112 protein-coding genes and 6 riboswitches (2 of these 118 running past the window's edge) are annotated in these 115,343 nt (G+C 37.7%); of the genes, 76 read left to right on the top strand and 36 right to left on the bottom strand.

Annotated features, from left to right (window positions below):
• On the bottom strand, positions 1-323 hold the beginning of the coding sequence (locus tag V2145_RS13400; protein WP_311858784.1) for a spore germination protein. Its footprint begins 1,189 nt before the window's first position; 323 of the gene's 1,512 nt are visible here — the first part of the coding sequence; its start codon is at positions 321-323; the stop codon falls past the left edge of the window.
• 236 nt (positions 324-559) lie between these two features.
• On the opposite strand from V2145_RS13400, the gene V2145_RS13395 reads away from it, so the two are divergent.
• From V2145_RS13395 to V2145_RS13380, 4 genes are all read left to right on the top strand, one after another.
• On the top strand, positions 560-2,215 hold the full coding sequence (locus V2145_RS13395) for an alkaline phosphatase (RefSeq protein WP_094911654.1): 1,656 nt from the start codon (positions 560-562) through the stop codon (positions 2,213-2,215).
• 334 nt (positions 2,216-2,549) lie between these two features.
• Positions 2,550-3,302, top strand: coding sequence for a LytR/AlgR family response regulator transcription factor (locus tag V2145_RS13390; RefSeq protein ID WP_094911653.1), 753 nt, complete (start codon positions 2,550-2,552; stop codon positions 3,300-3,302).
• Positions 3,303-3,392: 90 nt separating this feature from the next.
• Positions 3,393-6,413: a PAS domain S-box protein gene (locus V2145_RS13385; protein ID WP_330987832.1), complete on the top strand. Its 3,021-nt coding sequence runs from the start codon at positions 3,393-3,395 to the stop codon at positions 6,411-6,413.
• Between the two features lie 70 nt (positions 6,414-6,483).
• Positions 6,484-6,586, top strand: a riboswitch (yybP-ykoY riboswitch).
• Between the two features lie 99 nt (positions 6,587-6,685).
• Entirely contained in the window at positions 6,686-7,498 is an 813-nt protein-coding gene (locus V2145_RS13380) for a TerC family protein (protein ID WP_094911651.1), read from the top strand.
• A 381-nt stretch (positions 7,499-7,879) separates the two neighbouring features.
• On the opposite strand, the gene V2145_RS13375 is transcribed toward V2145_RS13380, so the two are convergent.
• From V2145_RS13375 to phaQ, 3 genes are all read right to left on the bottom strand, one after another.
• Positions 7,880-8,074, bottom strand: a complete 195-nt coding sequence (locus V2145_RS13375; RefSeq protein ID WP_094911650.1) for an alpha/beta-type small acid-soluble spore protein — start codon at positions 8,072-8,074, stop codon at positions 7,880-7,882.
• Between the two features lie 143 nt (positions 8,075-8,217).
• Positions 8,218-8,730 (bottom strand): polyhydroxyalkanoic acid inclusion protein PhaP, encoded by a 513-nt coding sequence (phaP, locus tag V2145_RS13370; protein WP_094911649.1) that lies wholly within the window; start codon positions 8,728-8,730, stop codon positions 8,218-8,220.
• Between the two features lie 172 nt (positions 8,731-8,902).
• Positions 8,903-9,331, bottom strand: a complete 429-nt coding sequence (phaQ, locus tag V2145_RS13365) for a poly-beta-hydroxybutyrate-responsive repressor (protein ID WP_094911648.1) — start codon at positions 9,329-9,331, stop codon at positions 8,903-8,905.
• Positions 9,332-9,713: 382 nt separating this feature from the next.
• Between phaQ and phaR the strand changes: the two genes are divergently transcribed.
• The 6 genes from phaR to V2145_RS13335 all read left to right on the top strand — a co-directional run bounded on the left by phaR (position 9,714) and on the right by V2145_RS13335 (position 14,290).
• Complete coding sequence (gene phaR, locus V2145_RS13360; RefSeq protein WP_094911647.1) at positions 9,714-10,247, top strand: polyhydroxyalkanoic acid synthase subunit PhaR; 534 nt, start codon at positions 9,714-9,716, stop codon at positions 10,245-10,247.
• Positions 10,248-10,325: 78 nt separating this feature from the next.
• Complete coding sequence (locus V2145_RS13355) at positions 10,326-11,069, top strand: 3-oxoacyl-ACP reductase (RefSeq protein ID WP_094911646.1); 744 nt, start codon at positions 10,326-10,328, stop codon at positions 11,067-11,069.
• 85 nt (positions 11,070-11,154) lie between these two features.
• The gene (locus V2145_RS13350; protein ID WP_094911645.1) at positions 11,155-12,243 is read left to right on the top strand and encodes a class III poly(R)-hydroxyalkanoic acid synthase subunit PhaC; all 1,089 of its coding nucleotides are present in this window, start codon (positions 11,155-11,157) and stop codon (positions 12,241-12,243) included.
• A gap of 204 nt (positions 12,244-12,447) precedes the next feature.
• Positions 12,448-13,857, top strand: a complete 1,410-nt coding sequence (locus V2145_RS13345; RefSeq protein ID WP_256993358.1) for a TrkH family potassium uptake protein — start codon at positions 12,448-12,450, stop codon at positions 13,855-13,857.
• A gap of 101 nt (positions 13,858-13,958) precedes the next feature.
• The gene (locus tag V2145_RS13340) at positions 13,959-14,120 is read left to right on the top strand and encodes a hypothetical protein (protein ID WP_094911643.1); all 162 of its coding nucleotides are present in this window, start codon (positions 13,959-13,961) and stop codon (positions 14,118-14,120) included.
• Positions 14,117-14,290: a hypothetical protein gene (locus tag V2145_RS13335; protein WP_179289237.1), complete on the top strand. Its 174-nt coding sequence runs from the start codon at positions 14,117-14,119 to the stop codon at positions 14,288-14,290. Before V2145_RS13340 ends, V2145_RS13335 begins: the two co-directional genes overlap by 4 nt.
• 40 nt (positions 14,291-14,330) lie before the next feature.
• Here V2145_RS13335 and V2145_RS13330 read toward each other — a convergent pair whose 3' ends face one another.
• Positions 14,331-16,100 carry a B12-binding domain-containing radical SAM protein gene (locus tag V2145_RS13330; RefSeq protein WP_094911642.1) on the bottom strand — a complete coding sequence of 590 codons (1,770 nt, stop codon included), beginning with the start codon at positions 16,098-16,100 and terminating at the stop codon, positions 14,331-14,333.
• 218 nt (positions 16,101-16,318) lie between these two features.
• Between V2145_RS13330 and V2145_RS13325 the strand changes: the two genes are divergently transcribed.
• The 4 genes from V2145_RS13325 to V2145_RS13310 all read left to right on the top strand — a co-directional run bounded on the left by V2145_RS13325 (position 16,319) and on the right by V2145_RS13310 (position 21,627).
• Positions 16,319-17,836, top strand: a complete 1,518-nt coding sequence (locus V2145_RS13325) for a nicotinate phosphoribosyltransferase (protein ID WP_311859345.1) — start codon at positions 16,319-16,321, stop codon at positions 17,834-17,836.
• Between the two features lie 33 nt (positions 17,837-17,869).
• On the top strand, positions 17,870-18,697 hold the full coding sequence (nadE, locus tag V2145_RS13320) for an ammonia-dependent NAD(+) synthetase (protein ID WP_311858775.1): 828 nt from the start codon (positions 17,870-17,872) through the stop codon (positions 18,695-18,697).
• Between the two features lie 244 nt (positions 18,698-18,941).
• Positions 18,942-21,101 (top strand): PAS domain-containing sensor histidine kinase, encoded by a 2,160-nt coding sequence (locus V2145_RS13315; RefSeq protein ID WP_131887000.1) that lies wholly within the window; start codon positions 18,942-18,944, stop codon positions 21,099-21,101.
• 13 nt (positions 21,102-21,114) lie between these two features.
• On the top strand, positions 21,115-21,627 hold the full coding sequence (locus V2145_RS13310; protein WP_094911638.1) for a methylated-DNA--[protein]-cysteine S-methyltransferase: 513 nt from the start codon (positions 21,115-21,117) through the stop codon (positions 21,625-21,627).
• A 6-nt stretch (positions 21,628-21,633) separates the two neighbouring features.
• Here V2145_RS13310 and V2145_RS13305 read toward each other — a convergent pair whose 3' ends face one another.
• From V2145_RS13305 to V2145_RS13290, 4 genes are all read right to left on the bottom strand, one after another.
• Entirely contained in the window at positions 21,634-21,825 is a 192-nt protein-coding gene (locus V2145_RS13305; RefSeq protein WP_094911637.1) for a hypothetical protein, read from the bottom strand.
• Positions 21,826-21,957: 132 nt separating this feature from the next.
• Positions 21,958-23,004: an S-methyl-5-thioribose-1-phosphate isomerase gene (gene mtnA / locus V2145_RS13300; protein ID WP_094911636.1), complete on the bottom strand. Its 1,047-nt coding sequence runs from the start codon at positions 23,002-23,004 to the stop codon at positions 21,958-21,960.
• A 12-nt stretch (positions 23,005-23,016) separates the two neighbouring features.
• Entirely contained in the window at positions 23,017-24,189 is a 1,173-nt protein-coding gene (mtnK, locus tag V2145_RS13295) for an S-methyl-5-thioribose kinase (RefSeq protein ID WP_094911635.1), read from the bottom strand.
• Between the two features lie 100 nt (positions 24,190-24,289).
• Positions 24,290-24,458, bottom strand: a riboswitch (SAM riboswitch).
• Positions 24,459-24,550: 92 nt separating this feature from the next.
• Positions 24,551-25,333: a carbon-nitrogen family hydrolase gene (locus V2145_RS13290; RefSeq protein ID WP_311858769.1), complete on the bottom strand. Its 783-nt coding sequence runs from the start codon at positions 25,331-25,333 to the stop codon at positions 24,551-24,553.
• 107 nt (positions 25,334-25,440) lie between these two features.
• Here V2145_RS13290 and V2145_RS13285 point away from each other — a divergent pair, with 107 nt between their 5' ends.
• The 10 genes from V2145_RS13285 (at position 25,441) to V2145_RS13240 (ending at position 35,728) form a co-directional block, all read left to right on the top strand.
• A complete protein-coding gene (locus V2145_RS13285; protein WP_311858768.1) occupies positions 25,441-26,637 on the top strand; it encodes a pyridoxal phosphate-dependent aminotransferase in 1,197 nt (398 codons plus the stop codon).
• Between the two features lie 96 nt (positions 26,638-26,733).
• Positions 26,734-26,841, top strand: a riboswitch (SAM riboswitch).
• An 88-nt stretch (positions 26,842-26,929) separates the two neighbouring features.
• Entirely contained in the window at positions 26,930-28,168 is a 1,239-nt protein-coding gene (mtnW, locus tag V2145_RS13280; protein WP_094911741.1) for a 2,3-diketo-5-methylthiopentyl-1-phosphate enolase, read from the top strand.
• Positions 28,169-28,173: 5 nt separating this feature from the next.
• The gene (locus V2145_RS13275) at positions 28,174-28,827 is read left to right on the top strand and encodes a 2-hydroxy-3-keto-5-methylthiopentenyl-1-phosphate phosphatase (protein WP_311858766.1); all 654 of its coding nucleotides are present in this window, start codon (positions 28,174-28,176) and stop codon (positions 28,825-28,827) included.
• Positions 28,824-29,462 (top strand): methylthioribulose 1-phosphate dehydratase, encoded by a 639-nt coding sequence (locus V2145_RS13270; protein WP_094911631.1) that lies wholly within the window; start codon positions 28,824-28,826, stop codon positions 29,460-29,462. Before V2145_RS13275 ends, V2145_RS13270 begins: the two co-directional genes overlap by 4 nt.
• A gap of 13 nt (positions 29,463-29,475) precedes the next feature.
• Positions 29,476-29,991 (top strand): 1,2-dihydroxy-3-keto-5-methylthiopentene dioxygenase, encoded by a 516-nt coding sequence (locus tag V2145_RS13265; RefSeq protein ID WP_094911630.1) that lies wholly within the window; start codon positions 29,476-29,478, stop codon positions 29,989-29,991.
• Positions 29,992-30,177: 186 nt separating this feature from the next.
• Entirely contained in the window at positions 30,178-31,248 is a 1,071-nt protein-coding gene (locus V2145_RS13260; RefSeq protein ID WP_131886995.1) for a sugar ABC transporter substrate-binding protein, read from the top strand.
• Positions 31,249-31,260: 12 nt separating this feature from the next.
• Positions 31,261-32,766 (top strand): sugar ABC transporter ATP-binding protein, encoded by a 1,506-nt coding sequence (locus V2145_RS13255; protein WP_311858762.1) that lies wholly within the window; start codon positions 31,261-31,263, stop codon positions 32,764-32,766.
• Positions 32,763-33,782 (top strand): ABC transporter permease, encoded by a 1,020-nt coding sequence (locus V2145_RS13250; protein ID WP_094911627.1) that lies wholly within the window; start codon positions 32,763-32,765, stop codon positions 33,780-33,782. The genes V2145_RS13255 and V2145_RS13250 overlap by 4 nt, the downstream gene beginning before the upstream one ends.
• Positions 33,783-33,884: 102 nt before the next feature.
• A complete protein-coding gene (locus V2145_RS13245) occupies positions 33,885-35,216 on the top strand; it encodes a CoA-disulfide reductase (protein ID WP_131886993.1) in 1,332 nt (443 codons plus the stop codon).
• A 272-nt stretch (positions 35,217-35,488) separates the two neighbouring features.
• Positions 35,489-35,728 (top strand): aspartyl-phosphate phosphatase Spo0E family protein, encoded by a 240-nt coding sequence (locus V2145_RS13240; RefSeq protein ID WP_094911626.1) that lies wholly within the window; start codon positions 35,489-35,491, stop codon positions 35,726-35,728.
• A gap of 49 nt (positions 35,729-35,777) precedes the next feature.
• Here the strand turns inward: V2145_RS13240 and V2145_RS13235 are convergent, their stop codons facing one another.
• Positions 35,778-36,509, bottom strand: a complete 732-nt coding sequence (locus V2145_RS13235) for a ZIP family metal transporter (RefSeq protein ID WP_131886992.1) — start codon at positions 36,507-36,509, stop codon at positions 35,778-35,780.
• 144 nt (positions 36,510-36,653) lie between these two features.
• Positions 36,654-37,424 (bottom strand): DUF4931 domain-containing protein, encoded by a 771-nt coding sequence (locus tag V2145_RS13230; RefSeq protein WP_094911624.1) that lies wholly within the window; start codon positions 37,422-37,424, stop codon positions 36,654-36,656.
• Between the two features lie 143 nt (positions 37,425-37,567).
• Between V2145_RS13230 and V2145_RS13225 the strand changes: the two genes are divergently transcribed.
• The 3 genes from V2145_RS13225 (at position 37,568) to V2145_RS13215 (ending at position 40,326) form a co-directional block, all read left to right on the top strand.
• The gene (locus V2145_RS13225) at positions 37,568-38,032 is read left to right on the top strand and encodes a MarR family winged helix-turn-helix transcriptional regulator (RefSeq protein WP_094911623.1); all 465 of its coding nucleotides are present in this window, start codon (positions 37,568-37,570) and stop codon (positions 38,030-38,032) included.
• A gap of 127 nt (positions 38,033-38,159) precedes the next feature.
• The gene (locus tag V2145_RS13220) at positions 38,160-39,854 is read left to right on the top strand and encodes a M3 family oligoendopeptidase (protein ID WP_330987831.1); all 1,695 of its coding nucleotides are present in this window, start codon (positions 38,160-38,162) and stop codon (positions 39,852-39,854) included.
• Between the two features lie 202 nt (positions 39,855-40,056).
• Positions 40,057-40,326: a hypothetical protein gene (locus V2145_RS13215; protein ID WP_094911621.1), complete on the top strand. Its 270-nt coding sequence runs from the start codon at positions 40,057-40,059 to the stop codon at positions 40,324-40,326.
• Between the two features lie 40 nt (positions 40,327-40,366).
• On the opposite strand, the gene V2145_RS13210 is transcribed toward V2145_RS13215, so the two are convergent.
• A complete protein-coding gene (locus V2145_RS13210) occupies positions 40,367-42,505 on the bottom strand; it encodes an ATP-dependent Clp protease ATP-binding subunit (RefSeq protein ID WP_330987830.1) in 2,139 nt (712 codons plus the stop codon).
• 600 nt (positions 42,506-43,105) lie between these two features.
• On the opposite strand from V2145_RS13210, the gene nhaC reads away from it, so the two are divergent.
• From nhaC to V2145_RS13195, 3 genes are all read left to right on the top strand, one after another.
• A complete protein-coding gene (gene nhaC, locus V2145_RS13205; RefSeq protein WP_094911619.1) occupies positions 43,106-44,479 on the top strand; it encodes a Na+/H+ antiporter NhaC in 1,374 nt (457 codons plus the stop codon).
• 293 nt (positions 44,480-44,772) lie between these two features.
• Positions 44,773-45,651, top strand: coding sequence for an alpha/beta hydrolase family protein (locus tag V2145_RS13200; protein WP_131886988.1), 879 nt, complete (start codon positions 44,773-44,775; stop codon positions 45,649-45,651).
• A 71-nt stretch (positions 45,652-45,722) separates the two neighbouring features.
• Positions 45,723-45,854, top strand: coding sequence for a DUF6254 family protein (locus V2145_RS13195; protein ID WP_247600318.1), 132 nt, complete (start codon positions 45,723-45,725; stop codon positions 45,852-45,854).
• A 42-nt stretch (positions 45,855-45,896) separates the two neighbouring features.
• Here V2145_RS13195 and V2145_RS13190 read toward each other — a convergent pair whose 3' ends face one another.
• On the bottom strand, positions 45,897-46,616 hold the full coding sequence (locus V2145_RS13190) for a 3-ketoacyl-ACP reductase (protein WP_094911617.1): 720 nt from the start codon (positions 46,614-46,616) through the stop codon (positions 45,897-45,899).
• 246 nt (positions 46,617-46,862) lie between these two features.
• On the opposite strand from V2145_RS13190, the gene V2145_RS13185 reads away from it, so the two are divergent.
• The 9 genes from V2145_RS13185 (at position 46,863) to V2145_RS13145 (ending at position 55,626) form a co-directional block, all read left to right on the top strand.
• Positions 46,863-48,446, top strand: coding sequence for a spore germination protein (locus V2145_RS13185; RefSeq protein WP_131886987.1), 1,584 nt, complete (start codon positions 46,863-46,865; stop codon positions 48,444-48,446).
• Between the two features lie 22 nt (positions 48,447-48,468).
• Positions 48,469-49,671: a Ger(x)C family spore germination protein gene (locus V2145_RS13180; protein ID WP_311858751.1), complete on the top strand. Its 1,203-nt coding sequence runs from the start codon at positions 48,469-48,471 to the stop codon at positions 49,669-49,671.
• Positions 49,672-49,923: 252 nt separating this feature from the next.
• Complete coding sequence (locus V2145_RS13175) at positions 49,924-51,024, top strand: GerAB/ArcD/ProY family transporter (RefSeq protein ID WP_330987829.1); 1,101 nt, start codon at positions 49,924-49,926, stop codon at positions 51,022-51,024.
• Between the two features lie 18 nt (positions 51,025-51,042).
• Positions 51,043-52,149 carry a GerAB/ArcD/ProY family transporter gene (locus V2145_RS13170; protein WP_311858746.1) on the top strand — a complete coding sequence of 369 codons (1,107 nt, stop codon included), beginning with the start codon at positions 51,043-51,045 and terminating at the stop codon, positions 52,147-52,149.
• A 66-nt stretch (positions 52,150-52,215) separates the two neighbouring features.
• Positions 52,216-52,259: riboswitch (PreQ1 riboswitch) on the top strand.
• A gap of 172 nt (positions 52,260-52,431) precedes the next feature.
• Positions 52,432-53,094, top strand: a complete 663-nt coding sequence (queC, locus tag V2145_RS13165) for a 7-cyano-7-deazaguanine synthase QueC (RefSeq protein ID WP_094911613.1) — start codon at positions 52,432-52,434, stop codon at positions 53,092-53,094.
• Positions 53,094-53,537, top strand: coding sequence for a 6-carboxytetrahydropterin synthase QueD (gene queD / locus V2145_RS13160; RefSeq protein WP_330987828.1), 444 nt, complete (start codon positions 53,094-53,096; stop codon positions 53,535-53,537). Before queC ends, queD begins: the two co-directional genes overlap by 1 nt.
• Positions 53,530-54,261, top strand: coding sequence for a 7-carboxy-7-deazaguanine synthase QueE (gene queE, locus V2145_RS13155; RefSeq protein WP_311858744.1), 732 nt, complete (start codon positions 53,530-53,532; stop codon positions 54,259-54,261). Before queD ends, queE begins: the two co-directional genes overlap by 8 nt.
• Before the next feature lie 99 nt (positions 54,262-54,360).
• Positions 54,361-54,858 carry a preQ(1) synthase gene (gene queF, locus V2145_RS13150; protein WP_094911611.1) on the top strand — a complete coding sequence of 166 codons (498 nt, stop codon included), beginning with the start codon at positions 54,361-54,363 and terminating at the stop codon, positions 54,856-54,858.
• A gap of 66 nt (positions 54,859-54,924) precedes the next feature.
• Entirely contained in the window at positions 54,925-55,626 is a 702-nt protein-coding gene (locus V2145_RS13145; RefSeq protein ID WP_094911610.1) for an NAD-dependent epimerase/dehydratase family protein, read from the top strand.
• A gap of 242 nt (positions 55,627-55,868) precedes the next feature.
• Here V2145_RS13145 and V2145_RS13140 read toward each other — a convergent pair whose 3' ends face one another.
• Positions 55,869-56,054, bottom strand: coding sequence for a YkvS family protein (locus V2145_RS13140; RefSeq protein WP_094911609.1), 186 nt, complete (start codon positions 56,052-56,054; stop codon positions 55,869-55,871).
• A 242-nt stretch (positions 56,055-56,296) separates the two neighbouring features.
• Here V2145_RS13140 and V2145_RS13135 point away from each other — a divergent pair, with 242 nt between their 5' ends.
• The 4 genes from V2145_RS13135 to V2145_RS13120 all read left to right on the top strand — a co-directional run bounded on the left by V2145_RS13135 (position 56,297) and on the right by V2145_RS13120 (position 59,027).
• Positions 56,297-57,151: a patatin-like phospholipase family protein gene (locus tag V2145_RS13135; protein WP_311859342.1), complete on the top strand. Its 855-nt coding sequence runs from the start codon at positions 56,297-56,299 to the stop codon at positions 57,149-57,151.
• A gap of 16 nt (positions 57,152-57,167) precedes the next feature.
• Positions 57,168-57,362, top strand: a complete 195-nt coding sequence (locus tag V2145_RS13130) for a hypothetical protein (RefSeq protein ID WP_094911607.1) — start codon at positions 57,168-57,170, stop codon at positions 57,360-57,362.
• Between the two features lie 70 nt (positions 57,363-57,432).
• On the top strand, positions 57,433-57,759 hold the full coding sequence (locus V2145_RS13125) for a hypothetical protein (protein ID WP_094911606.1): 327 nt from the start codon (positions 57,433-57,435) through the stop codon (positions 57,757-57,759).
• A gap of 521 nt (positions 57,760-58,280) precedes the next feature.
• Positions 58,281-59,027 (top strand): cell wall hydrolase, encoded by a 747-nt coding sequence (locus V2145_RS13120; protein ID WP_311858742.1) that lies wholly within the window; start codon positions 58,281-58,283, stop codon positions 59,025-59,027.
• Positions 59,028-59,051: 24 nt separating this feature from the next.
• On the opposite strand, the gene V2145_RS13115 is transcribed toward V2145_RS13120, so the two are convergent.
• Positions 59,052-59,417, bottom strand: coding sequence for a YueI family protein (locus V2145_RS13115; protein ID WP_094911604.1), 366 nt, complete (start codon positions 59,415-59,417; stop codon positions 59,052-59,054).
• 789 nt (positions 59,418-60,206) lie between these two features.
• On the opposite strand from V2145_RS13115, the gene V2145_RS13110 reads away from it, so the two are divergent.
• From V2145_RS13110 to V2145_RS13090, 5 genes are all read left to right on the top strand, one after another.
• Positions 60,207-61,523, top strand: a complete 1,317-nt coding sequence (locus V2145_RS13110) for a short-chain fatty acid transporter (protein WP_094911603.1) — start codon at positions 60,207-60,209, stop codon at positions 61,521-61,523.
• Positions 61,524-61,709: 186 nt separating this feature from the next.
• Complete coding sequence (locus V2145_RS13105) at positions 61,710-63,005, top strand: NCS2 family permease (protein WP_094911602.1); 1,296 nt, start codon at positions 61,710-61,712, stop codon at positions 63,003-63,005.
• A gap of 106 nt (positions 63,006-63,111) precedes the next feature.
• On the top strand, positions 63,112-63,483 hold the full coding sequence (locus tag V2145_RS13100; RefSeq protein ID WP_094911601.1) for a cytochrome-c oxidase: 372 nt from the start codon (positions 63,112-63,114) through the stop codon (positions 63,481-63,483).
• Positions 63,484-63,692: 209 nt separating this feature from the next.
• On the top strand, positions 63,693-64,025 hold the full coding sequence (locus tag V2145_RS13095) for a hypothetical protein (RefSeq protein WP_076513049.1): 333 nt from the start codon (positions 63,693-63,695) through the stop codon (positions 64,023-64,025).
• 49 nt (positions 64,026-64,074) lie between these two features.
• The gene (locus tag V2145_RS13090; RefSeq protein ID WP_224840129.1) at positions 64,075-64,281 is read left to right on the top strand and encodes a hypothetical protein; all 207 of its coding nucleotides are present in this window, start codon (positions 64,075-64,077) and stop codon (positions 64,279-64,281) included.
• Positions 64,282-64,313: 32 nt separating this feature from the next.
• On the opposite strand, the gene V2145_RS13085 is transcribed toward V2145_RS13090, so the two are convergent.
• The 5 genes from V2145_RS13085 to V2145_RS13065 all read right to left on the bottom strand — a co-directional run bounded on the left by V2145_RS13085 (position 64,314) and on the right by V2145_RS13065 (position 73,499).
• On the bottom strand, positions 64,314-65,117 hold the full coding sequence (locus tag V2145_RS13085; protein ID WP_094911600.1) for an HAD family hydrolase: 804 nt from the start codon (positions 65,115-65,117) through the stop codon (positions 64,314-64,316).
• 129 nt (positions 65,118-65,246) lie between these two features.
• Positions 65,247-66,683 carry a carbon starvation CstA family protein gene (locus V2145_RS13080; RefSeq protein WP_094911599.1) on the bottom strand — a complete coding sequence of 479 codons (1,437 nt, stop codon included), beginning with the start codon at positions 66,681-66,683 and terminating at the stop codon, positions 65,247-65,249.
• Between the two features lie 178 nt (positions 66,684-66,861).
• Positions 66,862-70,305, bottom strand: a complete 3,444-nt coding sequence (gene metH / locus V2145_RS13075) for a methionine synthase (RefSeq protein WP_094911598.1) — start codon at positions 70,303-70,305, stop codon at positions 66,862-66,864.
• A complete protein-coding gene (locus V2145_RS13070; RefSeq protein WP_094911597.1) occupies positions 70,306-72,144 on the bottom strand; it encodes a bifunctional homocysteine S-methyltransferase/methylenetetrahydrofolate reductase in 1,839 nt (612 codons plus the stop codon).
• A gap of 106 nt (positions 72,145-72,250) precedes the next feature.
• Positions 72,251-72,353, bottom strand: a riboswitch (SAM riboswitch).
• 243 nt (positions 72,354-72,596) lie between these two features.
• Positions 72,597-73,499 carry an aldo/keto reductase gene (locus V2145_RS13065; RefSeq protein WP_131886976.1) on the bottom strand — a complete coding sequence of 301 codons (903 nt, stop codon included), beginning with the start codon at positions 73,497-73,499 and terminating at the stop codon, positions 72,597-72,599.
• A 198-nt stretch (positions 73,500-73,697) separates the two neighbouring features.
• Between V2145_RS13065 and V2145_RS13060 the strand changes: the two genes are divergently transcribed.
• The 9 genes from V2145_RS13060 (at position 73,698) to ptsP (ending at position 83,948) form a co-directional block, all read left to right on the top strand.
• A complete protein-coding gene (locus V2145_RS13060) occupies positions 73,698-74,726 on the top strand; it encodes a YkvI family membrane protein (protein ID WP_094911595.1) in 1,029 nt (342 codons plus the stop codon).
• 92 nt (positions 74,727-74,818) lie between these two features.
• Positions 74,819-74,966: riboswitch (FMN riboswitch) on the top strand.
• 214 nt (positions 74,967-75,180) lie between these two features.
• Complete coding sequence (gene ribE, locus V2145_RS13055) at positions 75,181-75,837, top strand: riboflavin synthase (protein WP_131886975.1); 657 nt, start codon at positions 75,181-75,183, stop codon at positions 75,835-75,837.
• A gap of 16 nt (positions 75,838-75,853) precedes the next feature.
• A complete protein-coding gene (locus V2145_RS13050; protein ID WP_094911594.1) occupies positions 75,854-77,047 on the top strand; it encodes a bifunctional 3,4-dihydroxy-2-butanone-4-phosphate synthase/GTP cyclohydrolase II in 1,194 nt (397 codons plus the stop codon).
• 43 nt (positions 77,048-77,090) lie between these two features.
• Positions 77,091-77,561: a 6,7-dimethyl-8-ribityllumazine synthase gene (gene ribH, locus V2145_RS13045; protein WP_094911593.1), complete on the top strand. Its 471-nt coding sequence runs from the start codon at positions 77,091-77,093 to the stop codon at positions 77,559-77,561.
• Positions 77,562-77,681: 120 nt separating this feature from the next.
• Positions 77,682-78,557 (top strand): hypothetical protein, encoded by an 876-nt coding sequence (locus tag V2145_RS13040; RefSeq protein ID WP_094911592.1) that lies wholly within the window; start codon positions 77,682-77,684, stop codon positions 78,555-78,557.
• A 221-nt stretch (positions 78,558-78,778) separates the two neighbouring features.
• Positions 78,779-79,627, top strand: coding sequence for a glucose PTS transporter transcription antiterminator GlcT (gene glcT, locus V2145_RS13035; RefSeq protein WP_094911591.1), 849 nt, complete (start codon positions 78,779-78,781; stop codon positions 79,625-79,627).
• Between the two features lie 263 nt (positions 79,628-79,890).
• Entirely contained in the window at positions 79,891-81,945 is a 2,055-nt protein-coding gene (ptsG, locus tag V2145_RS13030) for a glucose-specific PTS transporter subunit IIBC (protein ID WP_094911590.1), read from the top strand.
• An 18-nt stretch (positions 81,946-81,963) separates the two neighbouring features.
• Positions 81,964-82,230: a phosphocarrier protein HPr gene (locus tag V2145_RS13025; RefSeq protein WP_094911589.1), complete on the top strand. Its 267-nt coding sequence runs from the start codon at positions 81,964-81,966 to the stop codon at positions 82,228-82,230.
• A complete protein-coding gene (gene ptsP / locus V2145_RS13020) occupies positions 82,230-83,948 on the top strand; it encodes a phosphoenolpyruvate--protein phosphotransferase (protein WP_094911588.1) in 1,719 nt (572 codons plus the stop codon). The genes V2145_RS13025 and ptsP overlap by 1 nt, the downstream gene beginning before the upstream one ends.
• Before the next feature lie 283 nt (positions 83,949-84,231).
• On the opposite strand, the gene V2145_RS13015 is transcribed toward ptsP, so the two are convergent.
• The 3 genes from V2145_RS13015 to V2145_RS13005 form a co-directional block, all read right to left on the bottom strand.
• Positions 84,232-84,915, bottom strand: coding sequence for an LrgB family protein (locus tag V2145_RS13015; protein ID WP_094911587.1), 684 nt, complete (start codon positions 84,913-84,915; stop codon positions 84,232-84,234).
• Positions 84,912-85,280 carry a CidA/LrgA family protein gene (locus V2145_RS13010; RefSeq protein ID WP_094911586.1) on the bottom strand — a complete coding sequence of 123 codons (369 nt, stop codon included), beginning with the start codon at positions 85,278-85,280 and terminating at the stop codon, positions 84,912-84,914. The genes V2145_RS13015 and V2145_RS13010 overlap by 4 nt, the downstream gene beginning before the upstream one ends.
• 371 nt (positions 85,281-85,651) lie before the next feature.
• Entirely contained in the window at positions 85,652-86,932 is a 1,281-nt protein-coding gene (locus V2145_RS13005; protein WP_131886974.1) for a uracil/xanthine transporter, read from the bottom strand.
• A gap of 346 nt (positions 86,933-87,278) precedes the next feature.
• Here V2145_RS13005 and V2145_RS13000 point away from each other — a divergent pair, with 346 nt between their 5' ends.
• The 4 genes from V2145_RS13000 to V2145_RS12985 all read left to right on the top strand — a co-directional run bounded on the left by V2145_RS13000 (position 87,279) and on the right by V2145_RS12985 (position 90,561).
• Positions 87,279-88,691, top strand: coding sequence for an amidohydrolase family protein (locus tag V2145_RS13000; RefSeq protein ID WP_094911584.1), 1,413 nt, complete (start codon positions 87,279-87,281; stop codon positions 88,689-88,691).
• A gap of 29 nt (positions 88,692-88,720) precedes the next feature.
• Complete coding sequence (locus tag V2145_RS12995; protein ID WP_094911583.1) at positions 88,721-88,903, top strand: twin-arginine translocase TatA/TatE family subunit; 183 nt, start codon at positions 88,721-88,723, stop codon at positions 88,901-88,903.
• A gap of 66 nt (positions 88,904-88,969) precedes the next feature.
• The gene (tatC, locus tag V2145_RS12990) at positions 88,970-89,716 is read left to right on the top strand and encodes a twin-arginine translocase subunit TatC (RefSeq protein ID WP_094911582.1); all 747 of its coding nucleotides are present in this window, start codon (positions 88,970-88,972) and stop codon (positions 89,714-89,716) included.
• A gap of 77 nt (positions 89,717-89,793) precedes the next feature.
• Complete coding sequence (locus tag V2145_RS12985; RefSeq protein ID WP_094911581.1) at positions 89,794-90,561, top strand: DeoR/GlpR family DNA-binding transcription regulator; 768 nt, start codon at positions 89,794-89,796, stop codon at positions 90,559-90,561.
• Between the two features lie 97 nt (positions 90,562-90,658).
• Here the strand turns inward: V2145_RS12985 and hxlB are convergent, their stop codons facing one another.
• The 4 genes from hxlB to V2145_RS12965 all read right to left on the bottom strand — a co-directional run bounded on the left by hxlB (position 90,659) and on the right by V2145_RS12965 (position 93,430).
• Positions 90,659-91,216, bottom strand: a complete 558-nt coding sequence (gene hxlB / locus V2145_RS12980; RefSeq protein WP_094911580.1) for a 6-phospho-3-hexuloisomerase — start codon at positions 91,214-91,216, stop codon at positions 90,659-90,661.
• A gap of 10 nt (positions 91,217-91,226) precedes the next feature.
• Positions 91,227-91,856: a 3-hexulose-6-phosphate synthase gene (gene hxlA / locus V2145_RS12975; protein ID WP_094911579.1), complete on the bottom strand. Its 630-nt coding sequence runs from the start codon at positions 91,854-91,856 to the stop codon at positions 91,227-91,229.
• Between the two features lie 241 nt (positions 91,857-92,097).
• Positions 92,098-92,460, bottom strand: a complete 363-nt coding sequence (locus tag V2145_RS12970; protein ID WP_094911578.1) for a winged helix-turn-helix transcriptional regulator — start codon at positions 92,458-92,460, stop codon at positions 92,098-92,100.
• A 94-nt stretch (positions 92,461-92,554) separates the two neighbouring features.
• Positions 92,555-93,430, bottom strand: coding sequence for a LysR family transcriptional regulator (locus tag V2145_RS12965; protein WP_094911577.1), 876 nt, complete (start codon positions 93,428-93,430; stop codon positions 92,555-92,557).
• A 206-nt stretch (positions 93,431-93,636) separates the two neighbouring features.
• Between V2145_RS12965 and V2145_RS12960 the strand changes: the two genes are divergently transcribed.
• Both V2145_RS12960 and V2145_RS12955 read left to right on the top strand, forming a co-directional pair.
• A complete protein-coding gene (locus V2145_RS12960; protein ID WP_094911576.1) occupies positions 93,637-94,413 on the top strand; it encodes a peptide ABC transporter permease in 777 nt (258 codons plus the stop codon).
• Between the two features lie 111 nt (positions 94,414-94,524).
• Positions 94,525-95,310: an SDR family oxidoreductase gene (locus V2145_RS12955; RefSeq protein WP_330987825.1), complete on the top strand. Its 786-nt coding sequence runs from the start codon at positions 94,525-94,527 to the stop codon at positions 95,308-95,310.
• Between the two features lie 44 nt (positions 95,311-95,354).
• Here the strand turns inward: V2145_RS12955 and V2145_RS12950 are convergent, their stop codons facing one another.
• Entirely contained in the window at positions 95,355-95,966 is a 612-nt protein-coding gene (locus tag V2145_RS12950) for a nitroreductase family protein (RefSeq protein WP_094911574.1), read from the bottom strand.
• 150 nt (positions 95,967-96,116) lie between these two features.
• On the opposite strand from V2145_RS12950, the gene V2145_RS12945 reads away from it, so the two are divergent.
• Complete coding sequence (locus V2145_RS12945; RefSeq protein WP_094911573.1) at positions 96,117-96,977, top strand: NAD(P)-dependent oxidoreductase; 861 nt, start codon at positions 96,117-96,119, stop codon at positions 96,975-96,977.
• A 258-nt stretch (positions 96,978-97,235) separates the two neighbouring features.
• Here V2145_RS12945 and V2145_RS12940 read toward each other — a convergent pair whose 3' ends face one another.
• From V2145_RS12940 to V2145_RS12930, 3 genes are all read right to left on the bottom strand, one after another.
• Entirely contained in the window at positions 97,236-98,393 is a 1,158-nt protein-coding gene (locus tag V2145_RS12940) for an aminotransferase A (protein WP_131886973.1), read from the bottom strand.
• A 114-nt stretch (positions 98,394-98,507) separates the two neighbouring features.
• Entirely contained in the window at positions 98,508-98,720 is a 213-nt protein-coding gene (locus tag V2145_RS12935; protein WP_094911572.1) for an IDEAL domain-containing protein, read from the bottom strand.
• 346 nt (positions 98,721-99,066) lie between these two features.
• Entirely contained in the window at positions 99,067-99,261 is a 195-nt protein-coding gene (locus V2145_RS12930) for a hypothetical protein (RefSeq protein ID WP_094911571.1), read from the bottom strand.
• Positions 99,262-99,570: 309 nt separating this feature from the next.
• Between V2145_RS12930 and V2145_RS12925 the strand changes: the two genes are divergently transcribed.
• Positions 99,571-100,476, top strand: a complete 906-nt coding sequence (locus tag V2145_RS12925; protein WP_094911570.1) for a chemotaxis protein — start codon at positions 99,571-99,573, stop codon at positions 100,474-100,476.
• A 72-nt stretch (positions 100,477-100,548) separates the two neighbouring features.
• On the opposite strand, the gene V2145_RS12920 is transcribed toward V2145_RS12925, so the two are convergent.
• Positions 100,549-101,019, bottom strand: a complete 471-nt coding sequence (locus tag V2145_RS12920; protein WP_094911569.1) for a YkyB family protein — start codon at positions 101,017-101,019, stop codon at positions 100,549-100,551.
• 216 nt (positions 101,020-101,235) lie between these two features.
• On the opposite strand from V2145_RS12920, the gene V2145_RS12915 reads away from it, so the two are divergent.
• Together V2145_RS12915 and V2145_RS12910 are read left to right on the top strand one after the other, a co-directional pair.
• Positions 101,236-102,093 carry a GRP family sugar transporter gene (locus tag V2145_RS12915; RefSeq protein WP_061784982.1) on the top strand — a complete coding sequence of 286 codons (858 nt, stop codon included), beginning with the start codon at positions 101,236-101,238 and terminating at the stop codon, positions 102,091-102,093.
• Positions 102,094-102,141: 48 nt separating this feature from the next.
• Positions 102,142-102,927, top strand: a complete 786-nt coding sequence (locus V2145_RS12910) for a glucose-1-dehydrogenase (RefSeq protein WP_094911568.1) — start codon at positions 102,142-102,144, stop codon at positions 102,925-102,927.
• Here the strand turns inward: V2145_RS12910 and V2145_RS12905 are convergent.
• On the bottom strand, positions 102,924-103,433 hold the full coding sequence (locus tag V2145_RS12905) for a L,D-transpeptidase family protein (RefSeq protein ID WP_131886972.1): 510 nt from the start codon (positions 103,431-103,433) through the stop codon (positions 102,924-102,926). The two genes, V2145_RS12910 and V2145_RS12905, sit on opposite strands and share 4 nt — an antisense overlap.
• A 160-nt stretch (positions 103,434-103,593) precedes the next feature.
• On the opposite strand from V2145_RS12905, the gene V2145_RS12900 reads away from it, so the two are divergent.
• Together V2145_RS12900 and V2145_RS12895 are read left to right on the top strand one after the other, a co-directional pair.
• The gene (locus V2145_RS12900) at positions 103,594-105,126 is read left to right on the top strand and encodes a Ppx/GppA family phosphatase (RefSeq protein ID WP_094911567.1); all 1,533 of its coding nucleotides are present in this window, start codon (positions 103,594-103,596) and stop codon (positions 105,124-105,126) included.
• A 118-nt stretch (positions 105,127-105,244) separates the two neighbouring features.
• Positions 105,245-107,377 carry an RNA degradosome polyphosphate kinase gene (locus V2145_RS12895; RefSeq protein WP_131886970.1) on the top strand — a complete coding sequence of 711 codons (2,133 nt, stop codon included), beginning with the start codon at positions 105,245-105,247 and terminating at the stop codon, positions 107,375-107,377.
• Between the two features lie 35 nt (positions 107,378-107,412).
• On the opposite strand, the gene V2145_RS12890 is transcribed toward V2145_RS12895, so the two are convergent.
• Both V2145_RS12890 and V2145_RS12885 read right to left on the bottom strand, forming a co-directional pair.
• Complete coding sequence (locus V2145_RS12890) at positions 107,413-107,679, bottom strand: hypothetical protein (RefSeq protein ID WP_094911566.1); 267 nt, start codon at positions 107,677-107,679, stop codon at positions 107,413-107,415.
• Positions 107,680-107,692: 13 nt separating this feature from the next.
• The gene (locus tag V2145_RS12885) at positions 107,693-108,652 is read right to left on the bottom strand and encodes a metallophosphoesterase (RefSeq protein WP_330987824.1); all 960 of its coding nucleotides are present in this window, start codon (positions 108,650-108,652) and stop codon (positions 107,693-107,695) included.
• 228 nt (positions 108,653-108,880) lie between these two features.
• Between V2145_RS12885 and fadH the strand changes: the two genes are divergently transcribed.
• The 3 genes from fadH to V2145_RS12870 all read left to right on the top strand — a co-directional run bounded on the left by fadH (position 108,881) and on the right by V2145_RS12870 (position 111,707).
• A complete protein-coding gene (gene fadH / locus V2145_RS12880) occupies positions 108,881-109,645 on the top strand; it encodes a 2,4-dienoyl-CoA reductase (protein ID WP_094911564.1) in 765 nt (254 codons plus the stop codon).
• A 246-nt stretch (positions 109,646-109,891) separates the two neighbouring features.
• A complete protein-coding gene (locus V2145_RS12875) occupies positions 109,892-111,103 on the top strand; it encodes an EAL domain-containing protein (RefSeq protein WP_094911563.1) in 1,212 nt (403 codons plus the stop codon).
• Positions 111,104-111,218: 115 nt separating this feature from the next.
• Positions 111,219-111,707: a DUF3993 domain-containing protein gene (locus V2145_RS12870; protein ID WP_094911562.1), complete on the top strand. Its 489-nt coding sequence runs from the start codon at positions 111,219-111,221 to the stop codon at positions 111,705-111,707.
• Positions 111,708-111,730: 23 nt separating this feature from the next.
• On the opposite strand, the gene V2145_RS12865 is transcribed toward V2145_RS12870, so the two are convergent.
• On the bottom strand, positions 111,731-111,967 hold the full coding sequence (locus tag V2145_RS12865) for a glutaredoxin domain-containing protein (RefSeq protein ID WP_094911561.1): 237 nt from the start codon (positions 111,965-111,967) through the stop codon (positions 111,731-111,733).
• A 230-nt stretch (positions 111,968-112,197) separates the two neighbouring features.
• Here V2145_RS12865 and V2145_RS12860 point away from each other — a divergent pair, with 230 nt between their 5' ends.
• The 4 genes from V2145_RS12860 to V2145_RS12845 all read left to right on the top strand — a co-directional run.
• Entirely contained in the window at positions 112,198-112,434 is a 237-nt protein-coding gene (locus V2145_RS12860; RefSeq protein WP_025909146.1) for a YkuJ family protein, read from the top strand.
• A gap of 246 nt (positions 112,435-112,680) precedes the next feature.
• Positions 112,681-113,571, top strand: a complete 891-nt coding sequence (locus tag V2145_RS12855) for a LysR family transcriptional regulator (protein WP_025909145.1) — start codon at positions 112,681-112,683, stop codon at positions 113,569-113,571.
• A gap of 119 nt (positions 113,572-113,690) precedes the next feature.
• Positions 113,691-114,407: a 2,3,4,5-tetrahydropyridine-2,6-dicarboxylate N-acetyltransferase gene (dapD, locus tag V2145_RS12850; protein ID WP_094911560.1), complete on the top strand. Its 717-nt coding sequence runs from the start codon at positions 113,691-113,693 to the stop codon at positions 114,405-114,407.
• 65 nt (positions 114,408-114,472) lie between these two features.
• Positions 114,473-115,343, top strand: the 5' portion of a protein-coding gene (locus V2145_RS12845; RefSeq protein WP_094911559.1) for an N-acetyldiaminopimelate deacetylase. Its footprint extends 257 nt past the window's final position; only the first 871 of its 1,128 coding nucleotides appear in the window; its start codon is at positions 114,473-114,475; its stop codon lies off the right edge, out of view.

The following is a 115,343-nucleotide window of genomic DNA, read 5'->3' as shown; positions in this document are numbered from 1 at the left end:
AACATAACGTATCCGCGAAGCATTTTTTCTAAAATTTCTTGAGTATCTTTAGTGATAGAGATATCTTCAATCGGTAATACGTTTTCGACTTCGTTGACGTTTGTTAACGTAAAGTCAATGAGCTGAATAGGCTTTATAATTTTATCTTCAACGCTTTGCATCTGGACGAGCTGTTTAAAGTACGTAATGACGTATTTCTTATGCTGAGCTCCAATAGCGAGCGTTGTAAAATCACTGGATTTACTAAATTGCTCAATAATTTCATCCAGAGTTTTCTGTGGTTGTTGATCAGCATTTCTCTTTTTAAATAAACTCTTGAACATAAGTATGCTCCTTATCATCAGTCCTCATCTGTTATTGGTAGTTTGTTCATGTATTTCCTTTTTATGCGATGAAACTTTTCTTCTGAAGGATTAGTGCATTTGTAGGGTTTATGGGCTTGTAAACAGGTATTTACGCGATTTTAACGAATCTTTACATTGCCATAAAAGTGCATTTACAAAAAATTGTTAGATTTAAGCATGTAGAAAAAAGAGCGATACGAAGGGAGCACGATGAAATGAAAAAGAAATTATTAGGGGCAACGCTTGCTGGTGCTGTAGCACTCGGTTCTTTTGGATTAGGAAATGCATTAATGGAAACTGAAGCGAAGGGGCCAAAACAGCAGGAGAAAAAACCAAAAAACGTTATTATGATGGTAACGGACGGAACAAGCTCAAGCACAACAACATTAGCAAGATGGTATAAAGGTGCACCTCTACATATGGATCAGTTAATGGCTGGAGGGGTTCGCGCTTATTCAGCTGAATCAGCAATTACGGATTCAGCACCAGCAGGAACAGCATTGGCTACTGGTAATAAATCTAACTCTGGATATGTAGGAGTGCTTCCTTCACTTGTCACAACACCTGGTGTTGAACAAATAAAAGAAGAAGACAAGTACCGCCCAGTAGCAAATGTTCTAGAAGGAGCAAAGCTATCTGGAAAAGCAACAGGAATTGTAGCAACTTCTGAAATTCAACACGCAACGCCAGCTGGTTTTTCAGCCCATCATCACGATCGTAATAACTTTGATGTACTAGGTGAGCAGCAAGTATACCAAGGCATAGACGTTGTACTCGGTGGTGGTAAGCAATCACTTGTCACAGGAGAAGGTAGTAAAAATCGTAAAGACGGTGAAAACTTAGTTGAAGTAATTGACGAAAAGGGCTATGATTTTGTAGAAAATCGCGATGAGTTATTAAAATCAAAATCAGATAAAATTTGGGGTTCATTCTCAGATTCAGCGCTTGCTTACGAAATGGACCGTAAACAAACAAAGCCTCAAGAGCCGACAATTTCAGAAATGACGGATAAAGCACTTACTACGCTTTCAAAGGACAAGGATGGATTTTTCTTATTCGTTGAAGGCAGTAAGCCAGACTGGGCGGCACATGCAAACGATCCTGTTGGAATGGTAAGCGACGTGTTAGCTTTTGATAACGCAGTAGGGAAAGCAGTCGAGTTTGCGAAAAAAGATAAAAATACAATGGTTATTGTTGTATCAGATCACGGTAATAGCGGTATTTCAATCGGAAGTAAAAATACAGATAAAAACTATGATACAACGCCTGTTTCAGCGTACATTGACCCGTTGAAAAAAGCGAAAATGACGTTAGAAGGCGCAATGGGCTCTCTAAATAAAGACTTATCAAACAAAGAAGAAGTGGCTGCTTTATACGGTCTAGACAACTTAACGGATGATGAAAAGAAACAGTTAGATGCAGCGAAAGATAAAAATGCAATTGGAGTAACATTATCTAAACTGCTGGCAAATCGTGCAAACCTAGGCTTTACGACAGGTGGTCATACGGGTGAAGACATGTTCTTGTATTCATACGGAGTAGATCGTCCTGTGGGGCATTACGATAATACTGATCTTGCTAAGCATATGGCAAAAGCAATGAATTTCGACTTAGATAAACTAACAGATGAGCTGTTTATTGAAGCTACAAAAGCATTTAAAGGTGCTAACGTAACAGTAAATAAACAAGATCCACAAAACCCTGTATTAGTTGTAAAATCAAACAAGCGTACGGTAGAGTTTCCTGTTAACAAAAATATTGCGATTGTGGATGGGAAAGAAATTGAAATGAATAGCGTGGTCGTGCAAGATAAAAACGGTCGCTTCTTCGTATCAAAACAAGCAGAAGATATTGTGAAAAAAGGGAAATAAGCGTTTGAAATATATAGCTCACCGGAAGTGAATTCTTCTGGTGGGCTTATTTGTTTTTGTTTCATCTCTTGTTAATGGTTAAAAAGACCTATATAAAAATACAGTTTTTAGGCATTCCTTTATGCATAAGTGGAAGAAGTGTAGTATGATAGACTTGGTGTATGAATTGATTAGTTCATTTCTCATATATATGTTGTTACGGTTATATGCTACACTTTTGATATCCAAATACTTACTAAATTTGAGAGAAACTAGCGAGGTTTTTCTCCTTAGCATAAATGTTCATTTTTGTTTTTAATTTAACGGAATAGATAATGTAAAAGGATTAGAAAGAATGTTAGAAGGAGCGACGTTTGTGAAAGTATTAATTGCAGATGATAATATAGATTCAATTGAAATCTTAGAATATTTTATTTCTCAGGTACCTGGCTTTGATGTCATTGGCTCTTGCAGGGATGGTGAAGAGTTAATTCAGCAAGTAATGGTACAAAGTCCAGAGCTTATTTTGGTAGATATTAATATGCCGAGCATGAGCGGATTAGAAGCTGTGAAAGAATGTTTGAAGATTAAACCAGATTTACGCTTTATCTTTATAACAGGGTATGATCAGTTTGCGGTTGAAGCTTTCGAATTATCTGCTCTTGACTATATTGTTAAACCGATTGAAAAGCAACGGTTATATGTAGCATTAGAGCGCGCTAAAAAAACGCTTGCTAAACAAGAAAAAGACAATTCAACTAAATCAAGAGCAAAGCGATTACCTGTTAAATTTAACGGATCTACTTACTATATACCAATTAACGAGATTGTTTTTATTGAAAAATCAGGAAAGAAATGTTTAATATTCACACAGTTGAGAACATATGAAACATATGAAAACATCAGTGATATTTATATGTATTTAGATCCAAACGTTTTTAGCCAAACGCATCGATCTTATATTGTTAATCTGGAAAAGGTCTCTCATATTACTCCTAGAAATGAAACGTACCTAGTCTACTTTTTGAATTTTGATGAATATGCTCATATCTCGAAATTGAAAATTCAAGAAGTGCAAAAGCAGCTCCATGATCTAATGGTCAATTAACAGTTGAATTAAATACACTTGCACGTAACAGCAGGCGAGCCTTTGAAACGGTTCGTCTGTTTTTACGTCTTGCTTATGAGAAAGGAGAGAATGACTCTGGAAGGTAATTACAATTTATTTACCGTTTTCCTGGCAATAGTAGTAGGCATTTTATCTGCCTATACAGCCTTAGATTTAATTGAGAGAAGCAGTAGCTCACCGCGTCCTCAAAAAAAATGGGTATTGATGTCAGCTTTGTCCTTTGGGTTAGGTGTGTGGGCGGTACAAGTTATTGGCTTACTCTCTTACTATACGCCTATCACGTTTCAAATTAATATGTGGATGTTGATTGCTTCATTATTAGTAGCCTTTCTAGGAAGCTTATTATCCTCTTGGTTATACATGATAAAAAAAATGTCCATCATTTCAGGTATATTAATCGGCATAACACTTTTGATGACGCACTATATACTTCTTTTTTCATTAAAAAGCAACATAGCACTTCAAGTTCAACCATGGGCCAGCTTGCTCAGTGCCACTATTTCATTTGTGCTAGGTGCGTATATTGTTCATGCTTGGTTTTATGTGAAAACGTTGGAACAAAACCAAATGATGAAGGTAATGAGCTCAATCGTTACGGGCTGTGGACTTGCAGCTATGCATTACATTCACTTAGCGGGTTATTCATTAAAGGAAGGTACGTTTATTATTAGGCGATGGGGGCAGTTTTTGCCATACCAAGAACCGTTTGCCGGGTTGGTGGCAAGTGTTACCCTTACAATTCTTATTTTATTTTTGTTAATTGCAGCTTATAAAAAACATGCTGAGTCGCACACAAATATGATAAAAGAAGCATCGTACCGTTCACTATTTAACTATAATCCAGATATCGTATGCTCTATTAGTGTTAATGGATTTATTAACGTAATGAACACAAAGGGAAAAGACGTCACTGGGTATGCTATGCATGAAATGGAACACTTACCTTTTCTGATGCTTTTTCCACCTGATGATGCAGAGCGAATTCAACACTTTTTTCAACAATCGCTCGATGGAACGTCTGTTCATTATGACGCAACGTTGATTAAGCAAAATGGAGAAAATATTTATGTAGAAGTTACTCAAATGCCCATTATCGTAAACGGTGAAAGCCACGGTATATATGTGATTTTAAAAGATATTACAGAAAGAAAAGTCGCTCAAGAAGCATTGTGTACTTTACAAAGTGAATTAGCATTAACAATGAACCAGCATGATGGGGTCATTTTTAAGCTAAAAAAAGTAAATGGTAAGTTTCTATATACCATGTCTGAAGGAAAATTGAAAAAGGGATTCGGCTTGGATACTGATGAGATGGTAGGCAAAGCAATAGACATGTTTTTAGAGGGAAAACAGCTACAAGAAAAGCATAACCTATATGAAAAAGTATGGAATGGCCAGGCACTATCATATGAAGGATTTTTCAGAGGGATCCCGTATTATGAAACACTCACACCCGTTATAAAGGGCGATCAAGTTGTTGAAATAATTGGTAACATGATTGATATTACCAATTTGCATCGTGCACAAGTACAGCTTGAAAGAAGTGAAGCTATGTATAGATCCGTGCTTTCTACTATGACAGAAGGAGTTGTGTTTCATAATTGTGAGGGAGATATTGTTGCGGCGAATGAACATGCAGCAAGTATCTTAGGGATGAGTTATGATGAATTTTATCAAATAAACACAATGAATTTAGCATGGAGAATGATTCACCCAAATGGTGAAATCTTTCAAAAAGAGGATATTCCATCTGTACGATGTTTAAAAACTGGAAAGGCAGTTGAAAACGTTGTAATGGGAATATGGGTGACACCGCATAAGCTTATTTGGCTTTCAATTAATGCGCAGCGTTTGTCTGATAATGAATACCATGAGGGCGTTGTAGTAACATTTAAAGATATTACTAAGCAGCGACAGCAAGAAGTAGAACTGTTGCAAATAAATAAGCGATTGGTGGTTGCAAAAGAAGAAGCAGAAAAAGCTAACCAAACTAAAACCGAATTTTTGTCAAAAGTGAGTCATGAGCTAAGAACACCCCTCAATAGTATTATGGGCTATACGCAAATTTTAGGTGATCAGGAATTGCCTCCTATACAAACAGGGCATGTTCAAAAAATTATGAGGGCAAGTCAGCATTTGTTAAATTTAATTAATGAAACAATGGACCTGTCTAAAATTGAAGGTGGGCACGTTTCATTAAATATGGAGTCTCTATCTGTTCAGCAGGTGTTAGAAGAAGCTTATAAAACAATGCATCCTATTGCCTTAGAGCATAATATGAACCTGACGCTTTTACAACAGCAGCCAGATGTATACGTGTATGGAGATAATCTGCGCTTACAGCAAATCCTGCTTAATTTGCTCACTAACGCAGTTCGCTATTCTAAGCCTTATGGGAGTATTAAATTGGCTTTCAAGTCTGATGAGCATGTTGTAACGATTTATGTAGAAGATGAAGGCATCGGCATTTCATCATCAGAAATTCAAGATATTTTCAAACCTTTTTATCGCTCCAAATCTGTTATGATTGACGGAACAGGTATCGGCTTATCACTAGTTAAACAACTGGTGCTAATTATGGACGGAACATATGGAGTAGAAAGTGTAGAAGGAATAGGTAGTACGTTTTGGGTTCAATTTCCCGTTGTAAAAGCTTCTGACAAGAGCCCTTCAATAAAAGAGAAGTCAGTGTTACAAAGCATAGCTTCCATAGAGAAGGCTAGCGTGCTGTATATCGAAGATTACGATGAGAATATTGAACTCATGCAGTCAGTACTAGCTCCTTATAACAACGTTGAGCTATTTATTGCAAAAAATGGACGTCAAGGAATTGAAGCTATCCAAACGATACATCCAAAGGTAATTTTACTTGATATGAACTTACCAGATATATCAGGTGAAGAAGTAGTAAAAGCAATCAAAAGCCAAGATCAGTTAAAAGACATACCTGTGATCGCAGTTACCGCTAATGCCCTACAGGGTGATGTTGAAAAAGCAGTAAGTATGGGGATTGAAGAGTATATTACCAAACCTATTCATATTGAGACATTTTTACACAAGTTAGCACGTATACTGAATGTAAAGAAATAAATAACTGTTTTTCATTGACAAGTTGGAAAAAGTTACGTATTATGATAATAACTTAATACACTTACTTCATCTAAGGAGTAAAGGGGAGTAGCGTCAGGGAAACCTGAAACAAAGTCGTCATTCCATGGATTGTATCCATCGGCTTTGTTGGCATAACGAATTTATTTATGCTTAGCAAGACCTTTGCCATATTTGGCAAAGGTCTTTTTGTGTTTTCTTTGCCGAATTAGGGAAAAAGATTAGTAAGAGAGAGAAAAGAGAGGAGAATGTTTATGGATGCATCATTGTTATTAGAATATGGGTGGGTGCTGCTTGTTCTCATCGCCTTAGAAGGAATTTTAGCTGCTGATAATGCGCTTGTAATGGCGATTATGGTAAAGCACTTACCGGAAGAGCAGCGTAAAAAAGCATTGTTTTACGGGTTAGCGGGAGCATTTATTTTCCGCTTTGGTTCACTATTTGCGATCTCATTCTTAGTAGATGTTTGGCAAGTGCAGGCAATCGGAGCAGTGTACTTATTGTTTATTGCAATAAATCATCTCGTAAAACGCTATTTGAAAAAGTCAAAACATGATGAAACAGTTACAAAGGAAAAAAAGGGTTCAGGTTTTTGGATGACTGTTTTAAAAGTAGAGTTAGCAGACATTGCGTTTGCAGTTGATTCAATTCTTGCAGCGGTTGCTCTAGCCGTCACGCTTCCTAATACGCCACTACCTAAAATTGGTGGATTAGATGGTGGACAGTTCGCCGTTATTTTTGCAGGTGGATTAATTGGATTAATCATTATGCGTTTTGCAGCAACGTGGTTTGTGAAATTATTAAATCAACGACCAGGCTTAGAAACAGCTGCTTTCTTAATTGTTGGTTGGGTAGGGGTCAAATTAGCAGTCTATACGCTTGCTCACCCTGAATTAGCAATTATTGATGAGCATTTCCCAGAATCAAAAGGATGGAAGCTTTTCTTCTGGATCGTACTAATTGCAATTGCTGTTGGCGGTTGGTTCTTATCCAAGGGTAAAAACCAGAGTGAAATTGAAGGTTCAGATGATGCACAGGATGCGTTGAAAAAAGTAGATCATCAATAATAAAAGAGGCTGAGACATAAGTGTTTCAGGTCATAATCAATCCGAACTATTGGGAGTTAACGACTCTTTTATAGTTCGGATTTTTTTCTAATTAGGAAATTCATTTTAGACGATTAGTGGAGTGCAGCGTAAGACACATAACTTCCGGGGAAAACAGAGGAAAGACTGAGGCCTCTCGTAGCGAAGAGGCTCAGAATCCTTCCCATGGAAAGCGAATTTTTGGAGCGCAATGGAACGAACTGGTCATAAAAACCTGATTACTTTAGAAAAGTGATAATGGGTCTTTTGGAAAAAAACATTGCGTTTTGTTTCAGTTTTTTTGCATCAGAAAAGCAGGTGCCTAAAACACCTGCTTTTAGCCATATTATGAAGTTGTTAAAATTATTTGTGTTGCCCGCTTAAATGAGCTTGAGCTTGTTGTACTAGACGTTTTGTAATTTCGCCACCAACTGATCCGTTGCTACGAGCAACCGTATCAGAACCTAACGTTACTCCAAACTCTTGAGCAATTTCTGCTTTGTATTGATCTAAAAATTGTCCCACGCCAGGAACTAACAATTTATTTGATTTAGCCATGGTTTCATTCTCTCCTTTTGTTAAAGTTCAACGAATAATCATCGTTGTAATCGTAGTATGTACTCTTGGTTTATTAGCATACTGGTAATGGTTTGAAGGAGATAAAAAAAAGCCCAACTTCAGAAGAAGTTAGGCTTTTTGTTTTATTTTACAACTGCATATTGGTCAACTGATTGAGCAAATGACTTTTGTAGAGATTTTACTTGCTCTACGTATGCATCAGATACTTGTTGAAGCTCTTCACGCGTTTTCTTTTGCTCTTCTAGTAGCTGTGTAATAACTTGGTGGTATTGCTCTTGAGCTTGTTTCACCATTGTATAACCAGTTTTGCTTTGGTTTACAGATAATGATTGTAGCTTGCTTAATGCTTCACTCATACGATTTGTCCACTCTTCGTATGAGTCTGCCACTGCATTGCCTGCAGTTCTGCGTAAGTTTTCAACTGTTCTTTGCTGAAGATTTTCAAGCTCAGCCTTCCATTGCTTATCAACTTCTTGAAGTTGTTCAACGGCTTTTGACACAAACTCTTGTTGTTGCTCTAAAGTTTTTAACGTCCATAGCTCAACTTGTTTATTTCCTTCAGCGATGTTTTCTAGTCCTTTTGTCCATTGATCCCACATTGCATCGATTACTGTTTCATACTTTACTGTTGCCATAATCAAATTCCTCCTCGGTTGATTGGCTTGCGAACAGAATAGATTTATGAAACGTTAGAGATGTTTGTCGTAGATGTAAGGCTTAACATTTCAGCTAGCTCGCGAAATAGCCGTTATTTTTATATAAGGAAACGTAGCGTCAAACTACGTGACTCCTTTTGTACATGTAAAATTACTTTTGATTCTCATCTTTTTTTGTACTTGAGCTGAATGGGAAAAACATGTCAGTATACATAGAAAAGAATGAATCCAGCATATTTTGATATTGCTCTAATGATGAAGCCCACATCGTTAAGTATTGCTCGCCAGCTTCCGTTAACGAATAGATACGTCGAGCTGGCCCTTCAGCAGATGTATCCCACTGTGAAGTAATGAGATTATCTTTTTCAAGCTGTCTTAAGGTACGATATACGTTCCCTTGATCGACTGATGTAAAGCCGAAACTCATCAGCTGCTGAATTAGCTTATAACCATGTAAATTCCAACCCCGAAGGCTCAGTAATAAAAAAGGAATCATAAAGTTTTTTGGTGCACCACTAATCGATTTTTCAAGATTAGCGGAGTTTGAAGCAGAGGCGTTATCTTCTTTACTTGTACTCAAGTTAATCACCCCTTTTTGGTAATTTGTCTCTATATGTGTAATTTACACCTAGGTGAGATAAAAGTCAATCATTCCCTTGGTTTTTTTTAGAAAACGACAAAAAAACCAAGAGTTTCGACAATTTCTGTCAAAACTTTTCAAAAATCATCAAAGATTGGGAATTGTTTATCATATCAAACAACTCTATAATAGTATACGTAAGATATTTTTAACACTTTTACATTTTGTTGGCGCAAGTAGAAAACAAATCAAACAATAGTAAGCGTTCTTATTGATGATAATGATTGCGTTTACTTCGTGCTTCCTAATATGTACACAGGCGTTTTCGCCATGAACATATTGAAAGCCATCACTTTTAATTACGTGGAAAGGAGATGGAAAATTGGAACAGCAAAAGATGTTAGATCCGTTTCAAGCATGGAAAGACGTATATGACAAAACTGAATCTTACTGGGGAAAAGTGATTGGAGACAACATGAACAGAGAAGAGTTCTCTCAAATGATGGGAAACGTTCTGAACATGAACCTTCAGTATCAACAAGCTATTAACGAAGTAACAGGGCGCTATTTCCAACAAGTAAACATTCCAACAAAAGAAGACGTAGCAAACGTAGCTACACTTGTCATTAACGTAGAGGAAAAAGTAGAGGCGTTAGAAGATCGTTTCGATGATCTTGAAGACAAGCAAGATAGCCCAGCTTTCAAGCGTGAAGTAACTAAGCTGAAGTCAGATGTGAAGTCATTAGACAAAAAGCTAGATAAGGTATTATCACTGCTTGAAGAGCAGCAAGACACGCAAACCGTGCTTCAAGAGTTAATTCAAGAACAAATTAAAGAACAAGGTGAACAGCTAAAAGCAGAGCTTTTAGACCAAGTAAAAGCAGAGAAACAAAGTGAGCAACAGGCTCAAAAGTAAGACAAGGGGACAAGTAAACACATCATACTACTGTTTATGTAGAACAATTACAATTGATGAGACCAGGGGGAATTTTTGATGACAGAATTACAAGGTAAAGTAGCAATCGTAACAGGTGGCTCTAAAGGAATTGGAGCGGCTATTACACGTGAATTAGCATCACAAGGTGTTAAGGTAGCTGTAAACTATAACAGTAGTAAAGAATCTGCAGAAGCTATTGTCAATGAAATTAGAGAAAATGGCGGTTCAGCAATTGCTATTCAAGCAGACGTATCATATGCAGATCAAGCTAAACACCTTGTTGAAGAAACAAAAGCAGCGTTTGGCCAGCTTGATATCTTAGTAAATAACGCTGGTATTACGCGCGACCGTTCTTTCAAAAAGCTTGGAGAAGAAGATTGGAAGAAAGTAATCGATGTTAATTTACATAGTGTGTATAACACAACTTCTGCTGCTTTAGGTGACTTAGTAGAAGCAGAAGCAGGCCGCATCATCAACATTTCATCTATTATCGGTCAAGCAGGTGGATTTGGACAAACAAACTACGCAGCTGCAAAAGCTGGTATGGTAGGCTTTACAAAGTCGCTGGCACTTGAGTTAGCAAAAACAAACGTAACGGTTAACGCTATTTGCCCTGGCTTTATTGAGACTGAAATGGTAATGGCAATTCCAGAAGAAGTACGTGCTAATATCGTTGCGAAAATTCCAAAGCGCCGCTTTGGTCAAGTAAACGAAATTGCACGTGGCGTTGTGTACTTAGTTAAAGACGGAGCTTATATTACAGGTCAACAACTAAACATTAACGGTGGCTTATACATGTAATTGTTATTTCATATAAAAGTAGCCCTGACGTTTTGTCGGGGCTGTGCTTTTTCGTTCATGATTAAAAAGAAAGGTGGATGTTTTCATGGCAACTCCATATATCCAAGAATGGGAAAAGTTAATCAAATCAATGCCTAGCGAATATAAAAGCTCAGCTCGACGCTTTAAGCGTGCTTATGAAATTGTCACAACGGAAGCAGAGCCAGAAGTAGGGTTAACGCCAAAGGAAGTAATTTGGAAAAAGAATAAAGCGAAGCTGTATCGTTATACTCCAACTCAAGATAGATTGCACAAAACGCCAATTTTACTTGTATATGCTCTTATTAATAAGCCATATATTCTTGACTTAACACCTGGCAATAGCCTAGTGGAATATTTACTAGAGCGTGGTTTTGATGTGTATCTGTTAGACTGGGGTACACCTGGCGTAGAAGATAGCGGCATGAAATTGGATGACTACATTATGGATTACATTCCGCGCGCTGCAAAAAAAGTGCTGCGTCATTCAAAAGCACCTAATTTATCTGTGTTAGGTTATTGTATGGGCGGTACGATGACAGCAGCGTTTGCAGCATTACATGATGAATTACCAATTAAAAACTTGATCTTTATGACAAGCCCGTTTGATTTTTCAGACACTGGTTTATACGGCGCATTTCTAGATGAACGCTACTTTAACTTAGATAAAGCTGTTGACACGCTAGGTAATATTCCACCTGAAATGATTGATTTTGGTAATAAAATGCTAAAACCAATTACGAATTTCTACGGTCCTTACGTAACGCTAGTTGACCGTTCAGAAAACCAGCGTTTTGTTGAAAGCTGGAAGCTTATGCAAAAGTGGGTAGCAGATGGCATTCCATTTCCTGGCGAAGCATATCGTCAATGGATTCGAGATTTTTATCAGCAAAATAAGCTCATTAACGGCGAGTTAGAAATTCGTGGACAAAAGGTTGATCTAAAGAATATTAAGGCTAATATTCTTAATATCGCTGCAAGCCGAGACCATATTGCAATGCCGCATCAAGTGGCTGCGCTAATGGATGCTGTTTCGAGCAAAGATAAAGAATACAAGCTTCTTCAAACAGGGCACGTTTCGGTTGTATTTGGCCCAAAAGCAGTAAAAGAAACATACCCAACAATCGGTGATTGGCTACAGAAGCGTTCAAAATAAGCGTTTTTTAATAAGCAAAATATAATTAACATAAAGGCTGTACGTGTGGTGGTTTTCTTGCACGTGCAGCTTTTATTATTAGTGAGAAAAAGAACTTTATATACTGAAATTTCCGTTTGGTAATGACAACGGTCGTTTGTTCTTTTATACTAAATAAAGCTATCTCTTCTTTTAATAAAAAAGAAAATCATACATAAGGAAGAAATATTTAAAAATAAGGGAAAGCTATTATGTATTATAAAAAAAGGAATGTCTATCATGCGTCGAAATTGGAAACACCGAATTAGGCAAATGTCCTCAGCACAAATTATTGTCAGCTTTTATTTGACGGCAGTGACGGTTGGTTTTTTACTTTTAAGCATTCCAGCAGCACTAAAGCCAGGAATGGAATTAGATTTAATTAACCGTTTATTTATTGCTGTTAGCGCTGTAAGCGTAACAGGCCTCACACCTGTTTCAACAGCCGAGACGTTTAGCACATTTGGATATTTTGTTTTAGCATTTATTTTTCAAATAGGTGGAATTGGTGTTATGACACTGAGTACATTTATTTGGCTTTTAATCGGAAAGAAAATTGGTTTGAAAGAACGTCAATTGATTATGATGGACCATAATCAATCCAAGCTATCTGGACTCGTTAATTTAATGAGAAATGTACTACTGCTTATTTTTGCCATTGAAGCAATTGGAGCCTTAGTATTAACGATTCACTTTCATCAATATTATTTAGATTGGAAAGAAGCATTTTTACATGGCTTTTTTGCATCTGTAAGCGCAACAACAAACGCTGGATTTGATATAACAGGAGCGTCTTTTGTTCCTTATGCTAACGACTATTTTGTTCAAGTCGTAACGGTACTCTTAATTACGCTAGGCGCAATTGGATTTCCGGTTCTAATTGAAGTAAAGCACTTTTTCTTAAAAAGGAAAGAAAAGCGTAAGTTTCAATTTTCTCTTTTTGCCAAATTAACGTCTATTATGTTCTTAGCGTTATTAGCTGTTGGCACTTTGTTAATTTTACTTTTAGAACACAATGCATTTATGGAAGGTAAGTCTTGGCATGAAGCATTCTTCTATGCCTTCTTTCAATCAGCAGCAACCAGAAGTGGTGGAGTAGCCACGATGGATGTTAGTGAATTTACGTTACCGACGTTGCTAATTATGAGTGCCATGATGTTTATTGGAGCATCTCCAAGCTCCGTTGGTGGAGGGATTCGGACGACTACGTTTGCTCTAAACATTTTATTTTTATTTTATTATGCAAGAGGAAGTAAAACAATTAAGATTTTTAGACGAGAAATTCATGAAGATGACATTACTAAATCTGTAGCTGTTTCTATGTTCGCTATTATTATCTGTTCCATCTCTGTTATCACTTTAACAATCACAGAGCCATTTTCTTTAACAGAAATTATTTTTGAAGTATGTTCAGCATTTGGAACGACGGGATTATCAATGGGAATTACGAGTGGTTTATCAGATATAGGAAAAATACTTATTATTATTCTAATGTTTATCGGTCGGATTGGAATGCTTGTATTTATTCTAATGCTTCGTCGTCCAAAAACAGAACCGGATTATCATTATCCTAAAGAACGCATTATTATTGGGTAATTTATTGTGCGTTTTAACAGGTTTTACTGCTCATAAGATCTATGCACTTGCACAAGCTAGTATAGAGCAAATGCTTATAATCTTATGAGGAGGTTATTACAATGGCAAAACGCAAAGTAGCGCATAATCCAGCACAAAAAAATAATCAAACGCCAAAAGAAAGCTTACCTGATACAGAATTTTCAGCTGAATATGGCAAAGAAGACACATATAAAGCAGCAAATCGTAATTCAAAGCATGGAAAGCAAGGACAAAGCAAATGACGAAAAAAGATCATAGACACCTTGCCCATTCCAAAGAAAAGCAAACACAGCTTTTACAAGAGGAGTTTGGACCTGAAATGGGTGATCCAAACGCAGCTAAGCTCTTAGAGATGGCTGAAATTGCAAAAGCTGAAAAGAAACATAAGAAAAAGCAAAAAAAGAACTGTTAAAAAAAAAGACCTCGATATGCATATCGAGGTCTTTTTTTAATTAGCTTACTACTGGTAAATCAAAGGCTTCAACGGGAGCGGTAAACAACTTCGTTTCGTTTGCCTTTTGGTCATAGTAGAACAAAACTAACGACTGCTTTTCTACAACTTTTCCAGTGTTTTTGTAGTATGCGTAGTCAAATGGAAGAAGCTCAAGAACGGTATGCTTGTAAAGTTCCTTTTCCGTTAGGTTTTCATGAACAAAATCATCGCCTAATACGGTCGGGTTTGCAAGCATTTGCTGATAGTAATGAGAGCGAACTTGCTTATCTAACTTATCATCCCACCAAGGCTTACGAGGTTTATGTTTTTGATTAAATAAATAGTCAATCTTCATAAAGCCTTCAATGATTGCTTCATTCTCAAAGTTTTCCGTTTCAATATATTGTTTTAAGCGTTTAAATAAATCTTCAAGTTGATGTCCAATACGTGCCCAGCCCATCTCATCCCAAAATGTACCAAAGTTTTGGAAGAAATCAAATGGCGTTTCGTAACAATTCTCCACAAGAAACTCAATTGTTTCATCCATACGGTGATCATTCCAGAATTTCTCTAAGATATCCTCAACGTGCTTAATACGCACAACATCAGAAAACGGCAGAACGTTATTACTTAAGATTTCATATGGCGACTGATCCATAAACTGATAGTTGTAGCGCTGTGCACTAAGGCGTAAACCTGTCCCGCGAAGCATCTTTAAGAACCCGAGCTGAAGCTCTTCTGGACGCAGAGCAAATACGTCATTAAATGTATTTTTAAACGAATGGTAGTCTTCATCAGGAAGGCCTGCAATTAAGTCTAAGTGCTGATCAATCTTACCGCCATCTTTAACCATGGTCACAGTACGAGTAAGCTTTGTGAAGTTTTGCTTACGCTTTACAAGCTCGTTTACAGCATCGTTTGTTGACTGAACACCAATTTCAAAGCGGAACAGTCCAGCTGGTGCATGGTCATTTAAAAACTGAATAACTTCTGGACGCATGATGTCCGCTGTAATCTCAAATTGAAACACCGTACCAGGTTTATGCTCATCAATTAAGAACTGAAACATTTCCATAGCATAGCTTCGGCTGATGTTGAACGTGCGGTCCACAAATTTGATGGTCTTAGCACCGTTATCCATTAGATAGCGAATGTCTTCTTTGATTTTCTCACGGTCAAAGTAGCGCACGCCTACTTCAATAGAAGATAAGCAGAACTGACAGCTAAACGGACAGCCACGGCTTGTTTCAATATAAACAACACGCTTAGATAAAGAACTACGATCTTCTTCAAAGCGGAAAGGTGAAGGCATTTCCCGAAGATCAATTTTGTTGCGCTGGGGATTCACTACGTGTTTTCCATCTTGTCTAAACGCAACGCCGCTTACGTTCTCAAACTGACGGTTTCCATGAAGCTCATCTAAAAGTTGCTTGAACGTTTCTTCTCCTTCACCAATTACAATGAAATCAGCTTCCGGGATGCGATCTAACCAGTAGGGAATATCATATGTTACTTCCGGTCCACCGAAAATGATTGTTAGGTTTGGGTTAATTTTCTTTAACATTTGTGCGACTGTAATCGTTTCTTCAATGTTCCAAATATAGCAGCTGAATCCAATGATATCAGGATTGCGCTTATATAAATCCGTTACGATATTCATCGCTGGATCTTTAATCGTATATTCAGCCATCTCAACGTGATAGTCAGGTTCTGCGTAGGCTTTTAAACATCGAAGGGCCAAAGATGTGTGAATGTATTTGGCATTCAATGTACTGACAACAATGTTCATGTAAAAAGGCTCCTTTATTTAACATAATCTTAAACCAATTCACTATTGTAGCACATTTAACAGGTAAAGTATAAAAGTGATAAGAAATCCTCTTTAGAAAATTAGCTTTTCTAGTATCTGTTTATTTATTTAAATGAGGGAATGTATTATACTTACTCTATTGTAAAGAGGTTTACACAAATATAATGGAATTGTAAAAAATGTTGGGGGTACGAATGATGAGCAGGCGATATGCTGACGATAGCTTAGCTTTACATACAGATTTGTATGAGCTAAATATGGCCAATACATATTGGAAAGATGGAATTCATAAACGCAGGTCTGTATTTGAAGCTTCGTTTCGTCGAATGCCTTTTGATAATGGCTACGCAGTCTTTGCAGGACTAGAACGAATGATTGACTTTATCGCGAATTTTCGATTTTCAGAAAGTGATCTCGACTATTTATCCAGTGAGTTGCACTATGAAGATGAGTTTATTGATTATTTAAAAGGAATTCGTTTTACGGGTAACGTAAAATCCGTCGTAGAAGGTGAAATGATTTTTGCGAATGAACCTATTCTGCAAGTGGATGCACCGTTAGGAGAAGCACAGCTTATTGAAACACCACTGTTAAACATTTTAAATTTTCACCCGTTAATTGCAACTAAGGCTTCTCGTATTCGCTTAGCAGCTGGAGAAGATGCGGTGTATGAGCAAAGTGATAATCGCTTAATGGAATTTGGGGCAAGGAGAGCTCATGAGCTTGATGCAGCGTTATATGGAGCGAGAGCAGCTTATATTGGAGGATTTGATGCAACAAGCAACGTGCGAGCAGGAAAAGTGTTTGGCATTCCCATCTCTGGAACTCATGCTCATGCGCTTGTACAAGTGTACCGTGATGAATACACTGCATTTAAAAAGTATGCTGAATCTCATCAGAACTGCATTTTCCTTGTTGATACGTACAATACGCTCAAGTCAGGAATTCCAAATGCAATTCGCGTTGCTCAAGAGATGGGGGATCGCATTAATTTTGTAGGTATTCGTTTAGATAGTGGAAAGCTTCCGTATTTATCTCAGGAAGCACGACGAATGCTAGATGAGGCAGGCTTTCCGAATGCGCGTATCTTTGCTTCAAATGATTTAGATGAACATAGCATCATGGACTTAAAAGCGCAAGGAGCAAAAATTGACGGTTGGGGTATTGGCACAAAGCTAATTACTTCATATGACCAGCCTGCGCTTGGGGCAGTTTATAAGCTTGTATCAATTGAAGGCGAAAGTGGGGAGCTTGTCGATACCATTAAGCTGTCAGATAATCCTGAAAAGGTATCAACGCCTGGATTAAAGGACGTATATCGTATTGTTAATCAAGTAAATGGGAAATGGGAAGGCGATTATATCGCCATGCAGAATGAGCAGCCAAATGATGAGCATCACTTAAAAATGTTTCACCCTGTTTATACTCATGTAAGCAAGTTTGTTACAGATTTTCATGCGCGTAACATTCATCAGCAAATCTTTAAATCAGGGAAACTAGTATATAAACAGCCGTCAGTGGAAGAGATGAGAGCGTATTGCTTACAAAACCTTAATCATTTATGGGATGATTATAAAATGATTGCCAAATCCAATGAAGAAGTGCTGCGACCAACTGAATATCCTGTAGATCTTAGCACAAATTGTTGGAACAACAAGATGGATAAAATCAATGAAGCGCGTTCTAGAGCGTCTCAGCTATTAACTCATGTATAACAATTAGACAATTAAAGATAGGGAGAGGACCATATGACGAAGCAACAATACATCATTGATGAGATGAAAGTAAAGTCAGCTATCGACCCAAAGGAAGAGATTCGTAGAAGCGTCGATTTTTTAAAGCAGTATATGAAGAAACACTCTTTTTTACGTTCATTTGTGCTAGGCATTTCAGGAGGACAAGATTCCACGTTAACAGGTAAGCTTGCCCAAATGGCTGTAGAAGAATTAAATAAAGAATCGGGGAAAGATACTTATCAATTTATTGCGGTGCGTCTACCGTACGGTGTACAAGCGGATGAGCAAGACTGTCAAGACGCGCTAGCTTTTATTCAACCAAGTCATTCGGTTGCTGTTAATATTAAGCCTGCTGTGGATGCAATGATTACAGCAGTCGAAGAAGCAACAGGTGAAGCTGTTTCTGACTTTAATAAAGGGAACGTAAAAGCACGTGAACGTATGATTGCACAGTATACGATTGCTGGCATGCATCAAGGAGTTGTACTTGGTACCGACCATTCTGCAGAGGCAGTGACTGGGTTCTTTACGAAATTTGGAGATGGTGGGGCAGATTTAGTGCCGATTTTCCGTCTTAATAAGCGCCAAGGCAAACAGCTGTTAAAAGAATTAGGCTGTCCTGAGCATTTATATTTAAAGCAGCCGACAGCTGATTTAGAAGAAAATCGCCCGCAGCTGCCAGATGAAGAAGCATTAGGAGTTACATATAATCAAATAGATGATTATTTAGAAGGTAAAGAAGTTGGAGAAGAAGCAAGTATGAAAATTGAGAATCATTTCTTTAAAACGGCTCATAAACGCAGCCTGCCAATTTCCGTATTCGATGACTTTTGGAAATAAGTATTTAAAAGTCCGCTATGTGTACAGGTATACGCATAGCGGACTTTTTTAGGAAGATTTTCATTTATTTTTTAAAGGTGAAAAAAGAAATTTGTAGAATAATAGTGTATTAGTGACTAATGTGCCTATCAATGACTATGCACATATCTACCTAGGAATCGTTAAATGGTGAAAGAAAGCAGGAATTTGTCGAAATAGATTTGTTCTTTGATAGGAAGAAAGAGTTTAGAAAGGAGGATGTGGCATGGCTCCACATCGGCAGCTACCGATACAAGACCAACAAGAAGAAGTAAAACAGTTGCGTGCCATTTTTAATACAGTTTCAGATGCAATTATTGTATTTGACGAGAGTTTTTATGTTCAGCATGTCAATAAAGCAGCCAGTCAGTTATTTGAAAAGAATTATGATGAACTGATTGCATGTCAATTGAAAGACTTTCTTATGTTGTTTCCGTATGACGTTATTAATGATTATTACCCAACGCTCGTAGAAAATCAGAAGTTTACTTATGAAGGTACGATGAGTTTGCAAAATGGCATCGTAAAATATGTAGAGTTTACGTGTGAACAGCGAAGCGAAGCTTCTGGTAGTACGATTTGTACTTTTCGTGACATTACAGCACAAAAAATGGTGGAGAACGAGCGCTTTTTGAGTCAGCATATGTTTATGGATGTATTCAACGAAGCGGTTGATGGAATTGTTATTTTCGATCGAGCAGGACAGCTGATTGACGTCAATCCATCTTTTTGTGACCGGCTGAATTTTTCAAAAGAATACTTATTAACAAAAACGTTAACAGAATTAGTTGAGCCAGCCTATCACTATAAGCTAAAAAAGTTATGGCGTCTTCTTCAGCAACAGGGCAAAGCGAGCGGAGAACTTCCAATTAAACTTGAAAATGGAGACGTAACTTTTTTTGAATTCACGACAACCGCAAATATTTATAGCCGTTACTATATGTCCATTATGCGTGACGTAACGGAGAAAAGAAGAATGGAGCAGCAATTGTTGCGAAGTGAGAAAAACTTTCGAGCCATTTTTGAAGATGCAATTGAGGCTATTTTAATTTGGCGTCATGACGGGGTAATTGTAAATGCCAACGCCGCTTCTTCCAGAACATTTGAGCTACCGTTAGAACAGCTAATCGGCACAAATCTTCAAACGTTTATTAATAAGAAAGATCGTCATGTATGGAAGCTATATTATCAATTTATTGAGCAGGAAGAGATTCGTGAAGAACTTACTTTTTATATGCCAAACGGGGAAGAAAAAGAGCTTGAGTTCACAGGAAAGAAAGGTATTATTGAAGGCTATAATTTGACCATTTTTCGCAATATCAGCGAGCGAACTAAAATGGAACAAGAGCTTCGAAATAACGAACAGAAATTCCGAAAAATTTTTGATGGTTCAATGGATGGCTTAATCTTATGGGATGGCGAACAGAAAATCATTGATGTTAATGAACCTGCTTGTGAAATTTTAGAAAAAACGAAGGAAGAGATTTGTTCGCAAACGATGGAAATGTTTTTATCATCCTCTAATTTTGATTTAGTTATTGAGCATAAGGCTATGATTGAGATAAAAGGAGAAGGAGAAGGAGATATTCAGTATAAGACAGCTAACGGTAAAGTAAAACAAATCGAGTTTTCAACGAAAAAAGGTATCTTACCAGGCTTATACATGACCATTATTCGCGATGTAACGGAGAAGAAGCAGATGGAGGAGCAAATTCGAAAATCTGATACGCTTCAAGTGGTAGGACAGCTGGCAGCTGGTATTGCGCATGAAATAAGAAATCCAATGACCGCATTAAAAGGGTTCATTCAGCTGCTTGAAGATAGCATGAAAGAAGATCATTCGCTTTATTTTGATATTATTACGTCTGAGCTGCAGAGGATTGAATCAATTATTACAGAGTTTTTAGTATTGGCTAAGCCACAGGCAATTAAATTTGAAGAGAAATCACTAGCCGTTATCGTACAAGAGACGATTGATTTGTTAAACGCTCAAGCTTTACTTGAAAATGTTCAATTTGAAACAGACTTTGATCCATCATTGTCAAAGGTTTATTGTGAGCCTCATCAGCTAAAACAAGTTTTTATTAATGTAATTAAAAATGCAATTGAAGTAATGAAAGGCGGAGGAGTAATCTCTATAGAAGTCAAGCATCATAGCAATCGCTATATGAGAGTATCGATTCGAGATGAAGGAGAAGGCATGCCTGCAGAGCGAATTCGTAAGCTAGGAGAACCGTTTTATACCACAAAAGAAAAAGGAACTGGACTGGGACTAATGGTGTCTTATAAGATAGTAGAAGAACATAAAGGATATATTGAAGTAGAAAGTGAGTTGGGGATAGGTACAACATTTCACGTGATGTTACCCGTTTCCCAAGTACAATAGAGAGGAGAAAACGATGAAGTATTATGGAAGCATTCCGTTGTTTGACAATGAACATGTGTACGTCACATGTTCTGATAAAGGGATTTCCGGTTTATTCTTTTCTTTTGATGAGTTGATGTTACAAACAAAGGGAACGGTCACTTTATTAGAAGACCATGAATATATTAAAGAAGCGACAAAGCAGCTACATGAGTATGTAGTTCAAGCGCGGCAAAGATTCGATCTTCCGTTAGAAATAGTAGGAACGGAATTTCAGCAAAAGGTATGGACTGCACTTAAAGACATATCATATGGAGAAGTTATTTCTTATAAACAGTTAGCAAGCATGATTGGACAGCCAAAAGCTGTTCGTGCGGTAGGACAAGCGAATCGTAGAAATCGCCTACCTATCTTTTTACCTTGTCATCGTGTTATTGGCGTTTCAAAAGATTTAACTGGTTATGCAGGGACACAGGTGCATTTAAAAGAGAAACTTTTAATGTTAGAAGGAATACAAGTAGCAAATGGAAAGGTTGTGTTAGCGTAGCACTAGCTAGGTTTCATCATCATTCTCTAGCTTCCATCCTTCCCCTTGTACAAATACACCATCTACGGACGTGAACGTTTCGTCTTGATGATCTTGCTGAATGGTTTGATTTGTAACATCTAAAAGCTGAAATTGTTCCTTTCGTGCGCGCTGCTTTCGCTTTTTACAGGTTGAGTCAGGATGTTCTTGTTTGGTCATAGCTACCCCTCCCATACAGATTTCGCTTAACATGATAAAACTAACTATAATATATGTAGGTAGATGATAAATTACTGTTACATTTATGTTACAAAAAGAGAGAATCTCATCATAAGTTGAGATTCTCTCTTTTTAATTTAATACAAGTTTGATTGTATCGGCAGAAGGTGAATGAATAATGCCATGTTCTGTAATGATGGCCGTAATTAATTCACTTGGGGTAACGTCAAATGCCGGGTTGTAAACAGAAATATTGTCTGGAGCCACTTGTACATCACCAATATGCGTGATTTCTTTTGCCGAGCGTTCTTCAATTGGAATTTCAGCTCCTGATGCGATTGATAAATCAAACGTCGATTTTGGAGCTGCTACATAAAAAGGAATATTAAATGCTTTTGCTAATAGCGCAAGCCCATATGTCCCGATTTTATTAGCAGTGTCACCGTTAGCTGCAATACGATCAGCTCCGACAATAATAGCATTAATACCTTTTGTTTTAATGGTATGTGCAGCCATGCTGTCTGTGATAAGCGTCACGTCTACGCCTGATTTTTGAAGTTCCCATGCCGTTAAACGTGACCCTTGGAGAACAGGGCGTGTTTCGCACGCAAATACTTTCAGTGGAATATCACGTTCTTTTGAAATATGAAAAGGTGCCAAAGCAGTTCCATAATACGCTGTGGCAATCGACCCAGCATTACAAATTGTCATAATACGATTGTTTTTATCAAACAGTGATAATGCATAATCACCTATGCGGTAGCAGGTAGCTTCATCTTCCGCTTGAATTTGAATCGCTTCATGGATAACAAGTGTTTTAGCTTCATTTACAGAAATCGCTTTATTGATGCTGTTTACTACGCGGTCTAACGCCCAAAATAAGTTGACGGCTGTTGGACGAGAGCTCGCCAAAAACTCCTTATCGGCCTGCAGGTTGTTTTTAAACTCTTCAATCGTCTGTACCTCATATTTTTGGACCGAAAGTGCTAGGCCGAACGCTGCAGTAATGCCAATTGCAGGTGCACCTCGTACTTTTAGCGTAACGATAGCATCCCATACATCCTGTAGGGTATGAAGCTCGATATATTCAACTGTGTTTGGTAATAGCTGCTGGTCAAGCAGTGAAATAAACGTTTCCTTCCATTCAACTGAACGAGGGAGTGTAAGAGTGTGTGTCATGTTGTGCTCCTTTCATTCTTCAATCAAATTCTCAAAATCATGTGCACTAATTTCTGTTTGATGAGTCAATAAATAGCGTCCTAAGCGGATAGCTGCTTTTTGAACATTTAAGCGATTGTCGTCAGGCAATGAATCGATATCCGCTACGTGTGCTAATCCAATTGTACGTCGAATTAACTCGCATCCTGCGTAGCCAACCGCATCCGTCCAGGTTTGTTGTAAAATATAGTCGGAATAGTTTGGATTTTTAGTGAATGGTTCCACCTCAGATTCAGCCCAAAGTCTTTGCCATGTTGTTTGGAAAACATCCCACGTTTTAGCGATATGATCAAAAAGTAGACTGCGATTTTGTGAAGGACGAGACAAAGCATTAAGCAGCAAGTTGGCCACAAATTGTCCTAAGTCAAAGCCAAATGGGCCATAGAATGCAAACTCAGGGTCAATTACTTTTGTTTCGTATTCACTGGCAAAAATGCTACCTGTGTGCAAATCGCCGTGCACAAGCGTTTGGCTACTTGTTAAAAACTTTTGTTTAAGCTTAGCGACTTCAAGCTTGGTTTCTTCATCTGCCCATAAGTCTTCTACCTCGCTTCTAAGCGTTTCTTCAAATTCATTTGTATCATAATCAAAAAACGGATCTGTAAACACTAAGTCTTCGGTAATATTGCATAAATCGGGATTGATATATTGAGCAACCAGCTCTTTTTTCTCCTGAGGCTTAATTGCAAAATCAGACGTCTTAAACGCGATATGAGCCAAAAACTTACCGACATGTTCTGAAAGAAGTGGATAGGCTTCTCCTTGGATTAATCCTGTACGAGAAATTGTAAGGTGAGACAGGTCTTCCATAACCGTGACAGCTAACGTTTCATCATGGTAGTAAACCTCTGGAACGAGTTCGGGTGTTAAGCTCCCAAACTGTTTGAGCGCATTGCTTTCAATCGTTGCGCGCTTGAGTGATAAAGGCCAGCTTTCTCCTACAACTTTCGCATAAGGAAGAGCTTGTTTTACAATGACAGACTTATTGGTTTGGTCGTTTACAATATAAAAAACGAGATTTAAATTGCCGTCACCAATTTCACGAGCCGTAAGAGCTTCGCTTTCGGAAAATAACTTCAGTTGTTTTACAAGTTTAATTGCTGTCATTTCATTTAGTGGCTCATATGTATAAGTTGTTATTGTCATTTTTATCTACCTCCATAAAAAATAAAAGTATAACCGGAGGCTTTTAAAACATATAAAAGCCTCTTTCGGTGAGTGAAAGAGGCTTGATGATCATTCAAACCTCTTATCTGCCAGAAAAATTTCTCTTTCTGTTGGAATTAGCACCGTGCCTTCATAAAACAACGAATTGTTTTATAGCGCTAAAAAAGCTGCGCTCCATTTTACAATGGTATTACGGTCGGTTGCTGGGCGTCATAGGGCCAAATCCCTCAGCCAACTCTTGATAAGAGTAAAGATATTATTTAATTTTGATTTATTTGACTTATTAGTAACTTCTGGAGAACATCTTATCATGTGAATTTTTGGATGTCAACAGCGAGATTTAATAAAATTCTGTACGACGATCTGTAAAGACCGGAATTTGTTCTCGGATTGTTTTTACGGTTGATAAGTCAATAGCTGCTGTTAGTATTTCTTCGCTCTCGCCTGCTTCTGCAATAATTTCTCCCCAAGGGTCAATGATTAACGAGTGACCAGCAAACGTGTTAGCGGGGTCATCTCCAGAGCGGTTGCAAGCAACCACGTAGCATTGGTTTTCAATGGCTCTGCTCACTAGAAGCGCTTTCCAATGAGCAAGTCTTGGTTTTGGCCATTGGGCAACGACAAAAAGGAGTTCTGCACCTGCGCTTGTATGAACGCGAATCCATTCTGGAAAGCGAATATCGTAGCAAATAACACCTGCGCATAGTGAGTTTTCGAGGGTAAAGATGTTTTTATCTTCACCTGGTTGTAAAAATAAGTGCTCATTCATCAATTTGAATAAATGTAGTTTGTTATATTGAGCGACCTCCTCACCTTCACGATTAAAGACATACATTGTATTCGTAACACCATCTTTTGTTTTTTTAGCAACTGATCCAGCAATGATATTTATGCTGTGCGTTTTTGCGAAAGCGGAGAAAAAGCTAGTCGCTTGCTTTCCTTCAGAGTCCGCGATAGCGTCGAGGTTCTGTAAATCATAAGATGTATCAAAAAGTTCTGGCAATATAAGAATATCTGGAGATTCAAGCAGTGCTTCTTTCATTTTTTTTTCAGCATGCTCGTAATTTTCTTTAGGATTTCCAAATGCAAGATTAAGCTGTAAACAGGCTACCTTTAAACTCATTAAGCTTCACCATCCCGATTTATTTTATAAAAATGACTTTACAAGTTGACTATTACAATATATTATTTGTGACTAGAATTTCAAGAATTTTTTGAGAAGGTGTTCACATGAAGCAATTTGAACAATCAGAACTATTAAAAAGTTTACCAAAACAATTTTTTGCATCCCTTGTTAGTAAAGTTTCAAAGGTGATAAAAGAAGGACATGACGTGATTAACTTAGGGCAAGGAAATCCAGATCAGCCAACGCCTCCTCATATCGTCAAGGCCCTTCAAGATGCGAGTGAAAACCCAAACTACCACAAGTACTCACCGTTTCGGGGGCAAGCTTTTCTGAAAAAAGCGGCAGCAACGTTTTACGAAAGAGAATATGGTGTTCAGCTGGATCCCGAAAAAGAAGTAGCTATTTTGTTTGGAGGAAAAGCCGGATTAGTAGAAATTCCTCAGTGCTTACTTAATCCTGGAGATACAGTTTTAGTGCCTGACCCAGGCTACCCAGATTATTGGTCAGGAGTGGAGCTAGCACGAGCGAAAATGGAAGTCATGCCTTTAAAAAAAGAGAATGGCTTTCTGCCAGTTTACGAGGAAATAAGCGAAGAAGTGAAGCAAAAAGCCAAGCTAATGTTTTTAAACTATCCAAATAACCCGACCGGCGCAGTAGCTACGGCACCGTTTTTTGAAAAAACAGTTGAATTTGCTCGTCAGTATGATACGTGCATTGTGCATGATTTTGCGTATGGTGCAATTGGATTTGATGGCGAAAAGCCCATTAGTTTTATGCAAACTCCAGGCGCCAAAGAAGTTGGCATTGAAATTTATACGCTATCAAAAACGTATAATATGGCAGGGTGGCGAATCGGCTTTGCCGTTGGAAACGAAAGCGTGATTGAAGCGATTAACCTTTTACAAGATCACTTATTTGTAAGTGTATTTAGCGGCATTCAGCAAGCAGCCACGGTGGCTTTGCTAGATTCACAGAACTGCGTAGATGAATTAGTAGAACGCTACGAATCTCGTCGTGAGATTCTTATTCATGGACTGCGTGAAATTGGATGGGACGTTGAAGCTCCACCAGGATCATTTTTTGCATGGTTGCCTGTGCCAAAAGGTTATACATCAGAAGAATTTTCCGATTTGTTACTGGAAAAAGCTCACGTCGTTGTTGCTCCTGGAATTGGGTTTGGCGAATACGGAGAAGGCTATGTGCGCGTAGGTTTATTAACCGATGAAGAACGGTTGAAAGAAGCGGTTGATCGAATTGCTAAGTTAAATTTATTCAAAAAATACGTTGACAATTCTTTTTGAGTTGGCTTAATATGTAAGAAGTTGTTGATTCATGAACATATATTTTTGAAGAATACGATCAGTGTGAAAATCGATTATACAATATAAATAGCAATTTTCTTATTAAGAGTAGGTGGAGGGACTAGCCCTGTGAAGCCCGGCAACCGACTTAACGTTTCGTTAAGCACGGTGCTAAATCTTGCAGCAGTAGCTGAGAGATAAGAAGAGAGCAAAAAAGCCTCTTCTTTCTCACAAGAAGAGGCTTTTTTATTTCGTAACGATGGGAAATTTACAGCAAGGGAGTTTGAAGCAAATGAGTGAAATCGTTGCAAGTTATTTATTACATGATGAAAAAGGAAACTTTGAAAAAAAAGCAGAAGGCATTGCTCTAGGCTTAACGGTAGGTTCTTGGACAAACCTACCTCAGCTTGAGCAGGAGCAGCTTAGAAAGCATAAAGGACGCGTAGTTGAAATTACCCCACTTGAAGATTGCGATCGCGTAAACAACTATTTAGAGCAAACGACAAAGCAAGCGATTGTGAAAATTGGCTATCCTCTTGCTAATTATACAAATGATTTGCCTGCTATTTTAGTTACTGTTTTCGGAAAACTATCATTAGATGGAAAAGTTAAATTATTAGACTTGGAGTTTTCTAGAGAAGCATTATCTGCTTTTCCTGGCCCACGCTTCGGAATTGAAGGCATTCGAGAGAAGTTAAAAGTGTACGATCGTCCTCTTGTTATGAGCATTTTTAAAGGTGTAATTGGGCGTGATATAGATTATTTAACCGAGCAGCTTCGTGCACAAGCGCTTGGAGGTGTGGATCTTGTAAAGGATGATGAAATTCTATTTGACAATGAACTGACACCGTTCGAACAGCGAATTACAGAAGGAAAAAAAGTGCTTGATGAAGTATATAAAGAAACGGGTCATCGTACGCTATATGCTGTAAATTTGACGGGGCGTACATTTGATTTAAAAGAGAAAGCTAGAAAAGCAGCTCAGTTAGGAGCTGATGCTCTATTATTTAACGTGTTTGCATATGGACTGGATGTACTCCAAGCTCTTCGGGAAGATGATGAAATTAATTTGCCAATCATGGCTCACCCAGCAGTAAGCGGTGCATTAACACCATCTGAATTCCATGGATTCTCAAATTCTCTTTTACTAGGAAAACTACTTCGTCTGGTTGGAGCAGATTTTTCATTATTCCCATCACCGTATGGCAGCGTTGCTATGCCTTTTGAAGATACAGCTGGAATTACGTACGAGGTAACTAGACCTCTATATACGTATAAGCAAACATTCCCGGTTCCATCAGCAGGTATTCATCCAGGAATGGTACCTCAGCTTATCTCGGATTTTGGTGTAGACAGCATTATTAATGCAGGTGGAGGCGTACACGGTCATCCGGATGGAGCAATCGGTGGAGGAAAAGCATTTCGTGCAGCAGTCGACGCTGCGCTTGCTGGTCAGACTTTAGAAGAAACAAATGATGAAGCGCTGCAAAAAGCACTTGATTTATGGGGAACAGTGAAAGTAAAGGGGTAATTGAGATGAAGATTTTCTGTGACTTTGACGGTACAATCACAAACAGCGATAACATCATTGCCATTATGAAACAATTTGCTCCCAGCGAATGGGAGACCATTAAAGACGATGTGTTAGCTGAGCGCGTATCAGTTCAAGAAGGAGTAGGGAAGATGTTTTCATTACTACCTACTTCTTTACAAGAAGAGATTGTGTCATACATTTTATCAAGTTCTGAGATTCGATCAGGGTTTGAAGAGTTTGTTCGTTATACAAAAGAGAAGCAGATTCCGCTTTATATTGTCAGTGGAGGAATTGATTTTTTTGTTGAGCCAATGTTAGAAGGGAAAGTAGAACAAGAAAAGCTTTACTGCAACGGCTCAGATTTTTCAGGGCAAACAATTCAAATTACGTGGCCTCATACATGTGATGAACATTGCCAAAATGGCTGTGGCTGCTGCAAGCCGTCAATTATACGAAGCTTGGCAACAGACGAAGATTTTATCATTGTAATTGGAGATTCCATTACAGATTTACAGGCAGCAAAAATGGCTGATTGTGTATTGGCACGTGATTTTCTACTTCATAAATGCAAAGAGTTAAATTTACCGCATCGTCCGTTTGAAACATTTCACGATGTCATTGAGCATATTAACGAATTATCGGAGGTGGAAGTATGAGTATTTTAGCACAGCAGCGCTTGCAAGAAATTGGAGATGTAAAAGAGGAACTTGCAGAACGAGATTGGTTTTTTGGAACGAGTGGGAACTTATCAATTAAGGTCAGTGACGAGCCAACAACTTTCTTCGTATCAGCGAGTGGAAAAGATAAGCGAAAGCGTACAAGTGAAGACTTTTTACTTGTAGACAGCCGTGGAAACGCAGCGGAAGAAACGCATCTAAAACCTTCCGCTGAGACGCTTTTACATGTTAAAGTTTATAACCATACAAACGCTGGATGTAGCCTGCATGTACACACAATTGATAACAACGTTATTTCTGAACTATATGGTGACGAAGGGAAAGTAACGTTCAAGGGACAGGAAATTATTAAAGCACTTGGTATTTGGGAAGAAGATGCAGAGATTACTGTTCCGATTATTCCGAATTATGCAGACATTCCGACGTTAGCTGAAGTCTTTGCTGAATATGTAACGGCTGATCAAGGAGCTGTTTTAATTCGCAACCACGGTATTACCGTATGGGGAAAAAATGCATTTGAAGCGAAAAAAGCGCTAGAAGCATACGAGTTTTTATTTAGTTATCACGTGAAAATTCTTTCACTAAAGAAATATAACCAACCAACACTTACTTAAGGGGGAGTTACATATGGCAAACATTCGTTTACATGAAACAGACGCACGTATTGAAAATCAAGAAGAGGTAGCAAGCTTTTTAGCTAGCAATGAAGTCATTTATGAAAATTGGGATATTACAAAGCTACCTGAAAACTTACGTGAAAAATTTAGTTTAACAGACGAAGAAAAAGAAGAAATCTTAGCTTCGTTTGATGCAGAGATTAAGGATATTTCTTCAAGACGAGGCTATCAAGCACAAGATGTGATTTCGCTGTCGGATACCACGCCTAACTTAGAAGAGCTATTAAAGAACTTCCAGCGTGAACACCATCACACAGACGATGAAGTTCGTTTTATTGTTAGTGGACATGGCATTTTCGTTATCCAAGGAAAAGACGGTTCATTCTTTGATGTTGAATTAGAGCCAGGGGACTTAATTTCTGTTCCGGAGAACGTGCGCCATTACTTTACATTAATGGAAGATCGCAAAGTAGTAGCAGTTCGTATTTTTGTTACAACAGAAGGCTGGGTGCCAATCTACGAATAAATTGAAGTTGTAGACAAGGAAAAATAGCAGGATGTGTGCGTAGGTAACGCAAAAGATGCCGCTTCTCTTCTTGATGAAGCGGCATTTTCTTAAGCAATAAAAAGCTTTAAGTGAGCGCTGGCTCTTCATTGCGCTAGGAATAATTCTTACTATTTTTATGAGATTAGTAAGGGATGGAGGAAGAAGATGAAACGTGCAAAGAAATGGTATAGTCCATTTATTTTCTTACTATTTGTTCTGTTCATCATGGTTGGATGTACGAACGAACAGCCTGATATAAACGCGACAAGTAAGCCACAAGTCAAAGAACAAAAAAGCACAGAGGCAAATTTTACAGCTAAAAATGTGAGTAAAGATACAAAAGTCGCGCTTATTGCGGAGTTTACAACGGGCACACACGCAGCTCAGTATATTAGCGGTGCGACAGCAGCTGCTAAAGAACAAGGTATTCAGCTTACGGTTTCAGATGCCAACAATGATCAGTCAAAGATGGCAGCTTATTTAGATACAGCAATCAATCAAAATGTGGACGGGATTATTATTAAGCACGGGCGCTCTGAAACGCTAGAACCTGGTGTAAAGCGTGCGGTTGCAAAAGGAATTCCTGTTGTTGCATTTGATGTTGAGCTAGATGTCGATGGTGTGACAACCATCGACCAAGATGACTACATGTTGGCACTTCAAGGCTTAAAGCAAATGATGCAGGATATTAATGGCGAAGGAAAGATTGTGTACATTTTCGTTGGTGGTTTTGCACCAATGGAAAAGCGAAATACCATTTATGAAGCTATGCTAGAACGCTATCCCGACGTAAAAGAAGTTGCGCGATTTGGAAACGCTACATCAAATACATCGCTAGATACGCAAACAAAAATGGCGGCAATCTTGAAAAAGTATCCAAATAAAGGTGATATTACAGCCGTGTGGGCACCATGGGACGAATTCGCCAAAGGAGCTACTCGTGCAATTAAAGAAGCAGGCCGAGATGAAATTAAAGTTTATGGCGTTGATTTATCGGATGAAGACTTACAAATGATGCAAGAGGAAAATAGCCCATGGAAAGCATCAGCAGCGGTAAATCCAGCAGCCATTGGTACAAAGCAAGTGGAGTTTGTGCTGCAAAGAATTTCTGGCCAAGACGTACCGAGGTATTACTCGTTTAACCCAACGCTTATTACTCAGGATGATTTACCTGATGCGCCTATTAACATGGACCAAGTGGGTGAATTTGTAGAAGCTTGGAATCAAAAAGAGTAGAGGAGAAGACAGATGACGATTGAACAATTAGAAATGAAGCATATCGCAAAGTCATTTGAATCATTTCAAGCGCTTCAAGATGTAGGTTTTACCGTGAAAAAAGGCGAAATCCATGCTTTATTAGGAGCAAACGGTGCAGGGAAAAGTACGTTAATGAAAATATTATCTGGAGCATACTCCGAATATAGTGGGAACATTTACAAAAATGGTCAATCTGTTACGCTTCGTTCTCCGAAAGATGCGAAAAATTTAGGGATTGCCATTGTTCATCAAGAAGTCGATGTCGCACTTGTCCCCTCCCTAACGGTGGCGGAGAATATTGCGCTGGACCGTCAAACAAGTAAAGATAGCCCTGCAATCGTTAAGTGGAAGCAGCATGCGACTGAAGCGAAAAGTGCTCTTGCTACGCTGGGTTCAACGTTAAACGTTAAAAAAAATGTATCGGAATTAACGCTAGCAGAAAAGCAGCAAGTATTACTTGCTCGTGCCATCTTACAAGATGCAGAATATATTATCTTGGATGAACCAACAGCACCGCTAAGTCAACATGAAACAAAGCGCTTGTTTGAAGTTGTGGATAACTTAAAGCAAAAAGGGGTGGGCATTATTTATATTTCCCATCGTCTTCAAGAAGTTAGTGATTTGTGCGACAAGTACACCGTGCTAAAAGATGGAAAGCATATTGTGACAAAAGCAATTGGACAATCAACAATTCAAGAAATGATTACATTTATGCTAGGAAAACAAATAGCACAAGAGTCGGTACGTGAAGAAGTAGCAGTTGGAGATGAACTGCTTCGTGTAGAACAATTGTCTCTACCAAGTGTACTACAAGGTATTTCGTTTCATGTTAAAGAAGGAGAAGTTGTTGGTATTGCAGGGCTTGTCGGTGCAGGGAAAACAGAATTATGTCGCAGCTTATTTGGTCTGGAAAACAAAACAACCGGACATTTATCAATGCGCAACCATCCACTTTTAGTAAATCGCTCTCCGCGCTACTATATTAAAAATAAGCTTTCTCTCATACCAGAAGAAAGACGAAAAGAAGGTATTTTAGTAAATGAACCCATTATGCTTAACTTGTCACTTCCTAGCTTAAAAAATTTTACGAAGTGGACGTTTGTACAAAAGCGAAAACAAAGAGAAGCCACTCAGACTGTAGCCACGAATATTGGAGTTAAAGCCGCGTCTGTTATGCAAGAAGTAAAAACGCTAAGCGGTGGTAATCAGCAAAAAGTAGCCATTGGTAAATGGCTTTTAAAAGAGACTGACGTGTATATATTTGATGAGCCCACAAAAGGCATTGATATCGGATCCAAACAAGAAATTTTCTCCATAATGAATGAATTAACCAAACAACAAAAAGGCATTTTATACGCAACTTGTGAATTTGATGAATTACTCAACATAGCTGATCGAATCTACGTTATGTATAACGGGACAATTGTAAAAGAACTATCGAAAGCCGAAGCAACGTATGAACAATTATTTTATTACGCGTCTGGAGGAACGGTATGAGTGCAGAGTTAGTGAATGAACAAGTAAAAACAAAAAAACAAACAGGACAGTGGATGGAGTTTGTCACAAAATACGGTACAGTAGTAGCTATTTTACTAGTCACCATCTTTTTTTCAATTGCTTCACCCAATTTCTTAACTCCAGGAAACATCAGCGATATTTTACGCTCAATTTCAATTGTCACGCTTATCGCATTAGGTGTGACAATTTCATTGACTGTCAATGGCCTTGATTTATCGGTTGGCTCGACGGCTGGTTTAGCAACTATTCTATCAGCATCTATGCTTGTCTTGCATCGGCAAGAGTTGCTAGTAGCATTGTTAATTCCAATTTTAGCTTCCCTACTTGTGGGGCTTGTGAATGCATTTTTTGTGGTGAAAGTTAAAATTCCTGATATTTTAGCCACGCTGTCAATGATGTTTATTGTACAGGGAATCTTGTTAACCTATACGAAAGGATCGGCTATTTATACGAATATGCCTTTAGAAGGTGGGGAGCGTGCACCTGGAATCTTTATTCCTTCCTTTTTAGCACTAGGACAAGGGCATGTTCTGGGAGTTCCTGTGCCAGTGATTATTATGCTCCTAGCTGTCCTCGTTGTCCATATTTTCTTTACATATACAAAATATGGACGATTCTTTTATGTAACGGGTGGAAATATGGAAGCAGCAAGGCTTTCAGGAATTCCAGTCAATCGCTACCGTATGTATGCTTATGTGTTATCGAGCTTACTAGCAGGGATTGGGGGAGTTGTTTTAGCAGCAAGAATTGGGGTGGGAGAAGTGAATGCAGGGGCTCCTTTTCTAATGGATGCTGTTGCTGCAGCATATATCGGTTTCTCCGTATTTGGGGCAGGTAAACCGAATATTATTGGCACGCTGCTTGGGTCTATTTTAATTGGCGTCCTCTTAAATGGTTTAACGATGTTAAATGTTCCGTACTATACACAAGACATTATTAAAGGGACGGTTCTTGCAGCTGCTTTAGCTCTTACATACTACCGTTCAAAGAAATAATTACGCAAGATTGCACGAGGTGACTTTGTCATCTTCGTGCAATTTTTTTGTTTAAAATCGGGCAAAGTAAGGGAAATATGCAAATAAAAAGGGGGCTATAAAATGAAGCGAATTGTTGTGATTGGAGGCGTAGCGGCTGGTATGAGTGCAGCATCTCAGCTACGTCGCTTAGACAAAGAAGCCGAAATTATTGTATTTGAAAAAGGCCGGGATGTTTCATATAGTGCATGCGGTATGCCGTATTATTTATCAGGTGTTGTGAAAAAGCAAGAAAGTCTTATCGCTCGAACAGTTGATGAGTTTAAAGAGCGTGACATCACGGTTCATCTTCAACATGAAGTAAAAGAAGTGAATCACATAAAGAAATATGTTGTTGTACATAATCATCAAACAAATGAGTCACAAGAAGTGTCGTACGATGAGCTCATTATTGCAACGGGAGCTTCAGCAGTAAGGCCACCCTTTATGGTTGATGCTCAAAATATATTTTCATTAAAGACGTTAGAAGACAGTACGAATATTCATCGTTATTTAAAAGAGGAAAATGTACAAAAAGTTGTGATTATCGGCGGTGGATATATTGGAATGGAACTAGTAGAAACCATGCATTTATTAGGAAAGCAAGTGTCTGTTATTGAGCGTGGAGATCATATACTGTCCATGTTTGACAAAGAAATCGCTACACCAATACAAGACGAGCTAAAAAAGGATATTGCTTTTCATGTGAATGAAGAAGTGGAAGAGTTAATTGCAGATCATGAAAAGATAACGGCGGTTCGTACCAATAAAAATACGCATGAAGTAGACCTTGTTATTGTAAATGTGGGAGTGAAACCAAATACATCTTTCTTAGAGAGAAATGGCATTCGAATGCTAGAAAATGGTGCAATTCTCATTAATGACAAAATGGAAACCAACGTTCCGCACCTATATGCAGCGGGTGATTGTGCAAGCAGCTATCATCTTGTGTTGAAAAAACCGGTTCATTTTTCACTTGGTACAATTGCTAATAAGCAAGGACGAATTTTAGGCGCAAACCTAGGAGGAGAAAATAAACGGTTCCCAGGTGTCATTGGTACAAGCATTTTAAAAGTTATGGATTTAGAAGTTGCTAAAACTGGAATTACTGAAAAAGAGGCAAAAGCAGAAAACCTTGAATATAAAGCGGTTACGGTAGACGCTTATAATCACACACCGTACTATCCAGATGCAACAAAAATGTTAATTAAACTCGTTTACGAAAAAGACACACATATTATACTAGGAGCACAAATTATGGGTGATTCAGAAGCAGCTAAGCGAATTGATGTGTTTGCAACAGCCATCACAGCAGGATTAACAACTGAGCAGCTAACCTTGCTGGATCTTAGCTATGCTCCACCTTTTGCTACCGTTTGGGATGCGGTTCAAATTGCTTCTCAAAAAGCCACATAATGACAAACCGACGTGGATCTATCACGTCGGTTTATCATTTAAAGGAGACATTGCAAAATTTGTAGATGCGCTGTCATATCTGCATGTTTTGTCGAAGAGGAATTTTTTTCTAAAAACAAAAGCTTGGAAAATCAACATTGGTAACGCTTTCTTTTTTAGTGTAAAAAAAACTTTATAAGAAAAATGTCTATTATTGCGACTCTATTTACATATTTAGTAGAATTTGTAATAATGCGTTATAGGCTAATTTTCTTTTAATAGGAGAGGATCTTGTGTTTGGTTTAAAAAAGCAAAGTAAATCAGAAGCGTTATTTATACAAATTGTGAGGAAAAGACAAAAAATGGTGGAGATTGGTGAAAAAACAGGTTTATCAAGTGAAGAAACCATTACCTGTAGCCAAGAGTTAGATCAACTTTTGACGCTTTACCAAAAACAACTGTTGCGTGAGGAAGAAGATCGGACAAGCATTACAGAAACAATCGGTCGCTTTTTATCTTTTTCAAAATCGTAAAAAAGGGCAGCAAAGATGTGCTCTAATCTGCCCTGTATCTACTAGTACCTTAAAAGAAGTTAATAAGAAAAACCATAAATAGCAGGCCGATGATGAAAGAATATGTTGCAAATCGTTCATTTCCATCTCCATGGCTTTCCGGTATTAGCTCTTTGTAAATGATAAACAGCATTGCTCCAGCTGCGAATGCTAATCCGTACGACACAAGAGACTCGACAAAATTAGTGAGATAAAAACCAAGTAGCGACGTAATAATTTCTACAGATCCTGTTAATGTTGCAATTAAAAATGCTTTCAACTTACTGATATTTTGCTGTACTAAAAACAGAGCAACCAATAACCCTTCCGGCGCATTTTGTAATCCGATGGCTAAAGCAATCAGGTTTCCAGTGTTTTCTGTATCCGATGCATAGCTTACACCAACTGATAGTCCTTCCGGCAAGTTATGTAGCGTGATTGCTGCAATAATCAATAAAGCTTTTTCGTCAAACTGAATCCCTGTTTTAGAATGCTCTAAATCAATATGAGGTATGTTTTGTTCTAAAATTGTAAGCGTCATGACCCCCAGTAAAAGCCCAATTGCTAACGAATAAAAGTTCCCGCTTGCAAGGGATTCAGGAATTAAGCTCATTGTTGAAGCAGCCATCATAATGCCGGCTGTAAACGCCAGCAGCACATCTTTCCAGCGATGCGTTACTGCCTGATTCATAAATAAAATCGGCACAGCACCAAGCCCTGTGGATAGTGCAGAAAGAATACTGCCTATAAGTACATCTGTCATAACAATCTCCTTTTTCTTCTATCGTTCCACGTAATTACTACACTCATTATAATCTTCTTTATCTTTTCGTGAAAGTAGAACTTCTCTTATATGTTCATATGAAAAAAGCTTGAAGGCCATCGCTTCAAGCTTTTTTGATTGCAGTTATTTCGAAAAGTAAAGGGAATGCACTTGTTTTGCAATCTCTTCAATTTTGTTTGACACTTGAGGAATTCCATAACCAACAAACAGCGGAGAGGTTGCAAAGCGAGGGATAACTTTACATGCGCTTCGCCCATCATCCAGCTGATAAAAGAACAGGTTGTAGCTCGTACAGCTACGGTGGAAATGATTAAGCAAATAATGAGTAGCAGCTTGAACATAATCGGCTACTTCTTTATTATGTTTTTGAATATTCGATGTTACGATATTAAATTCAAAAAATCCCATGCGTGGCTTTATAGATAAGTTAAACTCAATATCTTTGTTTTGTTGAATTGAAATGCCTTCAAAATGCGCATTTGTAATATTTGAGCTTGTATCAAATGTTTTCAACCCGATAATTTGCATATGCGGATGGCGAAGAGAACCACCTGACATGGGCCCATGATTTTTAAAGAATAAAACGGACTCATATTTTTTGCTCTGGATCATCTGTAGCCAGCGAGTCGTCACAAATGAAAACAGTTTATACAAATGCTCTTTTGGATATTCTGATAGTTCTGATTGACATTGATCTGTTTCGATAATGACAGTTTGATAAGCATCTTGGAGAACGGGATACTTGTTTTCTAACCATATAATTGAATCTTCTCTTTCAATAATGCCGGTTAGAGAGTCCACATCACAGAATGGACAAGGATTTTGACGATTTACAATGGTTTCTGGTTTTTGTGAACCAATTGCTGAATTAAAAAATAAATGAGATGGTTTCATAAGCTTCACCTTTTTAATCTAATTATATCTATTGTAGTAGAACAATTAGCAGAAATCTACTGTTTAGCTTGCTTCGTTGACTTTTTAACCAAATTTTAGTATTATCTTGATATCGAGATAAATTAAAAAAGGAACTGATAAAAATGGATTCAACAGTAAATCGAGAAGAATTAGATCAATCTTTAAAATTATTCATTGTTCTATCAAGAGCGAATCGTTCCGTTATGGAGCATGTTCATAAGTTTATTCAACAACATGGTATGAACCCAACTGAATTCGCTGTATTAGAGCTTTTATATCATAAAGGAAAACAGCCTCTTCAACAAATTGGTGGCAAAATCTTATTGGCAAGCGGTAGCATCACGTATGTTATTGACAAGCTAGAGAAAAAGAGCTTTTTAGAGCGTGTAGCTTGTCCAAACGATCGTCGCGTAACGTATGCGCAAATTACGGAATCAGGAAAAGAAATGATTGAAAGCATGTTTCCTGACCATGAAATGCGTATTCATAGCCTTTTATCGGTGCTCACAAGTGAAGAGCAAGAAGTAGCCATTTCGCTATTAAAGAAAATTGGACACTATGCAGATGAGTATACACCGTCTGAATAAAGCAAAAAAAGCATCGATTTGATGCTTTTTTTGTATGGGGAAACAGTCATTGATGATTGATTAGAGGAGATTAAGCAATCATCACGAAGTACATAAATGAGCTTATAAAAAGAGAGGGGAAAAAGAAGTGACATTTGATCAATATACATACGAAAGACCAGATTTAAATCAGCTGAAAAAAGAGTTTAAACAAAGTATTACTATTTTAAAAGAAGCTAAAAATATTGAAAAGCAGTACGAAGCTATCGAAGAACTAAACGAGTTGCGAACAGATTATAGTACGATGAGCAACTTGTGTTATATTCGCCACTCTATTGATACAAACAATGAGTTTTATCAAAGAGAGCAGGATTATTTTGATGAAATTAGTCCTCTGTATGAAGAGCTTATGCATGAATACTATGAAGCACTTGTTTCATCAAGTTTTCGTGAAGAGTTAGAAGTTGCACTAGGAACGCAGTTATTTGCGTTAGCTGAAAGCCATTTAAAGACATTCCATCCATCTATTATTGAAGATTTACAGAAAGAAAATAAGCTTTCTTCTCAGTATACGAAGCTTATAGCCTCCGCTAAAATTATGTTTGACGGCGAAGAGCGCACTCTTGCCCAGCTGGAGCCTTTCATGCAGTCACCAAACAGGGAAATACGAAAAAATGCTGCTGCTTCACGCTTTCAATTTTTTAAAGATCATGAAGGTGAATTAGATCGTATTTACGATGAGCTAGTTCAGGTACGAACAAAAATGGCAAAGAAACTGGGATATAAGAATTTTGTAGAGCTTGGATATGCACGTATGACTCGTACAGATTATAATGCAGAGATGGTTCAAGCGTTTCGAGAGCAAGTCTTAACAGAGATTGTGCCATTAGCAGAAGAACTTAGAAAGAGACAAGCGAATCGCATTGGTGTTGACGAATTACTTTATTACGATGAGTCGTTTGAGTTTCAAACAGGCAATGCAATCCCAAAAGGAGATGCAAACTGGATTATTGAGAAAGGTAAAGAGATGTATAATGAGCTTTCAGCAGAAACAGATGAGTTCTTTGGTTTTATGATGGATAATAACCTTATGGATTTAGTTGCCAAGAAAGGTAAAGCAGGTGGGGGCTACTGTACGTTTTTAGAACGTTATAAAGCGCCGTTTATTTTTTCGAATTTTAACGGCACGTCAGGTGATATTGATGTATTAACTCACGAAGCAGGGCATGCTTTTCAAGTATATCAAAGCAGAAATATTGGAGTAATGGAATATTACTGGCCAACTTATGAATCAGCAGAAATTCATTCTATGAGCATGGAGTATTTTACGTGGCCATGGATGGAAGGTTTCTTTAAAGAAGACACACCAAAGTATAAGTTCACGCATTTAAGCTCAGGGCTGCTTTTTTTACCTTACGGTGTAGCAGTTGACGAGTTTCAACATATTGTTTATGAAAATCCAACGCTTACGCCAGAAGAGCGAAAAAACGAGTGGAGAAAGTTAGAACATAAATACATGCCTTCTAAAAATTATGATGGCGAAACATACCTTGAAAACGGTGGATTCTGGCAAAAGCAATCTCATATTTACAACGATCCATTTTATTATATTGATTACACGCTGGCCCAAATTTGTGCATTTCAATTTTGGAAAAAAGACAATGAAAATCATGAACAAGCATGGAGAGACTATTTGCATTTATGTAAGCTTGGTGGAAGCAAGTCGTTTACCTCGCTTGTGAAAGAAGCCAATTTACTTTCGCCTTTTGAAGACGGCTGCGTAAAGTCGGTTATTGGTGATATTAAAGCCTATTTAAATAGTATAGATGATCAATCATTGTAAGGGAAGCGAGCTGAACAGGCTCGCTTTTGTTACTTTGTAAAGGAAATGAATGAGAAATATAAAGAAATGAGCATAGTGTAAAGAGTTTGTTAGAAGACTGTAAAAACGCTCTTTTTTCCTTTTTTTTGAACTATAATCATCTCAGGAGCCATGTTGAAGCACGTACATAGTGGCTCAATTGATTTGAAAGGGGACAGGTACGATGAGTAAAAGTTTCTTAGTCAAATTATTTGGAGCATTTGCAGCAATTACGCTTATGACAGCATGTAGTGCAGAAGAGGGAGAAGACACAACAGATCAAGAGCAAACGGAAGATGCGGAAGAAACAACTGGAGAACCAGCAGAAACACCGGTTGAGGAAGAAGCTGTAGAAGAAGGTACAGAAGAGCAAGGTGCAACAGAAGAGGCAGAGGAACCAGCTGAGGAAGATGAAACAGAAGAATCAACAGACGATCAAGAGGATAATCAATAAAATAGAAAGAAAGCGACTCCAATGGGGAGTCGCTTTTTCATTATTTTAGTTTAGAAGTAACGCTGATTTTTTGCTGGTCATTAGCATCAATGAAAACTTCGTTTATTTCTTCATCTGTTAATAAAAGGTCAGTTATTTGGTCCTCAACGTGCTCCTGTATAGCGCGACGCAGTGGACGAGCACCAAATGCCGGGTGGTAGCCAAGAGATGCTAGCGCTTCTTTGGCTTTATCTGTAACCTGTAGAGCAATGTTTTGTTCTTTAAGCGTTTCTTCTAATTCATGAAGCATAAGCTCAACAATTTTTACTAAGTGTTCTTGTTCAAGGTGATTAAATTCAATAATCGCATCGAAACGATTTAAGAATTCTGGTTTAAAGTAAGCAGAGAGGGAATCTAAAACAGAAGCATGTCTAAGTGCTTCATTCTCTGCTTCAAAGCCCACTGTAATTTTCTTTTCTCCTACACCTGCGTTACTTGTCATAATGATTACCGTATCTTTAAAGCTTACGGTACGGCCTTGACTATCAGTTAAGCGTCCGTCCTCTAAGATTTGGAGGAACATATGCTGAACGTCAGGATGCGCTTTTTCAATTTCATCAAGTAAAATAATAGAGTAAGGGTTACGACGAACTTTTTCAGTTAATTGGCCGGCTTCGTCATGACCTACATAACCTGGAGGTGCACCAATCAGTTTAGACACCGCGTGCTTTTCCATATACTCACTCATATCAAGACGAATCATCGCATCTTTTGTTCCAAACATTTCTTCTGCTAGAGTTTTTGTAAGCTCTGTCTTACCAACCCCTGTTGGACCAACAAATAAGAAAGATCCAATAGGACGGTGTTTCGCTTTGAGCCCAGCACGAGAGCGACGAATTGCTTTTGCAACTTTTTCTACTGCTTCGCTTTGCCCAATGACTTTGTCAGAAAGGTTTGCTGACAGGTTGTTCATTTTATGAGCTTCATTTTCTTGGAGTTTTCCAACTGGAATACCCGTTTTCTTTTCAATGATTGCTTGAATATGTTCAACTGTAACTTCAGCTTTTTCTTGCTCTTGGTTTAGCTGTTTTTCAAGCTTTGCTTCTTCATCACGAAGTTTGGCAGCAGCTTCATATTTTTCTTCTTTTAAAGCTGTTTCTTTTGCCACAGCAATTTCTTTTAGTCGCTTATCAATATCATCTTTGTTTGTAATACCTGCTTTTAAGTTCATTTTTGAGCCAGCTTCATCTAATAAATCAATGGCTTTATCAGGTAAGAATCGGTCTTGGATATAGCGATGTGATAAATTTACACAAGCTTTAATGGCATCTTCAGTAAAGTTAACGCTGTGATACGCTTCATATTTGTTTTGAATGCCTTTTAAAATTTGGACGGCTTCATCTACAGATGGTTCATGGACCATTACAGGTTGGAAACGACGCTCAAGAGCCGCATCTTTTTCAATAGCGCGGTATTCTTTCAGCGTTGTGGCACCTACAACCTGAAGTTCACCTCTGGCCAATGCTGGTTTTAAGATGTTGCTTGCATCCATTGAACCTTCAGCAGAACCAGCTCCAACAAGCAAGTGAATTTCGTCAATGAATACAATGACGTTTTTGCGCTGCTGTAGTTCACTGATTAGCTGTTTCATGCGCTCTTCAAACTGACCACGAATACCCGTGTTTGCTACAAGAGCAGCGACGTCTAGTAAGTATACGTCTTTATTCATGAGTTTTGAAGGAACATCGCCTTCTGCAATTTTTAATGCTAAGCCTTCGACAACAGCAGTTTTACCTACACCAGGCTCACCAATTAAAACAGGGTTGTTTTTGTTACGGCGGTTTAAGATTTCAATGACGCGTTCAATTTCTTCGTCACGTCCAATAACAGGGTCAATTAAACCAGCTTTTGCAATTTGTGTTAGGTTGCGACCAAATTCGTCTAAGAATCCACCACCGTTTCCTCCTTGTTGAGGAGTAGGCTGCTGAACTGATTGATTCATGGCTTGTTCGTTTGCTAACTGATTGAATAAATCATCAATGTTCATGAAATGACCACCTCCAAATCCAGACGGCATCTTATTTTGTTTCATTAATGATTGATAACATGTATGGCATAAACGATATTGTGATTTTTGTTGGTTAGCTTGTACGTTTAAATAAATTGTTGCTTCACGTTGTTGACAGTTTTGACACATCATTTAAAAGACCTCCTTAGAATAATTAAATGAATGTAATCATTGATCAAGTAGCCAATTTGACTTTGACTATATTTGACCTTTGTGAGTTTATTATACTTTGACCTTTTTTGACTTTCAAGTGTTTTGCTTATACTTTTGTTTTGGAAGTTATTTCTTATTTCAAGTAGAATATTTTGTGTTTTGCTTGTTATCTTTTATATAAGGATTCAGGTAGAACGCACATAATAAGGAGTGATTTCCGCTTCGAATTGCTCCCTTTTCATAGGATCTCAGAGTACTCGCTAGTCCCACAGGAATCGCACCTGCCTCCTTGATTATTATGTTCCAGCGGTATTTTAAGCTGCTTGGCTCATCTCCTAGAGTCTTACATCTTGTGTTTCAATCACCTATTCCTTTAATAGTTATAAATAAGAAGTATAAGTAATGTACCCGATTAGAATTGGGCAAAACATAGAAAAGAGAGTGGAATTTATTGACGAGGTTGTTTTTTTGACGAGAAGCGATTGACAGTAGTAGGAATAACCCATATACTTCAACTATGTTTAGTGCATAAAAGCATAAAAGCGTTTAAGTGAAAAAGAGATTGAGGGGAACAAGTTAATGAAAAAAGAGATAACATTTGGACAGTCGATCGGGATTGTCGTTGTTTTATTAGGACTTATTTTTGCATCATTATTTTTATTAGGCTTAGCACCACATGTTCCATTACTTATTAGTATTGTGACGCTTTGTATCATTGGGGCACTTATGGGTGTGAAATGGAAAACTTTTGAACATGGCATTATAGAAGGAATTAAAGTAGGGATTAAGCCCATTTTAATTCTTATGCTTGTGGGTGTATTAATTGCCGCTTGGATGGTAGGGGGAACAATTCCAACTATTTTATCGTATGGATTCAATTGGATTTCACCGCAGTATTTTTTAATTAGTGCACTTTTAATTACAATCTTGGTATCCAGCTTTACTGGAAGTACGTTTACAACGATTAGCACGGTTGGAGTGGCTTTATTTGGTATAGGGACGGCAATTGGAGTAAACCCAGGTCTTGCTGCAGGAATCATTGTTTCCGGAGCAGTATTTGGTGACAAAATGTCTCCGTTATCGGATACGACCAACTTTGCTTCCGGGATTGTGGGAGTACCGTTGACGACTCATATTCGTCACATGTTATGGACGACGTTACCAAGTATTATTGTAACGGCTGGGATTGCATTGGTCATTGGCATCAGCACACATCGAACGGGAGTAAACTATGGGGATATTGAAGCTGTACAAAATGCGTTAGGTGATACGTTTAATCTTAATCTCCTAACACTTTTATCACCGCTTGTTGTATTGATTTTATCTATTAAGCGATTTGATGTGCTTCCTACTTTGGTAATTGGAGTTATTATTGCCGTAATAACAGGGGTACTGTTACAGCCGACTGTTACATTAGGAAGCATGCTTGGCGCTCTGCAAAGCGGTGGTCAAATTGATTCCGGCAACGAAATTGTAAATGCTATCGTAACAAAAGGCGGACTGGACTCAATGATGTTTTCAGTGTCCCTTGTCATTATTGCCCTAGCTCTTGGTGGGTTGATGCGTGAGCTTGGCGTTGTTCAAGCTTTAATCGAAGGATTAGCTAAGCAAGTGCGAAGAAGCGGCGATGTAGTGCTGTCAACGATTCTTTCATCTATTGGCGTTAACGTTATAACTGGAGAGCAATATTTATCGATTTTATTACCTGGGCAAACATTCAAGCCGCTTTACGTAAAGTGGAACTTAAAGGAGAAAAATTTGTCTCGTACATTAGAAGATGGAGGAACGGTTATTAACCCATTAATTCCATGGGGAGTAAGCGGAGCTTTTATTTCACAAACCCTTGGTATTCCTGTGGTGGAGTATTTACCTTTTGCGTTTTTCTGTCTACTATGTCCAATATTCGCTGTAATTTTGGGTTATACAGGTCTCGGTATTGCTAAACAAAAATAATTTATGAAGTCAAAAGCCTCGCGTTCTTAAGAATTACTTAAAAACGCAAGGCTTTTTGTTATACTAATTATGTTTACTTGTTGCTGTTAAAGGTAATGAGAGTAGAAGCCTTAATCTTTTTCTTCCAAAAAAGAGAAAGTAGTAATACAATAAACCATAACGTTTAGTTAGAAGGTAATTTGTGAAGGATTCCACAAAAATCCTTTTTAGCAAACATTTAAAAAGGGTAAGGCAAAAAGAAACGGTTCATCATAAAAAGAGATAAAAGTTATTAATTGAGGAGAGGATTCTGTTTGAAAAAGTGGGGGTTCATTGTACTGCTTACCATCGCTGTACTTGGCGTGACCGCTGTTTTTTATCGAGCGGAAAGCGGCGATGTAAACAAAGAAAAAGTGCATTTATTTTCACCTTATGCTAGTAATGTTGATATATATCAAATCACTTATCCAAGCGATGGGTTACAAGTTAAAGGATTTCTATTACAGCCTAAAGACATTGTGGATAAAAAATATCCGCTGCTAGTTTATAATCGTGGTGGAAACCGTGAACATGGTATGATTCGAGATAAAACCTTGCGCTACTTATCATCATGGGCTGATAAAGGTTATGTTGTGGTTACGACACAATATCGTGGAAATGGCGGAAGTGAAGGGGTCGAAACATACGGTGGAGACGATATCCATGACGTCCTTAACCTTATTAAATGGGGAGAGCAGCTGCCTTATGTAAACCCTGAACAAAAAGTAGCGCTTGGCTATTCACGTGGTGGAATGATGACGTATTTAACAATGAAAAACGGCATATCTTTTGACGCCGTGGTTGTTCAATCTGGAATTACGGATATGTTTCAGTTTTATGATCAAAGGGGCTCTGAAATGAAGCAAGTGTTAAGAGATATTGTTGGAGATCCTAAGATGTATCCTGAACGATATAAAAGCCGATCGGTTGTCTATTGGAGTGATAAAGTAAATTCACCGCTTCTTATTTTACAAGGAGATCATGACAAAAAGGTACACCATACCCAGGCAGAAAAGTTAGTAGCGCAGCTTGAAGAACAAAATAAAGAGTATAAATACGTCTTATACAAAGGTGGAAATCATCCACTAAGCAACTATTATAATGAGTATAATGCAGAGATTGATAAATGGTTTCAACAGCATTTAGTTGAATAAAAGTGGAAAACATATTCGTCCGTTTTTCGTACATCCTAGAAAGGAACACTACAGAAAAGGATGATGAAACGATGACACAATCAAAAAGACAGCAAGAGCGTCAATGGAATGTACGTAAACAGTCGCAAAATCCATCTCATGGAAAAGTAAAGTCATTTGAAGAATTAGCAGAAGAGATTACGCCAAAAAATAAAAATAAATAATAAAACCCCCTCGATTCGAGGGGGTTTTTTGGGTTGTTTAAATTAAGGGTTAGTAGACCACATGCCGGCAGATTTGATGAAGATACGAGGATGTAGCTTCAGCTGCGCTACCATGATTTCTGCTAAATCTTCAGGCTGCATTACTTTTTCAGGGTTACCGTCTGTAAGGTTTTCTTTATATGCAAGCTCTGTAGCAACCGTACTTGGTGTTAAAGCAGTTACACGAATATTATGCTTGCGTACTTCAAGAGCAAGAGACTCTGTTAGACCTAATAAGCCAAACTTTGAAGCACTGTATGCACTTGTGACAGGAGCGCCTTTTTGTCCAGCAGTAGAAGAGATATTAATGATGTCTCCACCATTTTTCTCAATCATTTGTGGTAAAACGGCTCTTGTAACGTAATAGACACCCATTAAGTTGATATCAATAATTTGCTTCCATTCTTCAGGAGATAATTCTAAAAAGCCTCCAAATTTTCCGATACCCGCATTGTTAATTAAAATGTCTGCTTTACCTAGTTGGTTATGTAAGTAATCAACCGCCTTATTTACTTCTTCAATTGAAGATACGTCGGCTGTAGCATAAGCCACCTTCACACCAAGTGCTTCCACTTCTTGGGCAACGGCTTTTAAATCAGCTTCTGTACGTGCTAGTAAACCCAGGTTAACTCCTTCTTTTGCTAAATCAAGCGCTGTTGCTCGGCCGATACCTTTACCTGCACCAGTAATGATGGCTACTTTTCCTTGTAATGATTGTCCCATCTTCCATCACTCCTTCTGAATTAAATTATCCCTATTGCTAAAAATAAGCTGCAAATCATGTTAAATGAGCAGCTAAATAAATTAGCAATTTATCTAATCCTACAAAATACAGAGAAGCATTGTCAAAGCTCTTGCTCTATAAAGCGGTTAAAAATACCAAGATAGCTGAATAAATTTCCTGCATAAACAGAAACTATAAGGACTTGAAGAGCAATGCTGTGCCGTTTGAAAAATGGAGGATGAAGTATGCGAATAAAAAAACTATCAGAATTAAAAAGTCGATCTAAAAAGTCTAAAGAAAATGAATCACAACCAACAGCTGAATCTTCATCTTCCAATACTGAACTGTTAGAAAGCGTAAAAGATAATTTAGATGCGGTGAAAACAGAGCTTGGAGATAGTGCAGATGTGGTTTGTCGGGAATTTGCCATTTCAGTTGAAGAAAAATTTCGATTAGGCCTTATTTACATCGACGGATTGGCGAATGAAGATAGTGTACAAGAGTTTACGATGGAATCCATTATGCACAATCATACGAAACAGCTTGTTCATGATGACGGTGCTGTGAATATGTTTGAGCTCATTAAAAATTACAGCTTAGCAATCGGAGAAATTAAAGAAGTCACTCTTTTAGATGACGTTATCCTACATGTTTTATCAGGTGATACAGCTTTATTCATAGAAGGTTATCAAACGTGTATCATTGCTAGTACAAGAGGATGGGGAGAACGAGCCATTTCAGAACCACAGGCTCAAACCGTGGTACGTGGACCAAGAGATAGCTTTACTGAAACGCTGCGTACCAATACGGCACTGGTAAGAAGGCGAATTAAATCCCCTAATTTACGAATGGAGTCTCAGCAAATCGGTAAAGTAACGCAAACAGACGTAGCGATTATGTATGTAAAAGGAATTGCGGATCAGCAAGTAATTGAAGAAGTAAGGTCCCGACTTTCTAAAATTGATATTGACGGTATATTGGAGAGTGGGTACATTGAAGAACTAATTCAAGATGAAGGTTATACTCCGTTTCCAACTATCTACAATACAGAAAGACCAGATTCAGTATCTGCAGGTTTGTTAGAAGGTCGCATAGCAATCTTTGTAGACGGAACGCCGTTTGTTTTATTAGTTCCGGCTCTATTTATTCAATTCTTTCAAGCTGCTGAAGATTACTATCAGCGCGCAGACATTAGTACGCTCATTCGTATTATCCGATACGTTGCCTTTTTCTTAGCTTTATTAACCCCATCTGCTTATGTTGCGCTTACCACCTTTCACCAAGAAATGCTTCCGTTTGGTTTGCTTATTAGCATCGCAGCTCAGCGTGAAGGTGTCCCTTTTCCGGCTGTAATTGAAGCGTTGATTATGGAAGTGGTTTTTGAAATTTTACGCGAGGCAGGAATTCGATTGCCAAGAGCCGTAGGTTCTGCTATTTCCATTGTAGGTGCACTCGTATTAGGAGAAGCTGCCGTGCAGGCGGGACTGGTGTCACCCGCGATGGTTATTGTCGTATCGATTACAGCCATCAGTAACTTTGTTTCACCAGCTTACGATATGGCGATTGCTGTAAGGATGCTCCGCTTTGCTTTAATGCTTTTAGCAGCAACGTTTGGCTTGTTTGGTATTATTTTAGGCCTTATTTTAATGATTCTACATCTATGCAGTTTACGGTCATTTGGCATTCCATATATGACGCCAATGGCTCCGTTTGTCAGTCGAGATCAAAAAGATGCACTCATTCGTCGTTCGCTAAAGAAAATGAATACGAGACCAAAGCTCATTAGTGAACAAAATGTTGTACGTGAACGGTCAAATGATGAGAACTAGCTTTTATAAAGGTGGATGAAGCATGAAACGAATAGTACTTGTATTATGCATCTGTCTACTCCCATTATCAGGCTGTTGGAGTAGTCGAGAGCTAAATGAATTGGCCATCACCGTAGCGGTAGGTATTGACGAAGTAAAAGATGGAATTGAGTTAACCGTTCAAATTATTAACCCGGGTGACATTCAAGCCCAAACGCCGACGAATGGTCCCTCCGTTACTACGTATTCGGTTAAAGCAGATTCTGTCATGGAAGCTCTGAGGAAAATGACAATTGAATCACCTAGAAAAATATACTTATCTCATTTGCGGATGCTGGTTCTTAGCGAAGGAATTGCAAAACACGGAATTGCTGAAGTGTTAGATTTTTTCGCACGAGATCATGAAGTGCGAACCGATTATTTTGTCGTAGTAGCAAAAAATTCACGCGCTTCATCCGTTTTAAATGTGTTGACAACTATCGAAAAAATTCCAGCCAATTATATGTTTGCTGCACTGGATACGTCACAAAAAGTTTGGGCGCCTACGCGAGGTGTAAAGCTGAACGAGCTGATTAGTAACTTAACGAGCCAGGGCAAACATCCTGTGTTAACCGCTGTTCTTGTAAAAGGCAACCGTAAAAAAGGGGGAGATATGGAAAATGTCCAGCGAATTAACCAAGACACAATTCTAAACTTTAGAGGCCTTGGTATTTTTAAGGGAGATGAACTTGTCGGCTGGTTTAATGAAAGTGAAAGTAAAGGATACAACTACGTCACTGGAAACGTAAAAAGCACCGTCGTTGTTATTCCATGTGAAAAAAAAGAAAAATCTCATGACATTATTGGAGTGGAGATGCTTCGAACGAGTACGGATATTAAAAGTCGTATGAAAGATGGAAAGCCTGTAATTGAGGTGAATTTAAAAGGGGAAGCAAACGTTGCTGACGTAGAGTGTCAAGTTAACTTGCAAGATCCTGCTATGATTACTGAACTAGAGAAAAAAGCTGAACATGATGTGCGAGATAAAATGCAAAGAGCAATTAAAACAGCACAAAACGATTATCAAAGTGACATCTTTGGTTTTGGAGAAGTCTTTTACCGGCAAAATGTAAAGGATTGGAACAAAATGAGAGATAACTGGGATGAAATCTTTTCGGAAGAGTTAGAAGTGAACTTAAAAGTAGATGTACAAATACGTCGACTTGGCACGCTGAATAACTCATACATGAAAGAAATGCAGAATTAATGGAGCATGGAAAATTTACTGCTATTTTTAGGCATATTTAGTTTTTTAGCATATAAGGCGATTCTTCCTCTTTATAAACAAAGACGAATAAAAGAAATAGTGATATATGGAATATTTTCTGCTGTAGGAATGGTAATGTGGGTAGCGGTTATTTTCCGAATAACAATTCCAACTCCGCTGTATGCTCTTGAGTTTTGGATGCAGTCCATCATTGATGCTTTCTCTTCATTTTATTAGGTGTAGGTGTCCAGTATGAACCAAAAAGAAGTAATAAGTGGGAAACAGTTTTTTACATTAATCTACGTATTCTCCATTGGGAGTGCAGTTTTAGTTGTACCTACTGTATTATTAGCTGTGGCAAGAAACACCGCTTGGGTTTGTGCAATTATTGGAACGGGAAGTGGGCTCTTATTTGCAGGGCTTCTACTAGGGTTAATCAAAAAATACCCTCAATCGACGTTGATTGATATAGCGAAGAAGTCTTGTGGCAAATATGTCGGAGGAATAATTAGCGTGTTGTATTTGCTGGTGATGCTACTAGAGGGTTCTTTTTTGCTAAGAGATATTAGTAACTTTATGACTACTCAGATTGTGCCTGAAACGTACTCAAGCTGGATTCATATTCTCATCATGATAGCAGTTATGTATGCTGCCTATTTGGGAATAGAAGTGGTCGGAAGAACCTCGGAAATTTTCTTACCGTGGGTGTTAGTTCCATTCGTTTTGTTAATTATCTTAAATATTCCACAAATGAAGATTGAACGCATATTGCCACTCTTTTATTTAAAAGCAGACGAAATATATATAGGAAGCTTTTACTTTTTATCCAATCCTTTTTTGGAACTAATTCTTATTTTAATGGTTACTCCTCATGTTCAAAAGTATGAACATGTTAAGAAAGGATTACTTTACGGCGTAGTTGCTTCAGGTTTTACAATTATTATTGTGACTTTGTCTTGTATTTTAGTTTTAGGTGCAAATATTGCTTCTATGTATTTATACCCAACTTACCTGTTAGGAAAAATGATTTCCATTGGTCAAACCATTCAGCATATCGAAGTATTGGTAGCGATAATTTGGATGTTATCAATTTTCTTTAAAATTACCATTGTATTTTATGGCCTGAAAAAAGGCTTGGGCCAGCTTCTCAATTTAAACAATACCAATTTTTTAAATTATCCTATTGGACTGATTTTGTCAGCAACTGCTTACTATATTATTCCAAACACTACTTATTTTGGCTACTTTGTACAGAATTATTGGCCGTACTATCTGTTTATATTAAGCGTATTGATTCCATGTATATTTTTAGTTATTGGCATTTTTAAATGGAAGTCGGTCACAACACAGTGAGCAAAGGAGAGGAAAGAAATGCATCCACGCTTAGTAATAAGCAATTTTCAATTGTTCTCAATGATGCTTCTGTTTTTATTCGGCAGTGCAACCATTGTGAGTATTGGACAGGAAGCGCGTCAATCTGCATGGATTGCCGTTTTAGTGGGGATGTTAATATATTTACCTTTCTTTGCTCTTGTTACACTTTTATATAAAAAACACCCGGAAGCCACGTTTCCAACAATTTTAAAAATTGCTTTTGGAAAACATCTTGGAAGAATCATTTGCATGTTGTACGTGCTATATTTTATTTACATTGGTGCCCGTGTTCTAAGAGACTTTTGTGAGCTATTATTATTAACATCCATGAATCACACACCGCTAGTAATTGTTGGAGCGATTATGATGCTAGTGATTGCTTATGCATGCTTTTTAGAAGTTGAGCCTATTGCAAGAGCGAGCGTTTTATTATTAGTTGTTTTTATTGGTTTCATTGTATTAGGGTTCTTGTTACTCTTCTTTTCTGATGTTATGAATCCAGATCGCATGCAACCCATTTTAGGGGAAGGGATCGACTCAATTTTTAAAGCCGTGTTTCCTCTTATCTTGACGTTTCCATTTGGAGAAATGGTTGTTTTCTTAATGTTTAATCAGTTTGTAAAGGGAGAACGGTCTCTTAGGAAAATGGGAACACGTGCTGTAGTTATAGGTGGGGTTATGCTTAGTATGCTAAGTTTGATCAGCTTAACTACGCTAGGTCAACACTTGGTAGGATCATCGACGATTCCCCTTATTGTAACTGTACAGCAAGTAAATATTGGAGATATTATTCAACGAATGGATATGCTAGCTATTAGCGTTCTCATCATTGGTGGATTTGCTAAAGTAACGATTTTCGCATATGCAGCGATTGTAGGGATAAAAGAGATTTATCAAACGAATAGTCACAAGCTGTTGATTTTTTTAATTGCAATTTCGATCCTCACGACGACAGTTTTTATGTCCGATAACTCGGTCAAGCATTTAGATATAGGGTTAAAAGTGGTACCTGTTTGGATTCACATCCCTATGCAGTTTGTAATTCCAATTGTGACGCTGCTAATTCTCCAGTTGAAAAGTAGGAAGAAAAATAGAAGTACATAGCAATTTCAAAGGGAGTATGGTATAGTTAAGAACGAAAATTGAAAGAAGAAATGCCGTGCTCTATGTGCGGGAGAGGTTCGTAAACTCCCTCTATAAAAAACTAAGATCATCAGTGAGATGACAAATGGCGCCGTTTTAGGGGCTTTTTTCCTGTTTCTTTGTTTATAAGAAAGGGATTCTTAGTTAAGGGAGATTGCAAACACTGCAATCTCTTTTTTTTATATGATCTAAATAACGGAATGTTTTCTTCTTTGACTTTATATAGGAAAAGGAGACGAAAAAATGAAAAACGAAAAAGCAATTGTTGTATTTAGCGGTGGACAAGATAGTACGACTTGTTTATTTTGGGCGCTGAAAAACTTTAAAGAAGTGGAAACCGTTACGTTCGGCTACGGTCAGCGTCATAGTAAAGAGATTGAAGTTGCACAAGCCATTGCAAAAGACCTTGGTGTGAAGCACACAATTTTAGATATGTCGCTGTTAAGTCAGTTAGCCCCTAACGCACTGACAAGAGATGATATTGATATTAGCCAGGAGGAAGGGGAGCTACCAACAACGTTTGTAGACGGACGCAACCTTCTCTTTTTATCTTTTGCCGCTGTACTAGCTAAAAATAGCGGTGCACGTCATTTGGTAACAGGCGTATGCGAAACAGATTTTTCAGGGTATCCAGACTGCAGAGATGTATTCGTTAAATCCCTCAACGTAACGCTGAATTTATCAATGGATTTTGAATTTGTTATTCACACACCGTTAATGTGGATTGATAAAGCAGAGACATGGGGACTAGCGGATGAACTAGGTGCGCTTGATTATGTACGTGAACATACATTAACTTGCTATAACGGTATTATTGCAGACGGGTGCGGAGAGTGTCCTGCATGTAAACTTCGCAAGAGAGGTCTAGAACAATACCTTGAAACGAAACGAGGAGGGGAACAGTAATGCTTCAGCAAATTTACCCACAGGTAGTACATCCTTATTCGTACGAATTAAATAAAGACATGAACTTTGCCGCTGCGCATTTTGTTCCTCATGAGTCAGCGGGAAAATGTCAGCAGGTTCATGGCCATACGTATTTTGTGAATCTAACAATTGCAGGTAATGAATTAGATTCATCAGGCTTTTTAGTTAATTTTGCTACGTTGAAAAAGATTGTGTCTGGTCAGTTCGACCATACGCTTTTAAATGATCATAAGCATTTATTTAATGAAGAGGATGCGAATGATTTCCCAACATCTGAAGTGATTGCTCGAAAAATTTATGAACTTGTACAAGCTCATTTAGATGCGCTTGAAAATAAACCAGTATGTGTGCAAGTGTTTGTTCGTGAAACTCCTACAAGCTACGTTGTATATCGTCCAAAGAAGGTGAAGCGAGATGAATAATAAGGTTCCTGTACTCGAAATATTTGGTCCTACGATTCAAGGAGAAGGAATGGTTGTGGGGCGAAAAACAATGTTTGTGCGCACAGCTGGCTGTGATTATTCATGCAGCTGGTGTGATTCCGCATTTACTTGGGATGGGTCAGCCAAAAATGACATTCGTCAATTGACGGATGAAGAAGTCTGGCATGAGCTGCAAGCTCTAGGAGGAGATCGTTTTGATCATGTAACCATTTCAGGAGGAAATCCAGCGCTGTTAAAATCTTTAGATAAACTGGTGGACCGCTTGCATAACAATGGAAAGCAAGTCGCGCTTGAGACTCAAGGAAGTCGCTTTCAAGAGTGGTTTTATAAAATTGATGATTTAACTATTTCACCTAAGCCACCAAGTTCAGGAATGAAGACCAATTACGAAGTGTTGGACGATATTATTGAGCGTTTGAAAAACAAAGGACGAAGTCAACACATTAGCATTAAAGTGGTTGTGTTTGATGAAATAGATTTCAATTACGCAAAGCAGATTCATCAGCGTTATGCATCAGTTCCTTTCTTTGTCCAAGTAGGAAACGATGATTTGACGACAACGGATGATGATGCATTAACCCGCAAATTATTAGAGAAATATGAGTGGTTAATTGATCTTGTTGTAGCTTCACCGGATATGAATAATGTACGTGTATTGCCACAGGTTCATGCACTTGTATGGGGAAATAAAAGAGGCGTGTAAGCGTTCTTTAAAAAATTTACAAATAAAATACAAAAACAGATATGTACAAAATGAAAAAACGCTGTTAGAATGACAATCGTAGAAAGAGAGGAAACACAAATGAGTGGTCGTAAAGAAGAGGAATTAGAAGGTGTAACGCTTTTAGGCAATCAGGGAACAAAATACTTATTTGAGTATTCACCAGAAATTTTAGAGGTGTTTGATAACAAGCATCCAAATCGAGATTATTTCGTTAAGTTTAATTGTCCAGAATTTACAAGCTTATGTCCGCAAACGGGTCAGCCCGATTTTGCTACAATTTATATTAGCTATATACCTGATGAAAAAATGGTTGAGAGTAAATCCTTAAAGCTTTATTTGTTTAGTTTCCGAAACCATGGTGATTTCCATGAAGATTGTATGAATATCATTATGAATGATTTAATCAAACTGATGAATCCACGTTATATTGAGGTATGGGGGAAATTTACGCCACGCGGTGGAATTTCCATTGATCCATATACAAACTATGGTCGCCCAGGTACAAAATATGAAGAAATGGCTTCTTATCGATTAATGAATCACGACTTATACCCAGAAACAATTGATAATCGTTAATGAAAGCAGGTTGTCTTAACAACCTGTTTTCCAATGTAAACAACAACAAGGTGAGAAGGTGAAAGAATGTCACAAAGATCAGCATTAGTACTAGGAGCAAGCGGCCTTATTGGTCAAGAACTTTTACAGTTGCTTTTGGATAATCGCTTATATAGCCATGTGACAGTACTTGTTCGAAAGGCATTGCCAATTGAACATGAAAAGCTACGTCAGCTCGAAATTGATTTTGCAGAGCTTGAAAAGTATGAAAAAGATTTTGCAGTTGATGATGTCTATTGTTGTTTAGGCACAACGATGAAAAAAGCAAAGACGAAATCGAAGTTTATTAAAGTGGACTATGAATTTCCACTAAAAGCAGCAAAATGTGCCGAAGCAAATCGCTGTCAGAACTTTTTAACCGTTACAGCAATTGGTGCTGATCTGCGCTCCCCTTTCTTTTACAGTAAGGTAAAAGGTCAGGTGGAAGAAGATATTGCGAGCCTATATATTCGTTCGACGCATTTCTTCCGTCCATCACTACTGTTAGGCAAACGCAACGAGTTTCGTTTAGCTGAAAAAGTAGGGGAATACACTCTTAAGTCTTGCTCATTTTGCCTAATTGGTAAATGGAAGAAATATCGACCAATTAAAGCTTACAATGTTGCAAAAGCAATGATGAAAGCGGCTATGGAAGATAAAGCAGGTGTTCATATCCACGAAAGCCAAGATATTTTCACTGGAGAATGTTATTACTCATTTACAAATGGTAAAAAAGTAATTGCAAAGTAAAAGCCTCGAATTTAGAGGCTTTTTTCTTTTTTTAGAGGTAGCTATTTTTCTTTCCTTAAGGAAACTTTTTTAGTTTCATGCATATAATGAAGTAAAAGCATGAGGAGGAAGGAAATGAAATCGGTTAAAAAAGCGCAACAGTATGCGTATATGTTGTACAAACTCGGTATTTTAAGTAAAGAGCAAAAGGAAAAGATTTGTAACAAATAACCACCTAGTACTTTGTACTAGGTGGTTATTTGTTACATCGCATGATTGATAATGGTGTAATTTTTATGGTTTACAACCGTTCGCTGTTCTAAGTCTAGGTCACGATAGTTAGTCATATAAGTTAAGTCAACAATTACAGAGTTCTCATTTACTTTTTCTACAATACCTTTTAACCCATTTTTAAATTCAATTATGTTTCCTACTTCTGCAATTTTCATCGTAATCGCTCCTTTATCAGAATGTTTTTAGAAAATTTTCAAAAGTAAATCTAGTTAACGCTTTCTATTTTCTTTTTCTCAATTTTGCCTTAAATTGGTTAATTAGTAAAGGTTTTTTTAAAAAAATGTAAAAAAAGATGGTTTTTTAAGTAAATCCTTCGACAAAAGTAGGGTAATTCGATATAGTACTGACATATAGGATTATTTAGTGATTAAAACATTAGAAATAGAAGGTGTCAATTATTATGAGAAATACAGGATTAGTATTAGAAGGTGGCGGTATGAGAGGCCTTTATACAACAGGGGTTCTTGATTACTTTATGGAACAAGACTTATATTTACCTTATGTGATTGGCGTTTCGGCCGGAGCCTGTCATGCAACTTCCTATTTATCGCGACAAGTAGGAAGAAGCCGTCGAGCTAATCTAGATTATATAGATGATCCCCGCTACTTGTCACTACGAAATTATTTTAAGACGCGTGAGATGTTTGGAATGGATTTTGTATTTGATGAGATTCCAACTAGCTTAATTCCCTTTGATTTTGATGCTTTTCATAAGCGAACTGAACAGCTTGTAGTAGGGACAACAGACTGCGTAACAGGAAAACCTGTTTATTTTAACAATCATGAGAGCGATTTGCTGACCATCATTCGCGCATCAAGCTCGCTTCCATTTGTGTCAAAGGTAGTGGAATATGGTGGCAAGCAGCTGTTAGACGGAGGAATTAGTGACCCAATTCCGATAAAAAAAGCAGAGAATGACGGATTTAAGAAAAACATTGTGGTGTTAACGCGAAATAAAGGATATCAAAAGAAAAAATCCAGTTCATTCTGGTTTACAAAGCGATATTATCGTAAGTATCCTGGTTTAGTTGATGCATTAGAGAACCGCTATAAGCTTTATAATGATACGCTTGCTTATATTGACGAGCAGGAGGAAGCAGGAAATATATTTGTGATTCGTCCACAGAAGCCATTGGTAGTCGGACGAATGGAGAAAAATCGATCAAAGCTAGACGTTTTATATAAGCAGGGATATGAAGAAGCTGCAGAACAGTATGATAAACTAAAAGAGTGGTTAAAGGACTTTTCGTAGAAAGGAGTACATATAAATGAACCAAGAGGAAGTAATGAAGCAGCTAGATGCTCTCCGTGACGGGGAGATTCAAGAGCTGCACGTGCGTAAAGAGGATTTTTTAGGATTTCAGCCTTTGCTTGTAAGAAGAGAAGATTTCAAGCATTTTCGCGGAGTAGCTGGTCGAGGTGGGCACTTTACGTATTATTATACTGAAACGCCTCGCAGTTAAGTTGAAACGCTAGCTTTCTTGAGCAGACGCTTATATAATGAAGGTAATATGTAGCTATAGGAGGGATTACATGGACGATTTTCGAAAAAGTACAGCACCATTTTATTTTGCAGATTATATATGGAAAGATAAAAATGGACAAATGACATATGGGATGCTGTTAACAAACCGGCCAGCTGACGACCGGGAATACGACCTCCATTCATTATTAGAAGAAGCGTTTGTTGAGCATAAAAAGGTTTCATTAACAACGGTTTATGATAATAGTGAACAGCTACTGTCAGGCTATGTCCTAGATTTATCAGAAGATCAATCTGCGTTTACGTTTATGGATGATACAGGTGCTAAGCTCGTAATTGATTTCTATGATGTTGTAGAAATAGAGCTTGAGGATTAAAGAAGATGAAGCGTGTAAAATTGCGCTTCATCTTTTTTGTTTTGAAAGAAGGAAGAACGCATACAGTGAGGTGTGACTTCCACTCCGAGTAACCCCTTTTCCGACAAGGCTCGGTTTAACCCTTCTCTTAAACTGCAGGGTCTCAGAGCACTCGCTAATCTCATAGGAGTCTCATATCCTCACAATGTCTGGGGAAAGATATAGCTTAGAGTTCTTTTAAACTAATTGCTTCTGTTACTAAATGTAGTTATAGAATAGTTAGATGTGCACCTATTTCTAGAATTGAAATGATTTTGAAGTGAGTCAAAAGTCTGAAAAGGGAAATATAAACAAGGTAATACCTACCTCTTCGCACAAAATAATTCCTTCATTATGACAAATAAATAGGATTATTGTCATAATCGTGTTTGATTCGTAACGTTATTAATCAAACTAAAAGAAATGTAAAGGAATCGTTCGGTGAAAGAGGTACTACGCTATGTTAGAGTAGTACCATACGAATTTTCAGGAGGTATTGCCGCATGAAAAAGAGTTATGTTAAGCCTTTATTCATGATGCTAACTGCTATGTTTGCTCTTGGAAGCATTCAGTCAGTCGCAGTAGCAGAAACGAAATATAAAGTCATCAAGGGAGATACCCTTGGACAGTTAAGTAAACAATATGGTGTAACCATTAAAGATATAATGGACGAAAATAATCGTACAGATGATTGGATTTATGAGGGAGAGACCCTTCGTATTCCAGAAAAGCCAAATGGTCAAGATATTGATGAGCTAATTTCAGATGCAAAGGTACCTGAAGAAGAAGCCGTTCAAGCAGCCGAGACGGAAGAATCGAATCAGCCTGCTGAAGCAGAAGAAGTTAAGACAGAACCACAGCCTGCTCCTGAAGCAATGTCTATTTCTCAAGGAGAGAAAGATTTATTGGCGCGCTTAGTAGAAGCGGAAGCAAAAGGTGAATCGTATGAAGGGAAATTAGGTGTAGCTATCGTTGTCCTAAATCGCGTAGAATCACAGCAATTTCCAAACAGTGTTAACGGAGTAATTATGGAAGTAGTAGGGACGAGCTATGCGTTTTCTCCTGTTCAAAATGGCTCAATTAATAAGCCAGCATCCGATGAAGCGCATCGTGCAGTAGAAGAGGCACTGATGAGAAAAGATCGCTTAAATGATTCCATTTACTTTTATAATCCTAACACAGCCACAGATGATTGGATTCGTTCTCGTCAAGTTGTAAAAACAATTGGAAATCATGTATTTGCAAAATAAAGAAAAGCCGTCGATGACGGCTTTTTAATTTTTAATAAAAATTTCATTTTCAGTGGAACCTTTTGATCCTGTGACCACGAGCCCGATATCTGTGTCAGCTTCTAGGTTTTGTACAATAGTAAAAGGAACGTTATGTTTGTTTGCTATTTGAATATATTTTGATAAAAAAGAGTAGGCAATAGTTCCATTTAAAAAGACTTGTCCATTTTGCACGTTAGTGATGGTTCTTTCAGCTTCTTTATAAACGGTTGGCTTCATTACCTGTCCCTTCGTTAAAGCAATTTCAATTCGTTCACGTAAAGCAGTGAGAAAATACTTACGCTCAGCTTGCTTTGTTTCTTGCGTACCATATAGTCCTCTTTCTAAATATTCTTCGATGTTTTCACTCATGATTGTCACTCCTTCTTATATATCATTTACCCATGTTTCAATAAAATATGTAGTTTCATATAAAAATATCATCTTTTAGAACATACTTAAAGAAATCCGATAAAAAGGGTTGCTATTTTGAAAAAATTAGTGTTTAATGAACATAGATCGAAAAGGAAATGATTTCATAAAGTTAAGATTGTAAGCGATTTCAGTTCGGTTTGTATAAAGTTGTTTGGGGAGATGACTTTATACAATAGTACGTTTTGAGGTTTATAAAGGGGAGAATAAGCCTTAAACTCACGGTCAAAAAAGGGTTTTTTATTATAAAAATGCAATCATTTTATCCTTTTCATAAAAAGGGCGATGGACGTAAAATTCATCGCTTTTTTTATATTCTTTTTTGCTGAGCTGTATACCAGCCACGCACTAAATATGTTAGTAGTATTGCCCGCAGTAATAGACATATGTATCTATTTTAATAAATGAAAATGAAGCACGCCCACAAGGCGTGCTTCATTACAGGGAAGACTAACTATTTCTAACATTGTACACTTATATTTTCAAATCTAGGGAAGTTAATTCTAAACATAACGTTTAAACTTGTCAAGGGGTTATCAGTGTAAACGTCGAAAAACCTGCTTACTCAGCTAAACGGAGTAAGGAAACATAGAAATACTGCGGAGCATGATTTGTTGGCGAAAAGAAGTGAGCGGCTGTTCACTTCTTTTGTCTGTTTTAAAGGAAAAAAGAATAAAAAAGCGAATATCATACATGACGTCAAAAAAAGTCGAATAAGGGGGAACTTCTGTGAAACACATAGTTGGTTTTTTCAACGGGGTTATGCAAAGGTATTTACCAGATCCATTTTTATTTGTTATTATTTTAACATTTGCAGTGTTTGGGTTTGGGCTTATTTTTACAGATAGTACGCCAATAAACCTAGTACAGTATTGGGGAGAAGGTTTCTGGGGGTTATTGGCTTTTTCTATGCAAATGATTCTTGTATTAGTAACAGGACACGTATTGGCAAGCAGTCCTCTATGTAAAAAAGGCTTAACGCGCCTTGCTAGTTTGCCTTCGACTCCAGGACAAGCAGTGGTGCTTGTATCGGTTATCTCTCTGCTAGCAAGCTTCATAAACTGGGGGTTTGGACTGGTTGTAGGTGCGTTGTTTTCAAAGGAATTAGCGAAACAAGTGAAGTATGTCGACTATCGTTTATTAATTGCCAGTGCATACAGCGGCTTTGTTATTTGGCATGGAGGGCTTTCAGGTTCTGTTCCTTTAACAATTGCGACACCAGGTCATTTTGCGGAAGATATAATCGGGCTTATTCCAACAAGTCAAACCATTTTTTCCACGTTTAACTTAGTAATTGTAGCGGCTTTGTTTGTGGCTGTACCACTTGTGAATAGATTAATGATGCCACCGAAGGAAGACGCATTCGTAGTAGATCCTGAGCTGTTAAAAGACTTTCAAGCAGCTGCGGCTGAAACTGAGAATATGACACCGGCAGAACGCTTAGAAAATAGCCCAATTATTTCATGGGCAATTGGTGCTGTAGGAATCGTTTTTTTAAGCTATTACTTCGTAGAAAAAGGACTTTTATTAAATTTAGATATTGTTAATTTTCTGTTCTTATTTTTAGGAATCCTGTTTCATGGTACACCTCGCAACTTTTTGAAAGCGGTAACAGAAGCGGTGAAAGGAACAAGTGGCATCATTATTCAGTTTCCATTTTATGCAGGGTTGATGGGCATCATGGTATCGTCAGGGTTAGCAGCTGTAATTTCAGAAGCCTTTGTTTCAATTTCAACTGAAACAACGTTTGCGATGTTTGTTTTTTGGAGTGCTGGAATTGTTAACTTTTTTGTACCGTCAGGAGGCGGGCAGTGGGCAGTTCAGGCTCCGGTAGTTTTAGACGCAGCTCAAGCGTTAGATGTACCAACGGCTAAAGCTGCGATGGCAGTAGCTTGGGGAGATGCTTGGACGAATATGATTCAGCCATTTTGGGCGCTGCCTGCTCTTGCAATTGCTGGGTTAAAAGCAAAAGATATCATGGGATATTGCGTCATGATTTTATTAATAAGCGGCGTCATCATTTCACTAGGATTACTTCTTTTCTAATGTATGGATTAGTAAAAGATGCTATCCATAAGCGAACGGAAAATGCTGATACTATAAATGCAGTAGGCATTACTGTAGAAAACGTAAAATTTCTCTTGCAACCGCCACGGATTTTGCTATAATATCCACGGTGGCTTTTTTAGACACTGGGTGGGTGAGGGATATTGAGAAAAGAAGGAAGAAAATTTGAAAGCGTTATTAGAAAAAGTGTTTCAATTGAAACATCATGACACAACGTTTGGAAAAGAAAGCGTTGCGGGCGTTATTTCCTTTTTATCAATTGTATATATCATTGCGATTAATTCAACCATTTTATCAGATGCAGGTATTCCGCTAGAAGCAGGAATCTTTGCTACAGTTGCTGTATCGGTTATTGGTTGTTTAATGATGGCGTTTTGGGCAAATGCCCCGCTTATTTTAGTTCCCGGTATGGGAATTAACGCGTTATTTACGTATACAATGGTACAATCAATGGGATTAACGTGGCAAGAGGGACTAGCTGCTGTATTTATATCAGGCGTCTTGTTCACTGTACTTGCATTTTCAAGGCTATCTATAAAGCTTGTGGCTGCGATACCGCACTCTTTAAAAGAAGCGATTACCGTTGGAGTCGGGTTATTCTTAACATTTATTGGACTTCAAAAGGGTGGATTGGTTATTCCAAGTGATACAACGTTTGTTGCATTAGGGAATCTATCAGATCCGTTTGTGCTTAGTACGTTGTTGACATTGATGATTACAATTGTGTTATTTATTCGAAATATACGCGGAAACTTTTTGCTCAGCATGATTGCTGGAACGCTTATTGCAATGTTATTTGGTGTTCAAAATCAATCGAACGGTAGCACCTCTACAAGCTTTCAAGAATTTTTTACAGGCTTGGGTGCGTTTTCGTTTACAGCACTTGGACAAATTACGTTTTGGGCTGCAGTGTTCTCATTAACAATGGTACTTGTATTTGAAAACATTGGATTAATTCATGGCCAATTAGGCATGATGGACCAACAGGAAAAGTTTTCAAAAGCTTTTCAGGCAAACGCTGTTTCTGCTTCTTTAGCAGGTCTCCTTGGCACAAGCCCAACTGTTGCATCAGTTGAAGGAGCATCAGGTATTGCAGCGGGTGGAAGAACAGGGCTTACGTCTTTAATCACAGGCGTTTTATTTTTAAGTTCACTGTTTTTTATTCCCTTTATTAAGCTAATTCCAGATAGTGCTATTGCACCGATTTTGATTGTTATTGGTGGCTTGATGATTCAGAATATCAAGAACATCAATCTTCAAGATTTATCAGAAGGTTTCCCAGCGTTTTTAATTATCGCTCTAATTCCGCTAACGTACAGCATTGCTGACGGGATTGCTTTTGGTTTTATTGCATATCCGCTTTTAAAGCTTGCGATTGGCAAAATGCGTGAAGTATCCGCGTTTATGTACGTGATTGCGTTGTTATTTTTCTTAAACTTTGTTTTACACTATATTGCATAAAGTTAAGCAGCTGGTTTGCCAGCTGCTTTTTTTATTTAAGTACATGATTCTAAATCCCTAAAAAAAAGAATAAAGTAGTGCATAAGTATGGTCAGGGGGGATGAGAATGGGAATTAAGTTAATTAAAATTTCAGTGGTTTATTTTGCAGTGGGAATTTTATTGGGATACTACATGTCAATTTCACATAACTATGAGCTAACTCCTGTACATGTTCATATCAATTTGCTTGGCTGGACATCTTTAACGCTAGCCGGAATTTTATATTATTTGTTTCCAAGCTTTTCAAATCATAAGTTAGCAAAAATGCATGCGTGGCTGCATAACTTAGGCCTTCCTATTATGATGATAGGGTTGTTTTTAATGACGGTTCTTAATAGGGAGAGCATAACGCCTGTTATAGCAGTAGGAGCTACTTTAACAACGGTTGGAATTTTACTGTTTGTTTATCATGTGTTAGCACATTTAAAGTCAGAATAGAGGCATAATATATCGGCAATTAAAGGGAAAGAGATAAAGGAAAACGGAGTTATTTTATCGAATAACTAATAGTAAAATAACATAAGAAAAGCGTTTTTGATTTATTAAAAGCAAACTAGGCCTAATAAAAGGGGGAGCTCAGCCGTAAGAAGTCTAGTTACTTATTGCGCCTAAAGAGTGGGGTATAAGTTTCTTACTGCGGAAATACTATGAATGAACAGCAGCAGTTTGTACGTGTGAGGGAGTTAGCAAATGAGATTATTCGTTTTAAGCTTCAAGATCGTGCGGTCTATAATGAAGTTGAGCTGCGCAATAGCGTTGAGTTATTAGCTCGTTCCATTGTAGATCTGGCAAATGTTCATTTAAAAGAAGATGCTGACCCAGAAACATCTCTTAAAGCAACAGTGTGTAAGGTAAAGATGGTATATAACCATATGAATCAAAAGGCAAAACAGCAAGGTCTTGAAGGAGCATATCAAGAAATTCAGGATTTAAAATCGTATGCAGAAAATGAATATGAACAGAAGAATCTTTTAGGATAGCGATTCAACTAACTCCTTCCTTTGTACAAAAAGAAAGGAGAGGGGTAATTTGTCATCTTTAACAATGCCAGAAACCATTGTAGCGTCATTATTAGCGCTATTTGTAATGGGCATTTCCATTCTGTTCTTTATGACGCTTATCTTAACAATCGTTAGAAGAGAGCGGATTCAAGCTCTTGTAAAAGCAGGTAAGACAGATAATGGTGCTCAACACAGCCTGGGAGAATACCTCCGTGCAGTGTGGAAGAGACATTAAAAAAGTGCGAGGCAGCCGCTTCGCACTTTTTATTATTTAATAGAAACGCTATTGTTTTTTGCTAACACGATTTCCGCTGCTTCACTTACAGACGAAACAACAGTAGAAGCGTGTTTTTTTACTTCTTCAGGAGCTGTGGCCATCGCAAAGCTATTAGGTGTTAGTTGAAACATTGGAATATCATTAAAAGAATCTCCCACACATGCTACTTCTTCAGGCAGTAAACCTAAATGATCTAGTAAGATTTGAATGGCATTTCCTTTGCTGATGTGCTTGGGCATAATATCTAAGCAATTCTTTGCAGAAATGTAGGCATCAATGTGCTCTTTAAACTGTTCGGTTAAATCGGCTTGAAGAGCTACCATTTCTGAGTGGTCTCCAAGGATTGTAATCTTTGATGGCGAGAGGGTAGATCCGAATGAATTCAGCATATCACCTTGTTCTTCAATTGGGAAAAACATATGTTTTTCAATTTCATTAATAACGTCGTTTTTCGTTTCTACATAGTTAGTATCGTTTGAACACACCAAGACAACATGATTAGGGTTTAATGTCTTTTTGTATAGGCTGGACGCTAAAGCACTTTCAAATACTTTCGCGTGTAGTGAGAGGTTATCTCTTGTCCAAACGAACGCACCATTTTGACTAATTCGATGAAAGTTATTTCGAATATCAGATGAAATTTTTAGAATTTCACTATCCATTCGTCCTGATGCTAAGCAAACATCAATATTGCTTTCTTGAAGCTTTACTAATGCTTCGATATTATGTGTTTCAACATATTTTTCTTGATGAAGCAGCGTACCGTCAAGGTCGCTGACAAATAGTTTGATCAACTTAAAAAAGCTCCTTTCAATGAACCGGTCATATTTTTACCCATAAGTAGTTAGACATACCTGTTTATTGTAACAAGAAAACGCTTATATTTCATACAAAAAGGCTTCCGATTTAAGGAAGCCTTTTTATCATGCTACTTGTGTATTAATGTTTTGATTAGTATAGGTACGTATCTGTTTAATATACCAACCACCTACGAATAAAGTAAGCACTGTACCAATCCCCATTGATAAACCATAATCTAACCCTAAACCTTCTGGTGCATAAAAGATATAGCAGCAAACTACCGCGGTCATAAACATAGCTGGAATTCCACAAATCCAATGGTTTTTAGCGTGTTGAAGCAAGTAAATGGTAGCCGTCCAAAGCATGACAGTAGCAACTACTTGATTGGTCCAGCCAACGTATCTCCAAAGAAATGAATAATCAATTGTTGATAAATAAAAAGCTGGAACCGCAACGGATAATGTATAAATAAACGTTGCTTTTTTACTGCCTTTTGCGTCTTTGTTTTTCTTACTAACAAGGTCCTCTAGAATCATACGAGATGAACGTAGCGCCGTATCACCAGTTGTAATTGGTAAAATGATAACACCTAAAATCGCAAGAATACCTCCTAATGTTCCAAGCCACGATGTTGAAATTTCATTTACTACAGCAGACGGTCCACCAGCAGCAAGTGCTTCCTGAAGGCCACCCGTTCCGTTAAAGAATGTCATTGCAGCCGCAGCCCAGATTAAGGTAATAACTCCTTCGCCAATCATCGCTCCAAAAAACACTTTACGTCCATCTTTTTCATTCTTTAGGGTACGAGCAACAATTGGGCTTTGTGTGCAGTGAAAGCCTGAAATAGCACCACATGAAATGGTTACCATTAATAGAGGCCAAATTGGCAGCTCTTGTGGATGAAGGTTTTCTAATGTTAAATTTGGTACAGATTCTTTTGAAATGAAAATAAGTGCAAATGCAATTGAGATAGCCATGAAAATTAATACTGCACCGAATAAAGGATAAATTCTTCCGATAATTTTATTAACAGGTAGAACCGTCGCTAAAATAAAGTAAGCAAAAATAATAATCAGCGATATGATAAAAGGTAACGATGTAACGCTTGTAATCAACTGAGCTGGACCAGCTGTGAATGCTGCAGCCACTAAAATCATAAGCACAAGAGAAATGACATTGATGATTTTTCTCATGTTTGTTCCAAGATATTTACCAACTAGAGCTGGGTACTGTGCTCCTCCATGACGAAGAGATAGCATGCCAGAAAAGTAATCATGGACCGCTCCTGCAAAGATACAGCCGATGACAATCCAGATGAACGCTACTGGTCCATATAATGCGCCCATAACGGCTCCAAATATGGGACCAAGACCTGCAATATTTAAGAGCTGGATTAATGAACCTTTCCACCATTTCATTGGTACATAGTCTAATGAATCAAACTTTTCATATGCTGGTGTTTGTTTGTTTGGATCTATAACGAAAATTCGCTCAACCACTTTTGAGTAAATGGCATATCCCCCAATCAAAAGGGCAATAGAAGCGAAAAAAGTAACCATGTGAACATCCTCCTAAAAAGAAAAAGTTTTAATTGTTTGAAAATTTAATATTCTTATCCTAACAAATGTCAGAGAAGGTGACAAGGTATTTTTTCAGAAAAATTATTTTTTTTAGTTTTTTTAATGTTTGGAATAGGAAAAAGCTACCGTTACATAGCGGTAGCTTTTTCTTTGTTTGTTATAGTACGTTAAAATATTTAGCTTCTGGATGAGCAAACACAAGCGCCGTAACAGAAGCTTCAGGCTCCATCATAAAGCCATCAGTGAGCTCAATGCCCACATCTTCAGGCTGAATCAATTTAAACAGCTTTGCTTGGTCTTCTAAGTCTGGACATGCTGGGTAGCCAAAAGAGAATCGCTGTCCTTGATACTTAGCAGAAAATCTTTCTGCCATAGTAAAGTCCGGAGAGTCAGGGAAGCCCCAGCGGTCTCGAATTTGTTGGTGAACACGTTCTGCTAACCCTTCTGCTAGTTCAAGTGCCAGCGCTTGGAAAACGTGACTCTTTAGAAACTCACCATTTTCTTTAAACTGGGCAGCACGTTCGCGGATTCCTGTACCGGCTGTAACTGAGAAGAAGCAGACGTAATCCATTTCTTTTTCAACAGGCTTAGCAAAATCAGATAAGCACAGGAATTGTCCTTTCTCTTGACGTGGGAACGTGAAGCGCTCAATTTCTGTTTTTTGGTCAGCAGGGTCATAAATCACTAAATCATTCCCATCAGATTGTGCAGGGAAGAATTGATAAATAACAGCCGGCTTAATTAAGTTTTCTTTTAGAGCTAATTCCAGCAGTTCATCTACGGTTTCTTTTAACTGAACGGCTCGTTCATCTTTTTCAGCAAGCAATTTATTAACTTTACCTTTAAGTCCTAAATGATGGCCTAAAAGCATTTGCCAGTTAATGTAAGGTAAAACTTGAGCTAAGTCGTAATGCTTCACAACGTGACGTTTTAAGTCGGATGGTCTAAACACCGGAGCATCCGTTGATACAGCAGACCTTTGTAACACAGCTGTTGCAGTTGTGCTTTCTTGTTGTTTTCGTTCTTTAAACAATACTTTCTTTTCTTGACGAACTTTCAAATCTTCAAGAAGCTGAGTAATCTCTTCTTTGTTCTGCAGCTTATTGGCAAGAGAAAGGCCATCCATTGCGTCTTTAGCATATAGAACAGCACCTTCATATTCAGGCGCAATTTTAAAATCAGTAAACTTACGAGACAAAGCAGCGCCTCCTACCATAATAGGCACGTTGATCTTAGACTGAGTAAGATCTTGTGCTGTTAATACCATCTGCTGAGCAGATTTCACTAACAGGCCAGATAACCCAATAATATCAGGCTTTTCTTTTTGTACAGCTTCAATAAGCTGTTGAGGAGTTACTTTGATGCCCAAATCGACCACTTTAAAGCCGTTGTTGCTTAAAATAATGTCGACTAAGTTTTTACCGATATCGTGAACATCGCCTTTAACCGTGGCTAAAATCACTTTCCCTTTACCAGAATCGTTTTCTGATGCTTCCATATGCGGTTCTAAAAAGGCAACGGATGCTTTCATAACTTCCGCACTTTGGAGAACTTCGGCGACGATTAGCTGGTTATCATTAAATAAGCGCCCAACTTCTGCCATTCCATTCATTAATGGACCGTTAATAATATCCAATGGGTCATTATATTTGGTAAGCGCTTCTTGGAGGTCTGGTAGCAGTCCTTCTTTTGTTCCTTCTACAATATACATAGCTAAACGTTCTTCAAGGTTTAAATTTGATACTTCGATTTTTGATTCTTTCTTTTTATCACGATAAAAGTCTGTAAACATGCTTAGCGTCTCATCATTAGTCGTAAACAGGAGCGCATCTGCTAACTTAATTTCTGCTTCAGGAATAGACGCATAGCGCTCTAACTTTTCTGTGTTAACAATGGCATAGTCAAGGCCAGCTTGCGTACAGTGATAAAGGTATACAGCATTTAGCACTTCACGTCCAACAGGCGGCAAGCCAAACGATACGTTACTCACACCGAGAATGGTTTGACAGTCAGGCAATGCTTCTTTTATCATTTTAATTCCTTTTACCGTTTCTTCTGCAGAGCCAATATACTGTTCATCACCTGTACCAACAGGGAAAACAAGAGGATCGAAAATAATATCTTTAGGGTTGAATCCGTGTTTTTGAACTAGTAAATCGTGTGAGCGCTTTGCGATTTCAAGCTTTCGTTCAGCGGTAACTGCCATACCTTCTTCATCAATTGTACCCACGACAAGAGCAGCACCAAATTTTTTCACAAGTGGTAAAATGGCATCAAATCGCTCTTCACCATCTTCTAAGTTAATGGAATTAATAATTGCTTTCCCTTGTGAGTAGGTGAGAGCACGCTCAATTACGGCTTCATCGGTTGAATCGATAACAAGAGGCACTTTGACTTTCTTTACCACCTCTTGGATAAATAGCTCCATATCTTCAATTTCATCGCGATCTGGATCGGCTAAGCAGATATCAATCACGTGTGCACCATTTTTTACTTGAGCACGCGCGATTTCAGAAGCTTCTTCAATCTTTCCTTCTGCAATGAGACGTTTAAATTTACGTGAGCCAATAACGTTTGTACGTTCACCTACAAATAAAGGGCGCATCGAGTCGTCATAAATTAATGACTCAATTCCAGAAACTGCGTGGTTATGCTCAGTTCGGTCTAATGGACGAGGAGCGACGTCTTTCACCGCATCAGCTAACGCTTTAATGTGAGCAGGCGTAGTACCACAACAACCACCAACAAAATTTAGCCAACCTTTATCCGCAAAGCTTTTAATTTTTTGAGCAAGAAGTTCAGGTGATTCATGATAGTTACCTTCTTCATCTGGAAGACCAGCGTTTGGGTAGCAGCTAACAGCAGATGTTGCTAATTCAGATAAAGAGCGAATATGATCAGTCATAAATTCAGGACCTGTAGCACAGTTTAAGCCAACAGATAGGGGCTTGATATGCTCTAAAGATAGATAGAAAGATTCAATATCTTGGCCTGCCAGCGTTGTTCCCATTGGTTCGATTGTTCCTGAAATCATAATAGGCAGCTCTTTGTTTGCTGCTTCAAATGCAGCTGTAATTCCTAAGAAAGCTGCTTTTACGTTTAGCATATCCTGACATGTTTCCACAAGAAGGAGGTCAACGCCACCGTCTAGCAATCCACGAACCTGCTCTTCGTACGACTCAACGAGTTCTTGAAAAGTAATTCCACCCGTTACGGAAAGTGTTTTCGTTGTTGGGCCAATAGCTCCAGCTACAAACCTTGGCCATTCAGGCGTTGAAAACTTATCCCTTGCTGCAACGGCTAGCTTTACCGCTTCGATGTTTAGTTCGTAGGCAAGGTGGCCTAAATCGTACTCATCTAACACAATAGAAGTAGAACCAAACGTATTGGTCTCAATAATATCAGCACCTGCAGCGAAATATTCTTCATGAATACGCTGAATAACGTGAGGAGCTGTTCGTGTTAAATATTCATTACAACCATCGTATTCTTCGCCACCGAAATCATCAGCTGTTAAATTGGCGTCTTGAATCATTGTTCCCATTGCACCATCAATGACTAATATTCGCTTCTGTAATTGTTCTTGAATTAGTGAGGTCATTTAGTTCTTCCTTTCTGTCGTTACAAGTTGTTTATCGTTAATATAACGAGTTAAAATCTCAGTCATTTGGTAGCGCATAAATGGTGTAATCAAATAGATACCGTTAAATAATTCATATGCAGTATCGATTAAGTTTTTTGCGATTGCTAATCCTTCAATTTCACCTTTAATTCGATCTTCTCCAGTAGCATCCATGCGTGCTAAAATATCTTCCGACAATTTGATTCCCGGTACTTCATGATGAATAAAGCGAGCATTACGAGCACTTGTGAGAGGCATGATGCCGATATAAATTGGAGCATCTAAGTGCTTTGTTGCTTCGTAAACTTCTTCAATTTGTTTTGTTGAGTAAAGCGGCTGCGTAATAAAATAATGAGCACCGCATGAAATTTTCTTTTCCAGTCTGACAACTGCACGATCTAAATGTCGGACGTTTGGGTTAAATGCCGCTGCAATTGAAAAATTAGTTTTTTGTCCAAGCGGCTTTCCTGAATAAGATAACCCTTCATTAAATTGGGCAATTAAGCTAATTAAATCGAATGAAGAGACGTCATAAACGGACGTAGCTCCTGGGAAATCTCCAATCTTTGATGGATCTCCTGTAATGGCTAATACTTGATTAATGCCAAGCGTATGAAGCCCCATTAAGTGAGATTGAAGTCCAATTAAGTTACGATCACGACAAGTAATATGAACAAGCGGTCGAGCATCCGTTTGTTGCTGCATAAGGGATGCCATTGCTAAGTTGCTGACTCGAGGTGATGCAAGAGAATTATCTGCAAGTGTAACCGCATCAACACCAGCCTTATGAAGAGCTTTTGCACCCTCTAGAAATTTTGTTGGTCCAAGCTGCTTGGGTGGATCAAGCTCAACGATAATTGAGCGTCGCTCTTTCACAAGATCATGCAGGTGTGGTTCTTTTGTTTGCTCTTGCTCTTTGATTTCTACAAGTGGTCTAATCTTTACTGTTTTTTGCGTAATAGGCTTTTCATGCTTTAATGCTTGTGACATCGCTTGAACATGAGCCGGCGTAGTGCCGCAACAACCACCCACTAAACGAACGCCTTGATTGCGAAAAGCTTTTGCACTTTCAACGAAATAATCTTCGTTTGTAGCATACTCTACTTTTCCTTCTACGTAAGCTGGTAAGCTTGCGTTTGGATAAGCTGATAAGAAAGCACGATTTAAAAGCGGCACTTCTTCAAGGGATTGAATCATATGGGAAGGACCTAATCGACAGTTCAGGCCCACAACATCTGCACCTAAAGATTCTAATTCTTGAAATGCATCATAAAGGGATGCACCGTTTTGTAATACACCAATATCATGAAGTGAAACATGTGTAATAATCGGTTTTGATGTTTCTTTTCTAGCCAAAGATAATACGGTTTTTAACTCTTCAAAATCGTAGTATGTTTCAAATAACAATCCATCAACGCCTTCATTTAACAACCAAAAAAGCTGTTCGCGTATACTTCTCTTTACTTCTTCTGTTGAGATGGCGTTTTTTTGAAATGAGCGAATACCTCCTAATGTACCGACCACGTATGCGTCTTTCTTCGCAGCTTGCTTGGCAATCTGAACAGCTGCAACGTTAATATCTTTGACAGCGTCTTCTAAACCATATCGTGCAAGCTTTTGATAGTTAGCAGCATATGTGTTGGTTTGAATGACATCTGCACCCGCTTCTACATATGCACGATGAATGCGATGAATTTCTTCTTTCTTTGTGATGTTTAACTCTTCAAAGCAACTATCAATTCCATGTGAATACAGAAGGGTACCAGTTGCACCATCTCCTATTAAAATGCGTGATTGTAAATCTTCAAGTAACCCCATTTGAAAACCTCCTTAAACGTTCTATTTCATCTGTTATCAGTTGTATTCAAATAAAAAATGAATAAACAAGAAAAAGCCTTCTGTAAGAAGAAGGCTTGACTGCTTCTTCTTATCTTCCAAGCGATTTGCTTGCTGGATTTAGCACCATGTCATTTCGACTGGTTGCTGAGGTTTCAAAGGGCCAGTCCCTCCACCTCTCGTGATAAGAATCCATATATGAGTACTATTTTAGTTCATCATAATTAGTACAGAGTTGTATTTGTTCAAAAAACGAACGATAAAGATGAAATTTAATCTTATTATCTAATTTATCTGATTTTTTTATATTATACAAGACAATTTCGAAAATTTCATTAATAAATCATAAAAATCCCCACTTCAACTTGTAAGAAGTGGGGAAGGATACATTGAATTAATTTGTTAAGGTCTCCATGTTAAAAAAGAAGCTAGTATTAATCAACAGGTCGTCCTTTAGAAGCTTCTAAAATTTGGAACCACTGCATGCGGTTCATTTCTAAATCCAACGCGTCAATTGCAGCGTCAATTCGATTCATCTTTCCAGAGCCCACAATCGGCATAATAGTAGCTGGATGAGCCAGTAGCCAAGCATAGGCAACTTGATCTAATGATTTTGCACCAATTTCTTCGCCGATTTCGATTAGCTTGTTTCGTACGCGAATAGAGCGCTCATCTTCAGCGGTGAAGATGGATCCACCGCCTAGTGGTGACCAAGCCATCGGTGCTATCTTATGTTGCTGACATTGTTCAATTGTGCCTTCTTCAAAATGATTTAAATAAGTAGGCGAGATTTCAATTTGATTCGTAATGAGTGGAAAAGGTAAAAATGACTGGAGTAAGTCAAACTGTGAACGTTTAAAGTTGGATACTCCAAAGTAACGAACTTTTCCTTCTTCTTTAAGCTGGATAAACGCATCCGCAACTTCTTGTGGATTCATAAAAGGATCTGGACGGTGGATGAGTAAAACATCTACATAATCCGTATTTAAATTTTTGAGCGACTGATTGGCGCTGTTAATAATATGTTGTTTGCTTGTATCATAAAAATTAATTTTACGCTCTGGATATTTATCAGACGTTAGTTTAATGCCACATTTTGTAACAAGCTGCATGGATTCACGTAAAGAAGGTTTTTGCGCTAACGCTTGCCCAAATAAACCTTCACAGCTGTAGTCACCATAAATATCTGCGTGATCAAATGTAGTGATACCTTTCTCTAAGCATTGTTCAATGAGAGTTTGCGTATCGCTTGTTGATAAATTCCAATCGGCTAAACGCCATAACCCATGAATAATTCTTGAGAATTTTAAGTCTTCGGCTAATTGTACGTACTGCATATATTCACCCTTTTCAAAATGACTAGATAGTAAATTCGCTTTGATTATAACAGATAGATAAAGCGATTACATCTTTAAAGACTCGTCTTTTTTACTTTGTCCTCTCATATAGTTTAGTACAAGCTACTTTTCTGCGCGATAAAATCCGTTGGTATAAACAATAAAAGTGGTGGATTCAAAGAAAATGAGGTGGAGGACTTGACGAAATGGAAGCTGACGCTGCAAGTAGCTGCTACCTATATTGGCACTGTAGTAGGAGCAGGCTTTGCAACAGGGAAAGAAATTGTGCAATTTTTTACTCAATATGGCTCAATCGGTTTATTTGGGATTTTAATTAGTGGGCTGTTCTTTATTTGGTTAGGAGCAAAAATGATGCTCATTGCACAATCAATTGATGCAACGTCTTATCAAGCATTAAATACGCATTTATTCGGTTCGTTTATGGGGAAACTTATCAATGGCTTTACCGTTATTATTCTATTTGGAGTCACATCGGTTATGCTAGCAAGTACGGGAGCGATTGGAGCTGAGCAGCTTGGGCTTTGGCCTCAAGTAGGAATGCTCCTGACAATTGGGCTAGCATACATATCCGTTTCAAAAGGAATAAATGGTCTACTGCTTGTTAATTCGCTTGTAGTGCCCATGATGCTTGCTTTTTCAATCTTAATCTTTATTCCACACTTCCCACACTTTTCATTTTTACAAGTATCAACGGCTCATTTTCAAGGGGAGTGGAACTGGCTGATTAGCCCTTTTTTGTATGTAGCCCTTAATTTAGCACTAGCACAAGCTGTTCTTGTTCCTTTGGGGAGTGAAGTCAAAGATCGAAAAGTCATTAAAAACGGTGCAGTTTTAGGTGGTATCGGATTAACTTTTATGATGGTGGCTACGCATTTAGCTCTTTCGAACTTGCCATATGCATACCACTTGGATATTCCAATGAGTGAAGTCGTAAAACATATTGGTGTCTTCGTTAATTGGCTCTTTTTACTAGTAGTTTTTGGTGAGATTTTTACCACACTAATTGGAAATGTATTTGGAATTGCTAGACAAATCCAATCCATATTGCCAATTTCAAATCAGCGAGCATTTGTCTTTATCTTTGCGCTGTGTTTTCTCGTTGCACAGGTTGGATATGGAGAATTGTTGAAGGTTCTTTATCCAATATTTGGTTATATTGGATTAGGGCTTTTGGTTATGCTTTGTATTAAAAAAGAAAAAAGGTGACTCTGCAGGTAAATGAAAATGTGTTAAAAAGTGTGACAACTCTTGAAGCCTCTGTTATAATAAGGACAAATTCGACAGATAGTGTCGACATAAATATCCTTCGGGGTCGGGTGTAAGTCCCAACCGGCGGTGATAAGGCAATGCCTTTAAGCCCGTGACCCGTTTTCGAATTTTTCGATAACGGTGGATCTAGTTAAAATCTAGAGCCGACAGTAAAAGTCTGGATGGGAGAAGGATCAGGAGCACAGTGGATGTGTAGCGATTACATAAGCGTAATGGCTTTTTTAGAAAACCGTTATATCCAACTGCTTATTTAGCATGTCGCAAAGTGAGATGGCTATTAGTGCTATCTTATTTGTGGATGCTTTGTATACACTGATTCTAAAACAACCCCCTTGGACATTTGTTGAAGGGGGCTTTTTGCGTACATTGTATGGGGAAAGAAGGTGAAAGAATGTTTACAGGAATTATTGAAGAAATTGGTCAAGTGAAACAAATTAACAAAGGAAAAGAAGCAATTGTATTAACTATTGACGCAGGTGTTGTCTTACAGGACGTTTCGCTGGGAGACAGTATTGCAGTCAATGGTGTATGTCTGACAGTAACGTCATTCTCAGCTAATCGATTTACAGTTGATGTGATGCCAGAAACGATTAAAGCGAGTACGCTGCACTTGTTGACAGTGGGATCAAAGGTTAACTTAGAGCGAGCGATGAGTGCAAATGGACGGTTTGGTGGTCATTTTGTGAGCGGTCATGTTGATGGTATTGGCACAATTGTGAGTAAAGAGCGCAGAGGCAATGCGGTATATTACGAAATTAAGGTAGACCCTAGTCTTCGTCACTATATGATGTTAAAAGGCTCTGTTACTGTTGATGGGACAAGCTTAACGATATTTAACGTTACGGATCATTCTTTTACAATCTCTTTAATTCCACATACTGCTAAAGAAACGATTATTGGAAGAAAAGAACGAGGAGATGTTGTGAACATTGAATGTGATATGTTAGCAAAATATATTAAAGAAATGATGATGAAGCCTTCATCTGCTCCTGCACCGAAACCTTCCAGTATGCAAAGTTTACTTGAAAAGCATGGCTTTACAAATTAAAAGAGAGGTGAGAAACGTGTTTCATACAGTAGAAGAAGCAATTGATGATTTGAAAAAAGGTAAAGTTGTCATCGTATGTGACGATGAAGATCGAGAAAACGAAGGAGATTTTATTTCACTAGCTGAAACAGCGACTCCCGAAGTTGTTAACTTCATGGCAACGCATGGTCGAGGCTTGATTTGTACACCAATCACGGAAGAAGTAGCTGCTAAACTAGAGCTTAATCCTATGGTAACAACAAATACAGATATGCACGGTACCGCTTTTACTGTCAGTGTTGATCATGTATCAACGACAACAGGAATTAGTGCTCATGAGCGTTCTGCAACCATTCAAGCGTTAATTGATGATACAGCTAAGGCTGCAGATTTTCGTAGACCAGGTCACGTTTTTCCTTTAATTGCGAAAAAAGGAGGAGTGTTACGACGTGCAGGTCATACAGAAGCTGCCGTTGACTTGGCGCTTCTTGCTGGAGGTAAGCCAGCAGGTGTTATTTGTGAAATCATGAAAGAAGATGGCACTATGGCACGCGTAGCGGATCTTGCCGTTATTGCAGAGCAATTTGACTTAAAGATGATTACGATTAAAGATCTCATTGCATATCGTCGAAAGCATGATGAGCTTGTAAAACGCGAGGTGGCAATTCAATTACCAACTGCTTTTGGTAACTTTAAAGCAATTGGATATACAAATAAAATTGATAATAAAGAACATGTAGCTATTGTTAAAGGTGACATTAACCCTGAAGAACCTGTTCTTGTTCGCGTTCATTCTGAATGTTTAACTGGCGATATTTTTGGGTCAAAGCGATGCGATTGTGGACCTCAGCTTCATGCCGCACTGTCAAAAATTGAAGAAGAACAATCAGGAATTCTTCTGTATATGCGTCAAGAAGGAAGAGGAATTGGATTAATAAATAAATTAAAAGCATATGAACTGCAAGAGCAAGGATATGACACGGTTGAAGCTAATGAAAAACTAGGGTTTGCTGATGATCTTCGTGAATACGGAATCGGTGCGCAAATCTTAAAGGATTTAGGTGTGAAAAAGATGAGGCTTTTAACCAATAATCCGCGTAAAATTACCGGTTTAAAAGGTTATGACCTTGAGGTAGTTGAACGTCTTCCAATTGAAATGCCAAAGGAAGCAGAAAATGAGAAGTATTTAAATACAAAAGCCAAGAAACTTGGTCACTTACTACATTTTTAATTGTTTACACATAAAAACATAAAAAACCTAGGAGGAATAGAAAATGAGTCATGTATTTGAGGGGAATTTAGTTGGTACTGGATTAAAAGTTGCAATTGTAGTGGGGCGTTTTAATGAATTTATTACAAGCCGATTGTTAGGTGGAGCACAAGACGCGCTAAAACGTCATGGAGTAGCAGAAGAAGATGTGGATATTGCTTGGGTACCTGGCGCATATGAAATTCCACTAATTGCAAAAAAATTCGCAGAATCTAAAAAATATGATGCGGTAATTACGTTAGGAACAGTTATTCGCGGTGCAACACCACACTTTGATTATGTTTGTAACGAAGTGGCAAAAGGCGTTGCTTCACAAAGTTTACAAACGGGTGTACCAATTATCTTTGGTGTGCTAACGACAGAAACAATTGAACAAGCGATTGAACGTGCAGGAACAAAAGCTGGTAACAAAGGGTGGGAAGCAGCGGCTTCTGCTATCGAAATGGCGAATTTGTCTCGTTTGATTGAAGGGTAATAAAAGCGCTTGTTGCAGTCTAGAACTGTAACAAGCGTTTTTTTAACTATTTACAAATGTATAATTTACAGGAAAAGTTTTACCCTATATAGTAACTAGTTTACGTTAAGGGAGACTTTCATGCCTCATTATATACCGTTTTTAGTTTTGATTATCGCAAGTGTCCTGATCTTTGTGTTTACTCTATGGAATACAAAGGATAAAAAACTATTCATCTTGTTGTTCTTTATGATTGGTTTAGCGTACGTGTTGGAGTACTTTATTCTTGTACTATTTAAAAGCTATCAATATAATCCAAATTTTGTACATGAAACAGACCTTGATAATATTTTAGGGTCGTTGGTATCACAAGCCTTTGCATTTCCCGTTATCGCTGTTTTAATAGGAGCATACCAGCTCAAGTTTCGATATATTGTACTTATATCTTTTATCTTTATGGGAATTGAAGAGTTATTTCTCTCTTTAGGTGTTTATAAGCATTATTGGTGGAAAACGATTTACACAGGCATTTTTATGACAATTGGGTTTGTCATTGCAAAAACATGGTACGCGTGGCTGTCTAACCGATTTGAACGATGGATTCATATAGTAACCTTATTCTTTAGCTTATTAGCGATTAATACGACGCTCATGCTACTTTTAATCGCCATGTTTAAAACTCACTCTATACATGTGGGTTGGTTTAAATCTGAAACACGAGATGTACTTAGTTTTAACACGCTTTATGTATGGATTTTAACGGCTCTATATTCTTGGGGAGTTTTGAAGCGTTCTGTTATCATGCTCATCTGCTTTTTGCTTACTTTTCGAATAATTGATGTCGTTTTACTATACACAGGTATACTTATATTACCTGAATGGAATTCGTTATGGTTCTTTGTTCTATTAGATATAGTGGTTATTTTATTTACAGCTAAATATAACCAATTTATTATCCATGCATGTTATGGAACTGATTCAAAAAAATTCATTGCGTTTATAAGAAATAAGAACTAAGATAGTACGTACAATAAATTATTTTGAAGTTAGTATAAAAAAATGTAAGCTTTTGCTTATTAAACATTTAATGAAGGAAAAAATTTACTTTTTGTAAAGGAGGCTCTTTCGTTAAGCTATAAATGTCAAATGAAACAAAACAAAAGATTTGACGTTCTTTTGCCTGTTTTCGTACAATAAAACAACGTGTAATTGAAGTCAAGTAGGGGAGTGAAGGATTCGTGAGAGAGTCCTTTTTTGTAAAAAAGGTACTGAATAACAATGTTTTAATTGCTACACACAATGCATATAAAGAGGTTGTTCTAATTGGCAAAGGCATCGGTTTTAATAAAAAGAAAAGCGATGAAATAGATGCGGATGCTGTAGAAAAGATGTTTTTACTTAAAAGCGAAGAAGAGCAGGAACAATATAAGCAGCTTTTGTTACAAGTTGACGAAAATGTAATTGAGATGATGAATGATATTATTACGCATATTCAAGCTCGTGTATCTAAACCTTTAAATGAGCACATTCACATTGGACTGACAGATCATATTGCATTTGCTGTAAAGCGTTTTCAACAAGGCCTTGATTTGAAAAATCCTTTTTTAATTGAAACAAAAGCTCTTTATCCAAAAGAATTTGAAATTGCTGAAGAAGTTGTAGCAATGATTTATGAAAAAGTTGGAGTAAAGCTGCCAATAGGAGAAGTAGGATTTATTGCATTGCATATTCACAGCGCGTTAACAGAAAAAAACATCTTAGAAGTAAATCAAGATTCGCAGCTTATTCAAACGATTATTAACGTCATTGAAGAGTCGTTAAATCTAGACGTCAACAAAGAATCTGTTCATTATATGAGGCTAATTCGCCACTTGCATTTTGCAATTGATAGGGTGAAGACAGGTGAAGTCATCGAAGAACCAAAAAAAATTGCTTTACTATTGAAAGAGGAATATCCTCTATGTTACAATGTCTCATGGAAAGTGATTAAAATTATGCAACAAGCTCTACACTTACCAGTTTATGAAGCAGAAGCCGTTTATTTAACGATGCATCTGCAGCGACTTATGACAAAATCTGATTTATAAAATCATTTCATACGTGTTACTGATACGATCAGGCATGAGTGAGAAATGAAACGCATGAACAGGGATAGGTTTATCCTTTTGTTAGTGTTTCAATTTTCACCATGCCTTTTTTGTTGTAAGAAAGCGTAATCATGAACAAACTAATGAAATACTCAGTTGTTTTCAAGCAGCATCTTTTAGTTGAAAAGAAAGCGTTTGAACTGAATGTGTATCAAAACATTATCTTGTTGCACAATACAAATATAAAAAGGGGGTAAAACGCCATGTTTAAAAAGCTTTTTGGCGTCTTACAAAAAGTCGGAAAAGCACTTATGCTACCGGTTGCGATTTTACCGGCAGCAGGTATCTTACTTGGATTTGGTACTGCTTTTCAAAATGAAACATTACTTGAAAGATTACCGGCTTTAAATGCTGACTGGTTCCAGATGATTGCTCATGTTATGTCCAACGCTGGAGACATTATTTTTGGTAACTTACCTTTACTATTTGCTGTAGGGGTAGCAATTGGATTAGCTGGAGGGGAAGGCGTAGCCGGACTTGCAGCGATTGTTGGTTATTTAATTATGAACGTAACAATGGGTACAGTAAAAGGGCTGGATGGTTTAAAGCCAGTTGAATTTGCTAAGTTGTTAGAAGATCCGGCATATGCAAGTGTGTTAGGAATTCCAACGTTACAAACAGGTGTGTTTGGTGGTATTATAATTGGGGTGCTAGCAGCTGCTATGTACAACCGTTTCTTTAACATCGAACTGCCTCCATATTTAGGTTTCTTTGCTGGTAAGCGCTTTGTACCAATTGCAACAGCGGTATCATCAATTGTCATTGGTTTAATCATGGTAGCAGTATGGCCAATCATTCAAAATGCACTGAATGCATTCTCAAACAATATGATTGATGCGAACTTAACGCTATCAGCATTTATCTTCGGGGTTATTGAACGTTCACTAATTCCGTTTGGCTTACACCATATTTTCTATTCACCATTCTGGTATGAATTTGGTTCTTATGTCAACCAAGCTGGTGAAGTATTCCGTGGAGACCAACGTATCTTCATGGCACAATTAGCAGATGGTGCTGAATTAACAGCAGGTACATTCCAAGTTGGTAAATATCCGTTCATGATGTTCGGTTTACCAGCAGCAGCGCTTGCTATTTATCACGAAGCTCGTCCTGAAAATAAGAAGTATGTAGCTGGTATCATGGGTTCGGCAGCATTAACATCATTCTTAACAGGTATTACAGAACCACTTGAGTTCTCATTCTTATTCGTAGCGCCAATTTTGTTTGCAATTCACGCAGTGTTTGCAGGTCTATCGTTTATGATCATGGAAATTTTAAATGTTAAAATTGGTATGACATTCTCCGGTGGGGTTATTGACTACATCCTATTCGGTGTGTTACAAAATAGAACAGATTGGTGGTTAGTAATCCCAGTTGGTCTTGTTCTAGCAGTTATTTACTACTTTGGTTTCCGTTTTGCGATTCGTAAGTTTAATTTAAACACACCAGGTCGTGAAGAAAAAGCGGACGATGCAGATGGTGATAAAGTTGAAGCGGGCGAATTACCACGCAATATCCTAGAAGCATTAGGTGGTCAACCAAATATTACGCACTTAGATGCATGTATTACTCGTTTACGTGTATCAGTTGACGATGTTAAGAGCGTTGATAAAGAGCGTTTGAAAAAACTAGGAGCTTCTGGTGTCCTAGAAGTAGGTAACAATATTCAAGCAATCTTTGGTCCTAAGTCTGATACGTTAAAGAGTCAGATTAAAGACATTATGGATGGAAAAACGCCTGTTGCACCAAAAGAACAGCCAAAAGCTGTAGAAGAAGCACCGAAAGCTGCGGTAAGCACAAACGGTGGAGACATTGTTTCACCAATTGAAGGAGAATTAGTTCCGCTATCAGAGGTACCGGACCAAGTATTCTCACAAAAATTAATGGGTGATGGTTTTGCGATTATTCCGAAAACGGGCACAGTAGTTGCGCCAGTGGATGGAAAGGTAGTAAACTTATTCCCGACGAAGCATGCTTTAGGAATTGAATCAACGACTGGGCAAGAAATTCTAATTCACTTTGGAATTGACACGGTTAACTTAAAAGGTGAAGGGTTTGATGCACTTGTTGCTCAAGGTGACGAAGTGAAGCAAGGCCAACCATTATTACAAGTTGACTTAGATTTTGTAAAATCAAATGCACCATCTACGATTACACCTGTCATCTTTACAAACTTACAAGCAGATGAGAAGGTAGAAATCTTAAAGCAAGGCGAAGTTTCACTGCAAGAACAAAATATTATTACTATTTCAAAGTAAAAAGGAGATTGATTTAACATGGCACAAAAAACATTTACAGTAACAGCAGACTCAGGAATTCACGCACGTCCAGCAACAACTTTAGTACAAGCAGCTAGCAAATTCGATTCTGATATCAACTTAGAGTTCAACGGTAAAACTGTAAACCTAAAATCAATCATGGGCGTTATGTCTTTAGGTATCCAAAAAGGAGCTACAATCACAATTTCTGCTGAAGGTTCAGACGAAGCTGATGCACTTGCAGCTCTTGAAGATACAATGAAAAAAGAAGGATTAGGCGAATAATGACAGTGGAAATTCAAGGCATTGCCGCTTCTAGCGGCATTGCTATTGCTAAAGCATTTCGTCTAGAAAATCCAGAATTAACCGTTGAAAAGAAATCCGTTTCAGACGTTGAAGCTGAAGTAGCTCGCTTAGAAGCAGCGCTTGCAACATCTCGATCAGAGCTTGAAGCGATTAAAGAACATGCGCGTAAAGAGCTTGGCGAAGATAAAGCTGAAATCTTTGCAGCACATTTATTAGTGTTAAGCGATCCGGAATTAATCAATCCGATTAAAGATAAAATTACAGGTGAAAGCGTGAATGCTGAAGTCGCACTAGACGAAGTTGCAGCGATGTTCATCAACATGTTTGAGTCAATGGACAATGAGTACATGAAAGAGCGTGCAGCAGATATTCGTGACGTAACAAAACGTGTACTAGCACATCTTTTAGGTGTAAACGTTTCAAACCCAAGCATGATTTCTGAGGAAGTTGTTATTATTGCAGAAGATTTAACGCCATCTGATACGGCTCAGTTAAATCGTAAATTTGTAAAAGGGTTTACAACTGACATTGGAGGCCGTACGTCTCACTCTGCAATCATGGCACGTTCAATGGAAATTCCAGCTGTTGTTGGAACAAAAACAGTTATGGAAGACATTGAAAACGGTACACTTGTAATCGTTGATGGTCTTGATGGAAACGTTATTGTTAACCCATCAGAAGAAACGGTTAAAGCGTATGAGAAAAAGGCAGAAGAATATGCAGCACAAAAAGCTGAGTGGGCAAAGCTTGTAAATGAAAAAACAGTTTCAGCTGATAACCACCACGTAGAACTTGCTGCTAATATTGGAACGCCTGAAGATGTTAAAGGTGTATTAGAAAACGGTGGTGAAGGCGTTGGTCTTTACCGTACGGAGTTCTTATACATGGGGCGTGAAGAGCTTCCAACAGAGGAAGAACAATTCACATCATACAAAACGGTATTAGAGCGTATGGAAGGCAAGCCTGTTGTTGTTCGTACTTTAGATATCGGTGGAGATAAAGAGCTTCCTTATCTGAACCTACCTAAAGAAATGAACCCATTCCTAGGTTTCCGTGCAATCCGTCTATGCTTAGAAATGCAAGATATGTTCCGCACGCAGCTTCGTGCGTTATTACGTGCTAGCGTATATGGAAACTTAAAAATCATGTTCCCAATGATTGCAACAGTTGACGAGTTCCGCCAAGCAAAAGCAATTCTATTAGAAGAAAAAGCAAAGCTTGAAGCAGAGGGCGTTAGCGTTTCTGATAGCATTGAAGTAGGTATGATGGTTGAAATTCCTTCTTCAGCAGTTATCGCAGATTTATTTGCAAAAGAAGTAGACTTCTTCTCAATTGGAACAAATGATTTAATTCAATACACGCTTGCTGCTGACCGCATGAATGAGCGCGTATCTTACTTATATCAACCTTATAACCCAGCAATCTTACGCTTAGTAAACATGGTTATTAAAGCGGCTCATAAAGAAGGCAAGTGGGTTGGTATGTGTGGAGAAATGGCTGGAGATGAAATCGCAATTCCAATTCTTTTAGGCTTAGGCTTAGATGAGTTCTCAATGAGCGCAACATCTATTTTAAAAGCACGTTCTCAAATCCGTCAGTTATCAAAAGCGGATATTGAACCACACTTAGATGAGATTTTATCAATGTCTTCTACTGAAGAAGTAATTGAATTTGTAAAATCAAAATTCCATATCTAAAAAAAAGATGCTCTAGTCACTAGAGCATCTTTTTTTAGATTAACAATGAATAACCAGGGGGGAAATACCTCAATGCTTCCTTCTCAAAAACAAATCATAACTTCTTCAACAGTATTAGGTGGTCAGAGTAAGTTTGTTCCATTACGCCACAGACACTCCTTCATTCCACTGTTTCTCTAAAAGTATCTTACAAACTAACAAAAATATCCGAGGAATCGACAGTTTTTAACGCGCGATGCCTCGGATAAATCATTGAGTGAAATACTTATGTTCCTTCTTTTTCTCAGAAGAGGAGTGGTAAGAAGATATTTGCAAACACAATCGTTAAAAGCGCTGCTACAATCATTCCTAAGCTGGAGAATGTACCTTCAATCTTACCAAACTCGAATGCACGAGCCGTGCCTGTACCGTGAGACGCAACTCCTAAAAGTAAGCCTTTAGCTAGTGAAGAATGAAGGGCAAGGTGTTTGATAAGGGTAGGCGCAATAAACGTTCCAATAATGCCTGACAGCACAACGAATAAAATTGTAATATTCGGATCTCCTCCAAGCGTTTCTGATACGTTAATAGCAATAGGAATAGTCACAGAACGTGGAATAATACTTTGAACAAGCGTAGCTTGCATATGAAAGAGGCCTGCTAAAACCATGGAAGATATCATTGCTACAAGAGTTCCAGTTGCTACGCTTACCGCAATTTCTATACGATGCTTTTTTAGAAGATGAAAATACTTATACATCGGCACAGCAAATGCTACCGTAGCGGGACCGAGCATGTAGCTAATAAAATCTGCTCCTTGCTTATACTGATCGTATGAACCATGTGAGAGTAATAAAAATAGGATGAGCAAGCAGGGAGCTAGTAAAATAGGCGAAACCAAAATGGTTTTATATTTCTTATAAAGCCATTTCGAAAGCGTGTAGACAACGAGCGTAAGTGGAAATGCTAAAGCTGTTAACCAAGTCATTCGTTTGACACCTCCTTGCGTTTAGAAATAGATTCAGCCATCATTCCAGTAAGCGCCATAACTACAATGGTACTTATCGTAATAATAATTAAAATTTGAAGTCCAAATGATTTAAGTACATCTCCATAATTCATTAGACCGACAACAGCTGGAATAAAGAAAAGTAATAGTTCACCGACAAGCAAATTACCTGCGCGCTCTACCCAATTTAATTTAATGATTTTTAAATGAAGCAACAGAAACAGCAATCCAAATCCAACAATGCTTCCTGGAATCGGAAGGTTTAACCATTGAGAAATCTGTTGACCAACAAAAAAGATTAATATGAAAAAAAGAACTTGAACAAATAATGTTAAAACCTTCACTATGATGTTCCTCCTTTAGCTTGTTCATAATAATAGAGCCGCCTAATTGGCGACTCTATTGAGGGGAAAAAGAAAGTATTTTTGGCTTATACCGATGAGGTATAAATTGAGAAGATGAATGCTACAAACATATCTTACCTAAATTTAGCTATAACGTGAAATATATAATAACTATAATTACTATGCCTTTTAACTATAGTTAAAGAGCATGAGAAAGCTAATATATGTCTAAACAAGGTGTATGGATGAGAGCGAGGAAATGCATATAAATAAAAAACTGATCTCATTTGATGTCGAGATCAGTTTTTTAAAAGCTACATAGATTTTTTGAAATACTGGTGAATTTAAAAAATTGGCGACCTTTAATGATGCTATTCGTATTTAGGCCATTTGATTAATCTTTCTAACAGAATAGATATTAGGATACCCATTAATAATCCGTTGCTGATTAGTGGACGAATATAAAAGGGAATGCTTTTAAAAACTTGAGGTGACAAGTTCATCAACGATATCCCTATTAAAGCTGGAAGAGCAATTCGATAGATGGCTTTTGAATTAAATGTATATCCCTGTATACTTCGCAATGCCGTTCCAAAGAGTTGTAAATACGCTACGAATAATACAGCGTTTCCCACTGTTACCGGTAGAGTAGCAAAAAAAGAGCTTAAAGGAGGAATTAGTCCAAGTAAAGCAAAGAACCCTCCGCTGATGATAAATGGCCTCTTACTTAAAAGTTTTGTACTCTCTAAAAAACCAATAGTAGATGTAAAGGGTGCATAAGGAACAAGACCTACCACAGCACCTAGACAAGTAAAGAACCCAGTAATGGTAAAGGAAGAACGATATTGTTTGCTTTGTGCCTTTACTCCATGTAACTTTTCAGATGCTTTGAGTGATGCAATAGTATTAGTGGCGTTCATTATACCAGCTAAACAAGCAGTAATAACTATACCTATCTGTAGCTGAGGCTTTCCCCATGGAAAAAACGAAAAGTGGAATGTTGAAGAGTTAATAGAATAGCTGCTGGGAAATAACCATACATACAATACCCAGCCTACAATCATTCCTATTAAAATTGCAAAGTTACTGATAATTCCTTTTCCTTTAATACTAATGGAGCTTACTAGTATAACCAGTCCTATAGAGAAGAGACTTACAGGTATGTCAAGTGTCCCGTTTGGTTTTAATTCTAGCATTCCTTTAAAAAAGATTAAAATAAGCTGAATAGCTAGTAAAAATAAATATACGTTCATCACCATTGGTGTAAAGATTTTTTGAAGAAGCGGCACAAGATTCAGTGTCCCTATTAATATCGTTATTAAGCCAGCAAGAACAATTCCTAATGCAAGACTACCTCCAAGTTCTGTATATGTCATACCCACTGAAGGAGCAGAAGCACATAAGCTTAAGATAAGTCCCCACCACATACCTGAATGACCTTCTAATAAAGGATATCGGTGACCAATCAATCCTTGTACTATACAAGCAACCCCTGTGAAAAAGAATGAACAGCGGATAGTCATAATTATTTGATCAGAACTTAATTGAAACGCATCTCCAATTGATATTGGAACGACAACTGTATTCGCAAAAATAAAGAAAAACCATTGAACAGAAGCCAATATAGTTGTTGATGAAGATAATTTATTCACGCTTTCTCCTTCTTTCTATCGAACGAATAGGTCATTATCTACTTTATTGTAATTCTTAATTCTATTAATAATTTTAAAAAAAGAGTTACACACTAAGGAGCTTATTTTTTCGATTTTTAGCTTCTATTCGCTCTATAAAACTTAAAAAAACTTAATATAACTTATTATAAATTAATTTGTATTGATTAAAAACTTATTATTACTTATAATGATTACTATCATCTACTAACAGATAAGTTTCCTTATCAAATAAAATAATAGGGTTAAAGTTATCTGAATAGTTAGTTTGTGTAGAATTTTTTAATTTTTAAATCTTTTTTGATCTTAAGAAAGGGTGGATGCAAGAGTGGAGAAACAAGGCAAAGAATTTTCACGCAGGCGTTTTATTAGTCATGCTTCAAAAATTGGAGGAGCTTCAGCTGTTTTAGGGGTGTCTGGGGCGATGGGACTTTTTATGGACGGTAGCGGCGAATATGTAGAAGCTAAAAAACCGGATAAAGAAAAGCCACAGAAGAGTCCCAAAAAAGGTGATACCTTCATGCTATTAAATGTTCGCTTAGAAAGCGGATATGAGTACGAAAATGGATACATAGTAGCGACTCGTTCTGTCATACGTAACTTAGAAATAACAAAAGGAACGATATCAAAAATATTAGATCTTAAAGAATCCTATCGAAAAGACTTAGATTGTTATGATGCCAAAGGTCTTCTTTTACTTCCAGGGTTTAAAGATATGCATATTCACTTGGATAAAACTTTTTATGGAGGGCCATGGCGAGGAGCAGTACGCAGAAAAAATATTTTTGACATTATTGAAGCCGAAAAAACACTGCTTTTAGAGTTGCTGCCAACTGCTCAAGAAAGAGCAGAAAAGCTGATTGAACTGATTGCGGGCTTTGGCTCTACCTATGTTAGAAGTCACTGCAACGTAGACCCAACTGTAGGCCTTCGCAACCTTGAAGAGTTGCAAAAAGCTTTAGCGAATTATTCAGATAAAATTTCACATGAAATCGTTGCTTTTCCACAGCATGGACTTCTTCTTTCAGAATCTGAGTCGCTGATGCGTGAAGCAATGAAGTTAGGCGCTACTCATGTTGGAGGCCTAGATCCTACGCTAGTTGATGGAAATATGGAAAAATCTTTGCAGACAATGGTGCAGATTGCCGTTGATAGCAATGCAGGGATTGACATCCATCTGCATGAAGGTGGAGAAACAGGTATAAAATCAGTAAATCGCCTTGCGGATTTAACGGAAGAAGCAGGGCTTCAAGGAAAAGTAACAATTAGCCATGCTTTTTCACTTGCTTCACTAAGTGAAAGTCAAGCTCACGAAATGGCGAGTCGTTTAGCTTCTTTAGGAATTTCTATTGCTTCAACCATTCCAATCGGAAAAAACACTATGCCTATTCCAATCCTACAGCAACGAAATGTAAACGTAATGCTTGGGAATGACAGCATTATGGACCCATGGTCTTCTCTTGGAATTGGAGACACACTTGAGAAAGTGCATCTTGCCGCTGGTTTATATGGGTGGTCTTATGAAGAGCAGTTATCTCAAGCACTTTCACTTGCAACGGGAGGTATTACACCGTTGAATAAAGAAGGAAAGCAAGTTTGGCCGAAAGTAGGAGATGAAGCTTCAGTAGTGCTTGTTCCTGCAAGCTGTTCAGCAGAGGCTGTAGCACGCTTGCCGAAGCGCGCCGCTGTTCTTCATAAAGGTGTACTATCATCTGGTGAGCTTAGTTATAAAAAGAAATAGAATTGCGCTACGCGTGAGGGAGGGATAATATGCTTCAAAATATCGGAATGCCAGGTTTAGTTATTATTCTAGTTATTGCTCTTATTGTTTTTGGACCTTCAAAACTTCCTGAAATAGGAAAGGCTTTTGGATCAACTCTGCGTGAGTTTAAAAAATCTGCTCGAGATTTAGTAGGGGAAGACAACGAGAAAAAAGAGAAAGAAGTAAAGTAAAACAAAATGAAAGGAAGGTGTAGACGTATTGTCTTACACTTTCTTTTTTTACGGAGTGAGAGGAACATGCTTGAAAAACAAAACATGAGTTTAATTCAACACCTTGAAGAATTAAGAAAGAGAATTATTATTACTGTCATCTTTTTTATCATTTTTGTACTTGGAGCTTTTTTGTATGTTCAAGATATTTATCATCTTTTGGTAAGCGATTTACCTTTTAAGCTTGCTTTGTTAGGACCAACAGATATATTAATGGTTTATCTAACCATCGCTACAGTTGTGGCAATCACAGCTACGCTTCCATTTGCAGCTTACCAGCTATGGCTTTTTGTAAAGCCAGCATTAACAAAGAAAGAAAGAAAAATTGCTTTGGCGTATATACCCGCCTTATGCCTTTTGTTTTTGGGAGGAATTAGCTTCGGGTATTTTATTCTATCTCCCATGGTATTGACATTTTTAATGTCATTATCAGATGAAATGTTTGCGACTTTTTTTACTACGGAGAAATACTTCCGATTTTTGCTTCATATGACATTACCCTTTGGTTTCTTATTTGAATTGCCAGCCGTTATCATGTTTTTGACTAGCATAGGAGTTATTAACCCTCATCGCTTGCAAAAGTTTAGAAAATACGCTTATTTTTTATTGATTGTTGTGTCGATTATTATAACACCACCAGACTTTCTATCTGACATTCTTGTAACAATTCCACTTTTGCTTTTATATGAAGCAAGCATTACATTGTCTAAAATTATATATCGAAAAAAATTGAAAGTAGAAGAAGCGGACGATCACTCTGCACAGCTAGATTAAGGGTGAATTGTCACGCTTTATCCTTCTGTTGTAACAAGTTCAAGTAAAATATATAATTGGACTCATGAGGTGAAGTTATGTTACAAGATGAGCGATTAGAGGCTATTCTTTTGTATTTAGAAAAGCATGAACGAATTACGATAGAAACGATATGTGAAATAAATGCTGTATCGAAAGATACAGCACGCAGGTATTTGATTAAGCTAGAAGAGTTGGGGAAAGTGGTAAGAATAAGAGGAGGAGCTAAAAAACGATCCTACTCTAATGAACTATATGATTACAAAGAAAGGCTAAGTATGTCTTCAACGATTAAAGACAAAATCGGTGAATATGCGGCGTCTTTACTGAATGATGGAGAGAGCTTGATACTGGATGCTTCTACTACTGTACAGTTTGCTGCTAAACATATGAAAACCCATAGCCATACTATAATTACCAATTCGATAAATGTGGTAAACGAATTAGTGGGAAAAGAAAAGATTAAAGTAAATATATTGGGAGGAACCTTAAACTCTCAGCATCAAGCTATCTACGGATCAAAAGCTATTAAAGGTATTCAAGAATATAAGGTAGATAAGTGCATAATTGGTACTTGTGGAATTTCTGAAGAAGGCTTATCAACTTCAATAGAAGAAGAAGGACTTCTTCTTAAAGAAATGATTAGACGCTCTCAGCAAACGATTTTGCTAGCAGATTCAAGTAAATTTAATAAACTATTTTTTCAAAAAGTTTGTGAACTAGAATTAATTGACGTACTGATTACTAATGAAGATCTTCCACTAAATTTACAAAAAGAATTAAACAAATATTCAGTTGAAGTTATTAATGTGAATCAACATTTATAAGCTCTTATGTACCTGTTAATCTAAAAAAATCACTCTTTAAGAGTGATTTTTTTAGGTTAAGGATAAAGGTACCCCACTTTTTGAAATACAGTTTTCGCTATTCTAAATTAGCATGTTTACCGTACATTTTGTGCGTATCTAAGTCTTTCTTTTCCATAAACCTTAGAATAAGCGCATCGTAAAAAAGCAAGAGCGTTTGTTCAAATAGAGATCCCATCGGCTGAACAGTTTGATAGTCACTATTTGTTTGGTCTTTTTTTGCTCCAGGGAGCTTGATGGTAAAGTCAGCTAACATTCCAAGCGTTGATTCGGGAGAAATAGTTACAACGCTGACTTTGCCTCCAATTTCTTTTGCCTTTTCCGCGACTGGAATAAGCGTTTTTGTTTCACCAGAACCAGACCCTAAAATGAGCAGGTCATCTTTAGTAAATGTTGACGTAATGGTTTCACCGATAACATAAGCATCAATGCCCATGTGCATCATTCTCATGGCAAATGATTTTCCCATTAGACCTGAACGGCCGGAACCCGTCACGAAAACGCGCTTTGCTTCAATGATAGAATTAACAAGCTGCTCCGCTTCATTATCTGAAATGTGAACGGTAGTCTGCGTCAACTCGTCTACAATTTGACGTAAATGGCTGTTAATATTCACGGTTCGTGCCTCAGTTTGAAATAAGTTCTTTCATTTTAGCAGCTGTCGCTTTCTTATCATCTTGCCCTGTAATACCACCGCCGACAATAACGAGATCTGGTTGAACTTTCACGACCTCTGGTAACGTTTCTAATTTAATACCACCAGCAATTGCCGTCTTTGCATTTTTTACAACGCTCTTAATCGTTACTAAGTCTTCAAAGGAATTTTGCCCCACGGCTTGTAAATCGTAGCCAGTGTGAACACAAATATAATCAACGCCAAGCTCATCTAGTTCTTGAGCACGACTTTTAATATCTTTAATGCCAATCATATCGACAAGAATTTTTTTGTTTTGTTTTTTCGCTTCTTCCACGGCGCCTTTAATTGACATATCTTCAGCAACACCTAGAATTGTCACAATGTCAGCGCCAGCTTTTGATGCTTGCTGTACTTCGTAACCAGCAGCGTCCATAATTTTAAGATCAGCTAATACTTTTAAATTTGGAAATGCTTCTTTAACTTCTTTCACAGCGCGTAAGCCCTCATTAATGACAACAGGTGTCCCGATTTCTACGATATCAATATGATCTTGGACTTCTTTAATAACTTCTTTTGCTTCAGGGATGTTTACCAAGTCTAATGCTAATTGTAATTCCATGCTTTCTCCACTCCTTAGAAATTCTATCTATTCACCGTTGTGTAACAAAGCAACAGGTGTAAAGGTAGTGTACCTGGTTTTATTTGTTGTTAAAAGTACGCACTTTTTACACAAATACTATGGAATTTGATAGTATACGGAAGTATACTTTTGGTGGCAACAATTATGTAACCGCTTTATTTAATTAAAAAAATAGAGATGATACCTAATGCATCATCTCTAACAAATTAGTTTATGACGTTTATTTATTGACTGCTGCACTGTTTTGTTGATTCACTAGTACAGTGTCCCGGTAGTTTTCTCCCCAGCTGTACATAGCTGTCAATATTGGCATCAGGCTTTGACCATGCTCAGTTAACGAATATTCAACCTTTGGAGGAACGACAGGGTATACCTCTCGATGGACGATTACATCGTCTTCTAGCTCTCGCAGCTGATTTGCCAGCATACGAGGGGTGATATCAGGAATTAAGGCTTTTAATTCACCAAACCGCTTTGTCCCTTCATGACCTAAGTGCCATAAAATGAGCATTTTCCACTTTCCGCCGATGATAGCAAGCGTTAATTCTTTTTCACAATTAAATTCTTTATTCAGCTGGCTCAATTGGTTCACCTCGTTTTTGATCCATTACGTAGTACCTTTTATTATACTTCTTGTATTTCTATTTTTTCAAAAATTTAGCTTACGGAACATGAGGTTATACGGTTTGTTTAATATGATCGATAAAAGCTTGAGTTGCGTATGAAATATAGCGATCTTGTTTTGTAATAAGAGCTAGTTCCCAAGGAATTCCGTTTTCTAATTCAATAACTTTAAGCTGTTCCAAATCAATTTTCTCACACAAAGAATACGGGAACAGCGCAATTCCTAAGTTAGCAGCAACCATCTCGCTAATAAAATCCCACTGTGAGCTTTTATAACCAATGGTAGGCTCAAAGCCGCTTTTTAAACATTCATTATAAACCATTTCATGCATAGTAAAGTCTTCGTGAAATGAAATAAAGGTTTCGTTTTTTAATTCTTGTAATGAAATGCTTTTATGGCGAGCAAGTGAGTGGTTTTTATGAACAATGAGCTGCAAAGTTTCTTTTGCTAAAGGGGTAAAAGAAAACATGTCCTCGTTTACTGGGAGTAGCACAACTCCCACGTCCACGTCCCCTTGTTCTACGATTTTCTCCATCTTTTTTGCTCCATACTCAATCATTTGAATTTGGACGTCAGGGTATTGCTCTCGAAATGATTTAATAATAGGTGGAAAGAACAATGTGCCAATAATAGGGGGGATGCCAATTTTTATGGTTCCTCGCTTTAAGTGCATTAAGTCATACAAAGAGTTTGATAAGTCACGTAGAGAAGCAATAATACTTTCAGCCTGTTCATACACAATTGTTCCGGCATCGGTTAATTCTACTTTTTTAAAGGAACGATCTAACAATGGGGTTCCAAGTTCTTCTTCTAAAGATTTCACCATCTTACTTAGTGAAGGTTGTGAGATATGTAAAGCTTCTGAAGCACGCGTGAAATTTTTATGCTTAGCAACCTCAGTAAAATAATGTAGATGACGTACATCCATGAAAGCATTCACTCCAATTAAAATTTGTTTTTAGGCTATGGAATATTGTAGCATCATATGCAGAAATTTTTAATGAGTAAAGTGGAAAATTCTCAGAAAAATTACTGCATATATATATTTACACCTTCTTTATTTTAGAGATATAATAAATGAATTGAAGGAACATATTTACTCTTTGAAATGAATTGGTAAGGTGGTTAGTAAGGTTGAGTAAAGCAGAAGGAATGAAAGATGTCGTTTATATAAATGGAAATGTAAATGAGAAGTGCTTTGTCACGCATGGCATTACGTTTAAAGAGTTCTATCAGTCATTACGTAGTCCTCTCACGAACCTTTTGTTATTAAAACATCAATTTGAAGATAGCGATTACCATTATTCTACTCATATGGACTATCTTGAAGAGGAACAGGTTTCTTTATTAGTCGACGACGATGTATCGGATTACGGTGATTTTTGTTGGATAGATGTAGATGATGTGTCTTCACTTGATTTATTGGAGCCACAAGATGTTGCTTCTCTCTTATATTTAGGGCATATGAAACAACCGTTACATTCACCCTTTATGAATAAATTAAGCAACCAGTTTGTTTATTTAGCTGGCGAAGATGGTTACTATAATAAAACGTATTACCGAGATATATATGATATCAAGCATATGATAAGCCGCGTTATTCCTTTGAAAGCATCTTCTTTGAAGCAAAAAGGTTTTGGGTTTCGACGAAAAAAATCTGAATATCCTGCTTTACCACTTGTATTAGCTAATACGCTTTTAATGTTGACGCAAGACGGATTGCTTTTTGATTTTGAACAGCAAGCTCAGTCACGTAAAGATTTGCATATTCCAGTCTATACAATTGGTCGATTCACGGATATGGAGGATATGTACAACGAGCGTTTTAATAATCAAGAAGAGAGTAAATTAAGGGCTTATTTGATTTTTAATAAAAAAGAAGCAGAATGGACGCTAGAAGAGGTACAGTAAAAGAGCATCGTAGAGGTGCTCTTTTTTGGGTTGAAATATTTGAGCAACCTCCAAATTTTATGATACTATTAAAAAGATTCAGATAGTTAATAGAAGGTGGGCGGTGTCAAAGTGGAATTACATTTAAAAGAGAAAACAGCCTTAGTTTTTGCAGCGAGTCAAGGTCTTGGTAAAGCGATCGCAACACAGCTTGCTAAAGAAGGTGCGAACGTTGTAATTGCGAGTCGTTCTGAAGACAAGCTTCAAAGCGTAGTAGATGAATTAAAGAAAATAGAATTACATAATGTGCAATACATCAAAGCGGACGTAGCGAGTTTACAGGATATTGAACAAGCTGTTCGGTTTACGGAAGAAGCGTTCGGCACAATTGATATTTTAGTAAACAATGCGGGCGGACCTAAGGCAGGAAGCTTTTTAGAAATGACCGATGAAGACTGGTACACGGCCTTTGAAAATAATTTAATGAGCTTTATTCGAATGACTCGAACGGTAGTTCCTGTTATGAAGAAAAGCGGTGGGAAAATAATTAATATCGCTTCGTCTTCCATTAAAGAGCCAATACCTGGTCTTGTTTTGTCAAATACGTTTCGAACAGGAATTGTTGGTTTAACTAAAACGCTCGCTGAAGAGTTAGCAGCTTATGGTATTTTAATTAATACAGTTGCTCCAGGAAGGATTGCAACGGATCGAGTGGGAGAATTGGATTCAATTCGGGCTAACAAGTTAGGGATAACGAAAGAGGAAGTACAAACAAAAATGGAAAGTCAAATTGCTCTTGGGCGCTATGGGAACCCTGAGGAATTTGCCAAAGTCGTGACGTTTATTGCTTCAGGCGCAAATTCTTATATGACAGGGCAATCCTTTTTAGTAGATGGTGGGTTAGTGAAGTCCATTTAATAGAAAACACGCAAACGATGTGTTTGCGTGTTTTCTATTATTTATTAAATCCATGTTGTCACTTGGTCTAATGGTAAACGATCACTAGCATGAGCAGGTTTTGCAGCTTTACCAACAGAGATTAACATTACTGGGATGTAGCGGTCTTCAATTTTAAATTCTTCAACGAATTTTTGAGCATTAAAGCCTCCCATTGAGCATGTATCATAACCTTTTGCTTTTGCAGCTAGCATGAAAGTCATCGCAGCTAAAGAAGCGTTTGTGAATGCTGCATCACGTGCAAACGTTGCATTTTTATAAGCGCCATTAATTTGACCAGCTAAAATGTCTTTTACTTCCGCAGTCATATGACCAGCGTCAACTAATGGGTTATATACAGCGTCTGTGTTTTTGTTGGCTTCTAAATCACCTAAGACTGCAATAACTGCACCTGCTTCAACAATTTGCTTTTGATTGTATGCAATTGGAAGCAAGCGCTCTCTTGCAGCTTCGTCTGTAATAACAACAAAGTGCCAGTGCTGTAAGTTCCATGCAGAAGGGGATTTAACTGTTGTGTCTAGTAACTCGGTTAACTCTTCTTTACTTAATTTTACAGATGTATCATAGTGGCGAATCGATGTACGCTCGCTTACAACATCAAAAAAACCTTTAGACATATTAAAAACCTCCAATAAAATAAATATGAAAACAATGGAATCGATGCACATTCTATCCTGTTTATAGGATGTACGTCAAGATATATGCTTTAGTATGCCTAACGGGTTGTCATCACAAACATTGAACTTGAAAAGAAAAGAGGAGACGTTATGAAAATTGGATTTATTGGTAGTGGTGTTATGGGAAGCAGCATGATTGTACATTTACTAGAGGCAGGCTATCCGGTAAACGTATATACGCGTACAAAAGAAAAAGCAAAAGAGGTTATTGCTAAAGGAGCTGTGTGGAATGAAAGCCCAGCGGTCGTGGCGGCTGACTCGGACATCATTATTACCATGGTAGGTTATCCGGCTGATGTGAGAGAAATTTATTTTGGCAAAGAAGGAATTTTACATAACGCCAAAGCTGATTCATATGTTATTGATATGACCACTTCGGAACCAAGCTTAGCTATTGAAATATACCAACAAGCGAAAGAACAAAAGATTCATGCGTTAGATGCGCCTGTATCTGGTGGGGATGTTGGGGCTAAAAACGGAACATTAACGATTATGGTCGGAGGAGACAAGGAAGCGTTTGAAGCGTGTAAAGATATCTTTTCGCTTTTGGGAACAAACGTTATTTTACAAGGTGATGCAGGAGCAGGTCAGCATACAAAAATGTGTAACCAAATTACCATCGCTTCCAATATGATGGGCGTTGCGGAAGCGCTTGTTTATGCTGAAAAAGCAGGGCTTGATCCAGAGCACGTATTAAGCTCAATTTCTGCAGGAGCAGCGGGCAGCTGGTCTTTGAGCAATTTAGCTCCGCGTATGATAAAAGGAGATTTTGAACCGGGGTTTTACATTAAGCATTTTATAAAAGACATGCAGATTGCTTTAAAAGAAGCAAACGAGCTGGGAATGGAAACACCAGGGTTAGCTCTTGCAAATCAACTCTATGAACAGCTAGCTGCACAAGGGGAACAAAACAGCGGAACGCAGGCTTTATATAAGCTATATAAAAAATAAGCGCTCTCTTTGAGCACTGAATATAAAACGACATGAAAAAACAGCGTTCTAAGACGCTGTTTTTTGTTAGATAGAGACATGTGAAAAATCATTTGAGAATAAATTGGGAGGTGAAAAGCAGCTGGAGTATGCAGGGGTAAAGTTTACAGAGGCGTTAAAAGAAGAAATTAAACAGACTCTCTCATAAAGGGGAGGGAGTCTGTTTATATTGTGAGTTTTTAAGTTGTGTTTATCATACACGATGGGGTAGTGAAATAGTTACTTTTTTGTTTGCAAATAAGTTTCCATACGGTCCATTGCTTCAACCAATGTCTCCATTGAATAAGCGTAAGAAAGTCTAACATAACCTTCACCTAGGTCTGAAAATGCACTACCAGGAACAAGAGCTACGCCTGCTTCTTTTACTAATTCAAGAGCAAAGTCAAACGACGACATGTTAAGAGCTTGAATAGATGGGAAAATATAAAAAGCACCGTTAGGTTTTTCTACGTCAAATCCCATTTTAACAAGGCGCTCGTATACATAATTCAATCGTCTTTCATATTCTTTTTTCATATCTACAGCGTCATTTTTACCAACTGTTAAAGCGTTAAGAGCAGCAGCTTGTGAAATGGATGATGCGCAACTTACGTTGTATTGGTGCACTTTTAAGATGTGCTTCGTTAAGTATGCAGGCGCAAATAATAATCCAATTCGCCAACCTGTCATCGAATGAGACTTAGATACACCATTTACCACAATGGTTTTATCACGCATAGCAGGGATTGCTGCAATGGAATGATGATTACCTTCAAATACAAGTTCACTATAAATTTCGTCCGATAAGACAAAAATATCTTTATCTTTTAACAAAGCAGCGATTTCTTGAAGCTCTTCTTTAGACAGTGTTACTCCGGTTGGGTTTGAAGGGTAAGGCAAAATAATACATCTTGTTTTATCTGTTAAGTGTTGTTCAATTAAATCGGCAGTTAGACGAAAGCCAGTTTGCGTTGTATCAATATGTACGGGAATAGCACCGTTTAATTTAATGAGAGGTTCGTATCCTGGGTAGACAGGTCCCGGTAAAATTACCTCTGAATCTTCTTCTAAAATCGTTCGCATCGCAATGTCAATGGCTTGACTTGCTCCAATTGTCACAATAACCTCAGATGCTGGATCGTAGGATAATTGATATTTTGTATGTACAAATTCAGCGGCTGCTTTTCTTAACTCAATTGTTCCTGCATTATGCGTATAAGACGTTGCGTTTTCATCAATGGCTGCTTTAGCCGCTTCTTTTACATGAGGGGGGGTTAAAAAATCAGGTTGTCCAATGGTTAATGACAATACGTTATCATATTGAGCTACCATATTATAAAATTTACGAATCCCCGACAGTTCAATGCCTTTAACTCGCTTGCTAATTAAATGTTCCATACTAATCGTTTCATCCTTCCACAGTGTTTCACTCATTTTATCATAATGTATACATGTAAAAAACCACAATCTTCTCAGTACAGATTGAGAAGATTGTGGTTTTAATCTTTCACTTTATAAAAGGTGAGAATAGCGAGCTGTTAATTTGTAAAAAAGCTTCTCATCCTTTTTATCAAGCGCTTCATCGATTAATTCTTTTACATGCTTTTTGTTAAAATCAGTAGATAACTTTTTTAACAAGTGACTTGCTTCTTTTGAATAGTATGTTTGGACAGGTCTAAATGAAGTAGATGTGGCGAAATTTTTATTTTTTCGATAATCGTTCATCACTCAACAACCCCTTTTATTATACTTACTAATCTATACCCTCTTATGCCTCATGTAACCCTCTGTTTTCTAAAAATTATAAATGGTTGGTGTATTTTAAGTAGATTTTATTGCTGGATGGGAAAGCATTTTGCCCACATTTATGTATTTAGTTGAGATGCAATGAGAGGTAATCTACTTAAAACTATTATGTATGTAAAAGCTTCGTAAGGGTGGTGAAAATCACGTCAATCCAACATCAGAAGCTAGTGTTAGTTCCTCTCATAGCTACAAACAAAAAAGGCTTAACAACAAAAGTTGTAAGCCTTTCAAAGCAATTATGCATTATGTTTATATTTATTTAGAGTCAGTCAGTGTGTATGTTTCCTTCGCGCCAGTACACAGGAGATACATGACCAAAATCTACCGTTTGGTCATCTAGTGTCACGATACAGTGATCTGTGCCAGCTTGCTCTTTGATGTTTTCGTAAATCTCTTCTTCTACATCTTCAATAATTGTCATTTGATTTTCATCATTAAAAAGAATGACAGAACCTTTCATTAAACATACACCTTCTTTAAGTAATTGTGGTTTATCATGTGTAGTATAAAGGGTTTCAGCACAATCGTCCACAGGTATTATAAAGATTTTCGTTAACATTTTGTGAACGGGTTATGTCCTAAAAGATAAGAATTTGTTATTAAACCTCTCGAGTCTTCAACCGATAAATACTAATACAGAGATGAAAACGTTTTATGTCAAAAACATTTATTTTTTTAGGTGGTTTTACTTTACGATTATAAAGTTTCATTACTATAATAAAGGACGACCACTACATTAGTATATTTTACTATGGAAGGGCGAAAATTTATGCAGCATGATAAAGGAATCCTATTAGAAAGCGGAACAAATGAGCTAGAAATTGTTGAATTCTCAGTCGGTACTATTCGTTTTGGTATTAATGTGATTAAAGTTCGAGAAATTATTAATCCAGTAACCATTACACCGGTTCCTAATTCTCATTCTTATATAGAAGGAATTATTGAGTTGAGAGGAGAAGTTCTGCCTGTTGTTGACGTTGCGAAGGCGTTAAAGCGTCCAGCATCGAATCAGCCTGCGAAGGATAAATTTATTGTCACAGAGTTCAATCAACAAAAAATTGTTTTTCACGTTCATCAAGTCACACAAATTCATCGAATATCGTGGATGGAAATTGAAAAGCCTTCAGATTTATACCAAGGCTTAGAAACTCAAATCACCGGTGTGGTAAAAGATGAAAGCGACATGATTTTATTACTGGATTTTGAAAAACTTGTCACTGACGTCAATCCTGAAGCTGGAATTAATCAAGCTGAAATTAAGCGATTAGGTCAGCGTCAACGGTCAAGCAAGCGATTAGTAGTTGCTGAAGACTCACCGTTACTACGCAAAATGATTTCAGATACATTGGAAACAGCAGGCTATGCCAATACAGAGTTTTTTGAAAACGGGTATGATGCGCTGCTTTATCTACAATCACTTGTAGAGTCAGGTCATGCCATTGAAGATGAGGTACAACTAGTTATTACAGATATTGAAATGCCACAAATGGATGGTCATCATCTTACGAAGAAGATAAAAGAAGATGACCGTTTATCTACACTCCCTGTTATTATTTTTTCATCTCTAATCACAGAAGATTTACGTCATAAAGGAAAAATGGTTGGTGCACAAGGCCAAGTAAGTAAACCACAAATTGGTGAATTAGTGCAAATGATTGATGAATTTATTTTATAAAGTAGTTGTGAGCAATATCAAGTTAATAAAAAAAGTGCCTCAAGTGTTTCTTTGAGGCACTTTTTTATTTACTCACCAATAGCTTTTACCTAATGGCTTAAAAACAGGCGCCTGTCGTTTACGAACATTAGAAGGTTGAACAGGGTTAGGTGCTGATAATATAAAGCCGGTATATTTGGATAGTAATCGTTTTGCATAAGATAATGACATTGTCGTTTTGGGATTTCGATACTGATGGTTTAAGTGACCGAGGTGTGTTAGTTCTTTGAAGTCCTCTTTCTTAGGAGGCATATGGAAAAAGTAATCTCCAACGGATACCAGCACATCTGATTTTTGCTGACTTTTACCTGGATTAGGTGAAAAATGAAGTCCTTCTTTTTTCGCTTTTCCTTCTGAAATCAGTTGCTCAAGCGCAAGCTTTTTTAAGGTATAGAGCTGTTTCGGATCAGGGGCTGCTTTAGCGTGCCTGTTTACTGTAAAAATAGCTTGTGCAATCTCAGCAGTGGATGGATTGAACGTTTCTTGGTTGGTTGAATGAGGCATAAATAAATTCACTCCCTTTCATTAGTCGCTTCATGAAGCAGGTGTCGCTCTATGAGGCTTAGTTCTTTCATTATAGCGCGTCTTGTCCAATTTGAAAATAATTACACCGAGATTGGATAATTTCAAAAATAATTTTCTTTTAGGTTTCGTTTAAAAATGAGAGGTTATACAAATAATACAACAAAAGTTTGAAAGCATAAGAAGGTGTTGAAAGAAGTGGATATTTTAATTGCATTAATTCCCGCTGTCATGTGGGGGAGTATTTTACTTGTAAGTTCAAAATTAGGAGGCAAAGCTTATAGCCAAACAATTGGTTTAACTGGAGGAGCGCTTTTATTCTCAATCGTAGCGTTCTTTATTGTTTCACCTGAACTTACATGGAAAATCTTTATCGTAGGCTTTGTTTCAGGTTTATTCTGGTCAGTTGGTCAAATGAACCAATTCTCAGCTGTTGAATATTTAGGTGTATCAAAAACACAGCCTATTTCTACAGGTATGCAGCTAGTCGGAACATCGTTATTTGGTGTGTTACTGTTCGGTGAATGGTCAACGCAAACAAAGCTACTAATTGGAATTGCTGCTCTTGCGTTTATTATTGTTGGGGTAGTCTTTACGTCGTTAAACGATAAAAATAACAAAGAAGCTGATGGGAAAAGTCAATTTGGTAAAGGGATGTTTACACTTTTCATCTCAACATTAGGTTACATAGGTTATTTTATCGTCGTTCAGTGGTTTGGAGTGGAAGGTTGGTCTGCAATTTTACCGCAGTCTTTAGGTATGTTAGCAGGTGCATTGCTTCTTACGTTTCGTCATAAGCCATTTAACAAATACGCTACACGCAACATCTTAACTGGGTTTGTTTGGGCAACAGGTAATATTGGTTTATTAGTAGCAGCTCCTCGTGTTGGAGTAGCCACGAGTTTTTCATTCTCACAAATGGGAATTATTATCTCAACATTAGGTGGTATTTTCCTACTTGGTGAAAAGAAATCGAAAAAACAAATTACGTTTGTCATCATCGGCTGTATTCTAATTATCGTCGGTGGAGTACTGCTTGGATTTACGAAAAAATAAATAAAACTCTCATAAAAAACGAAACAAGAAAGAAAAGGAGCGATTACTTTGTATAAAGATTTAGAAGGAAAAGTAGCAATCGTGACAGGAGCAGCAACTGGGCTTGGAAAATCAATTGCAATAAGGTTTGGACAAGAAAAAATGAAAGTGGTTGTGAACTATCGTTCAAAAAGTGAAAGTGCTTTAAAAGTAGTGGAAGAAATTAAACAAAATGGTGGAGAAGCAATTGCTGTACAAGCTGACGTTTCTAAAGAAGAAGATATGAAGCGTTTGATTGAATCAGCTCATACGACATTTGGATCTTTAGATGTAATGATGAACAATGCCGGTGTTCAAAAAGAAATTCCATCTCATGAAATGTCACTTGAAGAATGGAACAAAGTCATTTCTGTTAACCTATCAGGAACGTTTATGGGATGTAGAGAAGCAATTAATTATATGCTTGAGCATAATATCAAAGGCACGGTCATCAACATGTCAAGCGTACATGATATTATTCCGTGGCCACATTTTGTTCATTATGCATCAAGTAAAGGTGGCATTAAAATGATGACAGAAACGTTAGCATTGGAATATGCCCCAAGAGGAATTCGCGTAAATGCAATTGGTCCAGGTGCCATTAACACGCCAATCAATGCTGAAAAATTTTCGGATCCAACTGCGAAAGCAGATGTAGAAAAGTTGATTCCAATGGCTAAGATTGGAGAGCCAGAAGAAATTGCAAGCGTAGCAGCTTGGTTAGCATCTAATGAAGCAAGATATGTTACGGGCATTACGCTGTATGCGGATGGTGGAATGACCTTGTACCCAAGTTTTCAAGCAGGAAAAGGTTAATTCATTCTTCTAGAAGGACGAATATAGACACCGGTACCATTTGGCACAATCGAAGCAAGTTCGTTTACTTGTTCGTTTCTCATTCGAATGCATCCTTTTGAAACAGCTTTTCCTATTGAACTAGGGTCATTCGTTCCGTGAATACCATAGGATTGTTTTGAGAGGCTTAACCACATTGTACCGAATGGTCCACCAGGATTCGGATGTCTATTTACAATAACGAAATCTCCAACAGGTGTTGTGCTAAGCATCTTTCCAACAGCGATTGGATAAGTTGCTTTCACAACATTATTTTCTCTTAGCTCCAACTCTCTCTCCGCGATAAAGACGTGAATTGAATATGGAATGGTATTTTTATCCGGCAAATTAGGAATAATAATTACCTGGCCTGGCACGATAATATTTGGGTTTAAACCTGGATTAGCCGCAAGGATCATGTTGGAAGGCCTTCGATAATCGAGCGAAATTTGATACAATGTTTCACCTTGTTTTACAATATGTTGCATGACTTTCCCTCCTTAATCATATATCTCTTTAAAATTAACAGAATTTTTCGATATTATATAAGTCTATAGCATTATTTGTTACTATATGAACAGGATGATGAGAAAGTGAGTGACAGGTTAAAGGTTTCATATATCCAAAAATAAAAGGTGTTGAGCCCAAATGAAGATGAAGCATGGAATGATTGATATTGGATCGAATACAATGCGACTAGTCATTTATGAGAATAGAGCAGGAAAAGGGTTTAAGCAAATTGAAAACCTGAAAGTGGTAGCCAGATTACGTAATTATTTAGATAATGACAGTCTATTAAACGAAGAAGGAATTCATGTTTTGCTTCAAACGCTACAAACGTTTCAAATTATTACGCGCCATCACGAATTAGCGCATGTTAGCTGCGTAGCGACTGCTACGGTTAGACAAGCTAAAAATAAAGAGTATATTGTCCAACTTGTTAAAGAAAACACGGACTTTTCAATGAAAATTTTATCGGAATATGAAGAGGCTTTTTATGGTTTTTTTGCCGTTATCAATTCAACTTCAGTAGAAGAAGGTGTAACCATTGATATAGGGGGAGGAAGCACAGAAATCACGTACTTTCGAAATCGAGAGCTTGTTGAATATCATAGCTTTCCTTTTGGTGCGCTCTCTTTACGTTTGCAGTATGTAAAAGACAATGTACCTACTGATGAAGAAAGAGAAAGAATCCGTAATTTTGTACGAAGCGAATTTCAAACGCTCTCTTGGCTTCATAAACGCTGTGTACCAATTGTAGCAATCGGTGGAAGCGCGAGAAACCTTGTTCAGCTCCACCAAAGTTTTATTCAGTATCCGCTTGCCGGAGTACATCAATATAGAATGTCTCCGAGGGATATTGCGCAAGTAAAAACGATTATAGCTCCTTACTCCTATAGTGAACTTCAAAAATTAGAAGGACTATCCAAAGATCGAGCAGATACGATTATTCCTGCTATAGAAGTGTTCCAAGGGTTGTGTGAAATAGTAAATGCTTCTTCATTTATCCTCAGCCGTAAAGGACTTAGAGAAGGAGTGTTATATAAAGAAGCCCATGAACAAAGTCAGGGAACAATGTATCCGAACGTAGTGGAACGTAGCTTTCAAGAGCTGGTTGATGATTTTGAAATTAATCTAATTTACGTTCAACAAGTAACGCGGACTGCTACTATGCTGTTTCAGCATCTACGAGTGGATGCTTTACCCACCTTAACAGATGACGATCTCGAACTGTTGAGAAAAGGGGCTCAAGTGTTTCATTTGGGAGAATATATTGATTCAGAATCCAGCAGTCAGCATACGTTTTATTTGTTAGCAAATCGCACAATTGACGGTTTAACGCATTTAGAACGCCTAAAGCTAGCATTAGTTGCTTCTTATAAGGGGAAGTCCACGTTTAGGCAATATATTGAGCCTTTTCGTGAATGGATTTCAAAAGAAGAACAGAGAAAACTTTTATTAATAGGAGCATTATTAAAGTTAGCAACAAGTTTAAATGCAACTAAGCGTAATGTGGTAACACATATAGAAGTCAAGATTACGGATGCAATGTTAACTTTTACACTCGTATGTAACGGCAATTACAAAGCCGAAGAATACCAAGCTGAAAAACAAAAAAAGCATTTAGAAAAAGTATTGAAAAAACCGATTGCGTTGAACTTTAAATACATTACAAATTAAAAGGTGATACTATTCCTGTACAAAATATAAAAGATACATGTCGTTCATCTTATCTTTATAACTAGTTAATAATTAGATGTTAATTTTAAAAAAGGAGAGCATTTAGGGGGAAATGTAAATGGTGAATGTGGAAAAGCTAGACAGGATGGATAAAGAAAATGAACTGACAAACCCTGCTTATTATAATAACCGGGAGCTGAGCTGGTTGGCATTTAACCAGCGCGTATTAGAAGAAGCAATTGATAAGCGAAATGCTCTTTTAGAACGATTAAAATTTCTAGCGATTTTCAGCTCTAACTTAGATGAATTTTTCATGGTACGAGTAGCGGGAATAAAAGATCAGGTAAAAGCGAGCTTTAATAAGCGTGAGAACAAAGCGGGGCTGACTCCCAAACAGCAGCTTTCAGCAATCGCAATTAAAAATCATGAGCTTATTAAAGTTCAGTCTGAAACCTATATGCATACTTTATTGCCTTTGTTAAAAAAAGAACAAATCAACTTTATTTCAATAAAGGAATTAACGACGCATCAACATGAGTTTTTAGAATCTTATTTTATAGATCAAGTTTTTCCTGTATTAACTCCAATGGCAGTCGATGCGTACCGGCCGTTTCCGATTCTTCTTAATAAAAGTTTAAATTTGGCTGTTGTATTAAAGGAAGATAGAGAAGAGCAGCAAGTTACAGGGATAAAAGGAAGGCTTGCAATTGTTCAGGTACCTGCGGTTTTAGAGCGGTATATAGAATTACCAACAAATTCATTAGAACGCTCATTTGTGTTACTAGAAGAAGTAATTGCGCACTTTATTCAACAATTGTTTAGTGGTTATGAGGTAGCATCTGTGACGCAGTTTCGCATTACGCGAAATGCAGATATGACTATTCATGAAGAAGGAGCTCGGGATCTTTTAAAAGAAATTGAGAAAGAGCTAAAAAAACGAAAATGGGGCGCTGCTGTTCGCTTAGAAGTAAAAGCATCCTATTATGATGAACAGGTTCTAGCCTATTTAAAGCAGGTATTAGATATTCATACGAAAGATGTGTACGTAGTTGACTCCCCTCTTGATTTAACCATGCTGTTTTCATTTTGCGACAAAATCAAAGTAACTCATGAACATTTAGGTGTTGAAATGTTTATCCCACAGCCGCCGCAAGATCTAGCATCGGATGAAGATATCTTTGAGAAATTGTTAGAGCAGGATTTATTATTTCATCATCCCTACGAGTCGTTTGAACCGGTTGTTGATTTTGTAGCCGATGCGGCCGAAGATTCCGACGTATTAGCCATCAAACAAACTTTATATCGTGTAAGCGGAGATTCCCCCGTAATAAAAGCGTTGCAAAGAGCCGCGGAAAACGGGAAACAGGTCACCGTATTGGTTGAATTAAAAGCACGGTTTGATGAAGAAAAGAACGTTCAATGGGCAAAAGAATTAGAAAAAGCAGGTTGTCACGTCATCTATGGAATGACACACTTAAAAACACATAGCAAAATTACACTAGTGGTAAGGAAACGCAACAACCGAATTGAGAGATTTGTTCATCTTGGTACAGGCAATTATAATGACGCAACGGCTAAAATTTATACAGATATCAGTTACTTAACATCAAAGCGCCAGTTTGGTGTTGATGCAACCAATTTCTTTAATTACCTAAGCGGGTATACCCAAAAGCCAGCTTATCATCACTTATCAGTTGCGCCGTTTGATATTCGAGATGATTTCCTTGCGCTAATTGACAAAGAAATAGTATGTCATCAAAAACACGGCAATGGCCGAATTATTGCTAAAATGAATTCATTAACGGACAAGGTATTAATTATGAAGTTATATGAGGCTTCACAGGCTGGTGTGTCCGTTGATTTAATTGTCCGCGGCACATGCTGTTTGCGCCCGAAAATAAAAGGAGTTAGCGAAAATATTCGAGTAAGGAGTATTATTGGAAGGTTTTTAGAGCATAGTCGCATTTACACGTTTCATCACAATGGAGAAAAAAAGGTGTATTTTTCATCCGCTGATATGATGACGAGAAATATGGTAAAGCGCGTTGAAATTTTATTTCCAATTCTCGAAGAACCGTTAAAAAACAGAACGTTAAAATGGTTAGATCTTATGCTTGAAGATAACATAAAAGCTAGAGAGCAAGATGCAAATGGAAATTACTATTATCTGCAGCAGGGGAGGCAAGAGGCTGTTGATAGTCAAAAAGTTTTTCGGCAATTAGCATATCAAGTCATGGAAGATGAAGAGTAAACAAAAAAGCCGATGGAAATCGGCTTTTACATTTGTTATCGGGGAACAGGGCCAAACCCTGGTGTACCTGGAGCGCCGTAGAAAGTGTTGTAAATAGGTGGACCTGCAGGACCTCCATAGTATGGAGTAGGTGGATATGGGTAAAACGGAGGGCAACAACCAGGGCGTCCACCGAATCCGCCCACTGCTAGTCCTCCAAGTAAGCCACCAGCTAGGCCAGCTACGAATGGAAAAGCAAAAAAGCGCTGTTCACCGTTAGGAGCGGTACGATATACGCCATACGGATAATATTGATGATACATAATTCAACCTCCTTCAATGTTGTCTATGTAGTGTATGGTGGTAGGTTTCATTATGAGTCTGTCTTACTATATGTTTCCTGTATAATCGCAAAAAAACGTCTAAATAGACGTTTTTTTTTAATGTGAATAATGTAATTTCAGGTGTAGCTAAAAACCTAAAGGGAATGCGCGTTGTGCCGATACCGCGGTTCACATACAGCTGCATGTCGCTTTCTCCCACTTTATAAAATCCTTCGGGATAAACCGTACCGAAAGGAGGCGTAATTAACGGTCCGAAAAATGGAAGTTGAATCTGTCCTCCATGACTATGCCCTGATAGCTGTAAATCAACTGGGAATGCTGCCGCTTTAACTGCTACATCAGGTTCATGAATCATAGCAATTGCAAACGTAGAGGACTCTAGTTGACCAAGTGTTTGTTCATATTGAGGGTCTCCTAACAGCACATCATCTAACCCGCAAATATGGATATATTCTCCGTTATCAAGTGTTATTGTTCGTGCTTCATTCACTAGAAGTTGGAAGTTTGATTCCTGGATTATATCTTGATAAAGCGTCGTACCGTACCCTCCATGATCATGGTTTCCATAAATCGCATACTTTCCAAGAGGCGAGTTTAATCGCTGTAAAATAGGCGGAATTCGATGCGGGTAAGCATATTCATTCGGTGCATCCATTAAATCGCCTGTAAACAAAATGAGATCAGGTTTGAGGCTGTTAATCTTATTAACCAGTTCTTCTAGCTGCTGAAGGTTATAAGAAAGCCCGAGGTGAGTATCACTAAATTGTAAAATAGTTCGATTGTGAAAGCCTGTTGGAATATTGTTTGAAAAGATGCTCTTACGCGTTATCTGCAGTCGCCTCGGCTCAATATACTTCGCATATGTATAACCAAAGGAAGTCGTTAATACAGTCCCTAGCGATAAAGAAAGTAAACCTTTTAAAAAAGAGCGTCGTGTATACGTCTTTTTCATTTTAAAATCAACCTATTCTCTTTCATATTTCCATTGACATTACTCATAATGGCTAAAGATTAATTATAGCATCTCTGAAAAAAGGATAAAACTTAAAACTCTGATTTACTTAAACAAGTAGTAAAAAAACGTATTTTCGAGAGAAATGAATAACTATTCATTTCTCTTTTAGATAAAAAAAGGTAGAATAAAAGAGTAAGAGCTTTAATAAAAAAGGGGGATAACGGAATGAAGGAGAAAGTAGTGGTAGTAACAGGTGGTTCAAGTGGGATGGGCAAACATATGGCGAAGCGCTTTGCTAGCGACGGAGCGTATGTCGTAATTACTGGAAGATCTCTAGAACGCCTAGAAGAAACGAAGGCAGAAATTGAAACATTTGAAAATCAAGTGTTACCTGTGCAGATGGATGTACGAAATCCTGAAGATGCAAAACGGATGGTGAGTGAAACTCATAAGCAGTTTGGTCGAATCGATTATCTTATTAACAATGCTGCAGGAAATTTTATATGTCCCGCAGAAGAGCTTTCAGTAAACGGTTGGAAAAGCGTCATTGACATTGTGTTAAACGGTACGTTCTATTGTAGTTCTGAGGTAGGGAAGTACTGGATTGAACACAATATTAAAGGAGCCATTACAAATATCGTAGCTACATATGCATGGAATGCAGGTGCTGGAGTTATTCATTCAGCTTCAGCTAAGGCTGGGGTGTTAACAATGACAAGAACATTAGCTGTTGAATGGGGAAGTAAATACGGTATTCGAGTAAACGCAATCGCTCCTGGACCAATTGAGCGTACTGGTGGAGCAGATAAATTATTTCAATCTGAAAAGATGAAAGCGCGTACACTTAATTCGGTACCACTTAGACGCTTTGGTACACCAGAAGAAATTGCAGGACTAGCTGCATTTTTATTTTCGGATGAAGCATCATACATTAATGGTGAATGCATTACAATGGATGGAGGCCAATGGTTAAACCAATATCCTTTTTAAATAAAGGAAAAAGCAGACAGCGGAATGTCTGCTTTTTTGTATTTTCTTCAAGCGTTACTTCACTTCAAAGACTAGCAAAAACAGGATTTTCATATTATACTTACTAAAAATGTATATATAGTAATTGAGCACATTGAATGCTACAAAAAGCTTGAATATTCATTGCGCTTCAGTAAACCGATGAAAGTAGATCAAAAGGTCTAGTAAGAGGATTGAATTGAATCTATATGATAAGGGGGGAACGTCATGGATCCTTTAGATGTGTTAACAAACATAGAGAACACCCTTCCATATTATCAAGCAATTTTTAGTGCGGATGAACACAAGATTGTTGGGTATGAAGTGTTAGCAAGGATTAAACAAGATGACGAGATTGAAAGTTTAGGAGCTTTTTTTCACGATGATGCGATTCCGGATGAATATCGAATTGAAGTGGATTATGCGGTTTTAACAAAAGCATTGAATCACATTTTAGAGCAGAAAGAAGAGTTTTTAATCTTTATTAATCAAAATCCCAATTTATTAATGAATGACCATGGAGAATCTCTGTTAGAACTGTTGCAGTATTTTGAGACAAAGGGGCTATCTCTGAATCGAGTTGTTTTAGAAATTACCGAGCACAATTTTAATGGTGATATTGAATCTCTTCAGCATTTATTGAAATATTATCAAACGTATGGCATTAAGGTGGCAATTGATAATATTGGTAAAGAAAGCAGTAACTTAGATCGTATTGGTTTGCTTTCACCAGATATTTTAAAAGTAGACCTGCACATTTTACGACAAACGGCTATGACACAATCTTATCAAGACGTTTTGTATTCGTTATCATTGCTAGCACGTAAAATGGGAGCTACCCTGCTGTATGAAGATATTGAAGCTTCTTATCAACTGCAATATGCATGGCGTAACGGCGGTAGGTACTTTCAAGGTTACTATTTACATAAGCCATCAGCTGAATTGGTTGATCCTTTTCTGTTAAAGGATAAGCTGAAAAATCAATTTGAAATGTTTATAGCTCACGAGAAGAAAAAATTACAGGCTATCTATGAATTAACGGAGAGCTTCCAGGTGAAAATGCAGCAGGTAATGAGTCAATGCCGCAAGATGGAAGAGTATGACGAGATGCTTCAGTATATTGCGAATGAGCTTTCAATCGCATGCTTCCGAGTGTATGTATGCGACGAGAATGGGTTTCAACGCTCATCAAACTTTTTAAAGAAAGAACATGAATGGATTGCCGAGCCAGAGTACCTTCACAAAAATTGGAGCTGGCGTCCGTATTTTCTTGAGAATATTATTCGAATGACCCATGAACAGCGTGGGATTTTATCAGACTTATATAACGATATTGAAACAGGAGAGAATATACGAACTTTTTCGTATCCAATTGAAAACGGTCATTATTTATTTATCGATATTTCATATGCCTTTTTATATGAGAAAGACGCATTATAAAAAAGCATGCCTCACTAACCCTGAGGCATGCTTTTTTTCATTTCTAAAAATGAAAGAATATGGGGTCAAAAAGAAGGAAAGCTATTACTAATTAAAACGAAAGGGATGATCGTTTATGAAAAAAGTAGTAGGATCGATAATAATTTTTTTATGTGTAACATGTTTGTATACGCCTGCTCAGGCTGAAGTTGATGGAGATACCCGCAACGAAATCTTTACTGCTCTACATGAAGCCTTTCAAGCTCAGCTTCGTTTAACGAATGAGCATTATTCAAAGGAAAAGGCAATCAGCACGCTTCTTCCATACTTTGAGAAAAGCTACGCGGAAAAATTTCTAGATGATAATATGGTTCAAGAAGCCCAGGGGTATACTGTATACGGTTCTGATTTTGCTCTTCATTATATTCCCTATTTTTCATACGACGAACAAACAAAGGTAGCGGTTCATCCATCCATGGAAAAAGCTTATGTCTTTGAATATTTTCCAGCTGTAAAAGATGGCCCCGTATCTTATGTGGGGCATTATGAGATGTTGACGTTGACTCGCCATGAGGGAAAATGGAAAGTATCAGGATTTACATATAGTAACCAAAAGCCCAGTTAATCCTCTCGCATAAGGTATTTAACTTAAGCAAGATCTAAAAGCTTTTCTAGTGTTTGTAAATCAAAGCCTTTTACCACATCATCATTAACTTTAACCGTTGGTGTTGAATATGACTGAAATACTTCAATCATACGATTTCTGGCTTTTACATCTTTTGAGACGTCATATTCTTTATATGAAATATTATTGTGTTTTAAAAACTGTTTAACAATTTCACACGGTGGACAAGATGGTTGTGTATATAATTCTACGTTTTTCATGTTAAAACTCCTTATTGTATAATATGATATTATAATCAAAAACGACAAACTACGCCATAATAAGCCAATTTCTTACGAAAATTCATGTAAAGTACTTGTGTTTTTTCTGTATGTGGCATATAGTGAAATGGTGTCTTTTATGCATGAAGATTCATGCTGAAGAAATGAGAATGAATAAACAAGCCTTAAATAGGGTAAGTAATGATGTAATCGTTGAAAGGAGAGATTATATGTCACAATTACAAGGTATTTTAACTCGTCTTGTGAATCTCCGTGAGCAAGCAAGTGGAAGTGAAGCACCACAACGCTTCTTCGAAGTAGATGGAAAACGAATTTGTAGCGTGAAATATCATGCGAAAACTGAAACGTTTGAACTTGAAGTATATCAAGATGGCGAGAAGCCAAGCGTTTATCAATTTGATAATATTGACATGATTGCAATTGAGATTTTTGAATTAATTCATTAATGAAGCCATTAATCAACTTAGATCTGTGAATTGTCGATGATTCGAATGAAAGCCTTGGATGCACATTTACGTGTATCCAAGGCTTTTTATATGTCAAGAATAACTGACGTACTAGCAGGCCTCCATATTATATAAAAAGTTAAAAAGAATCTTGACAATAACTAACTTTTGTCTATCTTTCTGAAGCATTTTTTTATATGATTAGAAGGTGAAAAAGTAAAACAATGTGTTGAGAGGAATAGCAAAATGCAATTAGTAGAATGTCGCATGCTTGTCGTATTAGCCCAAGAATTAAATATGAGAAAAGCAGCTGAGCGCTTATTTGTATCGCAGCCAGCTCTATCGCAGCGCCTGCAAACAATTGAACGGGCATGGGATACTCAAATTTTTATCCGTTCCCAAAAAGGTCTTTCTTTAACACCAGCTGGTGAAAAGATTGTGCAGTTTGCAAAGGAAGTTGTTGAAAAAGAAGACCAAGTAAAGGAAGATCTACATCATTTAGACACGGAAGTATACGGGACGTTAAAGCTCGCTGTAGCCTCTATTATTGGCCAGCATTGGTTGCCAGCGGTTTTAAAAAAGTATATGGATAAATATCCTCATGCAAAAATTTCCCTTGTAACGGGTTGGAGCAGTGAAATGCTTCGCTATATTTATGAAGATGAAGTACATATTGGAATTATTCGGGGAAACCCAGAATGGAAAGGTGTAAAGGAACACCTATTTACGGACCCTTTGTATTTAGTAGATACTGAAATTGAAGATGCTTCTGAGGTGCCGAATAATGATCGACCGTTTATTCAATTTAAAAGTGATTCTACTTACTATCAAGAAATACTCGATTGGTGGCATAGAGAGTTTCATACAACTCCAAAACGAACAATTGTTGTAGACCAAATTGAGACGTGTAAGCAAATGGCTCTAAATGGTCTTGGTTTTGCCATTTTACCGTCAATTGCTGTGAAAGATGCCCAGCATTTACATCGGATTCCACTATTAAAAGAAAATAAAGAACCAATCACTAGAGATACTTGGCTAGTAGGATATGAGTCAGCGTTTAAGCTGAAACAAGTGCGTGCATTTATGGAAATTGTCAAAGAGTATATTAAAGAACAGCAAGAAAAAGAGCTATCATAATGCATCTGCGCATTACGTGAAGAAATGAGAAAATTACGTGACTTCTAACTTGTCATGTGGAACTCATTTTGTTACATTAGTAAAATGAAGCAAATGCTAACTTAGGAGGAATACATAATATGAAAATGATGGATGCAAACGAAATTATTTCATTTATTCAAAACAGCACAAAATCAACACCTGTAAAAGTATATGTGAAAGGTGATTTAGAAGGAATCGACTTCGGCGCTTCTTCTAAAACATTCGTAACTGGTAATACAGGTGTTGTATTCGGTGAGTGGAAAGACATTCAAGCAGCAATTCAAGCAAACGAAGGAAAAGTAGAAGACTACGTTATCGAAAACGATCGTCGTAATTCTGCAATTCCACTTTTAGATATGAAAAATATCAAAGCGCGCATTGAGCCAGGTGCAATCATTCGCGACCAAGTCGAGATTGGAGACAACGCTGTTATTATGATGGGTGCTTCAATCAACATCGGTTCTGTAATCGGTGAAGGTACAATGATTGATATGAACGTTGTAATGGGTGGACGTGCAACAGTAGGTAAAAACTGTCATATCGGTGCGGGTTCAGTGTTAGCTGGCGTAATTGAGCCACCTTCTGCAAAGCCAGTTGTTGTTGAAGATGACGTTGTGATTGGTGCAAACGCAGTTGTTCTAGAAGGCGTAACAGTGGGTAAAGGTGCAGTTGTTGCTGCTGGCGCAATCGTAGTTGAAGACGTACCTCCATATACGGTAGTAGCAGGTACACCAGCTCGCGTTATTAAAGAAATTGACGAAAAAACAAAATCAAAAACTGAAATTAAACAAGAGCTTCGTCAACTAAACGACTAATAAGCGAAAGACACAGAAAGCGTGGGCAACCACGCTTTCTTAACTATAAGGAGGATTCATGGCACGTGGACATTTCTCAATTTGCTGCTTTGCGCAGAGAATTACATAAAATACCTGAGTTAGGATTTCAAGAAGTGAAAACACAAGCGTTTTTATTGCGCTATATTGAAAGTCTTCCTCAAGAACATCTTGAAATTAAAACGTGGAAAACCGGTATCTTTGTAAAGGTCAAAGGGAAAAAACCAACAAAAACAATCGGCTACCGAGCTGATATTGATGGCCTCCCAATTACGGAAGAAACCGAGTATGAGTTTTCGTCCACTCATGAAGGTTTAATGCATGCATGTGGTCATGATTTTCACATGAGTATTGGTTTAGGAATCTTAACACACTTTGCAAGTTACCCAATTGATGATCATTTGCTGTTTATCTTTCAACCTGCAGAAGAGGGTCCAGGTGGGGCTCAGCCAATGCTTGAAAGCGAGATTATGAAAGAGTGGAAGCCTGACCAAATTGTGGCGCTACACATTGCCCCTGAATATCCAGTAGGATCAATTGCAGTAAAAGAAGGTCTTTTATTTGCGAACACATCTGAACTGTTTATTGATTTAAAAGGAAAAGGGGGACATGCAGCATACCCGCATAATACAAATGATATGGTAGTCGCTGCTTGTCAATTGGTTTCTCAACTGCAAACGATAGTGGCTAGAAACGTTGATCCATTAGATAGTGCCGTAATTACCGTTGGAAAAATTACTGCTGGAACGGTTCAAAATATTATTGCTGAGCGTGCTCACATTGAAGGGACCATTCGTACTTTATCTCCTGAGTCAATGGCACGTGTAAAAGAGCGAATTGAGGCTATTGTAAAAGGTGTGGAAGTAGGTTATCAGTGCGAGACAGTCATTGATTATGGTTGCATGTATCATCAAGTCT

This window comes from Priestia sp. GS2 (assembly GCF_036409025.1).
In the GTDB taxonomy this organism is placed as follows: domain Bacteria; phylum Bacillota; class Bacilli; order Bacillales; family Bacillaceae_H; genus Priestia; species Priestia aryabhattai_A.
Note: the sequence above shows the minus strand (reverse complement) of the source record. Positions and strands in the feature narration are given on the sequence as shown.

What these genes read in the sequence shown, in the direction of transcription:
- V2145_RS13040 (WP_094911592.1), top strand. Translation starts at nt 77,682, where the DNA reads ATGCCTCATTATATACCGTTTTTAGTTTTGATTATCGCAAGTGTCCTG.
- V2145_RS12875 (WP_094911563.1), top strand. Translation starts at nt 109,892, where the DNA reads ATGGATCCTTTAGATGTGTTAACAAACATAGAGAACACCCTTCCATAT.
- V2145_RS13245 (WP_131886993.1), top strand. Translation starts at nt 33,885, where the DNA reads ATGAAGCGAATTGTTGTGATTGGAGGCGTAGCGGCTGGTATGAGTGCA.
- V2145_RS13260 (WP_131886995.1), top strand. Translation starts at nt 30,178, where the DNA reads ATGAAACGTGCAAAGAAATGGTATAGTCCATTTATTTTCTTACTATTT.
- V2145_RS12920 (WP_094911569.1), bottom strand. Translation starts at nt 101,019, where the DNA reads ATGCCTCATTCAACCAACCAAGAAACGTTCAATCCATCCACTGCTGAG.
- V2145_RS12895 (WP_131886970.1), top strand. Translation starts at nt 105,245, where the DNA reads ATGGTGAATGTGGAAAAGCTAGACAGGATGGATAAAGAAAATGAACTG.
- V2145_RS13080 (WP_094911599.1), bottom strand. Translation starts at nt 66,683, where the DNA reads ATGGTTACTTTTTTCGCTTCTATTGCCCTTTTGATTGGGGGATATGCC.
- V2145_RS12995 (WP_094911583.1), top strand. Translation starts at nt 88,721, where the DNA reads ATGCTTCAAAATATCGGAATGCCAGGTTTAGTTATTATTCTAGTTATT.
- V2145_RS13315 (WP_131887000.1), top strand. Translation starts at nt 18,942, where the DNA reads ATGGCTCCACATCGGCAGCTACCGATACAAGACCAACAAGAAGAAGTA.
- V2145_RS13275 (WP_311858766.1), top strand. Translation starts at nt 28,174, where the DNA reads ATGAAGATTTTCTGTGACTTTGACGGTACAATCACAAACAGCGATAAC.
- V2145_RS12890 (WP_094911566.1), bottom strand. Translation starts at nt 107,679, where the DNA reads ATGTATCATCAATATTATCCGTATGGCGTATATCGTACCGCTCCTAAC.
- V2145_RS12905 (WP_131886972.1), bottom strand. Translation starts at nt 103,433, where the DNA reads ATGCAACATATTGTAAAACAAGGTGAAACATTGTATCAAATTTCGCTC.
- V2145_RS13100 (WP_094911601.1), top strand. Translation starts at nt 63,112, where the DNA reads ATGGGAATTAAGTTAATTAAAATTTCAGTGGTTTATTTTGCAGTGGGA.
- V2145_RS13330 (WP_094911642.1), bottom strand. Translation starts at nt 16,100, where the DNA reads ATGAACATTGTTGTCAGTACATTGAATGCCAAATACATTCACACATCT.
- metH (WP_094911598.1), bottom strand. Translation starts at nt 70,305, where the DNA reads ATGACCTCACTAATTCAAGAACAATTACAGAAGCGAATATTAGTCATT.
- hxlA (WP_094911579.1), bottom strand. Translation starts at nt 91,856, where the DNA reads ATGGAATTACAATTAGCATTAGACTTGGTAAACATCCCTGAAGCAAAA.
- V2145_RS13190 (WP_094911617.1), bottom strand. Translation starts at nt 46,616, where the DNA reads ATGGGACAATCATTACAAGGAAAAGTAGCCATCATTACTGGTGCAGGT.
- V2145_RS13175 (WP_330987829.1), top strand. Translation starts at nt 49,924, where the DNA reads ATGAACCAAAAAGAAGTAATAAGTGGGAAACAGTTTTTTACATTAATC.
- V2145_RS13140 (WP_094911609.1), bottom strand. Translation starts at nt 56,054, where the DNA reads ATGAAAATTGCAGAAGTAGGAAACATAATTGAATTTAAAAATGGGTTA.
- mtnA (WP_094911636.1), bottom strand. Translation starts at nt 23,004, where the DNA reads ATGACACACACTCTTACACTCCCTCGTTCAGTTGAATGGAAGGAAACG.
- queC (WP_094911613.1), top strand. Translation starts at nt 52,432, where the DNA reads ATGAAAAACGAAAAAGCAATTGTTGTATTTAGCGGTGGACAAGATAGT.
- queD (WP_330987828.1), top strand. Translation starts at nt 53,094, where the DNA reads ATGCTTCAGCAAATTTACCCACAGGTAGTACATCCTTATTCGTACGAA.
- V2145_RS13255 (WP_311858762.1), top strand. Translation starts at nt 31,261, where the DNA reads ATGACGATTGAACAATTAGAAATGAAGCATATCGCAAAGTCATTTGAA.
- ptsP (WP_094911588.1), top strand. Translation starts at nt 82,230, where the DNA reads ATGACAGTGGAAATTCAAGGCATTGCCGCTTCTAGCGGCATTGCTATT.
- V2145_RS13215 (WP_094911621.1), top strand. Translation starts at nt 40,057, where the DNA reads ATGAGTAAAAGTTTCTTAGTCAAATTATTTGGAGCATTTGCAGCAATT.
- V2145_RS13170 (WP_311858746.1), top strand. Translation starts at nt 51,043, where the DNA reads ATGCATCCACGCTTAGTAATAAGCAATTTTCAATTGTTCTCAATGATG.
- V2145_RS12865 (WP_094911561.1), bottom strand. Translation starts at nt 111,967, where the DNA reads ATGAAAAACGTAGAATTATATACACAACCATCTTGTCCACCGTGTGAA.
- V2145_RS13180 (WP_311858751.1), top strand. Translation starts at nt 48,469, where the DNA reads ATGAAACGAATAGTACTTGTATTATGCATCTGTCTACTCCCATTATCA.
- V2145_RS13225 (WP_094911623.1), top strand. Translation starts at nt 37,568, where the DNA reads ATGGATTCAACAGTAAATCGAGAAGAATTAGATCAATCTTTAAAATTA.
- V2145_RS13375 (WP_094911650.1), bottom strand. Translation starts at nt 8,074, where the DNA reads ATGGCTAAATCAAATAAATTGTTAGTTCCTGGCGTGGGACAATTTTTA.
- mtnW (WP_094911741.1), top strand. Translation starts at nt 26,930, where the DNA reads ATGAGTGAAATCGTTGCAAGTTATTTATTACATGATGAAAAAGGAAAC.
- V2145_RS13025 (WP_094911589.1), top strand. Translation starts at nt 81,964, where the DNA reads ATGGCACAAAAAACATTTACAGTAACAGCAGACTCAGGAATTCACGCA.
- phaP (WP_094911649.1), bottom strand. Translation starts at nt 8,730, where the DNA reads ATGGCAACAGTAAAGTATGAAACAGTAATCGATGCAATGTGGGATCAA.
- V2145_RS13395 (WP_094911654.1), top strand. Translation starts at nt 560, where the DNA reads ATGAAAAAGAAATTATTAGGGGCAACGCTTGCTGGTGCTGTAGCACTC.
- V2145_RS13265 (WP_094911630.1), top strand. Translation starts at nt 29,476, where the DNA reads ATGGCAAACATTCGTTTACATGAAACAGACGCACGTATTGAAAATCAA.
- V2145_RS13335 (WP_179289237.1), top strand. Translation starts at nt 14,117, where the DNA reads ATGACGAAAAAAGATCATAGACACCTTGCCCATTCCAAAGAAAAGCAA.
- V2145_RS13385 (WP_330987832.1), top strand. Translation starts at nt 3,393, where the DNA reads ATGACTCTGGAAGGTAATTACAATTTATTTACCGTTTTCCTGGCAATA.
- V2145_RS13125 (WP_094911606.1), top strand. Translation starts at nt 57,433, where the DNA reads ATGGACGATTTTCGAAAAAGTACAGCACCATTTTATTTTGCAGATTAT.
- nadE (WP_311858775.1), top strand. Translation starts at nt 17,870, where the DNA reads ATGACGAAGCAACAATACATCATTGATGAGATGAAAGTAAAGTCAGCT.
- V2145_RS12940 (WP_131886973.1), bottom strand. Translation starts at nt 98,393, where the DNA reads ATGGAACATTTAATTAGCAAGCGAGTTAAAGGCATTGAACTGTCGGGG.
- V2145_RS13230 (WP_094911624.1), bottom strand. Translation starts at nt 37,424, where the DNA reads ATGAAACCATCTCATTTATTTTTTAATTCAGCAATTGGTTCACAAAAA.
- V2145_RS13350 (WP_094911645.1), top strand. Translation starts at nt 11,155, where the DNA reads ATGGCAACTCCATATATCCAAGAATGGGAAAAGTTAATCAAATCAATG.
- V2145_RS13340 (WP_094911643.1), top strand. Translation starts at nt 13,959, where the DNA reads ATGGCAAAACGCAAAGTAGCGCATAATCCAGCACAAAAAAATAATCAA.
- V2145_RS12965 (WP_094911577.1), bottom strand. Translation starts at nt 93,430, where the DNA reads ATGGATGTACGTCATCTACATTATTTTACTGAGGTTGCTAAGCATAAA.
- V2145_RS13270 (WP_094911631.1), top strand. Translation starts at nt 28,824, where the DNA reads ATGAGTATTTTAGCACAGCAGCGCTTGCAAGAAATTGGAGATGTAAAA.
- V2145_RS13145 (WP_094911610.1), top strand. Translation starts at nt 54,925, where the DNA reads ATGTCACAAAGATCAGCATTAGTACTAGGAGCAAGCGGCCTTATTGGT.
- queF (WP_094911611.1), top strand. Translation starts at nt 54,361, where the DNA reads ATGAGTGGTCGTAAAGAAGAGGAATTAGAAGGTGTAACGCTTTTAGGC.
- V2145_RS12925 (WP_094911570.1), top strand. Translation starts at nt 99,571, where the DNA reads ATGCAGCATGATAAAGGAATCCTATTAGAAAGCGGAACAAATGAGCTA.
- V2145_RS13115 (WP_094911604.1), bottom strand. Translation starts at nt 59,417, where the DNA reads ATGAGTGAAAACATCGAAGAATATTTAGAAAGAGGACTATATGGTACG.
- V2145_RS13235 (WP_131886992.1), bottom strand. Translation starts at nt 36,509, where the DNA reads ATGACAGATGTACTTATAGGCAGTATTCTTTCTGCACTATCCACAGGG.
- V2145_RS13290 (WP_311858769.1), bottom strand. Translation starts at nt 25,333, where the DNA reads ATGAGTTTAAAGGTAGCCTGTTTACAGCTTAATCTTGCATTTGGAAAT.
- V2145_RS13210 (WP_330987830.1), bottom strand. Translation starts at nt 42,505, where the DNA reads ATGATGTGTCAAAACTGTCAACAACGTGAAGCAACAATTTATTTAAAC.
- queE (WP_311858744.1), top strand. Translation starts at nt 53,530, where the DNA reads ATGAATAATAAGGTTCCTGTACTCGAAATATTTGGTCCTACGATTCAA.
- V2145_RS13285 (WP_311858768.1), top strand. Translation starts at nt 25,441, where the DNA reads ATGAAGCAATTTGAACAATCAGAACTATTAAAAAGTTTACCAAAACAA.
- V2145_RS13185 (WP_131886987.1), top strand. Translation starts at nt 46,863, where the DNA reads ATGCGAATAAAAAAACTATCAGAATTAAAAAGTCGATCTAAAAAGTCT.
- V2145_RS13305 (WP_094911637.1), bottom strand. Translation starts at nt 21,825, where the DNA reads ATGACCAAACAAGAACATCCTGACTCAACCTGTAAAAAGCGAAAGCAG.
- V2145_RS12930 (WP_094911571.1), bottom strand. Translation starts at nt 99,261, where the DNA reads ATGAAAGGTTCTGTCATTCTTTTTAATGATGAAAATCAAATGACAATT.
- V2145_RS12855 (WP_025909145.1), top strand. Translation starts at nt 112,681, where the DNA reads ATGCAATTAGTAGAATGTCGCATGCTTGTCGTATTAGCCCAAGAATTA.
- V2145_RS12935 (WP_094911572.1), bottom strand. Translation starts at nt 98,720, where the DNA reads ATGAACGATTATCGAAAAAATAAAAATTTCGCCACATCTACTTCATTT.
- V2145_RS13120 (WP_311858742.1), top strand. Translation starts at nt 58,281, where the DNA reads ATGAAAAAGAGTTATGTTAAGCCTTTATTCATGATGCTAACTGCTATG.
- V2145_RS12870 (WP_094911562.1), top strand. Translation starts at nt 111,219, where the DNA reads ATGAAAAAAGTAGTAGGATCGATAATAATTTTTTTATGTGTAACATGT.
- V2145_RS13325 (WP_311859345.1), top strand. Translation starts at nt 16,319, where the DNA reads ATGAGCAGGCGATATGCTGACGATAGCTTAGCTTTACATACAGATTTG.
- V2145_RS13250 (WP_094911627.1), top strand. Translation starts at nt 32,763, where the DNA reads ATGAGTGCAGAGTTAGTGAATGAACAAGTAAAAACAAAAAAACAAACA.
- V2145_RS13195 (WP_247600318.1), top strand. Translation starts at nt 45,723, where the DNA reads ATGACACAATCAAAAAGACAGCAAGAGCGTCAATGGAATGTACGTAAA.
- dapD (WP_094911560.1), top strand. Translation starts at nt 113,691, where the DNA reads ATGAAAATGATGGATGCAAACGAAATTATTTCATTTATTCAAAACAGC.
- V2145_RS13065 (WP_131886976.1), bottom strand. Translation starts at nt 73,499, where the DNA reads ATGCAGTACGTACAATTAGCCGAAGACTTAAAATTCTCAAGAATTATT.
- V2145_RS13390 (WP_094911653.1), top strand. Translation starts at nt 2,550, where the DNA reads ATGTTAGAAGGAGCGACGTTTGTGAAAGTATTAATTGCAGATGATAAT.
- V2145_RS13130 (WP_094911607.1), top strand. Translation starts at nt 57,168, where the DNA reads ATGAACCAAGAGGAAGTAATGAAGCAGCTAGATGCTCTCCGTGACGGG.
- V2145_RS13355 (WP_094911646.1), top strand. Translation starts at nt 10,326, where the DNA reads ATGACAGAATTACAAGGTAAAGTAGCAATCGTAACAGGTGGCTCTAAA.
- ptsG (WP_094911590.1), top strand. Translation starts at nt 79,891, where the DNA reads ATGTTTAAAAAGCTTTTTGGCGTCTTACAAAAAGTCGGAAAAGCACTT.
- fadH (WP_094911564.1), top strand. Translation starts at nt 108,881, where the DNA reads ATGAAGGAGAAAGTAGTGGTAGTAACAGGTGGTTCAAGTGGGATGGGC.
- ribE (WP_131886975.1), top strand. Translation starts at nt 75,181, where the DNA reads ATGTTTACAGGAATTATTGAAGAAATTGGTCAAGTGAAACAAATTAAC.
- V2145_RS13380 (WP_094911651.1), top strand. Translation starts at nt 6,686, where the DNA reads ATGGATGCATCATTGTTATTAGAATATGGGTGGGTGCTGCTTGTTCTC.
- V2145_RS13015 (WP_094911587.1), bottom strand. Translation starts at nt 84,915, where the DNA reads ATGACTTGGTTAACAGCTTTAGCATTTCCACTTACGCTCGTTGTCTAC.
- V2145_RS13310 (WP_094911638.1), top strand. Translation starts at nt 21,115, where the DNA reads ATGAAGTATTATGGAAGCATTCCGTTGTTTGACAATGAACATGTGTAC.
- V2145_RS13070 (WP_094911597.1), bottom strand. Translation starts at nt 72,144, where the DNA reads ATGGGGTTACTTGAAGATTTACAATCACGCATTTTAATAGGAGATGGT.
- mtnK (WP_094911635.1), bottom strand. Translation starts at nt 24,189, where the DNA reads ATGACAATAACAACTTATACATATGAGCCACTAAATGAAATGACAGCA.
- tatC (WP_094911582.1), top strand. Translation starts at nt 88,970, where the DNA reads ATGCTTGAAAAACAAAACATGAGTTTAATTCAACACCTTGAAGAATTA.
- V2145_RS12945 (WP_094911573.1), top strand. Translation starts at nt 96,117, where the DNA reads ATGAAAATTGGATTTATTGGTAGTGGTGTTATGGGAAGCAGCATGATT.
- ribH (WP_094911593.1), top strand. Translation starts at nt 77,091, where the DNA reads ATGAGTCATGTATTTGAGGGGAATTTAGTTGGTACTGGATTAAAAGTT.
- nhaC (WP_094911619.1), top strand. Translation starts at nt 43,106, where the DNA reads ATGAAAAAAGAGATAACATTTGGACAGTCGATCGGGATTGTCGTTGTT.
- V2145_RS12885 (WP_330987824.1), bottom strand. Translation starts at nt 108,652, where the DNA reads ATGAAAAAGACGTATACACGACGCTCTTTTTTAAAAGGTTTACTTTCT.
- V2145_RS12985 (WP_094911581.1), top strand. Translation starts at nt 89,794, where the DNA reads ATGTTACAAGATGAGCGATTAGAGGCTATTCTTTTGTATTTAGAAAAG.
- V2145_RS12860 (WP_025909146.1), top strand. Translation starts at nt 112,198, where the DNA reads ATGTCACAATTACAAGGTATTTTAACTCGTCTTGTGAATCTCCGTGAG.
- V2145_RS12950 (WP_094911574.1), bottom strand. Translation starts at nt 95,966, where the DNA reads ATGTCTAAAGGTTTTTTTGATGTTGTAAGCGAGCGTACATCGATTCGC.
- V2145_RS13095 (WP_076513049.1), top strand. Translation starts at nt 63,693, where the DNA reads ATGAATGAACAGCAGCAGTTTGTACGTGTGAGGGAGTTAGCAAATGAG.
- V2145_RS12900 (WP_094911567.1), top strand. Translation starts at nt 103,594, where the DNA reads ATGAAGATGAAGCATGGAATGATTGATATTGGATCGAATACAATGCGA.